This is a genomic window from Streptomyces sp. NPDC012466, from assembly GCF_042955215.1.
Lineage (GTDB): Bacteria > Actinomycetota > Actinomycetes > Streptomycetales > Streptomycetaceae > Streptomyces.
Genome location: NZ_JBIBEQ010000012.1, coordinates 55,890 through 168,853, shown reverse-complemented (window position 1 = coordinate 168,853; position 112,964 = coordinate 55,890). Strand labels below are relative to the sequence as shown.

Sequence of the window (112,964 nt, the reverse complement as noted above, 5' to 3'; positions counted from 1 at the left end):
CGCCGAAGGTTTCGGCAGTGCCGTGGGTCGACGAGAGCACACGTCTTCGAGTGTCGCGACCTCGTGTGATTACGGCATCTTGCCATTCGGACTGCGCGATTCTGGGGGCCAGTCATGTCAAAATCGGATAACGGGCGACCCCCGAACCGCACCACTCCGGTACATCACGGCCGGACCTTCTATGGGAATCAACCCTTCCGGCCGGAAGAACTTCGGTAAATCCCGGGATTTCGATACGGGGGCCGCGGGCTTCGCCAGTGGTTGAGTGGTTGTATCTGGTTTGTCCAGGTCTTGTCCCGATTTTGGACGAAGAGTCAGGGCCCCGTCATGTGACCTTCGCGTTATGGACTCGTCCTCGATGCCGTCCGTCCGGTAAGAAGGGTCTTTACACCCCTCATCCGGGGCTCAGGGCGCGTGTGCGGCGCGCCCGTCGCGTACGCGCCCGTACGTCTACACGTACAAGCACGACATGGGCCTACGCGGTGCCCGCCCACCCCTCACCAGGAGTGGCCACCCTCAAACCAATGAAGATTTAAGGGGTAAAACGAAGTGGCAGCGGAGATTGTCAATCCTCGCAGCGAGAGCAGGACCGGCGATACGGATCACGAGGGCGGTGCGGAGCCCCTCGACTCCTTCGACCCGGCGTTCGCGTTGCACCGCGGCGGCAAGATGGCTGTGCAGGCCACCGTGCCGGTCCGTGACAAGGACGATCTGTCCCTGGCGTACACGCCCGGCGTCGCGAAGGTGTGCAGCGCGATCGCGGAGCAGCCGGAGCTCGTGCACGACTACACGTGGAAGTCATCGGTCGTGGCCGTCGTGACGGACGGTACGGCCGTGCTGGGCCTCGGTGACATCGGGCCCGAGGCCTCCCTCCCGGTGATGGAGGGCAAGGCGATCCTGTTCAAGCAGTTCGGCGGCGTGGACGCGGTTCCCATCGCCCTGAACTGCACGGACGTCGACGAGATCGTCGAGACCGTGGTGCGGCTCGCGCCGTCGTTCGGCGGGGTCAACCTGGAGGACATCTCGGCGCCCCGGTGCTTCGAGGTGGAGCGGAAGCTGCAGGAGCGGCTCGACATCCCGGTCTTCCATGACGACCAGCACGGTACGGCCGTGGTGACGCTGGCCGCCCTGCGGAACGCCGCGCGGCTGAGCGGGCGGGCGCTGGGCGAGCTGCGGGCCGTCATCTCGGGCGCCGGCGCGGCGGGTGTCGCCATCGCCAAGATGCTGGTCGAGGCCGGGATCGGGGATGTGGCGGTGGCCGACCGCAAGGGTGTCGTGTCGGCCGACCGGGACGACCTCACGCCGGTGAAGCAGGAGCTGGCCGGGTTCACGAACAAGGCCGGCATCACCGGGTCTCTGGAGTCCGCGCTGGACGGGGCCGATGTGTTCATCGGCGTGTCCGGTGGGACGGTTCCGGAGTCCGCGGTGGCGACGATGGCCGAGGGCGCGTTCGTCTTCGCCATGGCGAACCCGAACCCCGAGGTGCACCCCGAGGTCGCGCACAAGTACGCGGCGGTCGTCGCGACCGGACGGTCGGACTTCCCGAACCAGATCAACAACGTGCTGGCGTTCCCCGGGATCTTCGCCGGGGCGCTGCAGGTGCGGGCCTCCCGGATCACCGAGGGGATGAAGCTGGCCGCCGCGGAGGCGCTGGCCGCTGTGGTCGGAGACGATCTCGCCGCCGACTACGTCATCCCGTCGCCGTTCGACGAGCGGGTCGCTCCGGCGGTCACCGCCGCGGTGGCGGCCGCGGCCCGGGCCGAGGGTGTGGCTCGGCGCTGACGCCGACGCTGATGTGATGTGGCCCCGCCCGGAAATCGGGCGGGGCCATTTCTTTGCGTTCGGGTGGGGCCGTTCGGGTGGGGTGCGGGTGCCTCCGGCGGTGGGGTGCGGGTGTCTCCGGGCGGTGGGATGCGGGGGTGCGGGGTGCTTCGCCTGATCGCCGGTGGGGTCGGGGCCGCGTCGGGAGGTGTCCGTCCTCGGAACGGTGCGATGGGGTCTCACACCGACTGACCGGGCGTTGACGCGCCGACCGCTGCGGGCGGACACCCCCCGAAACGTCCCCTTGCGTCGTCCGGCGGCTGCGGCTGCGGCTGCGGCTGGCGGCTGCGGCTGCGGGTGCACGCCGGCGCGCCGGGTCCGGCCCGGGAACACACCGCCCGTCCCTGGCAAGAGGGCATGTCTCACAGGGGCGGATGGTTCCTTCGGCTTCTCGCGGAACCTATCGTCAAGGTCATGTTCGCTGTCTACGCCGCCCGAATCGACCGCGACCAGCCGCTGTCCGGCCTGGAGTTGGGAGAGCGCCCGGCTCCCGAGGCCCGTCCCGGCTGGAGTGCCGTCACGGTCAAGGCCGCCTCCCTCAACCACCACGACCTCTGGTCCCTGCGTGGCGTCGGCCTCGCAGAGGACAAGCTGCCGATGATCCTCGGCTGTGACGCCGCAGGCGTCGACGAGGACGGCAACGAAGTCGTCCTGCACTCCGTGATCGGACAGAGCGGGCACGGGGTCGGCCCGAAGGAACCCCGGTCCATCCTCACCGAGCGTTACCAGGGCACCTTCGCCGAACAGGTCGCCGTGCCGACCTGGAACATCCTGCCCAAGCCCAAGGAGCTCTCCTTCGAGGAGGCCGCCTGTCTGCCCACGGCGTGGCTGACCGCGTACCGGATGCTGTTCACCAACGCGGGTGTCCGCCCCGGCGACTCCGTGCTGGTGCAGGGCGCCGGCGGTGGTGTCGCCACGGCCGCCATCGTGCTGGGCAAGGCCGCCGGTCTCCGGGTCTTCGCCACCAGCCGGGACGAGGCCAAGCGGAAGCGGGCCGTGGAGCTCGGGGCCGTGGAGGCGCTGGAGTCCGGGGCGCGGCTGCCGCAGCGGGTCGACGCCGTGATCGAGACCGTCGGGGCCGCCACCTGGTCGCATTCCGTGAAGTCGCTGAAGCCCGGCGGCACGCTGGTGATCTCCGGTGCCACCAGCGGCGACCGGCCCTCGCACGCCGAGCTGACCCGGATCTTCTTCCTCGAACTCAAGGTCGTCGGGTCCACCATGGGCACCAAGGACGAACTGGAGGACCTCCTCGCCTTCTGTGCCGCCACCGGTGTGCGACCCGTCATCGACGAGGTCATGCCCATGGACCGTGCCCGTGAGGGCTTCGAGCGGCTGGCCTCGGGTGAGCAGTTCGGCAAGGTCGTGCTGACGAATCCCTGAGTCCTCCTGAAGGTGCGCCGACGGCCGGTCCGGTACGGACCGGCCGTTTTCGTTTGTCAACTACGGTTGACGCGAGCGATGTGTCAACGTAGGTTGACGTCATGACCGAAGCAACGGATCTGGCCGAGCGCGCGGGTGACCGTGATCCTCGGGTCGGCCTGCGGGCCGTCGCCGCGCTGCGCCGGCTGCTGGAGCAGTTGGAGGCCGTGCAGGTGCGCAATGCGCGCAACCACGGCTGGTCCTGGCAGGAGATCGCCACCGAACTCGGTGTGAGCAGGCAGGCCGTGCACAAGAAGTACGGGAGGCATTGATGTTCGAGCGGTTCACGAAGGACGCCCGGGACGTGGTGAAGAACGCGTACGAGCATGTGGAGGGGAGCGGTGGGGGCGGGCAGTGTGTGGAGCCGGAGCATCTGCTGCTGGCACTGCTCGACCGGGAGGGCAGCCGCGGCTCCTTCGCGCTCACGGCTCTCGGGCTCGGTGAGCGGCGGGAGTCCGTGCGCGAGGCGCTGCGTGAGGCGCGGCGGCGGGCCGGGCTGACACAGGCCGAGACCGACGCGCTGGCCGGGCTGGGGATCGATGTGGAGGAGATCGTCGCCCGGGTGGAGGACGTGCACGGGGTCGGCGCCCTGGCCGGCGACCGCAAGGACAAGCGGTGGTGGTCGGGGCGGGTCTCTTTCGGCCGGGGTGCCAAGGACGTGCTGGAGCGCTCGTTGCGGGTCGCTCTCGCCCAGCGGGACCGGCACATCGGGGACGAGCACATCCTGCTGGCCCTGACCCTGCGTCCCGATGTGCCGGCCGAGGTCCTCGCCGACCACGGGGTGACGTACGAGTCCCTGGTGCGGGTGCTGTACGGCGGTGGTGGCGAGGCCAAGGCCGGCTGAGGGCTGCGCCCCGGGCGCCTAGTTCTTCTGCGTCCGCAGGAGGGCTCCGATGTGGGCCGCCGCCGTCGACAGGTGGCGGCGGGCGTCGCGGAGCTGGTCGGGGGAGACGCCGTGGTCGCGGGCCGCGTCCCGGATGTCGTCCCGGAAGCGGTCGAGGAGGCGGTCCAGGTCGCGGGCAGGGTCACCGGTGGAGTCCGCGGCGTTCTCGTGGGCCCAGGCCGGTTCGTAGGCGGCCGGGAAGTCCTCCGGGGGCTGGGTCGGCTCCGCGGGCTTGCCGGTGCCGGTCCAGTCGAAACCGAAGTCCTTGCCGAAGTCCTTGCCGTAGTCCTTTCCGAACTCGCCCACCTCCTTGACCAGCTCGCTCAGGCCCTCTCGCAGGCCCGTCGGCCAGTCGCCGCGGGCGAAGTGGTCCTGCACCTGCTCCTGGACACGGCGGGTGATGCGCTGCACCTGCTCCTGGGCCTGGGCGCGGGCCTGATCCTGGGCCTCCTTCGCCTGGCGGCGGGCACGCTGGGCGTCCTCCCGGGCGCGGCGGCTCTCGTCCTTGGCGCGCCGGGCCTGTTCCTTCCACTCCTGCCGGGCGCGGCGCATCTCCTCCTTGGCGATGCGCCAGGCCTCCCCGTCGCCGTACTGCGAGAAGTCACCGTCAGGGGCACCCGCCGGGCCGTCGGTCCTGGTGCCGGTGTCCCGGCGGGCCTCGGTCGCCGCCGCGCGCATCTCGCGGCGCAGGTCGCCGGCTGCTCCGCGCACATCGGCCCGGATCTCCGCGGCCAGCTCCGCCACGGACTCCCGGATCTCCAGCTCCAGGTCGGCCAGCTCACCGCTGCGGTCGGCCAGTTCGGCTCGGCCCGCGTCCGTGATCGAGTAGACCTTGCGGCCGCCCTCGGTGGTGTGGGTGACCAGGCCCTCGGCCTCCAGCTTGGCCAGCCGCGGGTAGACCGTGCCGGCCGACGGTGCGTACAGCCCCTGGAAGCGCTCCTCGAGGAGGCGGATCACCTCGTAGCCGTGGCGGGGGGCCTCGTCCAGCAGCTTCAGCAGGTAGAGGCGGAGACGGCCGTGGGCGAAGACGGGGGGCATGTCAGAGCACCTTCTTGTCGGTCGTGCCGTCGGCCGGGGCGGTGGTGGGGGCATCGCCGGGGCCGGAGACGGAATTGTCTCCCGAGCCGCCCCAGGGGTCGCCCGCCGGGGTGGCCGCCGAGTCGCTGCCGCCGGGCCGCGTGTCCCACGGCTCCTCGTCCTCGTCCTCCCGGCCCGGGCGCCGCAGCAGGGCGATCGAACCGGAGACGGTGGTGGCCCGGAGTTTGCCGGTGCCCGCGCCGAGGCGGCCCGTGATCTTGTGGGCACCCCACTGGCCGTGCACCCGCAGTCCGTCGAAGGCGTTGGAGACGGAACCGCTCGCCGTGTTCGCCTCGACGTCCGCGTCCGCCGGGTACGGCAGCCGGATGGCGATCTCGCCCGAGACGCTGGTCAGCCGGACGTCCGTCGGGCCGTTCGGATCGAGGTCGACGATCATCGAGCCGCTGACCGACTCCGCCCGCACGGAGGGCCCGGAGCCCTCGACCACCGTGAGGTCGCCGGAGACCGAGTGGAACCGCAGGTCACCGGTCACGTCCTGGGCCTCCAGGTTGCCGGAGACCGTTTCGGCGCGGACCGGGCCGGAGAGTCCGACGAGTGTCGTGTCGCCGGTGACGCCCTTCACCACCGAGGGGCCCTGGATCCCGGAGATCACGGCACCCGCGCCCACCACCCCGACCTCGACCCGGGTGCCGGCCGGGACGGCCAGGGAGACCACCGCGCTGCGTCGCCAGCCCTTGCGGTCCAGCCACTTGAGGAAGCCCTTCCACGGCAGGTCCTCGTAGGCCACCGTGAGGGTGCCGTTCTGCTGGGTCACCACCAGGGGCGGCCCCTCGATCTCGGAAATCTCCAGGCGGGCGGGACCTTCGTCGGCGCCCACCACGTTCACCGTTCCGTTGACGAGGCGTACGTGCAGATCGCTCACGGGCTCGTCGAAGGTGAGCTTCCTCGGTTCCGTGACGGACCACTCGGACATGGTGCAGACCTCCCGGATCGACGCGCCATATCGCGTCCTCTCGTATTCACGATATATCGCGGTCCGGGAAAGTCAAGGCACCCGTTCTGGCGACGGCAAGGTATGCAAAAGTGCTCAAGGGGTGGCAAATCGCCCTAGCGTGTGAGCATGTCGACGGAAGCTGACCGCACCGGTCCCGCCCCCGGGGCGCTGCTGTTGTGCCGGGCGTCGCCCGGTTCCGTCGCCCCCGTCGCGCATCTGCTGCGCGAACCGATGCAGCTCACCCGCGCGGGCGACGAGTGGAGTGTTCTCGTCCCCGAGGGCCGTCCGTGGCGGGACGGCGCCGATCCCGTCGACCGGGTGGTCGCCGGCTGGGCCACGGCCCTCGCCGTCGGCGCGCCCTGGCCCGTGCTCGCCCTGTGGTGGGACACCGAGCACGCGGGATTCACGTTCGCGTCCGGCTTCCGCCGACCGGTCGGCTTCGTATGGCTCGCGAGCGGCGTCCCGGCGGGGGAGGACGAGGCGATGCGCACCTTCGCGGCGCGCCTGGGCCTCGACCCCGTCCTGGACGTCCAGGACCTCGGGCAGCTGACCGCACCCGACTCCGCGGCCGACGCCGGCGCCCGCCTGCGCGGCCTGCTCGCGCTGCTCGCGCGCGTGGGGGTCTCCCTGCCCGCCGGACTCGACCCCGGCGAGCCCGCCGACCGGCTCCGGGAGGCCGCCGCCCGCCGGCCGGACACCGTGCCCGTCGAGTGGCCGGGCTGGCGCGAGGCGGTCGCGGAACGCGACACCGTCGACCACAGCCGCCTCGGCCCCTGGATGCCCTGGACGGGCGGGCCGAGGGCCCGCGCCCTGGCCTTCGCCCAGGTGGCGGCGGGTCTCCCGCTCATCGCCCGGGGCCTGAGGCGGCGCAGCGGCGGCTGGGTCACGGCGGGAGCGCTGCTCCTCGCGCACGGCGCACTGGGCCTGGCGTACGCCCTCACGCACCCACCCGACTGACGCCGTACCGCCTCGACGGCGGCGTGTGTCCTACTCGTCGTCCTCGTCGTCCAGCCGCGCCAGCCACGTCGCCAGCCGCTCCACCGGAACCTCGAAGTCGGGATTGAGATCGACGAACGTCCGCAGTTGCTCGGCGAGCCACTCGAAGGTGACTTCCTCCTCGCCGCGCCGCTTCTCCAGTTCCTCGATGCCACGGTCCGTGAAGTACATGCCCCCAAGGATAGGTGCGCGCAAACGGCCGGGCCGCACCCCCGAAGCGGGGATGCGGCCCGGTCACGCGGGACGTGCGAGGGCGATTACGCCTCGAACACCTCGCGCACCAGCTGCTCCTGCTCGGCCTGGTGCCGCTTCGCGGAACCCACCGCCGGGGACGAGCCGTGCGGGCGCGAGATGCGCCGCAGCCGCTCGCCGTGCGGGACGTCCGCGCCGACCGCCAGGTCCAGGTGGTCGATCAGGTTGAGCGCGATGAACGGCCAGGCACCCTGGTTCGCCGGCTCCTCCTGGGCCCACAGGTACTTCTCGGCGTTCGGGTACTTCTTGATCTCCGCCTGGAGCTCGGCACCCGCCAGCGGGTACAGGCGCTCGATACGGATGATCGCCGTGTCCGTCACACCGCGCTTCTGACGCTCGGCCTCCAGGTCGTAGTAGACCTTGCCGGCGCAGAAGACGACCTTCTTCACCGCGGCCGGGTCGACCGACGCGTCACCGATGACCGGCTGGAACTGGCCCGTCGTGAACTCCTCCGCCTTGGCCGCCGCCGCCTTCAGGCGCAGCATCGACTTCGGCGTGAAGACCACCAGCGGCTTGTGGTGCGGGTTGTGCACCTGCCACCGCAGGAGGTGGAAGTAGTTCGACGGAGACGTCGGCATGGCGACCGTCATGTTGTTCTGGGCGCACATCTGGAGGAAGCGCTCCGGGCGGGCCGAGGAGTGGTCCGGGCCCTGGCCCTCGTAGCCGTGCGGCAGGAGCAGGACGACGCCGGACGTCTGGGCCCACTTCTGCTCGGCCGACGAGATGAACTCGTCCACGACCGTCTGCGCGCCGTTGACGAAGTCGCCGAACTGCGCCTCCCACATCACGAGCGCCTCGGGGCGGGCCAGCGAGTAGCCGTACTCGAAGCCCATCGCGGCGTACTCGGAGAGGAGGGAGTTGTAGACGTTGAGCCGCGCCTGGTCCTCGGAGAGGTACTGAAGCGGCGTGTACTCCTCGCCGGTGCTGCGGTCGATGATGACCGCGTGGCGCTGGCCGAACGTGCCGCGCTGCGAGTCCTGGCCCGCCAGGCGGACCGGGACGCCCTCCAGCAGGAGGGAGCCGATCGCGAGGGTCTCGCCCATGCCCCAGTCGATGGTGCCGTCCTCGACCATCGCCGCCCGGCGCTGCAGCTGCGGCAGCAGACGCGGGTGGACGGTGATGTGGTCGGGGATGTTGACCTGGGACTCGGCGATCCGCTTGACGACCTCCGTGGTCACCGCGGTGTTCACGGCGACCGGGAACTCGGCCTGCGGGTCCGAGGACTCGACCGTCCCCGGCTGGGAGGTGGCCTCACGGACCTCCGTGAAGACCTTCTCCAGCTGGCCCTGGTAGTCCTGGAGCGCCTGCTCGGCCTCTTCCAGGGTGATGTCGCCGCGACCGATGAGGGACTCGGTGTAGAGCTTGCGCACCGAGCGCTTCTTGTCGATCAGGTCGTACATCAGCGGCTGGGTGAAGGCCGGGTTGTCCGACTCGTTGTGACCGCGGCGGCGGTAGCAGATGAGGTCGATCACCACGTCCTTGTTGAACGCCTGGCGGAACTCGAAGGCGAGCCGCGCGACGCGGACCACGGCCTCCGGGTCGTCGCCGTTCACGTGGAAGATCGGGGCCTCGATCATGCGGGCCACGTCCGTCGCGTACATGGAGGAACGCGAGGACTCGGGGGCCGCGGTGAAGCCGACCTGGTTGTTGATGACGATGTGGACCGTGCCGCCGGTGCGGTAGCCGCGCAGCTGCGACATGTTCAGGGTCTCGGCCACCACGCCCTGGCCCGCGAAGGCCGCGTCGCCGTGGATCGCCACCGGCAGGACCGTGAAGTCCGTACCGCCCTTGTTGATGATGTCCTGCTTGGCGCGCGAGACGCCCTCCAGGACCGGGTCCACCGCCTCCAGGTGCGACGGGTTCGCGACCAGGGAGACGTTGATCTGCTCGCCGTCGAGACCGGTGAAGGTGCCCTCGGCGCCCAGGTGGTACTTCACGTCGCCGGAGCCGTGCATCGACTTCGGGTCGAGGTTGCCCTCGAACTCGCGGAAGATCTGGGCGTACGACTTGCCGACGATGTTGGCGAGGACGTTCAGCCGGCCGCGGTGGGCCATGCCGATGACGACCTCGTCCAGGCGGGACTCGGCGGCCGAGTCCAGCACGGCGTCCAGCAGCGGGATGACGGACTCGCCGCCCTCGAGGGAGAAGCGCTTCTGGCCGACGTACTTCGTCTGCAGGAAGGTCTCGAAGGCCTCGGCCGCGTTCAGGCGGCGCAGGATGCGCAGCTGCTCCTCGCGCTCCGGCTTGGAGTGCGGGCGCTCCACGCGGTCCTGGATCCACTTGCGCTGCTTCGGGTCCTGGATGTGCATGAACTCGATGCCGGTGGTGCGGCAGTACGAGTCGCGCAGGACGCCGAGGATGTCGCGCAGCTTCATCATCGACTTGCCGGAGAAGCCGCCGACGGCGAACTCGCGCTCCAGGTCCCACAGGGTGAGCCCGTGCTCGGTGATGTCCAGGTCGGGGTGCTTGCGCTGCTGGTACTCCAGCGGGTCGGTGTCGGCCATGACGTGGCCGCGGACCCGGTAGGAGTGGATCAGCTCGAAGACGCGGGCGGCCTTGGTGACGTCGTCGTCGTGGGACGCGTCGATGTCCTTGAGCCAGCGGACCGGCTCGTAGGGGATGCGCAGCGCCTCGAAGACGTCGTCGTAGAAGCCGTTCTCACCGAGGAGGAGGTTCGCGACGATCCGCAGGAACTCGCCGGAGGCGGCGCCCTGGATCACCCGGTGGTCGTAGGTCGACGTGAGCGTCATGACCTTCGAGATGCCGAGCTTGTTCAGCGTGTCCTGGGACGTGCCCTGGAACTCCGCCGGGTAGTCCATGGAGCCGACGCCCATGATCACCGACTGGCCGGGCATCAGACGCGGCACGGAGTGGACGGTGCCGAGGCCGCCGGGGTTGGTCAGGGAGACCGTCACACCGGTGAAGTCGTCCATGCCGAGCTTGCCGTCGCGGGCGCGGCGGACGATGTCCTCGTAGGCCTGCCAGAACTCGAAGAAGTTCAGCGTCTCGGCCTTCTTGATGCCCGCGACCACGAGCTGACGGTCGCCGTTGGGCTTGACCAGGTCGATGGCGAGGCCGAAGTTGACGTGCTCCGGCTTGACCAGGGTCGGCTTGCCGTCCTTCTCCGCGAAGGAGTAGTTCATCGACGGCATGGCCTTGATGGCCTGCACCATCGCGTAGCCGATCAGGTGCGTGAAGGAGATCTTCCCGCCCCGGGCGCGCTTCAGGTGGTTGTTGATGACGATGCGGTTGTCGAAGAGCAGCTTCACCGGGACCGCGCGCACGGACGTGGCCGTGGGCACCTCCAGGGAGGCGTTCATGTTCTTCGCGACCGCGGCGGCGGGACCGCGCAGCACGACCTGCTCGGGGCCCGAGGGGGCCTCGGCGGCGGGCTCGGCCTTCTTCGCGGCGGCGGGCTTGGCGGCTGGCTTCGCGGCCGGGGCGGCCTGCGCCGGAGCGGGAGCCTTGGCCGGGGCCGGGGCCGGGGCCTGCGCGGCGGGCTTCGCCTGGGCCGGAGCCGGGGCGGGAGCCGGCGCGGCGGCGGGCTTCTCGGCAGCCGGGGCGGGGGCCTGGGCGGGAGCGGCCGGCTGAGCGGTGGTGGTCCCCGCGGCCCCCGCGGCCGCGGTACCCGCCGGAGCCGAGGCGGCGGCCGCCCCTGGCTTGTAGTCGGCGAAGAAGTCCCACCAGGCTCGGTCTACCGAATTCGGGTCCTGGAGGTACTGCTGATAGATCTCGTCGACGAGCCACTCATTGGCACCGAACGACGCGGCAGGGTTCTTCCCCGCTTGGTCGGTGTCGGTCGAGATGCTCGAGTTACTGGGGGACTGTGGCGACACGGCGGCAACCGCCCTCTTCCGCTTCACAAGATGATGGACAGCGGGAATCAAGGCTACGCCCCCCGGACGGGGAAGGTCAGGCCGGGCCCGTTCAACGTCGTGCAAGTCACATCTGGAACTGTGTTTCGGGCCTTGAAATGGCGGGAAACAAGCGTGGTTCCGCTTCAGGAGGGAAGGGCGTGGCCGGGCCCCGGGCGCCGATGGCGCGGGCCTGTGCCTGATCACACGTGTCCGTCAGCGCGGACGCCCGTGGATCTTGTGGCTCCGCTTCGAACTTTACGTCAACTTGGCAGAGATGACAGTCCCGGAAGAGTGACAAGAATCCGGCAACCGCGCTCGGATTCGGCCACTCCGATCCTGCCCCCGTGCAGGTCCACCGCCCAGCGGGCGATCGCCAGGCCGAGACCCGTGCCGCCGTCGCTGCCCGGCCCCTGCGGCCGCTTGGCGCTGCCGCGGTTGAACCGCTCGAAGACGCGGTGCCACTCGGACTTCGGAATGCCGGGTCCCTCGTCCAGGACCTCCAGCTCCAGCGACTCCGGCAGGGCGCCGCGCCGCGCCTTGACCGTCACCCGGCCGTGCGGCGGGCTGTGCTTGACCGCGTTGTCGATGAGATTGGCGACGACCTGGTGGATGCGCTCCGGGTCCGCGTGCGCGGTCAACTCCGGCGGGTGGACGTCGAGGTGCAGATGGACGTCGGTACGGGTGTGACTGCCCGAGCCGGTGGCGATGCCCGCGCGCACCGAGGCCACCATGTTGGCCTCCTTCAGCACGCCGGACAGATACGGCCAGACCTCGAACCGCCGCTGTTTCAGCGGTACGACGCCGTTGTCCAGGCGGGACAGGTCCAGCAGCGTCTCCACCAGCCGCCCGAGCCGCTCGGTCTGTTTCAGCGCCGTGCGCATCGTCTCCGGGTCGGCCTGCGTGACGCCGTCGACGATGTTCTCCAGCACCGCGCGCAGGCCCGCGATGGGTGTGCGCAGCTCGTGCGAGACGTTCGCCACGAGTTCCTTGCGCTGGCTGTCCTGGGCCTCCAGCTCGTCGGCCATGGCGTTGATCGTCACGGCCAGGTCGCCCAGCTCGTCACGGCGGTTCTCCCGCGTCCTGCGGGTGTAGTCGCCCTGCGAGATGGAGCGGGCCACCGCCGTCATCTCGTCCAGTGGTGCGGTGAGCGAATGGGCCACGAACTGCGTAATGAGAAGTGTGGCGATCATCGAGAAGACCGTGATGAAGCGCAGCTCCGTCTTCGTGTGCACCGCGATCACCGACAGACCCGTGGTGATCAGCACCGAGATGACGACCAGCGCGCCCAGCTTGGTCTTGATCGAGAACGGGCTCACCCCGCCCCAGGGATCCGGCTCCCCGGGGTTTCTCCGTCCGGCCGGCCCGCCGCTCATGGCGTCGGCGTCTCCAGGGCGTAACCCACGCCGTGCACCGTGCGGATCCGCTCGGCGCCGATCTTCCGGCGCAGCGCCTTGATGTGGCTGTCGACCGTGCGGGTGCCGGAGGCGTCCGCCCAGTCCCAGACCTCGGCGAGCAGCTGCTCACGGGAGAGCACCGCACGCGGGGTGTTCGCCAGGCACACCAGCAGGTCGAACTCGGTGGGCGTGAGGTGGACGTCCTCGCTGCGCACCCGGACCCGGCGCTGGGCGTGGTCGATCTCCAGCTCGCCCAGGCGCAGGATGCCGGAGCGGGGGGTGGCCGCCGCGATGGCGGCCCGCTCCACCCGGCGCAGCAGGACGTGCACGCGCGCCGCCAGCTCCCGCATCGAGAACGGCTTGGTCATGTAGTCGTCAGCGCCGACGCCGAGCCCGACCAGCATGTCGGTCTCGTCGTCGCGCGCGGTGAGCATCATCACCGGCACCGGGCGGGCGGCCTGCACGCGCCGGCAGACCTCCAGGCCGTCGAAGCCGGGCAGCATGATGTCGAGGATCAGCAGGTCGGGCTGCCACGCCTCGGCCGTGTCGACCGCGGCCGGACCGTCACCCGCCGTTTGCACGAGGAACCCCTCGGCCCGCAGGCGGGTCGCGATGGCGTCCACGATCGTCGCGTCGTCCTCGACCACCAGGACCCGGCGCTGTGCGCCCGGAGTAGCCGTCGCCGAACCGTTGTGGGAGGTCTGTGTCTGCTCCATCGCCCGCCCCTGGGGTGTGCTTTCCCGGAATCAGTGGGGTGATTCCTTCTGACTGGCTATGCCTGCGCATGGTTGCGATTGACGCTTGAATGATCGGCGTCAGGGGAGCAGCGTACGGGGAGTCAGCACACCTTTGCTATCCAGGGCTGATGGCGAGGTGCACGACGTCCGGAACGCCCCGGGCAACCGGGATCTCTTCGGTACGCACCTGTTGGAACCCGGCATTCCGCAAGGTTTCTTCGAATTCCGGAGACGGCTGGGCGGACCAGACGGCGAGAACCCCGCCCGGTCTCAACACCCTTGCGCAGCTTGCCAGTCCGGCCTCCCGGTAGAGATGTCCGTTGCCCTCCGTGACGGTCCAGTCCGGTCCGTTGTCGATGTCGAGGCACAGGGCGTCGTACGTGTCGGATGTCTCATTGACGTGGGCGACGAGATCGGCCTCGACGATGGTCGTGCGGGGGTCCGCCAGGGCCTGGGCCGAGATCGCGGAGAGCGGGCCGTCGAGGTGCCACTCGACGATCGCGTGCTCGCGTTCCACCACCGTGATCCCGCCCCAGCGCGGGTCCGCCGCGGCGTGCGCGAGGGAGAAGCCGACGCCGAGTCCTCCGATCAGGACGTCGGGGCGGTCCCGGCCGGCCAGGGCGTCGAGGGCCGCGTCGACCAGCCGCCGCTCCGAGCGGCCGTCGGAGGTGTCCATCAGGAAACAGCCGTTGGAGATGATCTCCAGCCGGTCACCGTGCCGCCGCAGCACCACCTCACCGTGCGGGCCCTCGCGACGGTCCAGTACATCGGGAAAGTCGTAGGGGGTAGGCATGGGGACATCCTGGCAGGGGAGGAGGGTGTGGTGCCTCGCGTATTCGGCCGTGGCCCCTGGGGGGACGCGGGGCGAGGCTTTCGGGTTGCTGTGAATCGGCTCTCGCGTGGCGCGGATCACAGACAGCGGGGAGTTCGGAGCGAAGGCTGGGACACGAGGGAAAGGAGCGCCCGTCGTGGAACGCACCGCGCCGCCCCACGAGACGGCCACACCGACGCCGACGGGTGCGCCCGTCCAGGGCGCGTCGGGACTGCTGGACGGGGTGCCGCGGCAGCGGGGCCCACGCGAGACGGTGGGCGCGGTGCGGGAGCCCACTCCGGCTTCAGCGACCCGGCGGCGGTCGCCGCGCCCCTGGCGGTTGCTGCCCACCCCCACCGGTACGCCGTTCACCTTCGGATACGCGGTCGTCCTCTGCCTCACCTCGCTGATCGCCGCGTACGCGAACCCGGCCCTGGTGCACGCCCTGCTCCAGGGCTCCAGCACGGATGTGACGCACCTGGTGCGCACGCCTGAGCTGGTGCTGATCGGCAGTGCGCTGTGGGTCGCGGGCGGGGTGACCTCGCCGTTCGCCATCGCCTTCGTGCTGGTGCTGACCGCGCTGGAACGGCGGATCGGGGCCGTGCGCACGGCCGGTGTCTTCCTGCTCGGACACGTGCTGGCCACCCTCGCGACCGAGGTTCCGGTGGGCGTCGCGGTCCTGGCCGGGCATCTGCCCGACAGCTCCCTGCACCGCCTCGACTACGGCGTCAGCTTCGGCGTCGCCGCCGGTATCGGCGCCCTGGCCGGCCTTCTGCCGCTGTGGCTGCGCCTGCCGCTGCTGGCAGGCTTCGGCTGGATGCTGCTCCAGGACCTGCTGGCCTTCACCGACCCGATGACGAACTGGGGGCATCCGATCGCCCTGGGCATCGGGATCGCGACCTGGCCGGTGGTCCGGCGGTGGTACGCGGCGCGCCTCGGCCCGGCCGGGGGCTGACCGCGAGGCCCCTCAGGCCCGGTCGGAGGGCGGCGGCCCGTGCTTGGCGCTGGTCAGCGGGGCCACCACCTCCCAGCCCAACGCCTCGTAGAGCCCTCGGCCCGCGGGGGTGCCGGCCAGGACGCCGGTCCGCGCCCCCTGCCGGACGGCGGCGTTCTGCAAGGTCCGCACGACGAGGCTGCCCAGACCCTTGCGGCGGTGCTCGGGGGCCGTCTCGATCCGGTCGACGACGGCGGTCTCGCCCGTCGGGGTGACCTGTCCGCGGGCCGCCAGGGACCCGTCCGGCGCGGCCACCATCAGACGGGTCACCCCACCGCGCGACCACGCGCGCAGCCGGAAGCCCTCGGGGACGGCCGGAGCATCGTCCGCCTTCAGGGGGACCGTCATCAGGCAGCCGGGCTCGGGGTCGATCCACCAGCTGTCGTCCAGCCAGCCGGAGACGACCGAGGGGTCCCGGAAGGCCTTCAGCCACACACCCTGGCCGGTCACCCCGCCGGCCACCTTGCGGACGGTCGTCTCGTCGAGGCTCTCGCCCGTCGCGCCGAACACGTGCCGCGTGACGTGGCCGTACATCCCCATGTCGATGGTCCAGCCCCACGGCTCGGCCAGGGGTGGAGCGGCCCCGCGCGAGACGACCCATCCGTTCACCCAGGCCTGCACGGTTCCGTCCATGTCATCCCCCTGTAATGAGCGCGAAACGTGATCATCCCTTACCTGAGGGACCTTACGCGCCCTCCGGCTCCCGGCGTCACGGGTGATCGCTGACAGCGAACAGCGGGCTGGGAACATCTGGCGTCGCCCCAGCATTGAGTCGGCATAGCTCAACTTGACTGCCGAAGGGGAGATCATGGCTTCGACGTCCACACCGCTCACCCTGCCCGTGCTGCCGCTCGACGGAGAGGTCGTGCTGCCCGGGATGGTGGTCCCGCTGGACCTGAGCGATTCCGAGGTCCGTGCCGCGGTGGAGGCCGCCCAGGCCGCTGCCCGGTCAACGCCCGGAAAGCCCCGGGTACTCCTGGTGCCACGCATCGACGGGACGTACGCGAACACCGGTGTGCTCGGCACCGTCGAGCAGGTCGGCCGACTGGCCGACGGCGACCCCGGTGCGCTGATCCGGGGCCGGGGCCGGGTGCGCATCGGTGCGGGGACGACCGGTCCCGGCGCCGCCCTCTGGGTGGAGGGCACCAGCGTCGACGAGACCGTGCCGGAGCCGCTGCCCGGGCAGGTCGCCGAACTGGTCAAGGAGTACAAGGCGCTCGCCACCGCCTGGCTGCGCAAGCGCGGCGCCTGGCAGGTCGTCGACCGGGTCCAGGCCATCGACGACGTCTCGGCCCTCGCCGACAACTCCGGCTACTCGCCGTTCCTGAGCACCGACCAGAAGGTAGAGCTGCTGGAGACCGCCGACCCGGTGGCCCGGCTGAAGCTCGCCACCCAGCAGCTGCGCGACCACCTCGCCGAGCAGGACGTGGCCGAGTCCATCGCCAAGGACGTCCAGGAAGGTGTCGACAAGCAGCAGCGCGAGTTCCTGCTGCGGCGTCAGCTGGAAGCCGTCCGCAAGGAGCTGCGCGAGCTGAACGGCGAGCAGGAGGGCGAGGAGTCCGACGACTACCGCACCCGTGTGGAGGCCGCCGACCTGCCCGAGAAGGTCCGCGAGGCCGCGCTCAAGGAGGTCGACAAGCTGGAGCGGTCCTCCGACCAGTCGCCGGAGGGCTCGTGGATCCGCACCTGGCTCGACACGGTCCTGGAGATGCCGTGGAACGAGCGCACCGAGGACGCCTACGACATCCGGGGCGCCAAGGCGGTCCTGGACGCCGAGCACTCCGGGCTCGAGGACGTGAAGGAACGCATCACCGAGTACCTGGCGGTGCGCAAGCGCCGTGACGACCGGGGCCTGGGCGTGGTCGGCGGGCGGCGCGGCGGTGCCGTGCTCGCGCTCGTCGGGCCGCCCGGCGTCGGCAAGACCAGCCTGGGCGAGTCCGTCGCCCACGCGATGGGCCGGAAGTTCGTGCGCGTCGCGCTCGGCGGCGTCCGCGACGAGGCCGAGATCCGCGGTCACCGGCGTACGTACGTCGGAGCCCTGCCGGGCCGGGTCGTCCGGGCCATCAAGGAGGCCGGGTCGATGAACCCGGTCGTGCTGCTCGACGAGATCGACAAGGTGGGCTCCGACTTCCGGGGCGACCCGGCCGCCGCCCTCCTGGAAGTGCTCGACCCCGCGCAGAACCACACCTTCCGGGACCACTACCTGGAGGTCGAGCTGGACCTGTCGGACGTCGTCTTCCTCGCCACGGCCAACGTCCTGGAGGCGATCCCGGAGGCCCTGGCCGACCGGATGGAGATCGTCCGCCTGGACGGCTACACCGAGGACGAGAAGGTCGTCATCGCCCGCGACCATCTGCTGCCGCGCCAGCTGGAGCGGGCCGGGCTCGACAAGGACGAGGTGACCATCGACGAGGGCGCGCTGCGCAAGCTCGCCGGCGAGTACACGCGCGAGGCGGGCGTGCGCACCCTGGAGCGGTCCGTCGCACGGCTGCTGCGCAAGATCGCGGCCCAGCACGAACTGGGCGAGCGGAAGCTGCCGTTCACCGTCCGGGACGAGGACCTGCGCGACCTGATCGGCCGGCCGCACCACGTGCCGGAGTCCGCCCAGGACCCGGCCGAGCGGCGGACGTCGGTGCCGGGCGTGGCCACCGGGCTCGCGGTGACCGGGGCGGGTGGTGACGTGCTGTACGTCGAGGCGTCGCTGGCCGACCCGGAGACGGGCGCGGCCGGGCTGACCCTGACCGGTCAGCTGGGAGACGTGATGAAGGAGTCCGCGCAGATCGCGCTGAGCTTCCTGCGCTCTCGCGGCGCCGAGCTCGAACTGCCGGTGGCCGACCTGAAGGACCGGGGCGTGCACATCCACTTCCCGGCCGGCGCGGTCCCGAAGGACGGCCCGAGCGCGGGCATCACGATGACCACCGCCCTCGCCTCCCTGCTGTCCGGCCGGCTGGTCCGCACGGACGTGGCGATGACCGGTGAGGTCTCGCTGACCGGGCGGGTCCTGCCGATCGGCGGTGTGAAGCAGAAGCTGCTCGCGGCGCACCGTGCCGGTGTCACCACGGTGATCATCCCCAAGCGCAACGAGCCCGACCTGGACGACGTCCCGGCGGAGGTGCTGGACAAGCTCGACGTCCACGCCGTCACCGACGTCCGCCAGGTCCTGGAACTGGCGCTCGCGCCCGCGACGAGCGAGGCGGCGCCGGAGGTTCCGGTCGCGGCGTGACGGACGTGGCCGGATGAAGGAAGGCCCGGGTTCCCGAGAGGGAGGCCCGGGCCTTCACGATGCGGTGGCCCTGTGGACACGAACGCCCTGACCTGCGGAATACTTGCCGAACTGCGGTGATCACGGCAGATGGCGGAAAATCCCAGTACCGGCATTCTCACGGCCGGGCGACGACCGAGGCAGGGGCTGACGTGCACGAGCGCGGCAACGACGACGGACACCGCGACGCCGGTGTGGCCGGAAGCGGTGTGGATCAGCCCGCCTTCCTGGCGCTGGAGCGCGAGCTGACCGTTCTGCTGCGGCGCGCCCGGGCCAGCCAGGGCGAGATGGCCCGCGAGGTCCACCCCGACCTGGAGTCGTCCGCGTACGGCCTGCTGGTCCGGCTGGACGAGTGCGGAAAGCAGCGGGCCACCGAGCTCGCCGCCTACATCGGGGTCGGCAAGGCGACGATGTCCCGCCAGCTGCGCGCCCTGGAGGACCTCGGGCTGGTCACGCGCGAGCCCGACCCCGCCGACGGACGCGCCTGGCTCGTCGCCCTCACCCAGGAGGGCCACGACCGCGTCCGCCGGGTCCGGGAGGCCCGCCGCGCCCGCTACGCCGGCCGCCTGGCCGACTGGGACACCCGCGAGGTCACGGAGCTGGCCCGGCTGCTGCACCAGCTCAACCGCGGCATGGAGAAGTAGACCGGGGGAGCCCGGGGTCTAGAACTCGACGAACACCACCGTCGCGTCGTCGTGCCTCTTGCCCCTGCCCGGGAACGTCGCGGCGGCGTCCGACCGCTCCAGCGACCGGACGCGGTCCACCAGTGCCTGCGGGCCCTCCTTGCGGACGACGTGGAAGCAGTCGCCCCAGTCGCCCTCCTCGAACCGCTCCACCCAGCGGGTGGCACCGTCCGTCAGCGCGGCCAGGGCGCGCACCTCGCTGCGGGGCAGGGTGCCGGTCACCGCTCGGCGGGCCACCGAAGGATCCGCGGCCGCCGTGAAGAAGCCGCCCTCCCTGTTGCGGAGCGTGGAGTCCACCAGCGCGTCCGTCGCCAGCGCCGAGCGGGGGAGCAGGGCCAGCCGGTCGTCGAGGACGGGCGTCACCACGCCGTCCGGGGACTCCAGGAGAAGGGCCGAGTCCGACAGGACCAGATACTCCACCGTGTCCGGATTCCAGCGGGCCGCCACCACCGTGGCCTGAGGCGTCCGGGGGTGAGAAAGGTCACAGGTTGCGGCGTGTGCCTCGGAGGTACGCGCGATGGCACGGGACAAGGTGTCGACCAGGGGAACATCCGGGAGTGAAACGGTCAGTTCGGTCAGTGCTCCACCGAGGCGCGCGGTGAACCAGGGGACGGAATGCAGACAGCCCGTCCCGGCCTTCGGCGGCGTGACCCCGTCCAGGACGACGACCGAACCGCCCTGCCCCGAGGCCGGTAGTCCGACACTGGCGAAGTCCTCGTTGGGGCGGTCGGCGTCTCCCGGCTCCGAGGCGAGTTCAGTTCGCATCCGGCCAGTCTGCACGAGCCCTTCACGAGGTCCGCAAAAGCCCGGCAAGGGTTGCGAGACCGGCGCAGCCACGCAGGTCAGACGCCAGGTTTGGGCTGGAATGATTTGTTCCGGGAAGGCGTGGTGGCGAATACTGCCACCGGCCGTCCCCGTCGTCCAACCGGCGTGCCGCGCAGAGCCGCTGCGAAAGCCTGCGGAACTTGCCCCTCAACTCCCGTCCGAGGTTCACTCCTTCGGGTGGCGGGTCAGGTGATGCGCGTGCGCTGCCCACCGGCGCTGGGAGGGTCGGGAAGTGTACCGGGAGTACGCACCAGTTGACGGAGCGTCATCCGGGCCCAAGGGTTCACGAGTCAGGAATGCGAGCACCGGTGCAGAAGACGCGGCCTCGTCGCACAGGCAAGCAGACGGCCCCTGTTCAGGGCGCTGAGCCGACGCCCCCCACCGGCAAGGGCCGTCCCACCCACGTGCGCAACCGGCTGATCGTCGCCGTCGCCGTGGTCGCCGCGGCCATCGCCGGTGCCGGCACCCCGTCCGTCCTCGCCGCCTCCGGGCAACTCCACGACTCCCAGGAACTGGTGACGCTCGCGGAGCAGACCCAGGACGCGCTCACCCTCGCGCACTCCCTCGCCGACGAGCGGGACGACGTCACCTCGTACATCGCGGCCGGGCGCCCCAAGACCAAGGCGCCCTCCGAGCAGCGCAGCGCCCGGGTGGACCGGCAGGTCGAGGAACTGCGGTCCGACACCGACACGCCCGCCTCGCTCCGCTCGGACCTCGACGCCATAGCGGCCGTGCGCAGGGCGGCGCTCACCGGCAAGAGCAGCGCCCTCGAAGCGCACCAGGCGTACTCCATCACCATCACCGAACTCCACCGGCTCGCCGAGCAGCTGGCGCAGCAGACGCCGCCGCGCGCGGGTGCCGGCGGTTACGCCCTGGCCGAGCTCGATTCCGCCGTCCAGCAGGCCGCCGCGGCCCGCGGGCTGCTGCTCGCCGCGCTCAGCGTGCCGAGCAGCACCCAGACGGTCATCGACCCCGTCACCGGCCTGCCGGCCGAGACCACCACCTCCTCGGACGCCGACACCCGCCGGCGCGACGTCCTGAGCGCCGCCGCCCAGCAGGCCCGGCTGCGCTCCGACGCGGCCCTGGCCGACTTCCGCGGCACCGCCCCCAAGCCGGCCCGCGCCTCCTTCGACTCCACGGTCACCGGCACCGAGGTCAACTCCGCCGACAAGTACCTCGCCGCCCTGACCGACCAGCCGACGCTCTCCCGCAGCGACCTCACCACCAGCACCAAGAAGCTCGACGCGGCCCTGTCCGCCCGCGTCGACCTGATGCGCGGAGTGGAGTCGGCCCTCTACGACCGGCGCACCAAGGACCTCGAGGCGCTGCGCGACGACGACGTCACCGCGCTGGAGATCCGCATCGCCGTCCTCGGCGCGCTCATGCTGCTCGCCGTCGGTGTCGCCACGGGCATGGCCCGCAGCCTCACCCGCCCGCTCGCGGTCCTGCGCCTGGGGTCCAAGCGCCTCGCCGAGGCCGACGACCCGGCGGCCGAGGAACCGGTGAAGTTCACCGGCCGCAACGACGAGTTCGCCCAGGTCGTCCGCTCCGTCAACGCCCTGCACGCGCACGCGGCCGCCCTCACCGAGCGCATCACCACGCTGGAGTCCGACCGCAAGCACCTCGTCGGCCAGCGCCAGAAGATGGCCGACGCACGTGAGGAGCTGCGCGGCGAACTCGCCGAGTCCGCCGCACAGCTGGAGCGGCTGCGCACGGCCATCGGCGGTACGTTCGTCAACCTCGCGCTGCGCACCCTCGGCCTGGTCGAGCGGCAACTCGCCGTGATCGAGAACCTGGAGGAGCGCGAGCAGGACCCGGACCGGCTCGCCACGCTGTTCAAGCTCGACCACTTCGCGACGGTCATGCGCCGGCACAGCGAGAACCTCCTGGTCCTCGCCGGCACCGAGCACGTCCAGCACGCCGCCGGGCCGGTGCCGCTGGTGGACGTCGTGCGTGCCGCGGTGAGCGAGATCGAGCGGTACGAGCGGGTCAGGATCGCCGCGCTGCCGCCGCACGCGCACATCGCCGGGTTCGCCGCCGACGACCTCTCCCACCTGCTGGCCGAACTCATGGAGAACGCCACCTCGTTCTCCCCGCCCGACCTGCCCGTCGAGATCTCCGGCTGGCTGCTGGAGAACGGCGAGGTCATGCTCTCCGTCCAGGACGAGGGCATCGGCATGGCCGAGGAACGGCTGGAGCGCCTCAACTCCCGCCTCACCGACTTCGACCCCGAGGCGCCGTACGACCAGGAGGGCGAGGACGGTCTGGGCCTCGGCCTGTACGTCGTGGCCCGGCTCGCCCACCGCCACGGCGTGCGCGTCCAGCTGCGCGAGCAGAAGCAGGGCGGTGTCGCGGCGGTCGTCGTCCTGCCCCGCACGCTCCTCGCCGCCGCCGCCCCGCCCGTGGCCGTCCCGGCCTCCGGCGCCCCGGCCGGCGCGACCCACTCCTTCTCCTTCCCGGGGGCCGACGCCGAGGCCAACTCCAACGTCCTGCCCGGCCGCACGGCCGGTGACGACCCGTTGGTGGCCCTGGCGGAGAAGGCGGTGCAGCGGGACGAGACCGCGGGGAGCACCGGTGCCGCCCAGCACCCGGAACCGGCAGGGGAGCCGGAGACGGCAGGGGAGCCGGAACCGGCAGAGGCGACGGAGACGGCCGAGGACGCCGTACCGGCGGCCCAGGCCGAGCCGGAGGCACCCGCGGAACCGGAGGCACCCGCGGAACCGGCGGCACCCGCCGAGCCCGCCGCAGAGGCCGAGCCGGCCGGGACCGCGGCACCCGTGGAGTCCCCCGCGGAAACCACGATGGAACTGCTCATCCCGGCGCAACAGGGGGCGCCGGACCCGGCCGAGGGCGAGACGGCGGCAGCCGAGGACGGGACCGGCCCTCGCAGCCCGCTCGCGCCCGAGGACGCACTCCGCACGGGGGATGCGGACGGGGACGAGAGCCCGGAGCACGAGCGCGCGGCCGACGAGGAGGAGGACCGCGTCACCGACAAGGGCCTCCCCAAGCGCACTCCGAAGATCACCGCACCGACCACCGCCCCGCGCCAGCGCAGCGGCTCCGTCGACGCCGATGCCCTGCGCCGCCGTCTCGGCGGCTTCCGCCAGGGGGCGCAGGCCGGCTACCGCGACGTGGAGGCGGAGATCGCCGAGAGGACGGCCTCGCACCAGCGGCCGGCCACCGGCACCGCAGGACCAGCTGAATCCGAAGAAGCCACGGGGGGCACAGTCGAGGAGGCAAGCAGTTGACCGCTCCCAGTACCTTCGGACTGATCGGACTGAGCAGTGAGGCCCGCAACCTGCACTGGCTGCTGACCAACCTGGTCGAGGAGGTGCCCGGCATCCTCTCGGTCGCTGTCGTCTCGTCCGACGGACTGCTCCTGCTCTCCTCCGACGACACCCGCAACAAGGAGGCGAGGGAGGCCCTGCAAGCAGCCGGGACCCGGCGCACCGGGCCGCGCGGCTCCGCCGCCGACCTGGCCACCATCGTCTCCGGCATCGGCAGCCTCACCATCGGCGCCGCGAAGCTGATGGACTTCGGCGGGGTCAGGCACACGATGATCGCGATGGACGAGGGCAGCCTGTTCGTGATGTCGATCAGCGACGGCTCGCTGCTCGGCGTCCACGGCTCCGCGGACTGCGACATGAGCGTCGTGGCGTACCACATGGCCCTGTTCGTCGGCCGGGCCGGCCATGTGCTGACGCCCGAACTCCGCAGCGAACTCCGCAAATCCCTGGAGGAGTCCCAGACGACGGGGAGTGCCCGATGAGCAGTGCGCCCAAGCACCACCTCCCGGTCCGCGGCGGTGACCGCAAACCCGCCCGGGTCCGCCCCTACTCGCTCACCGGCGGCCGCACCCGGTTCGGCCACGTCCTCCTCGTGGAGACCTTCGTGGCGAGCACGGCCGCGCTGGACGCCCCGGAGGAGCGCAAGGAACTGACGAACGGCAACCTCTCCACCCGCCTCATGCCGGAGCTGCTGGCCATCGTCGAACTGTGCCGCCGGATGCGTACGGTGGCCGAGATCGCCGCGCTGCTGAAGATGCCGCTCGGCGTGGTCCGCGTGCTCCTGAGCGACCTCGCGGACCAGGGAAAGATCCGTGTGTACGGAACGGGCACCGGCCATGGCACGGGCCGCCCGGACCGCGCTCTGCTGGAAAGGGTGCTGAGTGGACTCCGTCGTCTCTGACGCCGCTCACGGCGTATCTGGTTCCTCCCCGTTCGTCCAGCCCGGCGAGAGCATGCACGCCTGGGAGACGGACCGCACCCGTGCCCCGATCGCCACGAAGATCGTGGTGGCGGGTGGCTTCGGCGTGGGCAAGACCACCCTGGTCACCGCCGTCTCGGAGATCACGCCCCTGCAGACCGAGGCGCTGATGACCGAGGCGAGCGAGGCGACCGACGACCTCACCGCCACGCCCGGCAAGACCACCACCACCGTCGCGATGGACTTCGGGCGCATCACGCTCGACGACGACCTGGTGCTCTACCTGTTCGGCACGCCGGGCCAGCAGCGGTTCTGGTTCATGTGGGACGACATCGTCCGCGGCGCGATCGGCGCCGTCGTCCTGGCCGACACCCGCCGTCTGAAGGACTGCTTCCCGGTCCTGGACTACTTCGAGAGCTCCGGGCTGCCGTACGTGGTCGCGGTCAACCACTTCGACGGCAGCGAGCTGTTCCAGCCGGAGGATGTGCGGGAGGCCCTGACCATCCCGCGACACATACCTGTCATGATCATGGACGCGCGTCGCCGGATCTCCGTGATCGAGACCCTCCTGGCCCTCGTGGGCCACGCGCTCGACGAAACCCCCGAGTAGAGGACAGCCCGCATGCGGAAGATACTCGTCGTCGGAGCCGGTCAGTCCGGGCTCCAGATCGCTCTCGGCCTCCAGTCACAGGGGTACGAGGTCACCCTGATGTCCAACCGGACGGCGGACGAGATCCGCACCGGCCGGGTCATGTCCACGCAGTGCATGTTCCACACGGCACTCCAGCACGAGCGCGATCTCCAGCTGAACTTCTGGGAGTCCCAGGCCCCGAAGATCGAAGGACTCGGCGTCTCGGTCGCCGCCCCCGGCTCCTGGGCCGAAGGCCCGTCCGCCCGCGCCATCGACTGGCTGGGCAAGCTCGACGGATTCGCCCAGTCGATCGACCAGCGCGTGAAGATGGCCGGCTGGATGGAGACGTTCGCCCAGCGCGGCGGCCAGCTCGTCATCCACGGCGCGGCCGTCGGCGACCTCGACTACTTCTCCCGCACCTACGACCTGGTGCTCGTCGCGGCCGGCAAGGGCGAGCTGGTCCAGATGTTCGGCCGGGACGCGGAGCGCTCCCCCTACAGCGAGCCGCAGCGCGCGCTGGCCGTGGCGTACGTCCACGGCCTCGGCCCGCGCCCCGAGCACCCCGGCACCGAAGCGGTCCGCTGCAATCTCGTGCCGGGCGTCGGCGAACTGTTCGTCATGCCCTGCCTGACCACCTCCGGCCGCGCCGACATCCTGTTCTGGGAGGGCATACCCGGCGGCCCGCTCGACGTCTTCAACGGCGTCAAGGACCCTTCGGAGCACCTCTCCCTGACCCTGGAACTCATGGAGCGGTACGTCCCCTGGGAGTACGCGCGGGCCACCAAGGTCGAACTGACCGACGCCGGCGGCACGCTGGCCGGGCGCTACGCCCCCACCGTCCGCAACCCCATCGGCCGCCTCCCGGGCGGCGGGCTGGTCCTCGGTGTCGCCGACGTGGTGGTCGCCAACGACCCGATCACCGGGCAGGGCTCCAACTCGGCGTCCAAGTGCGCCGCCGCGTACCTCTCCTCGATCGTCGAGCACGGCGACAAGCCGTTCGACGAGGAGTGGATGCGAGCCACCTTCGACCGCTACTGGGACACCGCCCAGCACGTCACCAAGTGGACCAACGCGATGCTCGCGCCGCCGCCGGAGCACATCCTGAACCTCATCGGCGCCGCCGGTGAGATCCAGCCGGTCGCCGACCGCTTCGCCAACGGCTTCAACAACCCGGCCGACTTCGAGAACTACTTCTACGACCCGGCGAAGACCCAGGCCTACCTGGCCGAGGTGTCGGGCGCGGGCGCCGCATAACCCCCGTCGTCCGCATCACCGCCCTCGTCCGCATCACCCCCGACGCCCTCATAGCCCTCGTCCGACCCGTCCATGGCGCCCTCGGGGAGCTCCGGCGGCTCGTAACGCCGCAGGGGCTCCCCGTCCGGGTCCGGCCGTACGGCGCCCAGGACCGGGTTGGCCGCGATGGGTGACACCTTCACCTTCGCGCCCGGACGGGGGGCCTGGACGACCATGCCGTCCCCGAGGTACAGCGCGACGTGCGTGGCCTCGGGGAAGTACACCACCAGGTCGCCCGGCCGCAGCTCCTCCAGTGGGATCCGCTCCAGCTGCTCCCACTGCTCCTGGCTGGTCCGGGGGATGGGCGTCCCCGCCGCGGCCCAAGCCCGCGAGGTCAGCCCCGAGCAGTCGTACGCCCCCGGGCCCTCCGCGCCCCACTCGTACGGCTTGCCGAGCTGCCGCACGGCGTAGCGCACGGCCCGGGCGCCCCCGGCCGACGGGGTGCGGACGCTGCTGCTGCTCCCGGCGTGACCGAGCGCACCGGACGTCATGAACGTCTCCTGCGCCTTCGTGACGCCGTTGCGCTCGAACTCGGCGAGGTCGGTGAGCCGGTCGGGGCTGAGGGAGGCGAGCACTTCCTCGACGTCGTGGAGGCGGGCGCGGACCTCGTCCCGTTCCTTCCTGCGCCGCTCGGTGAGGGCGAGCTGCTCGTCGAGGGCCTTGCGGGCCTTGCGGGCCAGCTCGTGGGCCTTGTGCTCGTCGCCGGCCAGCCGGCCGGTGGTGTGCGCCCGCTCCCGTGCGAGCCGGCCGATCACATGGCCCTGCTCCATCGCGCGCTGCGGGTCGCGGGCCAGGAGCAGGCGTACGTACGGCGAGATGCCGGTGCTGCTCTGGTACTGCTGCCGGGCCAGCCGGCCGGCCGCGCCCCGGCTGTCGTGCAGGGAGAGCCGGGCGCGGGCGAGGGCCCGGTCCAGGCGGTCGGTCTCGGCGCGCTGCTTCTTCAGCTTCTCCTCGGTGGCGTTGTAGGTCTCGGTGGCCTCCTCGGCCTTCCGGTACAAACTCTGAAGGTCCGTCAGGAGTCCGGCGATGTCGCGCTGTTCCGTGTCCGGCTCGGGGACGGCCGTGGCCGGGACGGGCGCCAGGACGGTTCCGGCCGCCGTCGCCGCGATGCAGACCAGACGCAGAAGCTTTCCTGACATGCCATCACCTCCGTTGCGGGGGCGGCGTGGTGCCGCCGGACATCGTGAGGATCAGGCGTGTGCGCGCGGTGCGCGCGGTGGGTGTGCGCGGTTCGGCGCAACGGGTTCACCCGTCGGCGTCGTCCGGCTTGCCGGGCGGCGTGGCGTCTGGCCTGCCGGGGGGTGTGGCGTCCGGCGCGCCGGGCCGGGCGGGGTCCGGCTTCGACCAGGGCCAGTTGAGCCGGCGGGGCGGGACGCCTTCCGGGGCGTACTCGTACTTCCAGCGGTTGGTCAGGCCCACCTTGCCCGGCCCCCGCGGGACGCGGCGGTAGACGAGCACGGTGTCCGGCCCGCCGTCCGGGTCCGGGACGGGGATGCGGTACGTCTTGGGCGGGTGGCCGGTGATGCCGAGGAGGACGGGCAGGACCCTGCCGTCCATGGGCCCGCCCTCGAAGGGGGTCTCTTCGCTTCTCACGGGACCAGTGTCAGACATCCTCGGCCAGGGCCCGGACCAGGGCGTCGGTCTGCGGGTCGCGGCGGGCGGTCACCGTCAGCATCGCCATGAACTGCTCGACGAGCCAGTCGCGCAGTTCCCCGGCGGGGGGTTGCTTGTCCTCGTCGAGCCAGATGAGCGAACACGCCTCGACGGCCGTGATCCACATGCGGACGGTCATGCGCAGGCTCGGGCCGGGACCGGTGACGCCCAGGTGGCTGAGGATGTGCTCGGCGGCGACGCGGCGGACGCCGTCGACGATGGCGGTGGTGCGTGAGGTCTCCACGACGCTGCCGCCCTGGAGGAGGGCGCTGAAGCCGGTGTCGTGCTCGTCGACGAAGGCGAGGTAGCGGTCGAGGGCGCGGGACAGCCGGGCGAGGAGGGGGCCCTCGCGGGGTTCGTCGAAGCAGTGCTGGAGCTCGTCGGCGGCGGAGCGCAGGGCGGCCTCGTACAGCTGCTGCTTGCCGCCCGGGAAGTACCGGTACACCAGGGGCCGCGAGACCCCGGCCGCCTCCGCCACGTCGTCGAGGGACACCTCCTCCGGGGCGCGGTGGGCGAAGAGGCCCAGCGCGGAGGTGAGCAGCTGACTGCGGCGTTCCTCGACGCTGAGTCGCCGGTAGGCGGGGGTGGGGGCGGCTGGTGTCATGCTCCGCAGGGTAATCGGGGGGCCGGGGGGCTGCGTAGCGGAGAACGGGGCGGGTGCGAGGAGCGCCTTCTCGCGGGTGTGGGCCGGGGCCGCGCGACACGGCCCCTCGCGCCGTCCGGCGTCTGCGGGAGCGCGGTTCCCCCCCCGCTGCCGGGTGTCCACGTGCTGGTAGTCGACGGCGGTGATCCGGGCCGCCTTCGCTGTCAGTCCTGCCATACCCGGCCCTGGAACCTGTCGTGCGGAACAAGGCGAGCACGCCGCCGTCGCCGGTCCGCGGGGCGCGGACGCCCGGGCCGGCGGGTGATTCGGTGAAGAACCTCGTGGTGGCCATGGTGTCGGCCGCGCCTTTCCGGCTGCTCCGCCGGCAGGTGGCCTTGAAGGGCGGTGGTCACCCGGCAGGGACGTGACGGCACCGGGTGGCCGCGGAGCCACGGGGTGGCCGGTTCGCGTTCTTGTCGGCGGGTTGTCCCGGCTTCACCCTTTCAGGGTCACTGATGACCATGAGGGGGGAACGTGCCGTTCGGCCGGGATGACAGGGATGTGCTCCGTCGGATCAGCGACCAGGTCAGTCAAGTCACAGCGGATCTCGCGGCGGTGAAACAGCAGGTGACGGATCAGCAGTACGCCATCGACCAGTTCCGGCAGGACACCGTCGCCGCTGCCGTCGCCACGGCACTCGCCGACATCCGGGCCGCCGTCCGCGAGGGGGCCGACGGCATCGTCAACGGGCCTGTCGCCGACATCGAGCGTGAGCTCGTCACCCTCGGCGGTGCCATCGCCCGGTTGGAGGACCGGCTCCGCTCCACCGCCGCACCGGCCTCGGAAGCGGCCGCACCGGAACCCCCGCCACCCACCAGGGCCGCCGCCGGGCCGGAGCCGCAGAGCTCACGCGAAGGCCCGTCGGACGTCGAGACGCTGCGGGCGGCCGCCGGCATCTCGGCGGCCAGGCTTCTGGCCCATCGGGACACCTGGGAGTTCCTGGTCAAGCGCGCCGGGGCGGACCAGCACTTCCACGTCCCCGGGGCCGTCACGGAGGTGGACGGATCCGTCTGCGCCCACCTCTCCGGGCCCAGCCTCGTAGCCGTCCTCACCAGCCTCGACGACGTCAGGCGCGACACGGCCGCGGACCTCGGCACCCAGGCCATCGCCCACCACCTGCACCAGCGCATCGGCGACATCGTCAAGGAGATCGCCCGGGATCCCCACACCGGTCCCGACTGTGACCCCGTGACCATCCGTGTCGACGACCGCCTCAAGCCGGACGGCGAGAGCGACGAGCAGCAGTGACCTCGCGACGCCCCACCCGAATCCACCGGGTGGGGCGTCCCGCCGTCCGCCCCGCTACGCCAGCAACCCCGACGACTTCCACAGCCGTCGGCCGACCCCCCGCAGCACCCCGATGTCGTCGAGGAAGTCGGTCAGGCGCTTGGAGCCGTTCTGCATGACCTCTCGGCGGTGGCCGCTCGCCCGGACCTGGGCGAGGGCCTCGCGCTTGTCGAGACCCACATTCGTGTAGACCTCGGGGTTCACGAAGGCCACGGAGAAGACGCGGGCGAACTCGCCGGAGGTGACGCGGGTGAACTCCTGGGACCACTTGGGGGCCGTCACCATCTGGCGGCGGAGTTCCTCGCGGGCGTAACGGACGTGGCGGGCCTCCTCCACGACGTGGATGCGGGTGACACCGCGGACGAGGGTCTGGACCCGTTCGTCGGGGAACGTCAGCCGCTGCATCCAGTCGAGGACCTCCTCGCCCAGCAGGGTCGCCGTGAAGGACCCCGGAGTGGTGGAGATGGTCTTGAACAGGCGGCCGAGCTGCTGGTGTGCGCGGCTGACCGGGTACCAGGGCGTGTCGCCCCGGGCGATCAGCCGGGCGAACATCTTGGAGTGCCGGCACTCGTCCTCGATCTCGGTGAGCGCGTAGCGGACGTGCGCGCTCGTCGCCGCCTTGTCGTAGATGTGCCGGACCAGCAGCTGCATCAGGATGATCTCGAACCAGATGCCCAGGGAGGCCAGGGCCGCCGCCTCGTGCTGGGAGAGCAGGATGCGCTGCTCCTCGCCCATCCGCTTCCACATCGGGGTGTCGTAGAGCGACACCAGCTCCGGCGGCCAGAACCACTTGCCCTCCTCGAAGGGCGCGTCCCAGTCCAGTTCCTTGTCCGGGTCGAAGGAGTGCTTGGCGGAGGAGTCGAGCAGCCGCTGGGCCACCTGCTCCCGGTCCTTCAGCAGGCCGAGGGCATCGCGCAGTCCGTCGAGCGCGTCGGCTTCCGTCAGGGTCGTCATGGCTGCCCACCTCGTTGTGCACACGTCACTGTTGTTCTTATGAGACTGCCTGTCAGTAAGCTCGTCAATCCCCTGCGCGCTACTTGTTGACCCGGTGTCTACCTCGTGTGAGCCTGCGGGCATGCCGACCTTCGACCTGTACGCCATGGAACCGGAAGAGCCCGTCCGACAGGTGCCGGCGAGCGGCGCGGCCCGCTTCAACTGGGAGTACGACGACGGCCGCGACCGCCTCCTCGCCCTGTACCAGAAGGGCAAGGACAAGCAATGGGACGGCCAGAAGCGGATCGACTGGGAGCTGGAGGTCGATCCGTACGATCCGCTCGGCACCCCTGACGAGGCGATGTCCCTCTACGGGACCCGGCACTGGGCGAAGATGACGGAGAAGGACAAGGGCGACCTGCGCCGGCACTACGCCTCCTGGCAGTTCAGCCAGTTCCTGCACGGCGAGCAGGGCGCGATGATCTGCGCCGCGCGCATCGTGGAGTCGGTCCCCGACCTGGACGCGAAGTTCTACTCCGCGACCCAGACCATGGACGAGGCCCGGCACGCCGAGATCTACGGCCGCTTCCTGCACGAGAAGATCGGGATGCTGTACCCGATCAACGACAACCTCCAGTCCCTGCTGGACGACACACTGCGCGACGCCCGCTGGGACATGCCGTACCTGGGCATGCAGGTGCTGATCGAGGGCCTCGCGCTGGCCGCCTTCGGCATGATCAGGGACACGACGGACAAGCCGCTGCCGAAGCAGATCCTCGCCTACGTCATGCAGGACGAGGCCCGGCACGTCGCCTTCGGGCGGATGGCCCTGCGCGACTACTACCGGCAGCTCACGGACGCCGAGTTGAGGGAGCGCGAGGAGTTCGTCATCGAGGGCTGCTACCTCATGCGGGACCGACTGCGGGGCGTGGAGGTGCTGGAGAACTTCGGCATCCCCAAGGCCGAGGCGGAGGAGTACAGCGAGCAGTCCGAGTTCCTCACCCTGTTCCGCAAGCTCCTCTTCAGCCGCATCGTCCCCTGCGTCAAGGACATCGGCCTGTGGGGCGAACGCCTCCAGCAGGCCTACGTCGACATGGGCGTGCTGGAGATGGGCGACTCCAGCCTCGACCTGCTGATGTCCCAGGACGAGGAGATCGCCGAGAAGCTCGACGCCGAGCGCTTCGCGGCGGAGGAGAAGGAGCGGATCGCCGAGGTGCGCGGCGCGATCGACGCGGGGCGCGGAACCGTCGGGTGAGCTCCCCCTAGAGCGCGCAGCCCAGCCCCTCCGGCACCTCGCCGATCAGCGGCGTCGCCCCTTGGGGCGGGAACGACGTCCGCAGGGTGAAGGCGTACGGCGTCGGCCCATGGGTGCGCAGGTGCAACAGGCGGGACTCGGCCTCGGCGACCGTGGGGCGGTGGCCCACCGGGACCCACCAGAGGGCCACCATGGCCTCCTGGACACGCTCGAACCACTCGCGGCGGCGGGCGAGCATCTCCCGGTGACGGCCCTGGTACATGTACGCGGTCAGGGCGTCCGTGTCGCGCCACACCGACATGTTGATGATCAGCCAGGAGTCGCCGAAGACGGACACGTCCGTGGCGTCGCCGGCCTCGCCCTGCAGACGCCAGACGAAACCGTCGGCCCCGTCCGCGTCCGCGTTCACCGGATCGAGGTTGTCGACGAAGTCCTTCAACTGCGGGGAGTCCAGCGGGGCCTTGAGACGGGCGAGGTTGACCTGGGCGAGTTCGTACGCGGCGGAGGGCTCAGTCATGGACCGAACGGTAGGTCGGGAGATCCGCGTCCCACCGCCCCCGTCTCATCCACCGGTCGGCCGTCAACCGGTCGACGGGTCGGGGGACTTCAGCACCGCCTCCATCACCGCCCGCGCGATCGGCGCCGCGTCGCCGCCGCCGCTGATCTCCCCGCGGTCCGCCTCGGCGTCCTCCACGACGACCGCGACCGCCACCCGCGCCGCCAGGTCCCGGTCGCCCTGCGCCCAGGAGACGAACCAGGCGTACGGCGTACCGGAGTTGCCGAGGCCGTGCTGGGCGGTGCCGGTCTTGCCGCCGACCGTGGCGCCGCGGATCGCGGCGTTGCGACCGGTACCGTTCTCGACCACGTCCCGCATCATCGCCCGCAGCCGGACCGCGGTGGACGGGTACATCGCCTGGCGGATCGCCCGCGAGCCGGCCGTCGCGAGGGTGCTGCCACCCGGCCGGGTCGTGCGCTCCACCAGGTAGGGGTCCCGCACCTGGCCGCCGTTCGCCACGGCCGCCGCGACCATCGCCATCTGCAGCGGTGTGGCGCGGGTGTTGTACTGGCCGATCGACGACAGGGCCAGCTGTGCCTTGTCGAGGGTGGTGTCGAAGGTGGACCGGGCCACCGGGAAGGGGATTCTCAGCTGCCCGTTGTTGAAGCCGAAGGCGTGCGCCGTGGCCGTCATGTCCGTGACCCCCACCTCCACACCGAGCTTGGCGAACACCGTGTTGCAGGAGAAGGTGAAGGCCTCCCGCACGGAGGCGTCCGCGCAGCCCTTCGACGCGTTCGTCAGGCGTGTGCGCGTTCCGGGCAGCCGGTAGGGGTCGGGGGAGTGGGTCGGCGCTTCGAGGTCGGTGACCACACCGGCGTCCAGCGCGGCGGCGGCCGTGACGACCTTGAAGGTCGAGCCCGGCGGATACGTCTGCCGCACGGCCCGGTTGAGCATCGGCCGGTCCTTGTCGGCGTTGAGCCGCGTCCAGGCCTCGGCCGCCGCGGAGCCGTTGCCGGACAGCGGCTGCGGGTCGTAGGACGGGGCGGACACCAGGGCGAGGATCCGGCCGGTCGACGGCTCCAGCGCCGCCACGGCCCCCTTGCGGCCGGCGAGCCCCTGGTACGCCGCCCGCTGCGCGGCCGGGTGGAGCGTCGTGACGACGTCCCCGCCGGCGTTGCGGGCGCGCGTGAAGTCGTTCCACAGCGGGAACGGCGCGAGCATCGGGTCCGCGCCGGACAGCACGCCGTCCTCGGTGCTCTCCAGCAGCGTCGTCCCGTACAGCTGGGAGGCGAAGCCGGTGACGGGGGCGTACAGGGGCCCGTCGGCGTAGGTCCGTTCGTAGCGGAGGTGCTCGCGGGTGTCCCTGGACCCGGTGACGGGCCGGCCCCCGACCAGGATGTTCCCGCGGGGCAGCTCGTAGCGCGTGATGTCGGGACGCCGGTTGGCCGGGTTGCGGTCGTACGACGGGGCCTGGACGACCTGGACACGGGCCGCGTTCAGCAGCAGCGCCACCAGCAGCAGGGCGCAGAAGTATCCGGCGTGCCGGATGTGCCGGGTCACCGGACGTCCTGCCCGTCGTACCTCCGCCGGGCCGAGTCGCTCACCCGGACCAGCAGCGCCACGATCGCCCAGTTGGTGACCACCGACGACCCTCCCTGGGCCAGGAACGGCATCGCCATGCCGGTCAGCGGGATCAGTCCGGTCACGCCGCCCGCGATCACGAACACCTGGAGCGCCACCAGTGAGGCGAGGCCCACCGCGAGCAGCCGGCCGAAGGGCTCGCGCTGGTCGAGACCCGCCCGGAAACCGCGCTCCACCAGCAGGGCGTAGAGGAGGAAGACGGCGCTCAGACCGGCCAGGCCGAGTTCCTCGCCCGCGGTGGCCAGGATGAAGTCCGACTTCACGGCGAAGCCGATGAGGAAGGAGTGGCCGAGTCCGAGGCCCGTGCCGAGCATGCCGCCCTCGGCGAAGGCGAACAGCGACTGGGCGAGCTGGTTCGCGCCCTCGCCCGCCTCGATGGAGGCGAAGGGGTGCAGCCAGGTCTCGATCCTGCTGTGCACGTGCGGCTCCAGCCGGCCGACGGCGACCGCGCCCAGCGAGGCCAGCAGCAGGCCGACCGCGATCCAGCCGGTGCGTCCGGTGGCGACGTAGAGGAGGACCACGAAGAGGCCGAAGAAGAGCAGCGACGTGCCGAGGTCGCGCTCCAGGACCAGCACGCCCACGCTCACCAGCCAGACGGCGACGATCGGGCCGAGCACGCGGCCGGTCGGCAGCTGGAGCTTCCAGACGCGGCGGCCGGTGTAGGCGAGGGCGTTGCGGTTCGCCGCCAGGTACGCGGCGAAGAACACCGCCAGCAGCACCTTCGCGAACTCGCCCGGCTGGATGGAGAACCCCGCGATCCGGATCCAGATGCGGGCCCCGTTCACCGCCGGGAAGAGGATCGGCAGGGTGAGCAGCACCAGGGCCGCGACCACACAGACGTACGTGTAGCGCTGGAGGACCCGGTGGTCACGCAGCAGCAGGACGACCAGGATGAACAGCGCCACGCCCAGGGTCGACCACACCAGCTGGGCCGGTGCCGCCCGGTCGCCGGGGGTCTCCAGGTCGAGCCGGTAGATCAGCACCAGGCCGAGCCCGTTGAGCAGCACCCCGATCGGCAGGAGCAGGGGGTCGGCATACGGGGCCCGCAGGCGTACCGCCAGATGGGCCAGCAGCGCCAGCACGCCGAGCCCGGCGCCGTAGCCGGCGGCACCGGGCGGAAGCGCTCCGTGCCGGGCCAGCCCCACGGCGCAGTAGCCGTACACCGACAGCAGGACGGCCAGCACGATGAGGGCGAGTTCGATGCCCCGGCGCCGGGGGAGGGGGCGGACGGCGGGCGCGGGCGGGTCCGCCGTCGCCACGGTGATTCCGGCCTTGCTCATGTCCGGAACCTACCCAAACAGGGCGTCTTGTCTGTATTTGGGTGACGGAGTGTCAGCACCAGCGTGGCGCGGGGCCGATGTTGTCGATGTACCGGGCCGCGCCCCAGGCCCAGGTGCCGTCCGTCAGGAGGTACCAGAGTGGATTGCCCTGGACGGTCTCGCCGCCCGTCTTGCAGAAGATCCTGACGATGTCACCCCGGTGGGCGTAGCGGATGATCTGCGAACCGCGGTTCGGGGCGCTGCGCAGCGCCAGCGTGTCCGCCGTGACGACCCCCTCGTAGAGGCTCGGGTCGTGGTGCCCGTTGCCACCGCTGGGGTCGTGGTTGTTGTTGCCGTTGCCGCCGCTGGGGTTCTGTTGGCCGTTCCAGTTCCAGTTCCCGTTGCCGTTCCCGTTCCCGTTCCCGCCGCTGGGGTCCTGTTGGCCGTTGCCGTTGCCGTTGCCGTTGCCGTTGCCGTTCCAGTTCCCGCCGCTCGGGTCCTGGTGGCTGTTGCCGTTGCCGCCGCTCGGGTCCCAGTCGTCGTACGCGGCGGCGGGCGTGACGGCGGCCGCGGCGGCGAGGAGTCCGGCGGCAGCGGCTATGCAGATGCGGAAGCGCAGGGACATGGGAGATACCTCCATGTGGGGGCGGAAAGGCCGAAGCTGACCAATCGCCACATTAGGAGCGCCCGGGGGACCCCGCCCGTCACGCTGGGCCATAGGAGGGCGCGCCCCGGACCCTCACTCCGCCGCCAGTCTCAGGGTGGCCACCGCCCCGCCCTCCGGCGCGTTCGCGAACTCCAGCCGCGCTCCCAGCACCTCGGCCTGACCCGACGCGATGGTCAGCCCCAGCCCGTGCCCCCGCGTGCCGCCCTCCGTGCGGAACCGCTGCGGCCCGTGCGCGACGAGGTACTCCGGAAAGCCGTCCCCGTGGTCCCGAACGGTCACCACCGGCCCGTCCACGGTCAGCACCACCGGCCCCCGCCCGTGCTTGTGGGCGTTCGCCACGAGATTGCCCAGCACCCGCTCCAGCCGCCGCCGGTCCGTCTCCACCGCCACATCCCGTACGACCCTGACCTGCGTGCCGTCCCCCGCCGCCCGCACCGCCCGCTCGGCCAGCGGCCCCAACTGCTCGGTGTCCAGCTCCACCCGCTCCCGCCCGGTGTCCAGCCGGGAGATCTCCAGCAGGTCCTCGGTGAGGGTGCGCAGCGCCGCCACCCGGTCCCGGACCAGCTCCGTCGGACGGCCCGGCGGCAGCAGTTCGGCCGCCGCGTGCAGACCGGTCAGCGGTGTGCGCAGCTCATGCGCGACATCCGCCGTGAACCGCTGCTCGGCGAGCAGCTTGCCCTGGAGCGAGGCCGCCATGGAGTCCAGCGCGGCGGCGACCGCGGCCACCTCGTCCGGCGGGCCGGCCTTCGTGCGCGGGCCCGAGCGGGGGTCGTTCACGCGCGCGTCCAGGTCGCCCGCGCTGATCCGCCGGGCCACCAGCGCCGTGGTGTGCAGCCGCCGCGTCACCCGCGTCACCGCGAACGCCCCGACCAGCAGCGTCGCCCCGATCGCCAGACCCGACGACCACACGATCGCCCGGTCGAGGCCGTCGATCGTGCGGGCCTGCTGGGAGTAGTCGACCGCCACGGCCAGCGCCCGGCCGCCGTCGACAGGGCCCGCCGCCCACATCGCGGGGCGCCCCGCGCGCTCGGCGACCATCGTGCCGCGGTCCCCCGCCACCGCCAGCTCCCGCAGCTCACGGGGCAGTCCCGGCGGATCCACCCCGGCACCCCGCCGGAGCGTGTCCCCGGCCTCGTACCGCTCCGTCGCCTGCGTCAGCCGCTGCAACGCCTGGTCACGGGCCTGGCCGACCGTCTGGTTCGTCACCTGCACATGGACCAGGACGCCGAGCAGCGCCGCGAGAGCGCAGCACATCACCGTGATGAAGGCGGCGGCCTTCGCGGCGAGCGTCCCGGACCACGGGGGGAGCACGGGCCTCATCCGCCGCTCGCCGAGGGGGAGACGGTGGGGGCCGAACGGTGCGGAGAGTGCCCGCGTGGACCGGTGCGCAGCATCTCGTCATGGGTGAGCAGCATGGCCCGCTGGTCCCGGTCCCAGGTCCACTGCAGGCGGTACTCGTACCCCGCGACCTCGGACGGCGAGCGGATGACCAGGGAACGCCCGGCCAGCTCGACACCGCTGAGCGCGTCCTCCCACGCCATCACCTGCACCAGCCGGTGCTTCTCGACGGTGTAGACGCGCACCGCGGTCGTCCTGCCGGGCAGCAACGGGAAACCCAGCGTCAGGTCGTCGCGCCCGTCGCCGGTCAGGTCCCGGTAGTACGGCCTGAGCACCGGGCACTTCCCGCGCCCAGGGCCCTTCGCGCAGTCGGCCATCTCGCGCCTCGTGTCGCGGTAGGGCGCCTTGGCGCCGTCGTAGTCGCCCGGGTTCCCGGCGATCTCGGCCCGGACGATCGCGACCGGGTCGACCCGGCGGATGTCGTCGCCGGGGACCTTCACCCCCTTGACCACCTCCGTGTTCACCTCGCCGATCTCGAAGGCCGGGCTGGACGCCGGGGTCAGCTCCGGCCAGAGCCGGGCCGGCCCCCGCGCCGTCGGGGTCGACCCCGCGCCCTCCAGACCGCCGGCGTCCCCGCAGCCCACGGCGGTGGCCAGCACGAGGACGACGGCGGAGAGGCGACGGGCGGCCCGTCCGGGGCGGCTGAGGGGCACAGCACTCCTGGCGGTTCGTGGGATGACGCGGCGGACACACGGCGGACGCGACCGTCGGCCGCGTACACCTTATTCGCGGGGAAGTCCCATTTGCGCGAGAGGGCGGCCGTTCGCGGCAGCCGCGGGCGCGCAGCCGTGTGCTCCGTGCTGTCCGTACTGCACGGTGAGCTCGTGTTGGTCCGTGCTGCTCGGTGAGCTCGTGTTGGTCCGTGCTGCTCGGTGAGCTCGTGTTGGTCCGTGCTGCTCGGTGAGCTCGGGTGCTCCGTGCTGCACGGTGAGCTCGGGTGGTCCGGTTTACTCGGTGAGCTCCTCCAGCAGCCGGGCCGTGGCCAGCCCGGCCCGCAGGTACGCGACGAACAGGTCGTTGTGCAACGCCCAGGGCGACCGGCGGGCCCGGATCAGCCGGATCGCCGCCTCGGCGGAGCTGCCCTGGCGCATCAGCGCGTGCGCGACGACGAGCCCGGAGCGGTTGTACCCGTGGTAACAGCGGACGAGGACCCTGCGGCCCTCCTCCATCGCCTCACACGCGGCCTCGGCCAGCCGGATCACCCCGGCGAGCTGCGTCCCGTCCAGCGGCCCGTCCGGGATGGGCCACACATGGTGCCGTACACCCGGATCCGGCCCGTGCCCCGGCAGCCGCAGCAGCGTCTGCACGAGATCGAACTCGTCGCGCACGACGGCGAACTCCAGATGCCCCAAGGCCCCCGTGAACTCGTGACCGCCCATCCAGAGCCCGGGGACGACCTCGCTCCACGGGCTCTCCGGAGCGGGTACGTCGGGTTTACTGCGGGTACGCAACGGCGCCTCCCCACCATCACCGCCCGAGGGTCCGCGGGCAGGCCCAACTCCTCTCAAAGGTAACCGGGTTCTTGCCCCCGCAGCACCCCGCCTGTTCCCATGGACTGGGGTGATGGTGCATGAACGGACTGCGCGTCATACCGACCTGGCGGCACGGCCGGGAGCGGCTCTACGTCTGCCTCCCGGACGGCAGGAACATCGCCTGGTACGACCGTGAGGCGGCCCGGGTGAACCTGCTCGGCGAGGACCACGAGGACGAGGTCCTGCGGGCCCTCGGGCCCTTCCTCACCGGCCAGGTGACGGTGGGGCCGCCCCCGGTGCCGACCCCCGCCGAACTGGCCCGCCTCACCCTCCACCCCGACGACGACCTGGCCCCCAACCGCCCCGGCGAGGCCCTCATCGTCGCCCTCGACCGCGACCCCGGCCCGACCCACCGGCTGCGCCCCGACCCGCGCCGCAGGGCCCTGGCGGCCGAGCAGACGGTCGGCGACGCCCTGGACGGCCTCGACGGCGCGGGCTGGCACGCCCTGCACTCCGTGCCGCTCCCCGGCGGCGACCGCATCCACCACCTGCTGATCGGCCCCGGCGGCCTCTACGCCGTCCACACCCTCTACGCCCGCAAGCAGCGCGTCCGGATCACCGACCCCGTGATCACCGTGGGCCGCCGCGATCCCGACCCGCTGCTCCGCCGCCTCCGCACCGACGCCGACCGCGCCTCCTACGCCCTGACGGCCGAGGTCCGCCCGGTACTCGTCCTGGTGGACCCGGCGGGGGTGACCGTGCCGACCGCCCCACGAGCGGTCCAGGTCCTGACGGCCACGGAGGTGGAGGCACTGGCCCGTAGGGGCGGGATCCTGAAACCGGCGGACGTGGAGGCCCTGCACGCCATGGCCCGGGACCGGAACACGTGGGCACGGGTGTGAGGGAACAGAGGGGCGCGGGCCGTCCGACCGCGTAGCGGCGCCGGCGCTGACCGCGTAGTGGCGCCGGCGCTGACCGCGTAGTGGCGTCGGCGCTGTCCGTGCCGGGGCGAAGTACCGCGCCGCCCCGTTGCGGGGAGGCCACGGCCCCTTCACCACCGAGCCTCCGGCTGACGCCGCGCTCGCCCCGCCGCCTCCTGCCCCGCTACGGCAGTGTCCCGGCCGCGTCCGCGTCCAGCAGCGGAGCGAGCAGGTCGCCATAGTCCTGGACCCGCGGGCCGATGTCCCCGGCACGGAAGTCCAGCCGCCCCGGGGCGTGGCACTCCTCGATCTCCGCCCAGGTCACCGGCGCCGAGACGGTCGGTTCGGCGCGGGCCCGGAGGGTGTAGGGGGCCGCCGTCGTCTTGCGGGCGGCGTTCTGGCTCCAGTCGACGAAGACCTTCCCGGGCCGCAGGCTCCTGGTCATCCGGTGGAGCGCGAGCCGGGGCATGGCCTTCTCGGCCTCGACGGCGAGCGCCTTGGCGTACTCGGACACCCGCTCGGAGGAGGACCCGCGCACGGCGGCGAGCAGGTGCAGCCCCTTCGAGCCGGAGGTCTTGGCGTAGGTCTCGATGCCGTCCCGCGCGAGCCGTTCCCGCAGCCAGAGCGCGACCTCGCAGCACTGCACGATGCTCGCCGGCGCCCCCGGATCGAGGTCGAAGACGATCCGGTCGGCCTCGTTCGGCGTATCGACGAGCCACTGGTGGGTGTGGAACTCGGTGACGAGGTTCGCCGACCACATCAGACTCGGCAGATCCTGCACCAGGACCATCCGCGAGGGCCCCTCCACCCGAGGCACCTGGGCGGTGGTGACCCACTCGGGCGTACCCGGCGGCACGTTCTTGGTGAAGAACACCTGCCCGTCCGGCCCGTCCGGATACCGCAGGAAGGACACCGCCCGATCACGCAGATGGGGCAGCAGGGCCCCGGCGACGGTCGCGTAGTAGTGCAGCACCTCGCCCTTGGTGAAGCCGGTGGCGGGATACAGCACCTTCTCCAGATTGCTGAGAGCGAGCCGTCGCCCCTCCACCTCTGTGATAGGCGCCATACGATAAGAATCCCACGCAAACCGTGACGAACACTCCCGAGCGTGACCGGAAGGGTGCTGCACGTGAGATCCATCTGGAACGGCGCCATCTCGTTCGGCCTGGTCAGCATTCCGATCAAGCTGGTCAACGCCACCGAGAGCCACTCGATCTCCTTCCGCCAGATCCACACCGAGGACGGCGGCCGCATCCGCTACCGCAAATTCTGCGAACTGGAGGACCGCGAGGTCACCCAGGGGGAGATCGGCAAGGGCTACGAGGACGCGGACGGCACGATCATCCCGATCACCGAGGAGGACCTGTCCAGCCTGCCGCTCCCGACGGCCAAGACGATCGAGATCGTCGCCTTCGTCCCGGCCGACCGGATCGACCCGCTCCAGATGGAGGCCGCGTACTACCTCCAGGCCAGCGGCGCCCCGGCGGCGAAGCCGTACACCCTGCTGCGCGAGGCGCTGAAGCGCAGCAACAAGGTGGCGATCGCCAAGTTCGCCCTGCGCGGCAGGGAACGCCTGGGCATGCTCAGGGTCGTCGGCGAGGCCATCGCCATGCACGGCCTGCTCTGGCCGGACGAGGTCCGCGCCCCCGAGGGCCTGGCCCCCGACACCAACGTCACCATCCGTGACCAGGAACTCGACCTGGCGGACGCGCTGATGGACACCCTGGGCGAGGTCGACCTGGCGGACCTGCACGACGAGTACCGCGAGGCCGTGGAGGAGGTCATCGCCGCCAAGGCCGCCGGCGAGGCCCCGCCTCAGTCCCCCGAACCGGCCACGGGCGGCAAGGTCCTGGACCTGATGGCGGCCCTGGAGAGCAGCGTCCGCGCGGCCCGCGAGTCCCGGGGCGAGGAGGGCGAGCACGCGGAGGTCAAGTCGCTCCCGCAGCGCAAGACGGCCCGCGCGGCCCCCAAGGAGACCGGCGGCAAGAAAACGACGTCCACCGCGAAGAAGACGGCGGCCAAGAAGACCACGGCGGCGAAGAAGTCGACGGCCAAGTCGGGCCAGGGAACGGCCAAGAAGACGACGTCGAAGAGCACCGCGAAGAAGACGACGGCGAAGAAGTCGGCGTCCCGCAAGCGCTCGGCCTGACCCGCTCCCTCCACGGGTACTCCACCTCGGAGGGAGAGGCGTACTCCACCGCAGGGGGACACCGGAGGGGCACCATGCCGCAGCGCACCGACCACCACACCGACGACGCGATCGACATCCACTTCATCGGCAACGCGACGGTGCTGCTGTCGTACGGCCCGCTCACCCTGCTCACCGACCCCAACTTCCTGCACCGGGGGCAGTACGCCTACCTCGGCTACGGCCTGCTGAGCCGCCGCCTGACCGAACCGGCCCTCGACGTCCACGAGCTGCCACGCCTCGACGGAATCGTGCTGTCCCACCTGCACGGCGACCACTGGGACCGCCGCGCCCGCCGGCACCTGGACCACACCGTGCCGATCCTGACCACACCGCACGCGGCCCGCCGCCTGAGGTCGGTGCACGGATTCCACCGCACGGCGGGGCTGCACACCTGGAAGGCGCTCACCCTCCAGCGCGACGGCGCCCAGGTCACGATCACCGCCCTGCCGGGCCGGCACGCCGGCCACGCCATGCTGCGCAGGATGCTGCCGCCGGTGATGGGAAGCATGCTGGAGTTCGGCCCCGCCGGGGGACCGCCCCGCATGCGGCTCTACCTGTCGGGCGACACACTCCTGTACGACGGCCTCGACGAGATCACCGAACGCTTCCCGTCCGCCGATCTCGCCGTGCTCCACCTCGGCGGTACCCGCCTGCCCGGCGGCTTCGTCGTGACCATGGACGGCCGCCAGGGCGCCGAACTGGCCCGCCGCCTCGACCCCCGGCTCGTGCTGCCCGTCCACTACGAGGACTACACGGTGATGCGCTCACCCCTGTCCGCGTTCCTGGCCGAGGCCGACCGCATCGGCCTCGGCGAACGAGTCATCCACTGCGGCCACGGCCGGCACGCCCGAGTGCCATGCGCCCCCGGGACGGCCCCGGAGGTCTACTGACCCCGACGCTCCAGCGCCCCGGCGCTCAGGCCACCCCCACACGCTGACCCTCCGGCGCTCAGGCCGCCCCACACGCCGACCCTCCGGCGCTCAGGCCACCCCCACACGCTGACCCTCCGGCGCTCAGGCCACCCCCACACGCCGACCCTCCGGCGCTCAGGCCACTCACCCGCCGGCCTCCCGGCGCTCCGGCGCTCAGGCCACCCGCCGGCTCTCCTGCTCGGGCTCGTCCTCCTCCTCGTCCGGCAGATGCACGTCGCCGACGGCGATGTTCACCTCCACGACCTCGAGACCGGTCATCCGCTCCACCGCGTTGATGACGTTGGTCCGGACGTCCGCGGCGGTGTCGGCGATGGCCGCGCCGTACTCGACGACCAGCTCGAGATCAACGGCGGCCTGACGCTCGCCGACCTCCACCTTGACCCCCTGGGCGACGCCAGCGCCTCCGCCCGGCACCCGCTGACGCACAGCCCCGAAGGCCTTGGACATGCCGCCACCGAGGTGGTGCACCTCGGGAATCTCCCGAGCGGCCATGCCCGCGATCTTCGCGACGACCGGATCCGCGATGGAGGTGCTTCCGCGGGTGTCGGGAGCAGCCGTGCCGTCCGGCGATGTGTTGATGCGCTGAGTGGTCTCCGTCATGACCGTCACCTCGATGATCGGTGAGGGGATGGGCAGCATCGTTCCCCTCCACGGTAGAACAATGGTGCATATGGGGCGAAAGTGCCGCTGGGTCCCTCCTGCGCGCTTCACCCTTCCCGGGTGAGGCCGCCCGCGTCCTCCACGTGCCCAGCTGACGCCCCGGTGCCCCTGCGGGACTGGGCACCGGCCGAACCGTTTCCACGGCCGTCATGCCGACAGCCGGCGGCATGCTCGACATCACGCGGGCATCGGGGGCGTCGCGGTGTTCCCGGGGGACGAAATCCGAGACTCCACCGGCCGGCCGGGTGAGGCGGAGGAAGAGAAGAGGGGGGCTCAGCTCGGGAGGCTTGGGTCCTATGGGGTCGAGGCTCCCTGCACGATCCGGCACGCTGCATACTGCGGCCCTGGCGGCGGCCTGGGGACGTTTTTGTCCGTCAGCGCGTTGATGAACTCGATCGCGAATCGGTGTGATTCGGTCGACACGTCGGTGGGCTCACCGGCGTACCAGCGGAAGGTGCCCGGGTTCCGCTCAGCCTCGTCCAACCAGTGGGCCAGGCGGTGCAGTTCTCCTTCGCTGAGCCTGATGGCGGCCAACTGCACCACGCCCGGCGCAAAGACGGACTGGCAGAGGTCACGAGTGTCAGCAGCGACCGCCAGACACCGAGACTGCGGTATCCAAGACGGAAGGGCAATAGAAGTCGTGGCGGGCGAGGCGTCCCCCTGACGTCCGGCAGGACTGTGACACGTGCCCCAGCCGGACTACGGCTGTACGCCGTTGACGCACGGCTTGCCTCGTCGCCCGCTCACCTCGAAGGCAAGCGCGAGCGCGGGGAACCACGAGCACTGGGGTGAACTCCCGCTTCCCTTAAGGCGGTTGACTCGATCGTGCCTCTGACACCTCAACGTTCCCCGAGTACCTGAAGCATCCGGACCAAGGCCCTAGGGGGCACGCTCTCTGTAGCCCTCGCAGAACGCGCCGACGCGCGTTCCCGGACACACGGCAATCCATTCGGCACTCAGACGGTCGACACGGTCTTTTCGGTGTGCGGTGGTCGAAAGGCGCTCGACCGATCGACTCCTGGTGGGGTACAACGAGCGCCATGAGTTGGGTCACCAATGTGATGATCTCGGCCGATCATGGCGACCAGGCAAACGTCGAAGCCCTGAGCGCCTGGCTGGCTGAGGAGGCCCCGTGCCGCAAGCAGCCCGACGAGTTCGGCGTCGGTGCCTTGAACCTCATCACCGACCAGAGTCCCGGGTGGGGTGGCTGGAAGTGGCCCGAATGCAGGGTGTGGGCAGGCGCTCTCAACCACTGTGATCTCGATGCTCTCAGGCAACGCGTCGCCGAGATGCCATGGCTGGAGCCCAACGTTGTGCAGCTCTTTGTCATGGATCAGGAGGAGTCGTTCTTCCGCCTGTGGATGATCCGAGGCGGTGAACTGCGACAGTTCGCACCCCTGGAGCCGTCTGAGGAAGACGCCGGCTTCTATCTGGCCTGACACGCCCTGCGATCGGCAAGTCTCGACGGCTGCACTCGAACCAGGCGGCGCCTACGACCTGAGGCACGCCGCGCTCTCCTCCCGGCTCAATGCCGGCGCCTGACCCCACGGAGGTTGCGGATCGTGCGGGCAACAGCGTCGAAATGCTGCTGAGCCGATACGTGGCTCCGGCAAGCGCACCTTCGCCAAGATGGCCTGGGCTACGGTCCGGGGACCTCGGTATCTACCGGGCCTGGCCCGCGGATTCCTGGCTCTGCCGGTCCACGGCCCCTGACATACAGCCGCTCCAAGCCGCCCACGCCTGCACACACACGCAGACCCCGTCCCAGCGAAAGCGCTGATGGCGGGGTCTTTGGGCACCTCATTTCAAGGTGCCCCCGGCAGGATTCGAACCTGCGCACACGGCTCCGGAGGCCGCATGAGCTTGAGGCAACGCCGCTGGTCGGGGCCTTGCAGATGCTCAATTGTCTAGGAGCCGTCCACAGGTAGTCCACGGGAGCCGGAACACCGCTTTAAGATCCGCATCCCAATGTCCCTGGACCGACGTGATCATCGACGCCCTGGTGCGGTTCCACGCAGTCCCAACCTAGGTTGACCAGCACGGTCGCGCCCCTGCGAACGGCAATACCCCGAACCGAGGCTGTGGAACCCGGCGCTCACCCCGACGCGTCAGGCGGGCCACCTGCCCCCAAAGAAACTCGAACGACGAAGCGGTCCGCCGAGGAACCGACGGACCGGTCGCAAGAGATCGAGGCTAGCGTTCGTAAGGGCCTAGGAAGCGTGAGCCGTTTAGGTGAATAAGATGATCAGGATCGTCCGCCACCCATGCCTCAGTCTCCCAAGCGAGCTCGGGGAGCCACTGGCGCATCGCCTCACGGTTCTCGAAGCAATTCACGAAAACAAGTCCCGCGACAGGTGTCGCAAATAGTTCTCGTAGGGTCCGGTGGCGCTCGTCATCGAACGGACCCTTGCTTTTCACGGCCTCCATAAGGAAGAGCCACTTCCGCACTTCGTCGTGAAGGACGAGGTCCGGCATTCGTCCGTGAGGATCGAAAGTCAGCCCAAGCGTCCGCTCGAAAATCCTTTTCTCGAAGCGAGTGTGCTTCCCTCGAGTGTCCCCGAGGTAGAGCACCTTTGCGCCGGGTGCAAAGCGCGGCACAAACTCCTCGACCATTTTCTTAAGTAGCGGATTCTGCCCAGCGGGAGAGAGTAGGAACTCATCCCCGTCAGGAAGATCAACAGAGATCATCGCGGCGTGCAGGGCTTTCGCCCGCGCTCTAACTGCCTCCGACGCTTGATCAAGAAAATCCGCAAGAGCGTTCTCGAAAACGTCCGTGCCATACGCCTGGACTGCTTGAACCGCCTCGTCGGACAGGCAGTACTCGTTCAGTTGCGAGTTTGTGGCGATATTCAAGTTATCCGGGTTGAGAACCGCGAATCCGTTATCAACCCACTGACGCAGGGTCTTCTTACGGAAATCTTCCCGGCTACCGGTGGCGTAGGGCTTGGCCCAATGCGTGCCAGACCAGTCCATTATCTTCTGCACGCCAAGACGCGGGGTGGTCGCGTCGGCCCAGTGGTCTCCAGGCTTCAGGCCGGCAAGCGCGAGCAGCGTCACGGCACTGCGGACATTGTGTCGCTGTGCGTCGAACCCGAAGCTTTTTAGCAGCGCCCGTGCGGTGTCGATGGTCGCTACCGTCTCGTCGATGTCGTTGCTGGTGGTCACGCGGTTGAGTCTGGCATCTCCGAGAAGAGTTTAGCTACCACGGCATCCAACGCCTCCTGGTTGGGCAGGCCGTCGGGCGCGGTCTTGGCGAGAAGAATTAGGTCCTCGCGGGAGGGGAACGGGAGTCGGCGTAGGTCGCCCGCGTTGACCTGAGTGTGGCCCGAGAATGCTCGGAAGTATCGATCCAATACGGTCGAGTTTAGCCAAAGCATGAGACCGCGGGCGAGGTTCTTCTCAAGCGGCTTATTCGAGTCATGTAGATAATTCGTCTTGTTGTCGAATGCGACCTTACTGGGTCCATCCCAGAGCGCAGCAATGACGCGTCGGCGGTCCTCCTTCGCAGTTTGACGTTTCACGACAACATACGGACCTTGAGGGAGGAGTTGGCGGATTGCTGCCTCGTCGACGGCAATGAATCCCTGTGGTTTTCTCGCGTTCGTTTGCGGCCATTCGATCCCACCGGATCGAATGTTTGACTGATAAATCATTGGGGTGACGCCAGGGGTATCGAGATTATCAGTCAAGTATTGGCGGTTGCGAAAATCGACTACCTTTCCTGTACTGACGCGGATGCCGAGGTCGGTCAGAGTGAATCTCGCCGCCGGGGGTACCGATACACCGTCGGCGAAGTGTACGATTTTGTCATCGTCTTCAGCTTGGACGATCGTGGAGAATGGCACGGAGCGCTGGACGGGCTCCTCCTCGTGCGCAACCGACTTTGAGAGGATCACATCTGGAATTTGATGCCTCAAAGTGAAGGCGACAATGACGTTTTCCTGCTTTACTTTCGTATCCGCAAATACCTTGGTGCGGCTTTCGAATTCGTGGAGGACGTCGAGACTGGCGGTCGACATTAGCCAGCGGCGGAATGGGCGATAATAGGGCCCGTTTGCCCATGAGCGGGGAACAATAAAAACTCCCTGCCCGTCCTTCTTGAGTGAAGCAACTGCCCGTGCCCAGAAGGCCACGTAGACGTTTGGGGTGTCGACGGCGCGCGCCGCCGTTGCAAGCCGTGTGGGCGAATCTGAGGCAAGCTTTCCGTACGGCGGATTGGCGATCACGAGATCGAACGGACCATCCAATTTGGCGCCTTCGTCAAGCAAGTAGTCACCCTCGACCAGGTCGTAGGAGATACCGTAGGCAGCCTGGCATTCCTCGAGAGTGGCGCGCAGGTAAGGCGTGATGAAGGGGTCGGTTTCCACGGCCACGACGTGGACCGCAACCTCGGGGCGCTCGGTATGCAGTCGATCGACGAGGGCGGCACTCAGAGACCCCGTGCCAGCTCCTGGATCGAGTACCCGGACCGTGCCACTGAGGTCGTCGACTCGAAGCATCGAAGCCATCAGCGTGGCTGCCTTCACGGGAGTGAAGAACTGTCCTAGCACCGCTTGCGTACTCGGGTCTAGTTTGCCGAGAGCAGCTTGGCGCCGGGTCTCAGTGCTGGCGATCGGATCCACGCAGAGAGACTAACGGCTCAAGCGCGGAGGGCAGTGCCGCACGACGCAAGACCGTGGGTGATCTGACGCCGAGCTGCGGCTTCGCCGGCCGAGGAAGCGAACGGCTACTCGACCGCAGCTGCCCCGTGTATCTGGCAGGGTCGTGGCACGGACCTCAGCCGACGAGTCAGCCATGAGGGCGGGTGCGCCCGCCGGCGAGGACCTCGGTCACTGAAGTTGCTGTACTTCCGTGCTGTAAGGCTCGACCCTCTGGCGGGCGGCGTTGACGAGGTTGTGCGGCTGGTCAGGGCCTCAGGGGGGAGGGCGTCCTGAGAAGCCGCTCACGCCGAGTAAACCTGGGCTCGTACTGGTGGATGGTCTGCCCCAGATCTCTCCCCGCGCTCTTCCCCAGGCTTGCATTGACAGGAATGATCAGCCTGAACGATCCGGCTAGAGCCATGGAGCAGAGCGCATGACTGAGCGGACTTTCCACCTTGTCGCTGATCCGAGCAGTCGGGACACCAGGAAGGTCCGGGTTCGGGCCTCACGCTGGTTCGCCACTGTCCAACTCGACCGAGATAGTTACGTCGATGCCGTGTCCGCACAGGGCGACGAAACAGATCTACCCGCAGATTACGTCGAGGCAGTCGACAAGGCGCGCGATGCGGCAATGGACTGCATTCGGTATGACGGTTACCGGGGCGCCTTCTATTTCGGGCGCGGTCCTCGCTGGATCGACTTGTGCGCTCGTTTTCGAGACGTCGAGGCTACGGTCGAAGCGTTGCGCGTAGCTGAGCTCAAACACGACTACAGCGGGCTGCACGCACTCACTGACCGGCTCGCATTACCCATTGATGAGTGGTTGTCTCCCGGTGAGCGAGAGCTGATCCGCGGAGTGGACTTCGACCCACCTCCCGGGGTGTTCCTGAAGTTCCTGCGCGCCGAGGCCACTAAGCGGGGTTTGCGCCTCAACGGTCGGGCGACGGCTGGCAGCGTATGGGTTCGCCCCACACTGTCCGCGGCTCAGAAGCAGATTCGGGAGATGTTCCCCGAACAGTATCCGGGGTGGGTGGACCACTGGACCGGTTACATCGAATCCGAGGATGCACCCTTCCGACCTTGGGTGGGAGGCAGCGACGAGGACCTGAGCCGTGGTGCGGTCCCGGTCCGATTCCAGCAGTTGGAAACAGAGAGTGGCGGCGACTGCCCGTGCGGCATGCGTCTTCAAGATGTGGGGGATGACGACAACGCTCACCGCGTCCATCATGCGAATTGGGCGCTAGGCGTTCGAGTGCCAAAAGGCCTTGACTGGTGGGGGGATCTGGTAGTGGTCACTACGCAGTCACCCATTTCGTGGCGGAAGTTGGCCTATCAGGTCGCACGCATGCCGCAGAGGGAGGACAACTACGACTTCCCCTCCTGGTCCCACATGGGCGAGCCCGAGGCTACTTCGGACAACTATCGCGTTTACCTGTTGAAAGTGGACGGGCGTATCGTCGGCTACGTGGCAGCTCACGACACTACCGAGCACCGTCGCTGGGATTTGGCCGACGGGTCCAAGTACGGAATAGAGGACGCCACCTTGCGCCCCCGAATCATCCTCATTTGGGTAGCAGACGCCTACCGGCACCGCGGCATTGGCGCCACGCTCGTGCAGGCACTCGCCACCGACTTTGGATGCAAGGTTGCGGATGTGTCCTGGTCGACTCCCGTAAGCGCTGCGGGCCGCCGCCTTGCTCGCCGACTCTCACCCGACGGCATCTGGGTCAGCTGAACGGCCTTGCAACTCCTAGTGGTCTGAGAGCCGGCGTACGCAGGCGGGCGAATAGCCACCGCTTTAGGAGAGAGGCTGAGCGGTATGGGGGTGACCTGCGGCTTGCTGACGTGGGCCAACCGCCGCGAATGTCCCGATGGCTACCGTTGTTGTCCGTGGCTGACCGCTAGATCTGGCACGGCTGTGGCACGCGACCCTTCGCCCTACCACTCGCTGCACGGTCACTCCGAGATCCTTACTTTGATATTTAGTTACAGGGAAGTTCGCATAGGGGTGTTCTTATCCAGATTCCCCTGCTTTAGATCAATTGCAAGCAAGAATAGCCAGCCAATGATGAGCGCGCTGTCAAGGATTTGAAGCTTCCAAGATTTTGAAGCTAGAACTATCGGCAGCGTTGATGCGACGGCGTACCCAAGAAGGCTGACAACAATAGTATTGTGATACAAGTTGGCGATTGTTTCCTCCCCGTTCGCCGAATTAATCGATCGAATCAATAATGCTGTCGCGACCAGTACGCTCGCCATCATGGTTGTTAAATGCCATGCCTTATATCCGTGAAGACCGGGAGGGATTTCCCGACTGCGGGCTATGTAGGAGACGCTTGCCAGATACGCAGCGAGTAGCACGTCGCCAGGCATGCTTGAGCGGGCGAAATCATAGTATCGTCCCTCGAATCCCAATCGTAGTACCCCTACCATCCCGATACTCAACAGTGCTGTAGACGCAAAAACTTGGAAGGGGGAGAGTGCTCGGAGGATGCGGAGACTTCCTACGGGCTTTGCGTTCACGTCGGGGGTCCTCCCTGCTGACAACCCGAAGATGCTTGATTCTCGGTTACCTTCTTTTCTGCCAAAATTGCTTTGAGCGTGTCCGAGTCGTAGTTATTGCTCAACCTGTCGGGAATGGCGCTCTTTTCCCAGCGCGCTGCCTCGTCCTTCATGGTCCTGCATGCGATGAATCGAAGAATCGTCAGCTGATCTGCTCTCGAATCCATAGGGAACCGAAGCATCATGCCAGCAGCAAGAACATTCACTGCAACGGTAATGAAATAGAAAAGAGCCACAAGGGAGAACGGGAAGTGACTAGCACCTCTCTGGTAGGCTGCCACGAGCGAAACAATCGTGAAGCCCAATACTAGAATGACGTGACTAATTAGTGTTAGGACTGTAAGTGCGGCAAATGGCCAGAGTCTCGTTTTCCAACCGAAGAAAATACCCTGATGCAACCCCATGAAGCCCGGCACATTTACTTGACTGCTCCAGTCGCTTGTTGACAGCTCTTGCTCAAGGTGCATGAGGTAGCTCTGTCGAACACGAGAAGCCGCATATTGGAAAGTTACGTATCCCGTTAGGATCAGCAGCGGAAAAGGTGCTGCAAGCAAGATGTACGGGTTCACGCGATTGAATTTGTCTCTATCGGCCAAATATCCCGTGGCGGCTGCGAAATAGGCCAGCGTTCCCACTGTCACTGCGATGATCAATGCTGCAGTATTCTGCTCATCCCTCCTTTCAGATTCATAGACTTTGAGGATGTCATCGCGACTTGACTGCCCCTGGCCCACTTCTTCGCTCAATGGTGACCCATCCTTCGGCTGAATTAACGTACTCCTTTAATTATAGGCCTAAAGCAAGACCCTTTAGTATCCGCCAATCGAATGATCCTTCGGACGTCTCTTGTCCTTGCTGGAATCCAACTCGATGCGCCCGCGGTCGAGCGGTGTCGCGCCTGGAAGGGCGCGGGCGCGACGTACGTATGAACGGCACTCCGGCGGTCGTATGCGTGGTGGGCCCGACCAGGGCGGCCCGATGAGGTCAACGCTGGCAGCATGCCCTCAACTTGGGAAGCTGCGGGCGCTTGAGAGCGGTGGGGCGTTGAGCTGGGCGAACCGTGGGTCTGCCACCTCGTCGGGCTGGGTCGTTTTCACCGTGATTCCCCGGTGTTCCCCGCTCTATCTGGTGCACCTGTGGTGCGCGGGCGCTGTCAGTGGCTGCCCGTAGGCTGCGAAGTGTTGGGTCGGTCTGCTGTCTCAGTAACGAGAATGCGCGACCAAGGGGGGTGGCTCAGAAGAGGCCCCCGAGCCACGTCGGTCCGGGAGTTCGTGCAGCTTCGACACTACCCCCCTCCAAACAACCGCCCAGAGGTCCCGGACCGCGCGGGTCACTTCTTGCGACGCCTGCTCGCACGCTTCTTCAGTTCGGCCTGGCCACGCTTCGTCCAGTCCCCCTGATGGAGGTAGCAACGTGACGTGCCCTTCAGCGTCTTGTTCTGACAACGACCTCCGGCTGCCGTCGGCCAACCGCACTTCCCTTGCTTCCACTCACCCACGGTGTGTCCCCGTCCCGTTGGTTCGCTTCGCGTCCGAGCTTCCAGCGTGTGGCCCGTAGCCGGCAGAGAGCAGGGCGCACGGTCAGCGGAGTCAGGCGATGGAGGCGCACGCGGGTCGGTGCGTCGGGAGCGCTCCTGGGTGCACGCTTTCCAACTGTGTTGGTGGGTCCGGGGCCTGTGTACGGGGGTGTCCACCTGCGTTCATGGGCGGTTGGTCGTGCGTGCGGTACCAGCTTCCGGTCTCGTGTGTACGGTCGTGAACGGCGCTGAATGAGACGGAAACTGAGACGGCCAGTGGTCACTCAGCGGGATCACGCTCGAATGCCCAATGATCAAGTCTTCTTGCGGCAAGATCAGACCATGGACCTACAGGGTATCGGCACATTAGCGGCCGCAGCCGTCGCCGCAGTAGGCATACCGGCCGCGCTGCTCGTCGGTCGGTGGCAGATGCGCGCGGCCATGCGAACCGCTGAGGAGGCTGGCCGAGCTGGTATCGCCCAGGCGGAGGCCACATACCGAGCTGCACTCGACGCAGTCCGTGCCGAAGCCGGCAGCGCTCACGACCAGTGGCGTCGTAGCCTTCGCCGGGACGCGTACTCAGAACTACTCCTTGCAGCCCACCGTGTCCGAACGGCGGCACGACTTCTCACGTCGGGGTCTCCGGACGAGAGGAGAGCGAGAATCGAGAGCGGCACTTTGGCCACTCAGCGCGTGGCGCTAAGAGAAACCGAGGATTCCCTCACCGCAGCGTGGCTCGTCGTGACTCTGGAAGGCCCACGACAGGCAGCAGCCGCTGCGGGAGATCTTGTGAGCGCCTGTCAGGCATTTTCCAATACTCACAAGAATGATGCCATCGTGGAAGAAGCTCAGCACTCGCTTCGCTTAGCCAATCAGGCTGCGCTCACACCCGGTCAAAATTGTTCTCGCTCTGGTGGCGGCGGTGTTCGGACTGGCAGGCACAGCTGTTGGCGCGCGGGCCGCGAAGAAGGGAGCCTTGATCAGTGCAGAGGTCACTTTGCAGCAAGTTCGTGATCAAGCCGACGTCGATCAAGCCCACTGGCTTCGGCAGCAGCGACTTCAGGCGTACGAAGGTTTCCTAGCAGCCTGGGACGAGTGCCTGCGCATCATTGACTCCGTGGGTCTGCCGGGAGACTCCGCATCTCCGGGAATCAACCCGCTGAAGGAAGCTGCTGGCCGCATGGCAGAGCGCGCGAGGCGGATCGACATCCTAGGACCTGCCGAGGTGGCCCGGGCAGCGGAGGAGCTCGCCGTCAGCATTCGGCGCGACGTCGACCTTGCCACCAAACTCATGGAACTCGCCGAGTCGCAGCGGCCTGCAGCCGAACGCATCACCAGCGGGACAGTACCAGCGATGACATCCGCTGTTGCGGCCATGGAGGAGGCTGCAAGGCAGATGCAGGAGCTTACGGCGGAGCCAATCGAGGACGTTCGAGTGCCTCCTGGAGCGGACGCGATGTTCGAGGCCTTCGAACGGGCCGAGGAACTCGCCAACGCTGCAATCGCTCAGGCGCATGAGGACAACGACGAATTTTCTGTCTTCCTTGACCAAGCGTCTGCGATCCTCGCTGAGCTGAAGCGCAATCAGGAAGCCCGCGAGGGTATTCGCGAGCGGTTCACGACCGCAGCGCGGCACACACTTGACTCCGCAACTCCATGAGCGAGCAACCGGGACACCTTCCATCCGTTGCCCCCGAAAGTAGTGCTCCTCGGACGCGAGGCAACATCCGCCGGCATGAGTCGGTTAGTGAAGCCTTCGACGCAGAGCTGCTCGCTGCGACATTTGCCGCCCAGCTCTGTAAATCCACCTCTGCGGTCGGCAGGTCCGGGCCCGTGGGCCATATGTACTCATCCATCAGCAGATCATGACGCAATGAGTGACCATGAGCTTAGAAGATACGGGCAGGCCGTGGTGGGACGGCCTGGCCTTCCCGTGCTTCTGCCTGTCGGGTTGCCGAGCGCTGCAGCCGTCCGCAGCCGTTGCCGTCAGCGTTGCCGTCACTGCCGTCGGACACGCCGGCGTAGGCCTGACCCGGACGTCACCTATTGCAGGCGGCAACGACACCCAGAATCACAAGGGCGATCAGGAACATCGCCACGCAGCCGCCTACCGCACTCTCCGTCTCAGCGATGATTCCCTTGGGCTTCGGTCGAGACCTCTCGTAGTCACGCATGCCCCGTGCCACCGCACGCCTGATCTCGTCTTCGTCCACGTGCTTGCCCCCGCGTCCCGCAGCGTCCTGAACCAGCACGGGCAACCTACCCGCTACAGCACCGCTCCTCTGACTTCTTCGTCCCGAAGCAACTTGGGTGAGGGCCTGACCTTGGGTTGCTATGGCTTGCACCTGTACCGATGGTCCGCAGCTGCCCGTGCTCGTCCACCGCTGTTCGTCGGCGTTGACACTCACCGCTCAATGGTCAATCAGCTCTACGCCTGCGTTCCGCAACGTTCGCAGGGCCGATACCCGGCGGCTTCGGCCTCACCGAACGGCGCCCAGCTCGAGTCCGCCAAGTGCCGGCCCTTGCCGCTAATAAGTCCGCATTCGGGACCCGTGTGGTACGCCTCTCGATGTCCCGGGAGGCTGGGCCGCAGCAGCACAGCGGGACGTCCGCAGGAGCGGGCAACGATCTCTTCCAGCCGCTCCAACTTCTGACGACTCTGAGGCAGGGGGTCATGCGCCAGGCGCAGCTTCAACCGCGCTTCTTCGATAAGTCGGGCCCGTTCTCGCGGATCTGCCTGTGCTGTGGCCTTCTCCAACAGAGCGCGAGCGGCCGTCCGAAACACTTGGGCTGACTCCATCCGCGCCCGTTCGTACGCTTCCTGCTCATCAACCAGCTTGCGCAGGTCTTCCTCCCACATGTAGCCGCCTGCGTCATCCGCGTCGGAGGCGTCGTTGAACGAGAGTGTCGGTACGGTCATTGGTTCCCCGTGCTGAAGTCCGAGTTGCCCCGTGGCCGCACCAAGCTCGCGAGCGGCAACGGGGAGCCTAGGGCTTTGACGCGGCCAGGGACGCGCGTTCCGCCGAACTGCCCCACAGACGGGGGGCGAGAGCGTGATCAGTACGCGCCGTGTGTAGGTACCTAGGAGCGTTGCAGTGGCGCTCTGATCCTCGCTCCTGATGCGAACCGGGGTCTGAGAGTGGACCGCCGTAGCCTCACTGCTACCAACATCGGCCACGTTGATGGATGATGCCTCAAGGCTGCCAACTCGGTGTCTGTGGACGGGAGTTGTTCTACCTTCCATCCGCAGACCCGTTCGCTAGCTACGTCAAAGAAGGGCCTCGATTTCGCGTAACTGGCCCACGCAGGTGTGTGGTTGAACCTATACTGACTTTTGCAGATTTCTGCAATTTGGGTCATGCCTGGTCAGGATGTACTGAAAGGAAAGAAATGCAGGGCGACGATAAGGTTCTGGAGAGGTTTAAGCGCGCTCAGGAAAGCCTGGTTCTGCAATCTTCTGATCTTCCGCTTCAGACCATCGCGGCCATGGTTCACGCGAATGCCATTGACATTGATCCGGCATACCAGCGACGCGAGCGTTGGAGTGCAGAAAAGCAATCGGCGCTCATCGAGTCATTCCTCATTAATATCCCGATTCCTCCCGTCTATCTCTCCGAGGAAGACTACGGCCGGTACAGCGTTATCGATGGAAAGCAGCGAATCACGGCCATCTACAAGTTCCTTACGGGGAGTCTCTCCCTCAAGGGTATCGTGGAGTTGCCTGAGCTGAATGGTCGCACTTTCGATCAAATCCCTGAAGCGCTTAAGCAGACGCTCAATGTGCGGCCATATCTGCGCGTCGTGACACTCCTTAAGCAGAGTGATCCAGAGCTGAAGTATGAGGTGTTCACGCGATTGAACTCGGGAGGAGAGAGGCTAGAGTTGCAGGAGGTGCGAAATGTAGCCTTTCGCGGTCCACTCAATGACCTAATCTATGAGTTGGCTGAGTCGCCCTTCTTGAGGCAGCAACTGAAGATCACTTCTACAAAATCGGCAGCCTACGCCGACATGACAGACGCGGAATACGTTCTGCGATACTTCACGCTTAGGGAAAGTTGGGATAGCTTCTCGGGTAGTTTGTCTCGCTCGATGGACGATTTCATGATCCGCAATAAGGGGCGCGGCGAGGATTTCCGTGAGGACTTGCGGAACAAGTTCGTCGATGCGCTGGAGATGTGCCGTAGAATTTGGGGCAAGAATTCTTACAGGCGCCCTACTGGCCCTGGCGTGTGGAGAGATCAGACGCTCGCGGGAATGTACGATGCCCAGATGGTTGCCGTGTCGATGCTGACAGACGAGGAGAGGCTGCGGGCAATCAGGAATTCCGCTCACATTGCTACCCTCACGGAGCGGGAGTTCCTGAGTGATCCAAAATTCGAGAAGGCTGTCCGTGTGGCAACGAATACGCCGAGCAGTGTCGCCTACAGGATTGAGAAGGTGTACCAAATCCTTGTGAATGGCGGGCAGGCGTGAGCGTATCAAGGTCCCGCGAGTGTTTCGTAGCGCGAATGCATGCTCTGATCGAGGCATCTCAGGAGAGCGCTCTGATCCCTAAAGGACCGATCTCAGGTGATCGCGATCCGTCGCGCCTAATGCGGAACGGTCTTGCTGTAGTCGCGTACTCCTCATTCGAGGACTTTTTCGCAACGCGCACAGGTGAGGTACTTGAGTCTTTTGACGCCACGCTGGTGGCGTTTGATCAGTTGCCTGAGAAGCTAAAGGAGGCTGCGACTGTCGGCGCTCTTCGGGCTCTGGGGTTTCGGACGAACTTCGAGCCGGATGCAGCCTCTAAGAGATCCTATATTCAGCTGCACGCGGCTTCGATTGCAACCACAAGCAGCTCGGGGTACAAGTTCTCTCCTCTGTCTTTCATGCCGTCCTCCTCTAATTTGAGCGATGAGGACCTTGAGCGCTGTTTGAAGGCGCTCCTGGTGGAGGGGCCTTGGCTTGAGCTGGAAAAGATGACATCTCGTATTGGCTATGGCGTAGTAGGGCTTAGACAGCGCTTCAAGCAATTGGCCTCTCAGCGTCATGAGGCGGCTCATGCGGCGCATGCTGATATCAGTGTGGCTGATCTGCGTCAACTGCCACACGACCTTTTGGCTATTTCGGCGGCTTTTGATGCCATTTTTTCGCGTGCCGTTGATGAAATCTTGACAAGAGGTCATTCGGTGGACGCACAGAAAAAGATTTCACTGATCGCCGACAGTGTCGAATTGTGCTTTATTGATTTTGATGGGAAGAAGTATAGCGAGAAGGTCGAAGGGAAAGATAGGGCCCGTAAGAGATACGACTCCGTTGAAGAAGCGTGGAGAGGGGCGTTGGGTAGGTCCTTGAAAGGCAAGACGCTATTGGTGATGCGGGATGAAAAGCAGCGGCCTGTGGACTGGAGGATGAGTGACTAACGGGGTGCAGGGCACAGCTGAGGTCGGTGTAGCGGCTCTGGGCTGGAGCTGCTTTGGCGCGAGTGATCATGGCCCCGTAAGCTTCCGGCGCGTCGGGCAGTCTGTTGACCTGCCCGGTAAAGCACGACGTTGGGGCCATGATCTTCGAGGCTCGCGCCAAAGTGGCTGCCTAAAGCCGTGGAGCCGACCGCCCCAGCCACGATGTGCCCATTCTTTGGCATCAGGTGGCTGATTGCTGTGCGCGCGGCACGGGCGTCGGCCGGGCTGGAGCGGGGCGGAGACAGGAGCGCAGGCCCGGCCGGGGGCCGGGCCGCGCGCGGGGAGCGGAGCGAGCCGCCTTGAACCAGTAGAGAAAGTTGTAACTCAGTCTGCGGTGTGGGGAGTGAAGTCGTATGCGCAGGCTGGGAGTTCCACACCCTGGCGGTGGAGCAACGGCAGGAAGACGACTGGTCGAATCGTCCATGTGATGCGGGTGCTGGCGTGGGTTACGGAGACCGTGCAGGGTTCCATGCGTAAGAGGGCTCGCCGCGTGTCGATGCGGCCGTCGTAGAGCCAGGCCCAGGCCTCGTCGGAGGCGTCCGGGTCGAGTGCTGGTGAGATGGTGCGCAGGGCGGCCGCTACCCATCTGTCAGCCAGCGGTGCTGAGTAGGCGTCGAAGGATGCCCGGAGTGCCGGCCACCCCGTCTCGTCGTTGACGTCCTGCGTCCAGCACTCGCACCAGAAGCCCCGCTGGGGCTTGTCCATCAGCACGGGTGTCCTCCCGGCTGGGTGTCCGTGAAGAGTTCGGCGGTGACGGTGTAGCCGCTGTGGCTGCCGTGGACGACGACCCGGTGGGCGATGGCGCTGACCATGCCCAAGCCGCGGCCGTGTACCGCGTCCATGCTCGGTAGCTCGACCTTCGGGGCCGTGCCCGTCCCTCCCTCGTCGGTGACCGACAGGGCGACCACCTTGGGGGAGACCGCCAGGGCCAGGTGGAAGCTGCCTACCCCACCGCTCGCCGTGTGAAGGATGGCGTTCGCGCTCAGCTCGCTCACGATCAGTTCGGCGTCATCGGCTAGGGGAGATCCGCGCAGGATGTCCCGCGTCCAGCGGCGAGCCCGGCTGACCTCTTCCGGAAAACCTGGGCAAGTGAGTCCCCAGACCCGGGCGGTGCTCGTATACTCGTGCATACAAGTTCCTTCGTGCTGGTAGGCCGCCATGTGCAGCGGGTACGGGCTAGACGAGTTTCACGCCGTCGTGGGCGCGGATGGCCGGCGGGGAGACCGCGTCCAATGCGTCCAGGACGCGGATCGCGTACGCCTCGTCGGCGAGTTCGATTACTTCTTCGCGGGTGGCCCAGCGCAGTGCGCGGGTCTCGTCCCCGGTGGTGGGCGTGCCGTCGGCGGCCTCACAGCGGAAGACCATCGAGACGATCAAGCCCTTCATGTTCTTGTAGATGCCGGTCAGGGTCGCGGGAAGCGCGATCTTGATGCCGGTTTCTTCGAGAACTTCGCGCTGGAGGGCCTCGGGGATGGTTTCCTCGCGTTCGAGGACTCCGCCCGGGGGTTCCCAGTGGCCGTTGTCGCGGCGCTTGATCAAGAGGGCGCGGTCCTGCTCGTCGACGATGACTCCGGCGACGCTCACGGAGTGCGGACGGTCGGTGCTCACGTTCCTCTGCTCTCTCGGCTGGCTAGGCTCTCCACCGTAGCAACAAAGCTCGCCCACTCGTCTAGATACCTAAAGGAGTACACGTGCCCTCTCTTTCCTCCGGCCTCCTCGGCGATCTCGACCCCACGAGCGATCGTGCGGTCTTCCGGCAGATCGCCGACCAGCTGCGCGAGGCCATCGACCGTGGGCGATTCAAGGAGGGCGAAAAGCTGCCCTCCGAGGCCGAACTAGTCGAGCATTACGGGGTTTCCCGTATGACGGTTCGAAACTCCTTCTCTGTCCTCCAGGGTGAGGGCCTGGTGCACGCCGAGCACGGCAAGGGCGTCTTCGTGCGACCACGACCGCCTGTACGGCGGCTCGCCTCCGACCGGTTCGCACGGCGCCATCGCGAGCAGGGGAAGTCCGCGTTCATCGTGGAGGCCGACGCCGCCGGCAGTCACCCGCAGGTGGACAGCTTGGAGGTCAAGGAGGAGAAGGCCAGCCAGGACGTCTCCACCCGGCTCGGGTCCGTGCGACGGGTGCTGGCCCGGCGTCGCCGGTATCTGCTGGACGGGCGGCCGGTGGAGTTCGCTACCTCGTACCTGCCGCTCGACATCGCGCGCGGTACGTCGATCGCCGAGCCGAACCCCGGGCCGGGCGGCATCTACGCCCGCCTTGAGGAGCTGGGGCACCGCCTCGACCACTTCGAGGAAGAGATCCGCGCCCGGATGCCCTCGCCCGACGAGGTGCGCACGCTGCGGCTGGCCTCCGGCGTGCCAGTCATCCACCTGATCCGTACCGCGTTCGACCAGGAAGGGCGGGCCGTGGAGGTCTGCGACACGGTCATGGCGGCCGACGCGTACGTCCTGTCTTACCAGCTGCCAGCGACGTGAGCGCCCGGGAAGGAGCGGGATCGGCGCTATGCGGTGATCGCTGCGGTGTCCTCAGTGGAGGGCGGCTCGAACATCGAGCTGATGTCGTTCCACATGAAGTCCTCGCGCCATTCCGATGTGCCAGTCGCCCAACCGAGCAGCGCTCGAAGCACCTTCTCCTGCGAGACGGTCTGAGTCTGGTAGTGCTTCGTAGCAACGCCGTCCCGGTGCTCAAGCTGGTACGTGTTGTTCTCGCGCAACAGGACCTGGATGTACCAGTCGCCAACGACGTCCGCGTCCTGTCGTTCAACGACCATGTGCTCGTTGCCGCGCCCCAGGTTCGCGAGCATGCGGCCTATCGCCGGCTTCGAGGGGCGTTTCACTCTGCGCCCGCGGGCGTTCGTCGCAATCAGCATGCTCGGATCCTGCCCCATGGCTCTGACATCGAGGACTTGAAGCAGTGGTGCATGACTCCTGCTCCAACTCGTACATCTCAACAGGCACACTCGTATAGACGAGTGGGCAAGTTGTGTGGCAAGGTGGTTGCCGTTCCCGGGAGATCGGGTTCGAACGCCGCATCTTGTATAGACGAGTAGATGGGGAGAAGTCTTGCGCACCATCCGTGTAGAGACCTCGGCCGCAACGATCCTGCTGACCGAGGCCCCCGAGCCCAAGGTCCGCGACCGGCAGACGGGCGAGATCGCCAAGGACGCCACCAGCGGAGAGGCACTGATGACGATCGGCGTCGTCTACCTGGAGGACGGCGAATCGTCGCTGATCAAGGTCACCGTTCCCGAGAGCGGAGTCTCCGAGGGGCTGACGCTCGGGGCTCCGGTCTCGCTTCCGGGCCTGGTGGCCCGGCCGTGGGAGAGCGTCTTCAACGGGCAGCAGCGGCACGGCATCGCCTACCGCGCCGCCGCCGTGACTCCGGCCGCGTTCCCGGCCGCCACCGGGGCCGCTGCCTGATGACCGACCTAACGGCACTCCTGGAAGTGGGTGGTCCTGTCGTCGCACTCGGCGGCGGGGCCGCCTACGCCCGGGCCAAGCATCCCGGGGTGTACTGGTCCACGGTCGGCCTGCCGATATCCACGGCTCGACTCCTCAGCTCGTACGGCTCGGTCATGGAGGCCTGCGGCCTGACCGTGGCTCCGTCCCGGCTGCGAATGCTGGCGGTCAAGGCCGCCACTCGCCGTGAAGTTCGTCCCGTACCTCCGCGTCGGGGCATCATCCGGCCCACCTCGACCGGGCTGCGGCTCCGGCTGCGGCTCGCTCCGGGGCAGGAACCAGCCGACGTCGCCGCCTCGGCGGAACGGCTGCGGCATGCCTGGGGCGTTCACGCCGTGTACGTGACCACGGTCAAGCCGGGTGTTGTTGAGCTGCGGCTGGTTGGCTTCGATGTGCTGCGGCGAGTGCGGATGCCGCGCAAGGTGGACGCCGGGTTCCTTCAGGTGCCGGTGGCCCTGCGGGAGGACGCCATGCCGTTTATACGTGATTACCGGACCGTACCCCACCAACTCACCCTCGGGGCCACGCTGTCGGGCAAGTCCATGTATCTGCGGCACCTGATCGCCGGACTCGCCCCTCAGCCGGTCGCCCTGGTCGGGATCGACTGCAAGCGCGGAGTGGAGCTGGCGCCGTTCGCCTCCCGCCTCTCCGCGCTGGCGACCGAACCGGAACAGGCTGCCGAGTTGCTGCCCGTGCTCGTGAGGGAAATGGAGGACCGATACGACCTGATCAAGGCCCGGCAAGGCATCGCCCCGGACACCCCGGCTGAGGAGATCACCTCCGACATCTGGGGACTGCCCGAGTCCGAACGTCCCGTCCCTCTCGTGCTGTTCGTGGACGAGGTGGCTGAACTCTTCCTCGTCGCCACCAGGAAGGACGAGGAACGGCGGGACGAGATGGTCACCCAGCTCATCCGGCTCGCCCAGCTCGGCCGCGCGGCCGGCATCTACCTGGAGGTCTGCGGGCAGCGCTTCGGCGCCGAGCTGGGCAAGGGCGCGACCATGTTGCGAGCCCAGTTGACCGGCCGCGTCTGCCACCGGGTGAACGATGACGCCTCCGCGAAGATGGCGCTCGGCGATATCGCACCCGAGGCAGTCTCGGCTGCCTGTGCCATCGCACCTGAACGCCCCGGCCTGGCCGTCGCGGGTGACACCTCCGGCGGCTGGTCGCGCATCCGCACGCCGTACCTGTCCCTCAGCGATGCGGCGGCGGCCTGCCGAGAGTCCGCACGCCTGGTGCCGGACGTGCCCGCGCTCAAGCCCTTCCTGCCAGAGGTGGCCGTACGGCCGGTCGCATCTCCGGCCCCGGTCGTCGAACCCCGCCCGGCTACCGGCTGACCTCCTCCATCAACCCGGTCGGTGTGACCGTCTCACGCCAAGTCCCTGCCCCTCCCATGCCTGAATCCGGAAGGAGCCGCATCATGCGCGCCCAACTGGCCCGCGTTGACGCGGTGCTCATCCAAGCCGTCATCGCTGCCGCGCTGTCCTTCGCCCACCTGCACGACATCGCCTCGGCGGCCGGGCAGGACGGATGGAAAGCCTGGGCCTACCCGATCAGCGTCGACCTGCTGCTCGTCGCCGCCTGGCGCCGACTGCGGTCCGGGGAAGCCAAAGCGGCCGGGTGGTGCTGGTTCGTCATCGCGCTCACCGCCTCCCTCGGAGCCAACGTCGCAACCGCCGGCCTCCTCGACATGAATCACGTACCGGCCTGGCTGCGCATCCTCGTCGCGGGCTGGCCCGCGGTCGCCTTCCTCGGCGGCACGCTCCTCGCGCACTCGGCGCCGACAACCCTCGACCAGGCCGCCGACCCCGACAAGGACAACGACGTCCACGACCGCGCGGAGGCACCAGAACCCCATCCCGAGCCGCCTGCACACCTGGCCGCCGAACAAGCCCCGCCCCACCCGGCCGACGAGCAGGAGCCGCCCGAGCGTCCCGCCTTGCCCGTACCGGCCGCCCTGGTCGCCCACGCCCGCAAGGTCGCCGCCGAACACCACACCCGCACCGGAACACCCATCGACACCCCGACCCTCCGCACCCGTCTCGGAGTGCCCGAACCCATGGCCGAAGCCATCGCCACCCACCTCTGAAGGAGACCTGCGTGACCGCCAACCGCCGCTTCCGCAACGTCGTCCGCATGGGCCCCGTCCAGGTCGGCACGTACTACGACGGCCGGGGACAGGAGAAGCACACCGCCGCCTGCACCGCCCCGCGCTGCGGTTTCTCGACCGACTACGACGGCCGCGCCGCCGCCGAGCTGGCCGCCCGCACCCACCGCTGCCCCGTTCGCTGAAAGGACTCGCCCCGTGACCGTCAGCCTGCCGCTCGTCGCCGTCCTCGGCTTCTTCGCCTGGGGAGCAGTCAGGTTCCTCGGCGTCCGCGTCTGGATCGTCGTCCTGATCGCCCTCTTCGGCTTCTGGCTCTCCCGCACCTTCCTCGCACCCGCCATCGAGTCCGGCACGCGCTCCGGCGTGACTGTCATAAACGGCTCACACGCCTAGACGAGTAGATAAGGAGCCCTGACCGTGTTCCTCCCGAAGTACCCCGACAGCCCGACCCCGCCGCCCGCTCACACTCACACCCCGACCGAGACGACACCCGTACGGCGCTCGCTCCCGTCGGTCTCCATCGATCAGAAAACCGTCGTCGCCCTAGTCGTCGGCGGGGTCGTCCTCACCGCGCTCCTGGCCGCCGTCGCCGTCACGGCCATCTCCGTTGCCGTGGCCGCCGTCGTCCTGCGCTCCATGCTCCGCGACCACCACCGCCGCTGAACCGCGCTGGCCTCCGGGGCGGCGGCACACGACCAAGCATTTCGCCGCCCCGGGGCCTGTTCCTCCCGACCGAGCCAGTCAGAAGGGGAAACGCCATCTTCACCCGCACCACTCCGGCCCCACTCCCGGAACTCGCGAACCTGGCCGCGCAGGGCACGCTGCCGGGTATCCTCCGCCAACTCTCCGGACTCGGCGGCTGCACCAACCCGATACGCCTCGACGGCCACCGCACCGAGTACGACGTCGACACCACGACCGGCGAAATCGGAAACGTCCTCCACCGCCTCGACTCGTCCAGCCTCCCGGCCGGGCAACTCCTCGTTCGCTGCAACAACCGCCGCACGACCCGCTGCCCGGCCTGCGCCGAGGTCTACCGCCGCGACACCTTCCACCTGATCGCCTCCGGCCTGCGCGGCGGCAAGGGCATCCCCGAACACGTCGCCGCCCACCCGCGCGTGTTCGCCACCTTCACAGCACCGAGCTTCGGCCCCGTCCACAACCGCCCCTCCAGCGGGCGCCCCTGCCGCTGCGGCACCCACCACGACCAGGACGACGACGCACTCGGCTCCCCGCTCAACCCGGACACCTACGCCTACGAAGCCGCCGTGCTCTGGAACGCCCACACCGGTCCGCTCTGGCGGCGCTTCTCCACCTACCTGCGCCGAGAGGTCGCCAAGCGCGCCGGCCTCTCCCAGCGGCGCTTCCGCGAGCACGCCCGCGTGTCCTTCGCCAAGGTCGCCGAGTACCAGAAGCGCGGCGCAGTCCACTTCCACGCCGTCATCCGCATCGACGGCCCCACCGGCGGCGACACCCCGCCCCCTACCTGGGCAACCGCCGAGCTGCTCACGGACGCCATCCGCGCTGCCGCCGCCAAGGTCCGCGTGGACGGCCCGACCGTCGACGGCCGCACCCACACCTTCACCTTCGGCCGCCAACTCGACGTCCGCACCATCCGCTCGGCCGACTTCAACGACGGCCAGGAACTGACCGAACGGGCCGTTGCCGCCTATATCGCCAAGTACGCCACCAAGGGTGCGGAGACCGCGACGGGAGCTCTGGACCGGCCGCTCAAGTTCGCCGCCGAACTCGCCCAGCTCGACATCAGCGACCACGCCCGCCGCTTGATCCGCACCGCATGGTTCCTCGGCGCCCGCAAGGACCTCGAACACCTCCGCCTGCGCGCCTGGGCCCACATGCTCGGCTTCCGCGGCCACTTCTCCACCAAGTCCCGCCGCTACTCCACCACCCTCGGCGCCCTCCGCGACGCCCGCGCCGAATGGCGCCGCGCACAAGCCGCCACTGCCGCTCCCCAGGACGGCGAAACCACGCTCGTCCTCGCCCACTGGGTCTTCGCCGGAACCGGCCTGAGTAACGGCGAGGCCTGGCTCGCTGCGTCCCTCGAACCCGCCCCCGGAACGGAAGGAGAACCGACATGGACGCACGTCGTGACGAGCTGATGACCGTTCGCCAAGTCCTGGATGAGCTGGGCGGTGTCTCCCGTCGGACGTTCTACCGCTGGCGAGAACTGGGGTACGGGCCAGCCGCATTCAAGCTGCCCAACGGAGAGCTGCGGGTTTGGCGGAGTGACTTCAACACATGGCTGCGACAGCTGGAGGAGGCCGCGTGAAGTCTCTCGATGTGAAGGTCTGGGGAGTCCGCAAGCGGGACACCAAAACGCCCTCGTACGGTGTCCGCTGGTCCGTCGCAGGCAATGTGTTCTCGGAGTCCTTCCGTACCAAGGCACTTGCCGACCACTACCGCACGAAGCTCATGCGTGCCATGCGCGACGGCGAGGAGTTCGACACGGAGTCGGGGCTCCCGGCCTCGATGGAAGAGAAGAAGTCGGCCGTGTCGTGGTATGCCTTCGCCCTCCGATACCTCGCCATGAAATGGCCTCATGCCGCCCCCAACACACGGGACGGCATCAACGAAGCCCTCACCAGCGTGACGCTGGAACTCCTCGACGAGCGCGCCGGACGACCGTCCGACGAGGAAATCCGCAGAGCACTGCGCAACTGGGCCTTCGTGCTGCCAGGGCCCGATGACCGGGAAGTCCCGGACGACGTGCGGAACGTTCTCCATTGGGTGTCCAAGGCATCCCGGCCGCTCGCCGATCTCGCTGAAGCGGCCACGGCTCGCACGGTCCTCGACTCGCTGAAGCTCAAGCTCGACGGCACGGCGGCAGCGGCGGAGACCGTGCGGCGCAAGCGTCGGACACTCGTCAACGCCGCGAACTACGCCGTCGACCTGGGGGAGCTGCGGGAGAACCCCATCACGGCTGTCCGCTGGCAGAAGCCGAAGGTGTCCACCCAGGTCGACCCGCGGGTTGTCGCCAACCCGGAGCAGGCACGGAACCTCCTGGCGGCGGTTTCCTACGTGGGCGGGTACCGGCGTGCTCGTGGTCGTCGCCTCGTGGGTCTGTTCGCCGCCATGTACTTCGGTGGCCTGCGGCCGGCGGAAGCGATCGGCCTCGTCGAGACGGACCTGAAGCTTCCCGAGCAGGGCTGGGGCTCGGCGCTGCTCCACCGGACCCGTCCGTCCGTCGGCAAGCAGTGGACCGACTCGGGGGAGACCCATGACGACCGCGGGCTGAAGAACCGGCCGACCGAGGACGTCAGGCGGGTGCCCATCCCGCCCCACCTCGTCGCCGTGCTCCGCGAGCACCTGGCCACCTTCGGCACGGCGGACGACGGACGGCTCTTCTTCAGTGAGAAGGGCTCGGTCGTCCCGTCGTCGACCTACTACCGCGTGTGGCAGGAAGCTCGGCTCTTGGCGCTTCCGCCGGCCGTCGCGGCCTCGCCGCTCGCGAGTCGGCCGTACGACCTCCGGCACTCGGCGCTGTCGACGTGGCTCAACGCCGGTGTCGACCCTACCGAGGTGGCCGAGCGCGCCGGCAACAGCGTGGAGGTTTTGCTGGCCCGCTACGCCAAATGCCTCGACGGACGGCAAGACGTCGCCAACCGGCGTATTGAGGATCTGTTGCGCGAGTACGAGTGATCGCAGACGACGGTAGCCCCGATGCCCCCGGACTTGTTCCGGGGGCATCGGCATGCCTTGGCCGAGAGGGGCGTTCCTGTCCTCAGGAATTGAGCGCCGGTGGCTCCGGGGTGATGTCGGGCCGGGCCATGAAGTAAGGCCGGTTCCATCACTCGTTCAGAGGCGCCTCTCATGCGCATTACGCGCATGATGCCCAGAGTTGACCACGACTAGTTGCGTCTACTTACAGGGGTAAAGGATCATGCCGACGTTTGTTGCGCTGCTGAACTGGACCGACCAGGGAGTCCGCGACTACAAGGACACCCCGCAACGCGCCGAAGCCTTCACGGCAGCGGCTCAGAAGCTCGGGGTGAAGGTCCTGAACCTCTTCTGGACTGTCGGCCCGTACGACATCGTGGCTGTCGTGGAGGCGCCCGACGACGAGACTGCCACCGCAGTGCTCCTACAGGTCGGCGCGTTGGGCAACGTCCGTAGCACGACCCTGCGAGCCTTCGGCCGGGAGGAGATGGGCCGCATCATCTCCAAAGCCACCGGCTGAGGGACTTCCCCGTCGAGGTTCTGTTGGTACGAGTGACACGCTCAAGGCGGTCCCCCCAAGGCCCCTGGGCGTGTCCGGGGCCTCGGGGGGTACCGGGCATGACCTGCGCTTACGTCCCAAGATCCCGTCCACGCCTCGTCCACAGCCCCCGACATACGCCCGCTCCGAGCGGCATACGCCTGCACATACGCGAAGACCCCGGCCTCAGCGTTTCCGCTGGTGACGGGGTCTTTAGGCACCTCATACAGGGTGCCCCCGGCAGGATTCGAACCTGCGCACACGGCTCCGGAGGCCGTTGCTCTATCCCCTGAGCTACGGGGGCGTGTTCGTCGCGTTGCTCGCGGCGACGGGTAGAACACTACCAGCTCCCTCGGGGTGGTCATGAACGGGTTTCCGCTGTCGGGGGCGGGGGCGGGGGCGGGGGCGCGGGTCGTTCGTGCGGGGTGGAAGTGGGAAAACCGGGACGCGATGGCCGGGGTCGACCTACTCTCGAGTTGTGCCAGGCGCGTCGGGCAGGGTGCTTGTTGTGGACGACAACAAGGTCATCCGGCAGTTGATCAGGGTCAACCTCGAGCTTGAGGGGCTGGAGGTCGTGACCGCGGCCGATGGTGCCGAGTGTCTTGAAGTCGTGCATCAGGTGCGGCCCGATGTCGTGACCCTCGACGTCGTCATGCCGCGGCTGGACGGGCTTCGGACCGCCGCTCGGCTCCGGGCCGATCCGCGGACCCGGGACGTGCCCCTCGCCATCATCAGCGCCTGCGGCCACCACGAGATCGAGGCCGGGCTCGAGGTGGGCGTCGACGCCTTCCTCGCCAAGCCCTTCGAGCCCGCGGAACTCGTGCACATGGTGGGGAAGTTGGTCGAGCGGGCCCGAGGCGGGGGCCGGGAGCGCGGCGGTGGTCCCGATGCCGGCGGCGACGGCGCTCAGGTGAAGGAAGTGGATCTGCCCGCCGTGCCGTAGGCGAGTGGGACCCGCGCAGCCCTTGAAGGGGCGCCGCGTCCACATCGCGGACCGTACCGAAACCGGCTCGCATACCCACCCCCTTCCTCCCATACGCTTGTCCCGTGACCCCCGTCGAGCTCTCCCGCACCGTGCTGCACGCCGTGCGTCGCGCTGTCGACGAGGGTGAGCTCAGCGTGACCGTGCCGGAGCGGGCCGTGGTCACTCCGCCGGGGCCCGGGGGTTGCGGCGACTACGCCACGAACATCGCCCTCCAGCTGGCCCGCGAGGCAGGCCGGCCGCCGCGTGACGTCGCCGAGACCCTGCGGGCGCGGCTCCTCCACGAGCAGCGGTTCACCGACGTCGTCGTCACCGGGCCCGGCTTCCTGAACCTCAGCCTGCGGAGCGCCGCCTCCGCCGACCTCGTCGAGGAGATCCTGCGGCGCGGGCGGCGCTTCGGGCACACGGCGACGGGCTTCAGCGGGATCGCCGTCGAGATCCGGTGCCGGGCAGAGGTGCGTGCCGTCGTGGTCGCGGACGCCGTGACCCGTGTGGCTCGCAGCCAGGGGGACTTCGTCCGTGTCCAGTGCGACGGCCGGCCGGCCCCGGAGTGGGAGTCCGTCCTCGGGGCGGACGTCACCACTCGGGGGCCGCGTCTCATCCCCGACCGGTCCGTGACCGTCCGCCCCGTCCCCGCCCCGGCCGACCCCCTGCCCCTCGGTCGCGACGCCGCCCGCTGGGCCCTGCTGCACCCCGCCGCCCATGACCGGCCCCGGATCCCCGGTGATCACCTCGTCCAGCGGGAGAGCAATCCTCTCTTCCGCGTCCGGTACGCCCACGCCCGCACCCGGGCCCTCCTGCGCAACGCCGCCGACCTCGGCTTCCACCCCGAGCCCGGTCCCGTGAGCGAAGCGGAAGCGCTGCTCGCCGCACTCGGCGATCATCCCCGCGTCCTCGCCGCCACCGCCACGCATCACACCCCCGACCGCCTGGCCCGGCACCTCCTCGCTGTCGCCGATGCCGCGATGCCCCTGTTCCCCACCGTGCTGCCCCTCGGTGAGGAGAAACCCTCGGCCGCCCACCGTGCCCGGCTCGCGCTCGCCGAAGCCGCCGGGACGGTGCTGGCCGGCGGCCTGTCCCTGCTCGGCATCGACGCTCCCGACCATCTCTGAGAGACACGTACAGATCATGAGCCGTTCCGCACATCCCGCCGGGCCCCGTCACGCCGATGTCCTCCCCGAGGGGCACTACTCCGCTCCGCCCGCCGACCTCAACGCGCTGGACCCCAAGGTGTGGGCCCAGACCGTGGCGCGTGACGAGGACGGTGTCGTGACCGTCGGCGGCATTCCCGTCACCCGGCTCGCCGAGGAGTTCGGCACCCCCGCCTACGTCCTGGACGAGGCCGACTTCCGGGCCCGCGCGCGTGCCTGGCGCACCGCCTTCGGGGCCGACGCCGACGTCTTCTACGCCGGCAAGGCGTTCCTCTCCCGTGCCGTCGTGCGCTGGCTCGACGAGGAAGGGCTGAACGTCGACGTCTGCTCCGGCGGCGAGCTGGCCACCGCCCTGTCCGCCGGCATGCCCGCCGAGCGCATCGCCTTCCACGGCAACAACAAGTCCGTCGACGAGATCACCCGGGCCGTCGAGTCCGGTGTGGGGCACATCGTGCTGGACTCCTTCCAGGAGATCGTGCGCGTCGCCCACATCGCGCAGAGCCTCGGGAAGCGGCAGAAGGTCCTCATCCGGATCACCGTCGGCGTCGAGGCCCACACCCACGAGTTCATCGCCACGGCACACGAGGACCAGAAGTTCGGGATCCCCCTGGCCGGCGGGCAGGCCGCCGAGGCCGTGCGGCGGGCGCTGCAGCTCGACGGTCTGGAGCTCGTCGGCATCCACAGCCACATCGGGTCGCAGATCTTCGACATGTCCGGGTTCGAGGTCGCCGCCCACCGGGTCGTCTCGCTGCTGAAGGCCGTCCGCGACGAGCACGGCGTCGAGCTGCCCGAGATCGACCTCGGCGGCGGGCTCGGGATCGCGTACACGAGTGACGACGACCCGCGCGAGCCGCACGAGATCGCGAAGGCGCTCACCGAGATCGTCACGCGGGAGTGCGAGGCTGCCAAGCTGCGCACGCCCCGTATCTCCGTCGAGCCGGGGCGGGCCATCGTCGGGCCGACCGCCTTCACGCTCTACGAGGTCGGCACCATCAAGCCGCTCGACGGGCTGCGCACCTACGTCTCCGTCGACGGCGGCATGTCGGACAACATCCGCACCGCGCTGTACGACGCCGAGTACAGCGTCGCGCTGGTCTCCCGCACCTCGGACGCGGAGCCGATGCTGGCCCGGGTCGTCGGCAAGCACTGCGAGAGCGGGGACATCGTGGTCAAGGACGCGTTCCTGCCGTCCGACCTGGCACCGGGTGACCTCGTCGCCGTACCGGCCACCGGCGCGTACTGCCGGTCGATGGCCAGCAACTACAACCACGTGCTCCGCCCGCCGGTCGTCGCCGTCGACGGCGGTGAGGCCCGGGTGATCGTCCGCCGGGAGACGGAGGAGGACCTGCTGCGTCTCGACGTCGGCTGAGCGAGAAGCCGTGGGTGACGGGCCGGCGGAAGATCTCCTGTCTGCCGCCCCCGCGGAAATGAAATAGATGTCTCACGATCCGGACCGGGGGCAGAAACTCCCGTCCGGTGAGTGAGACTGGTTCCACCGTAGACGGTAAAGAGGAAACGAGGTCGGATGATGCGTACGCGTCCGCTGAAGGTGGCGCTGCTGGGCTGTGGAGTGGTTGGCTCAGAAGTGGCGCGCATCATGACGACGCACGCCGACGACCTCACGGCCCGGATCGGGGCCCCGGTGGAACTCGCGGGCGTGGCCGTACGGCGGCCCGACAAGGTACGTGAGGGCATCGCTCCCGAGCTCGTCACCACCGACGCCACCGCCCTCGTCAAACGCGGCGACATCGACGTCGTGATCGAGGTCATCGGCGGCATCGAGCCCGCTCGCGGCCTCATCACCACCGCCTTCGAGCACGGCGCCTCCGTCGTCTCCGCCAACAAGGCGCTGCTGGCCCAGGACGGGGCCGCCCTGCACGCCGTCGCCGGGCAGCACGACAAGGACCTGTACTACGAGGCCGCTGTCGCCGGTGCCATTCCGCTGATCCGGCCGCTGCGCGAGTCCCTCGCCGGCGACAAGATCAACCGTGTGATGGGCATCGTCAACGGGACCACCAACTTCATCCTCGACAAGATGGACTCGACGGGCGCCGGGTACCAGGAGGCCCTCGACGAGGCCACCGCCCTGGGCTACGCGGAGGCCGACCCGACCGCCGACGTCGAGGGGTTCGACGCCGCCGCCAAGGCCGCGATCCTCGCCGGCATCGCCTTCCACACCCGCGTGCGCCTCGACGACGTCTACCGCGAGGGCATGACCGAGGTGACCGCGGCCGACTTCGCCTCCGCGAAGGAGATGGGCTGCACCATCAAGCTGCTCGCCATCTGCGAGCGGGCCGAGGACGGGCAGTCCGTCACCGCGCGGGTGCACCCCGCGATGATCCCGCTGAGCCACCCGCTGGCCTCCGTCCGCGGCGCCTACAACGCCGTGTTCGTCGAGTCCGACGCCGCCGGGCAGCTCATGTTCTACGGCCCCGGAGCGGGCGGTTCCCCCACCGCCTCGGCCGTGCTGGGCGACCTCGTCGCCGTCTGCCGCAACCGGCTCAGCGGCACGACCGGACCGGGCGAGTCCGCCTACGCCGCGCTGCGGGTGTCCCCGATGGGTGACGTGGTCACGCGGTACCACATCAGCCTCGACGTGGCCGACAAACCGGGTGTTCTCGCCCAGGTCGCGACCGTCTTCGCCGAGCACGGAGTCTCGATCGATACGGTTCGCCAATCGGGGAAGGACGGCGAGGCCTCCCTCGTCGTCGTCACGCACCGTGCGTCCGACGCCGCCCTCACCGGGACCGTCGAGGCGTTGCGCAAGCTCGACACCGTGCGTGGTGTCGCCAGCATCATGCGGGTTGAAGGAGAGTAACCAGCAATGACCCACCAGTGGCGCGGAATCATCGAGGAGTACCGGGACCGGCTGCCGGTATCCGACAGCACGCCGGTCGTGACGCTCCGCGAGGGCGGCACGCCCCTCGTGCCCGCGCAGGTGCTCTCCGAGCGCACGGGCTGCGAGGTCCACCTCAAGGTGGAGGGCGCGAATCCGACCGGTTCCTTCAAGGACCGCGGTATGACCATGGCCATCACCCGGGCCAAGGAGGAGGGCGCGCAGGCCGTCATCTGCGCCTCCACCGGCAACACGTCGGCCTCCGCCGCCGCGTACGCCGTGCGGGCCGGGATGGTCTGCGCCGTGCTCGTGCCGCAGGGCAAGATCGCGCTCGGCAAGATGGGCCAGGCCCTCGTGCACGGCGCGAAGATCCTCCAAGTCGACGGCAACTTCGACGACTGCCTCACGCTCGCGCGCGGTCTGAGCGACAACTACCCCGTGGCGCTGGTCAATTCCGTCAACCCGGTGCGTATCGAGGGTCAGAAGACGGCGGCCTTCGAGATCGTGGACATGCTCGGCGACGCGCCCGACTTCCACGTCCTGCCGGTGGGCAACGCGGGCAACATCACGGCCTACTGGAAGGGCTACAAGGAGTACGCCGCCGACGGCATCGCCTCCCGTACCCCCCGCATGTGGGGATTCCAGGCCTCCGGCAGTGCCCCGATCGTGCGCGGCGAGGTCGTCAAGGACCCCTCGACCATCGCCACCGCCATCCGCATCGGCAACCCGGCCTCCTGGCAGTACGCGCTCGCCGCGCGGGACGAGTCGGGCGGTTCCATCGACGAGGTGACGGACCGTGAGATCCTGCGCGCCTACCGGCTGTTGGCGTCGCAGGAGGGCGTCTTCGTCGAGCCGGCGTCCGCCGCGTCCGTCGCCGGTCTGCTGAAGGCGGCCGAGCAGGGCAAGGTCGACCCGGGGCAGCGCATCGTGTGCACCGTCACCGGCAACGGGCTGAAGGACCCCGACTGGGCCGTCGCCGGTGCGCCGCAGCCGGTCACCGTCCCCGTCGACGCGGCGACCGCGGCGGAGCGCCTCGGCCTGGCCTGACGTGCGGGTATGCACCGAGCGCCGGTGCAACGCCGGACACCGGCCGGCGTAAGACGGCGCTCACCCGGGGAGGTTCCCTACGGGGGGTGCACAGGGGGCTTACGACACGCATCGTGCGCCTCCTGTGCGCCCTATGTCGCCACAGAACCTTCCTTCGATAGGCTGTACTGAACCCGCCCGCCGCATATGCCTCCGCAGGGAGCGCGGCGCCGAGCCGTCTCCGCGGCCGGGGCAGCGGCCGGCCACCGCGGTCGGCAGCGGCCCCCAGGGTTCTCGTACGGCATCGAATGTCCACTGAACGTCATTCGACAATCACCGCAGCTCAAGGAGAGTCATCGAGCGATGGCCGGTCCAGCGTTCCGCGCCGCCGCCGTCCGGGTGCGCGTCCCCGCCACCAGCGCCAACCTCGGCCCGGGCTTCGACGCCCTCGGCCTCGCGCTGGGCTTGTACGACGACGTGGTCGTCCGGGTGGCCGACTCCGGGCTGCACATCGACATCGCGGGTGAGGGCAGCGAGACCCTCCCGCGCGACGAGCAGCACCTTCTCGTTCGTTCCCTGCGCACCGCGTTCGACCTGCTGGGCGGGCAGCCGCGCGGCCTGGAGATCGTCTGCGCCAACCGCATTCCGCACGGCCGGGGCCTCGGCTCCTCGTCGGCCGCCATCTGCGCCGGGATCGTCGCCGCCCGCGCCGTGACCATAGGAGCCGACGCCAAGCTCGACGACGCCGCGCTGCTGGAGCTCGCCACCGAGATCGAGGGCCACCCCGACAATGTCGCGGCGTGCCTGCTCGGCGGCTTCACGCTGTCCTGGATGGAGGGCGGCGCGGCGCGCGCGATCAGGATGGAGCCCTCGGATTCCATCGTTCCGGTGGTTTTCGTCCCCGGGAAGCCGGTCCTCACGGAGACCGCGCGCGGTCTGCTCCCGCGCACCGTGCCGCATGTCGACGCGGCCACCAACGCAGGCCGGGCCGCCCTGCTCGTCGAGGCCCTGACGCGACGCCCCGAACTGCTGCTGCCCGCCACCGAGGACCGCCTGCACCAGGAGTACCGCGCCCCCGCCATGCCCGAGAGCGCGGCACTGGTGGAGCGGCTGCGGGGCGACGGCATCCCCGCGGTGATCTCCGGGGCCGGACCGACGGTCATGGCGCTGGCCGACGCGGACACCGCCGACAAGGTCGAGGCCCTGGCGGGCGCGGACTGGGCCGCGAACCGGCTGCGCCTCGATCAGCAGGGCGCGAGTGTGCTGCCGCTCGCGTCCCCCGGTGACATCTGAAAGCGCGCGATTGCCGGATTTCGAGAGGGGGAATGTTTGTTGGATCCGGTAGTGTTAACCTCAAGTCTGCACCCGACCCCACCATGGCGAGGTGCCTCGTGTCCCCGTTCGGGACAGACATTCTTCCGGGAGCCCCCCAAACCGCACTGTGTTCCGTACGTCGGACCGTACGCCGTACAAGGACACTGAGCGGGGCGCAGGGCATGCTCCGGAACCGGTGCGACCACGCCGCGTGACACTGACACTGGGTGCCACGGCTCAAGGAAGCGCCATCACCAGATTCCTCCGCCGCTTAGGCGGACCACCGCCCCGGCACGGTTCACACCACACGGACCGAAGCCGGACAGCACAACCGGTCGCCGAGCCAGACAGGCCGACGTCCGCTCCAGGGAAGGACCCTTCGTGAGCGACACCACCGATCTGATGGGCGCACGTGTCGAGGAGACCGCTGCCGCGCCCGCCACGGACGCCTCCGCGCCTGCCAGCGGTGCCGGCTCCCGGCGGCGCCGTGGTACCGGCCTCGAGGGCATGGTGCTGGCCGAGTTGCAGCAGGTCGCATCCGGCCTCGGCATCAGGGGCACCGCGCGTATGCGCAAGAGCCAGTTGATCGAGGTCATCAAGGAGGCGCAGGCGTCCGGCGGCGCCGCTCCGGCCGCGAAGGCCGACGCCCCCGCCGAGACCAAGCCCAAGCGCCGCGCCACCTCGCGGACCCGTACGGGCGACAACGCCGAGAAGACGGACAAGAAGGCGGACGCGAAGGAGGCCTCCCAGGCCCCCGCGGACAAGGCCGACAAGGCCGTGGCCCAGCAGCAGATCGAGATCCCCGGCCAGCCCGCCGGAGGCGCCTCCCGGCCGGGCGAGAACGAGCGTGGGGGAGACGACGCGCCCGAGCGCCGCCGTCGCCGGGCCACCGCCGAGGCCGGAGCCCCGGCTTCCGCCACGGAGACCATCGTCGCCGAGGCGAAGAACGACTCCAAGGCCGAGACGCAGTCGCAGCAGCAGTCGCAGAACAACGAGGCCAAGTCCGACGCCGGTGACGGCGAGGGCCGTCGCCGCGACCGCCGCGACCGCGGGCGTGACCGGGACCGCGACCGGGACCGCGACCGCGACCGCGACCGTCGCGGTGGCAAGGGCGACGACCAGCAGGGCGGCCAGCGCGGCCAGCAGCAGAACCAGGGCGGCGGCGGCCGTCAGGACCGCGGTCAGCAGCAGCCGCAGGACGACGACGACTTCGAGGGCGGCCGTCGTGGGCGTCGCGGCCGTTACCGCGACCGCCGTGGCCGTCGTGGCCGCGACGACATCGCCTCCGAGCCGCAGATCAACGAGGACGACGTCCTGATCCCCGTCGCGGGCATCCTGGACATCCTCGACAACTACGCGTTCATCCGCACGTCCGGCTACCTGCCCGGCCCGAACGACGTGTACGTCTCCCTCGCCCAGGTCCGCAAGAACGGCCTGCGCAAGGGCGACCACATCACCGGTGCCGTGCGCCAGCCCAAGGACGGCGAGCGGCGCGAGAAGTTCAACGCGCTGGTGCGCCTGGACTCCGTCAACGGCATGGCGCCCGAATCCGGGCGCGGGCGACCGGAGTTCAACAAGCTGACGCCGCTGTACCCGCAGGACCGCCTCCGTCTGGAGACGGACCCGGGCGTCCTCACCACCCGCATCATCGACCTCGTCGCGCCGATCGGTAAGGGCCAGCGTGGTCTGATCGTGGCTCCGCCGAAGACCGGCAAGACCATGATCATGCAGGCGATCGCCAACGCGATCACCCACAACAACCCCGAGTGCCACCTGATGGTCGTCCTCGTCGACGAGCGTCCGGAAGAGGTCACCGACATGCAGCGGTCGGTGAAGGGCGAGGTCATCTCCTCGACCTTCGACCGTCCGGCCGAGGACCACACCACGGTCGCCGAGCTGGCCATCGAGCGCGCCAAGCGTCTGGTGGAGCTGGGCCACGACGTGGTCGTGCTGCTCGACTCGATCACCCGTCTGGGCCGCGCGTACAACCTCGCCGCCCCGGCCTCCGGCCGCATCCTGTCCGGTGGTGTCGACTCGACCGCCCTGTACCCGCCGAAGCGCTTCTTCGGTGCGGCCCGCAACATCGAGGACGGCGGCTCGCTGACCATCCTCGCCACCGCGCTGGTGGACACCGGGTCCCGCATGGACGAGGTCATCTTCGAGGAGTTCAAGGGCACCGGCAACGCGGAGCTCAAGCTCGACCGGAAGCTCGCCGACAAGCGCATCTTCCCGGCGGTGGACGTCGACGCGTCCGGTACCCGTAAGGAAGAGATCCTGCTCGCCCCCGACGAGCTCGCCATCGTCTGGAAGCTGCGCCGGGTGCTGCACGCCCTCGACCAGCAGCAGGCGGTCGAGCTGCTGCTCGACAAGATGAAGCAGACGAAGTCGAACGCCGAGTTCCTGATGCAGATCCAGAAGACCACCCCGACGCCGGGCAACGGCGACTGAGGCAGGTCGTTCCGGTAAGGACTGCACAAGAGGGCCGCTCCCGAACGGGGGCGGCCCTCTTGTGCTGCGGGTGTGCGGGTAGGATCACGCTCTCTTCGAACTTGTGATCCCGAGGGGGGACATACGTGGGTACAGCCATGCCCGGGGGCGGTCGGCACAGACGCCGGATACGCATAGCACTGCCCGTCGCCGCGGCCGGTGTCGCCGCCGCCGTGGCCGGCGCGCTGCTGACGACGTCGGCCGACGCGGCCACCCCGCTGCCGCAGCCGACGGTCAAGCCCGCCACCAGCTCTCCGTCGCTCGCCGAGCTGGAGAAGCGCGTCGCGGGCGCCATGGCCGGTGACGACGTCGCCGGCAAGACGAGCAAGGCCGCGCTCAGCGCGGGCACGGTCGCCGGCAGCATCGACCCGAAGATCATCGGTGGCAACGAGACCACCATCAGCACGGCCCCGTGGATGGCGCAGCTCCACTACTACGACGACCGGGGCACCTCGACCACCGGCGACGACATCGGCTTCTTCTGCGGCGGCGCCGTCGTCGCGCCGACGAAGATCCTCACCGCCGCGCACTGCGTCAAGGGCTACAACTGGAACGGCAACGGCGCCGTCGTCACCGGCACCGCCCAGCTGCCCTCGGCCGACGGCACCGACCTGCACGGCGGCACCGTCACCGGCGTCTGGCGGCAGTGGAACCACCCGTCGTACAACGCGACGACCATCGACAACGACATCGCGGTGCTGACCCTGCCCGTCCCGGTCAAGGCCACCCCGATCCGGATGACGACGTCCGGCGACACCACCTCGTACAAGGCCGGCACCAGCGCCAAGGTCTACGGCTGGGGCCGCACCAGCTCCACCAGCGACGACATCTCCGAGACGCTGAAGACCGCCACGCTGCCCATGCAGTCCGACACGACCTGCTCCGGCGCGTACGGCAGTGACTTCGTCAAGGGCCACATGGTCTGCGCGGGCACGCCCGCCACCGGCAGCGACACCGGCACCACCACCGCCTGCAACGGCGACTCCGGCGGCCCGCTGGTCGTGAACAACCGGATCGTCGGTGTCGTGTCCTGGGGCGTGACCGACTGCGTCGCCAAGGGCGCCTACAGCGTCTTCAGCAAGGTCAGCACGTACGTCGGCGCCTCCTACCCGCGCCTGGACGACACCAACATCAGCGGTGACCACAAGGCCGACCTCTGGGTGCGCAACGCCTCCACCAAGACCGGCTACTCCAAGAACTCCAACGGCACGTCCTTCGCCGCCCGCGAGTCCTGGGGCGACTGGAGCGGCGTGAACGTCGTCCTGCAGACGGACCTCGACCGCGACGGCTACCAGGACCTGGTCTACCGGCGCAGCAGCGACGGCGACCTCTTCTGGGCGCACTACGTCATCTCCAGCGGCACCTGGTCCACCAAGCAGATCGCCGACAACTGGAAGACCCGCACCCGCATCATCACTCCCGGTGACGTCACCGGCGACTACCTGCCCGACCTGCTCTCGGTCGACTCGGCGGGCGTCATGTGGATCTACCCGGGCAAGGGCAACGGCACCTTCGCGCCCCGCGTGAAGGTCGGCTCCGGCTGGAACCAGTACAACTCCGTGCGCGGCAAGGGCGACTTCAACGGGGACGGCAAGACCGACCTGATCGCCCGCAGCTCGTCCGGCAGCTACCTCTACCTCTACAAGGGCACCGGCAAGGCCGGCTCGGGCGCCTTCTCGGCCCGGGTCAAGGTGCGCACGTGGAGCGGCTACAACGCCTTCGACGCGCCCGGTGACGTCACCGGCGACGGCAAGGCCGACTTCCTGGCCCGCACCCCCGGCGGCACGCTCTACCTGTACCCGGGCACCGGCAAGGGGACCAGCGAGATCTTCGCCACAAGGAAGTCCGTCGGCACCGATTTCAAGCAGTACGACATCTTCGGCTGAAACCGCAGGTGAGCGGGGTTCACCCCGCAGTGACGAACACGCACTGTGCCCACCGTTCCACACGGTGGGCACAGTGCGTTGTGCAACCCTTTCCCGAGTTTCTCCGTCTGACCAGGTGGAGCGACGATAGTGCGAGGAAGGGTCTTCTCCGGCCGAGCCTGGCACTGACCGCAGGGGGTAACCGACCGTAGAAGAGCTGAGGAGTACATGTCTGCCGAGAGCACGCCGGGTCCGGGCATACCGGGCGACACCGGCACCAATGGAGCGCGTCACCGCGGCAAGGGCCGGCGCCGCAAGCCCCAGAAGCGTCACAAGGGCTTGATGATCACGGCGTGGACCGCCGCGGGCATCGTCGTGCTGGGCGGCGCCGGGGCCGGGTACATGTACTTCAAGCTCAACGGCAACCTCAAGAGCGTCGACATCGACCAGGCCCTCGGCACGGACCGGCCCAAGAAGGCCGACAACGGCTCCGAGAACATCCTCGTCCTGGGCTCCGACACCCGCGCCGGCGGCAACAAGAAGCTCGGCGGCGGCACCGACGACGGCAGCGCCCGCTCCGACACGGCGATGATCGTGCACGTCTACAAGGGCCACAAGAAGGCCAGCGTGGTCTCCATCCCGCGCGACACCCTCATCGACCGTCCCTCGTGCACGGACACCAAGGGCGACGAGCACCCCGCCGCCCGCGGCGTGATGTTCAACTCCGCGTACTCCACCGGTGGGGCGACCTGCGCCGTGAAGACCGTCGAGTCGATCACCGACCTGCGCATGGACCACTACCTGGAGGTCGACTTCTCCGGCTTCCAGAAGCTCATCGACGACCTCGGCGGCGTCGAGATCACCACGACCAAGAGCATCGACGACCCCGACAGCCATCTGAAGCTGAAGGCCGGCACCCACACGCTGGACGGCAAGCAGGCCCTCGGCCTGGTCCGCACCAGACACGGCGTCGGTGACGGCTCCGACCTGGGCCGCATCCAGCTCCAGCAGGCCTTCATCAAGGCCCTGGTCAACCAGATCAAGGACGTCGGCGTCTTCTCGAACCCGAAGAAGCTGCTCGACCTCGCGGAAACCGCGACCAAGGCCGTGACGGCCGACTCCGACCTCGGTTCGGTCAACAAGCTCGCGTCCTTCGCGAACGGCCTCAAGGGCATCAGCCCGTCCAACATGCACATGATCACGATGCCGGTGGCCTACGACCCGGCCGATCCCAACCGCGTCCTCCTCCAGGAGAAGAAGGCCGACCAGATCTGGCAGGCACTGGAGAACGACGAGCCGATCCCGGCGAGCGCCACCAAGGGAACGGCCACGGGTGAGGCCAAGGGCGTCGTCAGCGGTTCCTGAGGGGCCACGCGGAATAGATCGCGGCAACCCCCGGTTTTGGGGGATGGGCCCAGTCCTGGCAGACTGGTACGTCGGCTCCGGTTCACGCTCCCGCATCCCGCGGCGGCGACCCGGCGCCCTCCCGAACCTAGGAGACACCTTGAAGCGCGACATCCACCCCGAGTACGTCGAGACGCAGGTCAGCTGCACCTGTGGCGCGTCGTTCACCACCCGCAGCACCATCGAGTCCGGCACCATCCGTGCCGATGTCTGCTCCGAGTGCCACCCGTTCTACACGGGCAAGCAGAAGATCCTCGACACCGGTGGCCGTGTGGCCCGCTTCGAGGCCCGCTTCGGCAAGGCCGCCGGCTCCAAGAAGTAGCGAGCCTCAATTCGCCGGTCCACGGAGGCGCCCCACACCGGGCGCTCCGGGACCGGCGTTTTTGGTCGCCCGCCCTTCACCCCCGTCCGTTCACAGGAGCCCAAGATGTTCGAGGCCGTCGAGGATCTCGTCGCCGAGCACGCCGACCTGGAGAAGAAGCTCGCCGACCCGTCGGTCCACTCCGACCAGGCCAACGCGCGCAAGCTGAACAAGCGTTACGCCGAGCTCACCCCGATCGTCGCCACGTACCGCTCCTGGAAGCAGACCGGCGACGACATCGAGACCGCGCGCGAACTGGGCGCCGACGACCCGGAGTTCGCCGCCGAGGTCAAGGAGCTGGAGAAGGCCCGCGAGGAGCTGACGGAGAAGCTGCGGCTTCTCCTCGTCCCGCGTGACCCCAGCGACGACAAGGACGTCATCCTCGAGATCAAGGCGGGCGCGGGCGGCGACGAGTCGGCGCTGTTCGCCGGTGACCTGCTGCGCATGTACCTGCGCTACGCCGAGCGCGTCGGCTGGAAGACCGAGATCATCGACGCCACTGAGTCCGAGCTCGGCGGCTACAAGGACGTCCAGGTCGCCGTGAAGACCAAGGGCGGCCAGGGCGCCACCGAGCCCGGCCAGGGCGTCTGGGCGCGGATGAAGTACGAGGGCGGCGTGCACCGCGTGCAGCGCGTGCCCGCGACGGAGTCCCAGGGCCGTATCCACACCTCCGCGGCCGGTGTGCTCGTCACGCCCGAGGCCGAGGAGGTCGACGTCGAGATCAACCCGAACGACCTGCGCATCGACGTCTACCGGTCCTCCGGGCCCGGCGGGCAGTCCGTCAACACCACCGACTCCGCCGTGCGCATCACGCACATCCCCACCGGAGTCGTCGCCTCCTGCCAGAACGAGAAGAGCCAGCTGCAGAACAAGGAGCAGGCACTGCGTATCCTGCGCTCCAGGCTGCTGGCGGCGGCGCAGGAGGAGGCGGAGAGGGAGGCTGCGGACGCCCGTCGCAGCCAGGTCCGCACCGTCGACCGCTCCGAGAAGATCCGCACGTACAACTACCCGGAGAACCGCATCTCGGACCACCGCGTCGGCTTCAAGGCGTACAACCTGGACCAGGTCCTGGATGGTGACCTCGACGCGGTCATCCAGGCCTGCGTCGACGCTGACTCGGCTGCGAAGCTGGCGGCTGCGTAAGGCACGCACGAGCACGTACGAGTAATACGGAGGACTTGCGTGAACCTGCTGCTCGCGGAGGTGGCCCAGGCCACCCAGCGGCTCGCCGACGCCGGCGTGCCCTCGCCGCGCACCGACGCGGAGGAGCTCGCCGCGTTCGTGCACGGCGTCAAGCGCGGCGAGCTGCACTCCGTCAAGGACTCCGACTTCGACGCCCGCTACTGGGAGGTCATCGCCCGCCGTGAGGCCCGCGAGCCGCTCCAGCACATCACCGGGCGCGCCTACTTCCGCTACCTGGAACTCCAGGTCGGCCCCGGGGTGTTCGTGCCGCGGCCCGAGACGGAGTCCGTGGTCGGCTGGGCCATAGACGCCGTACGGGCCATGGACGTCGTCGAGCCGTGCATCGTCGACCTGTGCACCGGTTCCGGCGCCATCGCGCTCGCCCTGGCCCAGGAGGTGCCGCGCTCGCGCGTGCACGCCGTGGAGCTGTCCGAGGACGCCCTCAAGTGGACCCGCAAGAACGTCGAGGGGTCCAGGGTCGACCTGCGGCAGGGCAACGCCCTGACGGCCTTCCCGGACCTGGACGGCCAGGTCGACCTGGTCATCACCAACCCGCCGTACATCCCGCTCACCGAGTGGGAGTACGTCGCCCCCGAGGCCCGGGACTACGACCCCGGCATGGCTCTGTTCTCCGGCGAGGACGGCCTCGACCTGATCCGCGGCCTGGAGCGCACCGCGCACCGGCTGCTGCGCCCCGGCGGCGTCGTGGTGGTGGAGCACGCCGACACCCAGGGCGGCCAGGTTCCGTGGATCTTCGCCGAGGACCGCGGCTGGACCGACGCCGCGGACCACCCGGACCTGAACAACCGCCCGCGTTTCGCCACGGCCCGCAAGGCGCTGCCGTGAGCACACCGGGCACCCCGCGGTCCTCGCGGACTTCATCCCAGCAGCACGTGTACGAGGAGGCCAGCTAAAGATGGCACGGCGATACGACACCAACGACGCGACCGACCGTGTGACCGGTCTGCGCGAGGCAGCGTCCGCCGTCCGCCGTGGCGAGCTCGTGGTGCTGCCGACGGACACGGTGTACGGCATCGGCGCCGACGCGTTCTCCTCGGAGGCGGTCGCCGATCTGCTGGACGCGAAGGGCCGGGGCCGCAACATGCCCACCCCCGTCCTCATCGGCTCCCCGAACACGCTGCACGGCCTCGTCACGGACTTCTCCGAGCTGGCCTGGGAGCTGGTCGACGCCTTCTGGCCGGGCGCCCTGACGCTCGTCGCCCGGCACCAGCCGTCCCTCCAGTGGGACCTCGGGGACACCCGGGGCACCGTCGCCGTGCGCATGCCCCTGCACCCCGTCGCCATCGAGCTGCTCACCGAGGTCGGCCCGATGGCCGTGTCCTCCGCCAACCTCACCGGCCACCCGGCGCCGGAGAACTGCGACGCCGCGCAGGAGATGCTGGGCGACTCCGTCTCCGTCTACCTCGACGGCGGTCCGACGCCCGGCAACGTGCCGTCCTCGATCGTCGACGTGACCCGTGAGGTGCCGCTGCTGCTGCGCGCGGGCGCCCTCTCGGCGGACGAGCTGCGAAAGGTCGTACCCGACCTCGAGGTGGCGAATTGACGGCCCCTGGATCGGGGCGTGGCATAGGCAACGGGGAAAGCGCGGCGGAGATCACGACGACCTTCGTGGGACTTCCGCGCGACAGCTTCCGCATCCTCCACGTCAGCACCGGCAACGTGTGCCGCTCGCCCATCACCGAGCGGCTGACCCGCCATTTCGTCAAGGAGCGGCTGGGCATCCTCGGCGGTGGGCTCATCGTGGAGAGCGCGGGCACCTGGGGCCACGAGGGCGCTCCCATGGAGTCCCACGCGGAGACGGTCCTGGCCGACTTCGGCGCGGACGCCACCGGCTTCACCGGGCGCGAGCTCCTCGACGAGCACGTGATCCGCGCCGACCTGGTGCTGACCGCCACCCGGGACCACCGGGCGCAGGTCATCTCCATGGGGCACTCGGCGGGTCTGCGGACCTTCACGCTCAAGGAGTTCACCCGCCTGGTCAAGGCCATCGACCCGGCGACCCTGCCGCCCCTGGAGGACGGCGTGGTCGTCCGCGCGCGTGCGCTGGTCCGCGCCGCGGCCGCTCTACGCGGGTGGCTCCTGGCGCCGACCGCCGAGGCCGACGAGGTCTACGACCCGTACGGCGCCCCCCTGACGTTCTTCCGGTCCATCGGTGACGAGATACACCAGGCACTCGATCCGGTCGTCACGGCCCTCACGGGCGTCCCCGCACGGACGTAACGACCGAGCGCTCCGAACGCCCCGGGCCTACATTGGTCGTACGTCACCGTCGACGCCCGGAGCCCACCATGACGGTCACCCCTGCCATCGAGGCCGACGTCCTGCGCCGCCAGGACCCCGAGCTCGCCGACCTCCTGCTCGCGGAGCGGGAGCGGCAGTCGACCACGCTCCAGCTGATCGCCGCCGAGAACTTCTGCTCCCCGGCCGTGCTGGCCGCCCTCGGCTCACCCCTCGCCAACAAGTACGCCGAGGGCTACCCCGGGGCGCGGCACCACGGCGGCTGCGAGATCGTCGACGTCGCCGAACGCGTCGCCGTCGAGCGGGCCATGGCCCTGTTCGGCGCCGACCACGCCAACGTCCAGGCACACTCGGGCTCTTCGGCGGTGCTGGCCGCCTACGCCGCCCTCCTGCGCCCCGGTGACACCGTCCTCGCGCTCGGCCTGCCCCACGGCGGGCATCTCACCCACGGCTCGCCCGCAAACTTCTCCGGCCGCTGGTTCGACTTCGTCGGATACGGCGTGGACGCCGAGTCCGGGCTCATGGACCACGAGCAGGTGCGCACCCTGGCCCGCACGCGCCGGCCCAAGGCGATCGTGTGCGGCTCGATCGCCTACCCGCGCCACCTCGACCACGCGTTCTTCCGCGAGGTCGCCGACGAGGTGGGCGCGTACCTCATCGCCGACGCCGCGCACCCCCTCGGGCTCGTCGCCGGGGGAGCGGCCCCGAATCCGGTGCCGTACGCGGACATCGTCTGCGGGACCACCCACAAGGTGCTGCGGGGACCGCGCGGCGGGCTGATCCTGTGCCGCGCGGAGCTGGCCGAGCGGGTCGACCGGGCCGTGTTCCCTTTCACACAGGGCGGTGCGCAGATGCACACCATCGCCGCCAAGGCGGTCGCGTTCGGGGAGGCGGCAACACCGGCGTTCGCCGCGTACGCCCATCAGGTGGTGGCGAATGCGCGGGTTCTGGCGGCCAGGCTGGCCGCCGAGGGACTGGTCGTCACCACCGGCGGCACGGACACCCACCTGATCACCGCCGACCCGTCGCCGCTCGGCGTCGACGGACGCACCGCCCGGGGCCGTCTCGCCGCGGCCGGCCTGGTCATGGACTGCTGCGCCCTGCCGCACGGCGACGCCCGGGGACTGAGGCTCGGCACGGCCGCGATCACCACGCAGGGCATGGGCGAGGCGGAGATGGTCCGGATCGCCGGGCTGCTCGCCGGGGTGCTCCGGGGCGTGACGGAGACCTCGAGAGCCCGTGAAGATGTGCGGGAGCTGGCCGGTCGATTTCCGCCGTATCCCGCCTGAGCCGGGGTAAGCGCACCAGGGTGCACAGCCACTCGTGCAACCATCGTCGCTACCCGGAAGTCCCCACTCATATGCGCGCATCGCTAGGGTGTGGGGCTGAGATGGCCAGCGAGACCTGTGGGGAAGCCCGTGCGTGAATACCTCCTGACGCTCTGCATCACGGCCGCGGTGACGTATCTGCTGACAGGGCCGGTACGGAAGTTCGCGATCGTGGCCGGAGCGATGCCGGAGATCCGGGCACGCGACGTGCACCGCGAACCCACTCCGCGCCTCGGCGGTATCGCGATGTTCTTCGGTCTGTGCGCGGGTCTGCTGGTCGCCGACCACCTGACCAACCTCAACCAGGTCTTCGAGACGTCGAACGAACCCCGGGCCCTGCTGTCCGGAGCGGCCCTGATCTGGCTGATCGGTGTGCTGGACGACAAGTTCGAGATCGACGCCCTGATCAAGCTGGGCGGCCAGATGATCGCCGCGGGCGTGATGGTCGTGCAGGGTCTGACGATCCTGTGGCTGCCGATCCCGGGTGTCGGCTCGGTCGCGCTCACCCAGTGGCAGGGCACCCTGCTCACGGTCGCGCTGGTCGTCATCACCATCAACGCGGTCAACTTCGTCGACGGCCTGGACGGCCTCGCGGCCGGCATGGTCTGCATCGCCGCCACGGCGTTCTTCCTGTACGCCTACCGGATCTGGTATTCGTACGGCATCGAGGCCGCCGCCCCGGCCACCCTCTTCTCGGCGATCCTGATGGGCATGTGCCTGGGCTTCCTGCCGCACAACATGCACCCGGCGCGGATCTTCATGGGCGACTCGGGCTCGATGCTGATCGGCCTGGTCCTGGCCGCGGGCGCCATCTCCGTCACGGGGCAGGTCGACCCGGACGCGCTCAACCTGTACGTGGGCTCCGAGAAGGAGGCCGTGCACCAGACGGTCCCGGTGTACATCCCGCTGCTGCTGCCGCTGACGATCATCGCGGTGCCGGCCGCCGACCTGATCCTTGCGATCGTGCGCCGCACCTGGCGCGGCCAGTCCCCGTTCGCCGCCGACCGCGGCCACCTGCACCACCGGCTGCTGGAGATCGGCCACTCGCACAGCCGCGCGGTGCTGATCATGTACTTCTGGTCGGCGCTGATCGCCTTCGGCGCGCTCGCCTACTCGGTCAACTCGGCGTCCATGTGGATCGTGCTCGGTGTCGTGTTCCTCAGCGCGATCGGTCTCCTGCTGCTTCTGCTGCCGCGCTTCCGGCCGCGCGCCCCGCGCTGGATGGAGCGCTTCGTGCCGCCGCGCTACCGGCGCCGCGGCTCGGTCGCGGCCCTCTCACCCGAGGCGTCGATGCCGGCCTCCCCGGCGGACCAGCCCGCCGCCGGCTCCGACCGCACCCCCGTGGTGTCCGGGGTCTCCGGCGTCAACGGGGCGACCGCCATCGGCCCCCGTTCGCGTATGGCCGACCGGCGCAAGGCGGGGACAAGGTAAGAATCTGACTAGAGCATTGCCAAGTCGTGGGGTTGCGATGGGGGTATGAAGTGCCCCAATACCAGACATGTCGGCGAGGTTCTCGCTCAGACGCGCAGGTTCACTCTCATGTGTGACAGTCCGCACACCTCCAGGTAAAGACTGCATCAAATAGTTTGTGATACGGTTCACGAGAACCCCCGGATAGAGCCGAAGGACCGCAGTGCGACGGTCCATTGGCGTGAGGACTCCACTCAGCCCGGGACTACGCTCGTCCATGACGACACCCCTGCCCCCTGCGAAAGCGGAGTTGCCGCCATGCCGTCCAATGACGCCCGGAACCTCTTGCAGTGCGCTGTGCCCACAGCCGCTGCCGGTGCCGTTGTGGTCGCCGTCAGTGGCGTGGTGGCCGGAGGCAAGGGAGCTGTCGGAGCCGCCGTCGGCACTGTGCTGGCCATCCTCTTCATGGGAATCGGTCTGTACGTTCTCCAGTGGACGGCAAAAACGCTCCCGCAGTTGTTCCAGGCCATGGGGCTGATGCTCTACGTCGCCCAGCTGCTGCTTCTCCTGATCTTCGTCGCCCTCTTCAAGGACACCTCTCTCTTCAACGCGAAGGCGTTCGCCCTCGGGCTCGTCATCGCGACCGTCGTGTGGATGGCCGCGCAGGCTCGTGCGCATATGAAGGCCAAGATCTTCTACATCGACCCGGACTCCGAGAAGAGCGAGAAGCCCGCGAAGACCGGGTCGTCGTCGTGACGAGTAGGGGCGCGATAAAGGGCAGTAGGAACTCCTGCTATCGTCCGGTGCCAACTGCGGCATCGCGGGCGCGGGCATCTGAGCTGACGCCTGCTCGAACGCGAGGCTCGATGCCCCCCAGCCGCCCTCACATCCGTAACACCAGTCCGGTGCCGATCCGCGGCTGCGCGCCGCGCCGACACAACGAGGTTGCCGTACACATGCGTCACGCCGAAGGAGCCCGCGGTGAGTGCTGACCAGACCCAGCTCGCCTTTGACTGGAGCTGTCGGATCATGTCCGACGGGTGTGGTTTTCCGGCACCGGGCCTGCACTCGTTCCTCTTCAAGCCGATTGCCACGGTTGGAGGGTTCGAGTTCAACAAGGTGATGCTGCTCGCCATCATCACCACCATCCTCGTCATCGGCTTCTTCTACGCGGCCTTCGGCAAGGCCAAGGTGGTGCCGGGCAAGCTGCAGATGGTCGGTGAGGCCGGTTACGACTTCGTCCGCCGCGGCATCGTCTACGAGACCCTCGGAAAGAAGGAGGGCGAGAAGTACGTCCCCTTGATGGTCTCGCTCTTCTTCTTCATCTGGATCATGAACATCTGGTCCGTGATCCCGCTCGCGCAGTTCCCGGTCTCGTCCGTCATCGCCTTCCCGGCGGTCCTCGCCGCGATCGTCTACGTGACCTGGGTATCGCTGACCTTCAAGCGGCACGGCTTCGTCGGGTTCTTCAAGAACATCACCGGCTACGACAAGTCGCTCGGCCCGGTGCTGCCGCTCGTGATGGTCATCGAGTTCTTCTCGAACCTGCTCGTCCGGCCGTTCACGCACGCGGTGCGACTGTTCGCCAACATGTTCGCCGGCCACCTGATGCTGGTCATGTTCACCGTCGCCTCCTGGTACCTGCTGAACAGCTGGATGATCCCGGCGGCCGGTGTCTCCTTCGTCATGACCGTCGCCATGATCGGCTTCGAGCTTTTCGTGCAGGCCGTCCAGGCGTACGTCTTCGTACTCCTTGCCTGCACGTACATCCAGGGCGCTCTGGCCGAGCACCACTGAGCCCCGCCCGCCCCCGCAAATCCCAAGAACGTCCGGTGGCCAACCCCCGCCGGTCCGTGAAAGAGAAGGAAGAAACAGCATGGCTGCCACTGAGACCCTCGCCGCTGTCTCCGGTTCGCTCGGCTCCATCGGCTACGGCCTCTCCGCCATCGGCCCCGGCATCGGCGTCGGCATCATCTTCGGTAACGGCACCCAGGCCCTGGCCCGTCAGCCCGAGGCCGCCGGCCTGATCCGCGCCAACCAGATCCTCGGCTTCGCCTTCTGTGAGGCGCTCGCCCTCATCGGCATCGTTATGCCGTTCGTGTTCGGTCAGTAATTTCCTGCTCACCGACACGTTTCGACGAAAGGCACTGATGTGATCGCCAACCTGGTGCAGCTGGCGGCCGAGGAAGAGCAGAACCCGCTCGTTCCTCCGGGCCCCGAGCTGCTCATCGGCACCATCGCCTTCGCCATCGTGTTCTTCTTCTTCTGGAAGAAGCTGCTTCCGAACATCAACAAGGTTCTGGAGGAGCGCCGCGCGGCGATCGAAGGCGGTATCGAAGAGGCCGAGACCATGAAGGTCGAAGCCCAGAGCGTCCTTGAGCAGTACAAGGCACAGCTCGCCGAGGCCCGGCACGAGGCCGCGCGTCTGCGCCAGGAGGCGCAGGAGCAGGGTGCCGCCCTCATCGCCGAGATGCGGGCCGAGGGCCAGCGGCAGCGCGAGGAGATCGTCGCCGCCGGTCACGCCCAGATCGAGGCCGACCGCAAGGCCGCTTCCTCCGCGCTGCGCCAGGACGTCGGCAAGCTCGCCACCGACCTGGCCGGCAAGCTCGTCGGCGAGTCCCTCGAGGACCACGCCCGCCAGAGCCGTGTCATCGACCGGTTCCTCGACGAGCTCGAGGAGAAGGCCGAGGCCGGACGATGAACGGAGCGAGCCGCGAGGCCCTGGCAGCCGCACGTGAGCGTCTCGACGCGCTGACGGACTCGACGTCCGTGAACGCGGGCTCGCTCGCCGACGAGCTGGCCGCCGTCACCGCGCTGCTCGACCGCGAGGTGTCGCTGCGTCGGGTCCTCACCGACCCGGCGCAGGCCGGAGAGGCCAAGGCCGAACTGGCCCGGCGTCTGCTCGGCACCCAGGTCAGCGGCCCGGCCGCCGACCTGGTGGCGGGCATGGTGCGCTCCCGCTGGTCGCAGTCGCGCGACCTGGTGGACGCGCTGGAGCAGCTGGCCGACACCGCCGACCTCACCGCCGCGCAGCAGGCCGGCAAGCTCGACGACGTCGAGGACGAGCTGTTCCGGTTCGGCCGGATCGTCTCCGGCAGCACCGAGCTGCGGGCCGCGCTGACCGACCGCAAGGCCACCACCTCGGCCAAGGGCGAGCTGCTGCGCAGCCTGCTCGGCGGCCGGGCGCAGTCGGTCACCGAGCGTCTGGTCACGCGCCTTGTGACCGCGCCGCGGGGACGTAGCCTGGAGTCGGGACTCGAGTCCCTGTCCAAGCTCGCCGCCGATCGCCGGGACCGCATGGTGGCCATCGTCACCTCGGCGGTACCGCTGAGCGACCCGCAGAAGCAGCGCCTGGGCGCCGCCCTCGCGAAGCTCTACGGCCGCACGATGCACCTCAACCTGGACGTGGACCCCGAGGTCCTCGGCGGGATGCGGGTGCAGGTCGGTGACGAGGTCATCAACGGCTCCCTCGCGGACCGCATCGAGGACGCCAGCCGCCGGCTTGCCGGCTGAGCAGCAACTCAATAGGCACAACGTACTTACGACGGCCCTGGTTGGGCCGTGCAGAAGAATCCTGGGGGTCGCCCCCAGACCCCCAAAGTGAAACTTCGGGCCCAACAAGGAGAGCAGGGAACCCAGATGGCGGAGCTCACGATCCGGCCGGAGGAGATCCGGGACGCGCTGGAGAACTTCGTCCAGGCGTACAAGCCGGACGCGGCCTCGCGCGAGGAGGTCGGTACGGTCACCTTCGCCGGCGACGGCATCGCGAAGGTCGAGGGTCTGCCCTCGGTCATGGCCAACGAGCTGCTGAAGTTCGAGGACGGCAGCCTCGGTCTCGCCCTCAACCTCGAGGAGCGCGAGATCGGCTGCGTCGTCCTCGGCGAGTTCAGCGGCATCGAGGAGGGTCAGCCGGTCTCCCGTACCGGTGAGGTTCTCTCCGTTGCGGTGGGCGAGGGCTACCTCGGCCGCGTGGTGGACCCCCTCGGCAACCCGATCGACGGCCTCGGCGAGATCGAGACCGAAGACCGTCGCGCCCTGGAGCTGCAGGCCCCGGGCGTCATGGTCCGTAAGTCGGTGCACGAGCCGATGGAGACGGGCTACAAGGCCGTCGACGCGATGACCCCGATCGGCCGTGGTCAGCGTCAGCTGATCATCGGTGACCGCCAGACCGGCAAGACCGCCCTGGCTGTCGACACGATCATCAACCAGCGCGACAACTGGCGCTCGGGCGACCCGAACAAGCAGGTCCGCTGCATCTACGTCGCCATCGGCCAGAAGGGCTCCACCATCGCCGGCGTGCGCGGCGCTCTGGAGGAGGCCGGCGCGCTGGAGTACACGACCATCGTCGCCGCCCCGGCGTCCGACCCGGCCGGCTTCAAGTACCTGGCGCCGTACACCGGTTCGGCCATCGGCCAGCACTGGATGTACCAGGGCAAGCACGTCCTGATCATCTTCGACGACCTGTCGAAGCAGGCCGACGCCTACCGCGCCGTGTCGCTGCTGCTGCGCCGCCCGCCGGGCCGTGAGGCCTACCCGGGTGACGTCTTCTACCTGCACTCCCGCCTGCTGGAGCGCTGCGCGAAGCTCTCCGACGAGATGGGCGCCGGCTCGATGACCGGTCTGCCGATCGTCGAGACCAAGGCCAACGACGTCTCGGCGTTCATCCCGACCAACGTCATCTCCATCACCGACGGCCAGTGCTTCCTGGAGTCGGACCTGTTCAACGCCGGTCAGCGCCCCGCGCTGAACGTCGGTATCTCCGTCTCCCGCGTCGGTGGTTCCGCCCAGCACAAGGCGATGAAGCAGGTCTCCGGCCGTCTGCGCGTGGACCTCGCCCAGTTCCGTGAGCTGGAGGCGTTCGCCGCCTTCGGTTCCGACCTGGACGCCGCGTCCAAGGCGCAGCTGGAGCGTGGTCAGCGCATGGTCGAGCTGCTGAAGCAGCCGCAGTACCAGCCGATGGCCACCGAGGACCAGGTCGTCTCCGTCTGGGCCGGCACCACCGGCAAGATGGACGACGTCCCCGTCGCCGACATCCGCCGCTTCGAGAAGGAGCTGCTGGACTACCTGCACCGCAAGGAGCAGGGTCTGATGACCTCCATCCGTGAGGGCGGCAAGATGTCCGACGACACCCTTCAGGCCGTCGCCGAGGCCATCGTCGAGTTCAAGAAGCAGTTCGAGACCTCCGACGGCAAGCTGCTCGGCGAGGACACCCCGGCTGCCGGCAAGTGACGACGGAAGGGACCTGACTCATGGGAGCCCAGCTCCGGGTCTACAAGCGTCGCATCCGATCCGTCACCGCGACCAAGAAGATCACCAAGGCGATGGAGATGATCGCCGCCTCGCGCGTCGTCAAGGCGCAGCGCAAGGTGGCGGCCTCCACCCCGTACGCGACCGAGCTCACCCGCGCGGTCACGGCGGTCGCCACCGGCTCTAACACCAAGCACCCGCTGACGACGGAGGCGGAGAACCCGACCCGTGCCGCGGTCCTGCTCCTCACGAGCGACCGCGGTCTGGCCGGCGCCTTCAACTCCAACGCCATCAAGGCCGCGGAGCGGCTCACGGCGAAGCTGGAGGCCGAGGGCAAGGAGGTCGTCAGCTACATCGTCGGCCGCCGCGGTGTCGCCCACTACAACTTCCGCGAGCGCAAGATCGCGGAGACGTTCACGGGCTTCACCGACGAGCCGTCGTACGCGGACGCCAAGAAGGTCGCGGCACCGCTGATCGAGGCCATCGAGACGGAGACGGCGGAAGGCGGCGTGGACGAGCTCCACATCGTCTACACCGAGTTCGTGTCGATGATGATGCAGACGGCGATCGAGGCGCGGCTGCTGCCGCTCAGCCTCGACGAGGTCGCGGCGGAGGCGGCGCCCAAGGGCGAGATCCTCCCGCTGTTCGACTTCGAGCCCTCGGCGGAGGACGTCCTCGACGCCCTGCTGCCGCGCTACGTCGAGAGCCGCATCTACAACGCGCTGCTCCAGTCGGCCGCCTCCAAGCACGCCGCCACGCGGCGCGCGATGAAGTCGGCCACCGACAACGCCGGAGAGCTCATCGAGACGCTCACCCGGCTTGCCAACCAGGCCCGCCAGGCCGAAATCACCCAGGAAATCAGCGAGATCGTCGGTGGCGCCAGCGCCTTGGCCGACGCGACCGCGGGGAGTGACCGATAAATGACCACCACTGTTGAGACGGCCACGGCGACGGGCCGCGTCGCGCGGGTCATCGGCCCGGTCGTCGACGTGGAGTTCCCCGTCGACGCGATGCCGGAGATCTACAACGCCCTGCACGTCGAGGTCGCAGACCCGGCGCTGGCGGGCGAGAAGAAGACGCTGACCCTGGAGGTCGCCCAGCACCTGGGTGACGGCCTGGTCCGCGCCATCTCCATGCAGCCCACCGACGGCCTGGTCCGCCAGGCCCCGGTGACCGACACGGGTGCGGGCATCACCGTCCCGGTCGGCGACTTCACCAAGGGCAAGGTGTTCAACACCCTCGGTGAGGTGCTGAACAGCGACGAGGTCCACGAGGGCGAGCGCTGGTCCATCCACCGCAAGGCCCCCGCGTTCGACCAGCTCGAGTCGAAGACCGAGATGTTCGAGACGGGCCTGAAGGTCGTCGACCTGCTCACCCCGTACGTCAAGGGCGGCAAGATCGGTCTGTTCGGTGGTGCCGGTGTCGGCAAGACCGTGCTGATCCAGGAAATGATCATGCGTGTCGCCAACCTCCACGAGGGCGTCTCCGTCTTCGCGGGCGTCGGCGAGCGCACCCGTGAGGGCAACGACCTCATCGCGGAGATGGAAGAGTCCGGCGTTCTGGACAAGACCGCCCTGGTCTTCGGCCAGATGGACGAGCCCCCGGGCACCCGTCTGCGCGTGGCCCTGGCCGGCCTGACGATGGCGGAGTACTTCCGTGACGTCCAGAAGCAGGACGTGCTGTTCTTCATCGACAACATCTTCCGCTTCACCCAGGCCGGTTCCGAGGTGTCGACCCTGCTCGGCCGTATGCCCTCCGCGGTGGGCTACCAGCCGAACCTGGCCGACGAGATGGGCACCCTCCAGGAGCGCATCACCTCGACCCGTGGTCACTCGATCACCTCGATGCAGGCGATCTACGTCCCCGCGGACGACCTGACCGACCCGGCCCCGGCCACCACCTTCGCCCACCTCGACGCGACGACGGTGCTCTCCCGTCCGATCTCCGAGAAGGGCATCTACCCGGCCGTGGACCCGCTGGACTCGACGTCCCGCATCCTCGACCCGCGGTACATCTCGGCGGACCACTACAACGCCGCGATGCGCGTGAAGAACATCCTGCAGAAGTACAAGGACCTGCAGGACATCATCGCGATCCTCGGTATCGACGAGCTCGGCGAGGAGGACAAGCTCGTCGTCCACCGTGCCCGTCGCGTGGAGCGCTTCCTGTCCCAGAACACCCACGCCGCCAAGCAGTTCACCGGCGTGGACGGTTCGGACGTGCCGCTGGACGAGTCGATCGCCGCGTTCAACGCGATCTGCGACGGCGACTACGACCACTTCCCGGAGCAGGCGTTCTTCATGTGCGGTGGTCTCGAGGACCTGAAGAAGAACGCGAAGGAGCTCGGCGTCTCCTGAGCCTCGCGCTCGTCATGAGGGGGCGGGGTTCGTCCCGCCCCCTCATTCACGCCTACTAGACTTGTAACCAACACCCGGCACTCCCGCCGGGTGGTGACCCGAGGAGCCACCCTTGGCTGCTGAGCTGCACGTCGCGCTGGTCGCGGCCGACCGTGAGGTCTGGTCCGGCCAGGCCACCCTGGTCGTCGCGCGCACCACGTCCGGCGACATCGGCGTCATGCCCGGTCACCAGCCGCTGCTCGGTGTGCTGGAGTCGGGCCCGGTGACCATCCGTACGAGTGAGGGCGGGACGGTCGTCGCCGCCGTGCACGGCGGATTCATCTCGTTCGCGGACGACAAGCTCTCGCTGCTGGCGGAAGTCGCCGAGCTGTCGGACGAGATCGATGTCCAGCGCGCGGAGCAGGAGCTCGAGCGCGCGAAGGCGGAGGACGACGCGGAGGCCCAGCGCCGCGCGGACGTCCGTCTGCGGGCTGCGACGGCGGCGCGCTGACCCCGTCCGCCGTGTGATGACGTCACTCAGCCGCGGCTGGGTACCGGAGAGATCCGGACCCAGCCGCGGCTGAGGCGGATGTGGGTGATTTTTACGTTCCGTTACCTAGGAGACGAGGAGGTCGGTGTCGATGGTCCTCGCTCTGACTGTGTGCGGAATCGTGGTGGCCCTCGTGGTGGTGGGCCTGTTCGTCTTCGGTCTGCGCCGCCGGCTGATCCAGCGGTCGGGCGGCACCTTCGACGCCAGCCTGCGCTGGGACACCCCGGAGGAGGGCGACCGGAGCGGCAAGGGCTGGGCGTACGGGGTGGCCCGCTACAACGGTGACCGCGTCGAGTGGTACCGCGTCTTCTCGTACTCGCCGCGTCCGCGTCGCGTCCTGGAGCGTTCCGCGATCGAGGTGGCGGGCCGCCGGGTGCCGGAGGGCGAGGAGGAGCTGGCGCTGCTCTCCGACCATGTGATCCTGGCCTGTCTGCACCGGGGCACGCGTCTCGAACTCGCGATGAGCGAAGACGCGCTGACCGGTTTCCTCGCGTGGCTCGAGGCAGCCCCGCCCGGACAGCGGGTGAACGTGGCGTAGCCACACTCACCCGCTGGGTGGGGTTCCCCCCTGGACGTAGTCTGGGGGAGCGTCAACGTCGCTCAGGCCCTATGGCCCTTCGAACTCTTCTGTGATGCGGCCTATTTCAGGCCGCTGTCGATGGCGGTCGCCAGCTCTCCGTTGGCGGTGTCACCGCTGAACTCCCAGAAGAACGCACCGCCCAGGCCCTGGTTCTTGGCCCAGCTCATCTTGCCCGCGATGGTCGCCGGGGTGTCGTACGACCACCAGTTGCTGCCGCAGTGCGCGTACGCCGTGCCGGCGATGGTGCCGGTGGCCGGGCAGGAGTTCTTCAGGACCTTGTAGTCCTCGATGCCCGCCTCGTACGTGCCCGGAGCCGCGCCGGTGGCCGATCCGCCCGGGGCGGACTGGGTGACGCCGGTCCAGCCGCGGCCGTAGAAGCCGATGCCGAGCAGGAGCTTCTTGGACGGCACGCCCTTCGCCTTGAGCTTGGCGATCGCGTCGGCCGAGTTGAAGCCCGCCTGCGGGATCCCCGGGTAGGACGTGAGCGGGGAGTGCGGGGCGGTCGGGCCGTCCTTGTCGAAGGCGCCGAAGTAGTCGTACGTCATCACGTTGTACCAGTCGAGGTACTGCGCGGCGCCGCCGTAGTCGGCCGCGTCGATCTTGCCGCCGGAGGAGCCGTCGGCGGTGATGGCCGCGGTGACCAGGTAGTTCGGGCCGAACTCGGCACGCAGGGCCTGCGAGAGGGTCTTGAAGGCCGCCGGGCCCGAGGTGTCACAGGTCAGGCCGCAGGCGTTCGGGTACTCCCAGTCGATGTCGATGCCGTCGAAGACGTCGGCCCAGCGCGGGTCCTCCACGACGGCCTTGCAGGACTTGGCGAACGCGGCGGCGTTGGCCGCGGCCTGGCCGAAGCCGCCGGAGTAGGTCCAGCCGCCGAAGGAGTACAGCACCTTGATGTGCGGGTACTTGGCCTTCAGCTGGCGCAGCTGGTTGAAGTTGCCGCGCAGCGGCTGGTCCCAGGTGTCGGCGGTGCCGCTGACGGACTGGTCGGCGGTGTAGGCCTTGTCGTAGGCGGCGTAGGTGTCGTCGACGGTGCACTGGCCGTTCTTGACGTTGCCGAAGGCGTAGTTGATGTGGGTGATCTTCGACGCCGTGCCCGAGGTCACCAGGTTCTTGACGTGGTAGTTGCGGCCGTAGACGCCCCACTCGGTGAAGTAGCCGAGCTTGACCTTGTCGCCGGTGGGCGGCTCGGTGGTGCCGCCCGTGGTGCGGACCCGGACGGCGCCGCTGACCGGGCCGGTCTGGTCGGCGGTGTCACGGGCCTGGACGGAGTAGGAGTAGTCGGTGCCGGCGGTGAGGCCGGTGCTGGTGTACGACGTCCCCGTCACGGTGGCGACCTTGGTACCGTCGCGCAGGACGTCGTAGTTCTTGACGCCCTTGTCGTCGGTGGCGGCGGACCAGGACAGCTTCACCGAGGTGTCGGTGATGTCCGAGGCGGTCGGGGTGCCGGGGGCGCTCGGTGCGCTGTCACCGGGTTCCGTGCTGCCGCCGTCGCAACTGCCGCCGTTGAGTTTGCAGTTCGCGGGGGAACCGGTGCCGGAGCCGTTGAAGCCGAAGGAGACCGAGGCGCCGGGGGCGAGGGTGCCGTTCCAGGACTTGTTCTTCGCGGTCCAGTGGGTGCCGGAGGAGGTGACGTCGGCGTCCCAGGAGGAGGTGACGGAGGTGCCGGAGGGGAAGTCCCACTCGACGGTCCAGGAGCTGAGGGTCGTGGTGCCGGTGTTCTTCACCGTCCACTTGCCCTCGAAGCCGGAGCCCCAGTCCTGGGTTTTGGCGTAGGAAGCGGTGGCGGACGTCGCGGCCTGAGCCGGGCTCGCCAGGCCGACGAGGCCGGCGAAGGGGAGCAACAGCGTCGCGAACCCTGCCGCGGCTCTGTGTCTGAAGCGCATGCTGCGCCTCCTTGATGGAGTTGTGGGGGGCGTGACTGAGCCTCACGCCACACATGGTGCGGTGAGAATAGAAAGGTCTGGACCACCGGTCAATAGGTCTGGACCACCCCGCGTGGAACGCGGCTCAGACGCCCAACTCCTGAGCCAGCACCGCGGCTTGCACCCGGCTCCGCAGCCCCAGCTTCCCCAGCAGCCTGCTGACATGGGTTTTCACGGTCGCCTCGGCCATGTCGAGCCGCTCGGCGATGCCCGCGTTGGACAGTCCCTCGCCGAGGCAGGCCAGCACCTCGCGCTCCCGCCGGGTCAGCTGGTCGAGCACGGCCGGATCGGCCGCGGGCTCCCGGACGGGCTTCGCCGCGAACTCCGCGATCAGCCGCCGCGTCACCGCCGGGGCGATCAGACCCTCCCCGCGCGCGACCGTCCGCACCGCCTCCAGCAGGTCCGCCGCCTCGGTGTTCTTCAGCAGGAAGCCGGACGCGCCCGCGCGCAGCGCGCCGAACACGTACTCGTCGAGGTCGAAGGTGGTCAGCACCAGTACGTCGGCGAGCCGCTCCGCGACGACCTGCCGGGTCGCCGACACCCCGTCCAGGCGCGGCATCTGCACGTCCATCAGCACCAGGTCCGGCCGCAGCTCCCGGGCCAGCGCCACCGCCTGCTCGCCGTCCGCCGCCTCGCCGACCACCTCGATGTCGGGCGCGCTGCGCAGGATGAGGACCAGACCGGCGCGGACGGCGGACTGGTCCTCGGCGACCAGGACGCGGATCATGCGGTGTCTCCTTCGACGGTGTCGTGGACGGGGAGGGTGGCGCGTACGGCCCAGATCTTTCCGTCGGGAGAGTCCTCGGGTCCGGCCGCGAAGGTGCCGTCCAGCAGGGCGACGCGCTCCCGCATGCCCACCAGACCGGCTCCGGAGCCGGGGGCGCGCGGGCCGTCCCGGTCACCGTAGGGGCTGGTCACGGTGACGGCCAGCGAACCGTCCTGCCGGGCGAGCGTGATGCCGACCCGCCCCGGGGCGGCGTGCTTGAGGGTGTTGGTCAGCGACTCCTGCACGATCCGGTAGGCGGCGAGCTCGACGGGCGCGGGCACCTCGCCGTGGCCGGCGTCCAGGGTGACGTCGAGACCGTTGGCGCGGGCGCCCTCCACCAGCGCGGCGAGGCCGTCGAGCGTCGGAGCCGCGGCCGGTTCCAGATCACCGCTGGAGTCGCGCAGGATGCCGATCAGCCGCCGCATCTCCGAGAGCCCCGCCACGCTGTTCTCTCGGATGACCACCAGCGCCTCCTGGGAGGTCTTCGGATCGTCGAGGGAGAGGGCGGCGGTGGAGTGGATGGCGATCGCGGACAGGTGGTTGGCGACCATGTCGTGCAGTTCGCGGGCCATCCGGGCGCGTTCGGCGGTGACGGCCTGAGTGCGGTCCATCTCGGCGAGCAGCGCGGTCTGTTCGGCACGCAGCCGGGCCGCCTCGGCGGCGTCGCGGTGGTTGCGGACGATCAGGCCGGTCGCCGCGGGCGCGAAGGCCACGACACCGGTGACGACACCGATCAGCAGCGCCTCGGGCACTCGCCAGACCGCGAAGGGCACCACGCTCCCCGCCACCGACAGCAGCCCGGTGATCCGCGGGATGCGGTGGGCCGAGGCGGGCGGGCCGTACAGGACGGCCGCGTACATGAGGTCGGTGTACATCAGGACCGTGACCAGGTTCCCCTGGGTGACGACATCCAGGACGATCGCGGCCGTGCCGATCAGCAGGGCGGTGCGCGGGGCGGTTCGGCGCAGCAGCTCACAGCCCGCCATGACGATGAGCGGCAGCAGCACCGGCCAGCGGCCCGGCAGCAGGACGTACGGCTCGGTGTGCGGGCGGGTGGCCAGGCCGAGGCCCCACAGCAGCAGTCCGCCGAGCAGGCTGCCCGTCGCGATGTGGACGTCGAAGCGGTGCGGGCGGGGGAGCGGTACGGCCATGGCACCATCCAACACGGCCGCCGTGCCCCGCGCCTGATCCCCGCGTAGGGTCCCCGACTGCATCTTTCGATGTACCGCGGGTTCGTCAGTCGCGACGACGATCCGGGCCGCGCCGACCGGGAGCCTGGAAGGGTGACCGAGAGGAGCGAACCGTGATCGTCGCCTTGATCGCCGCCTGCGAGATCGGCTTCTGGGTGCTGCTGGCGGCCGGGCTGTCCGTCCGCTACCTGCTGCGCATGCCGCGCACGGGGCTCGCACTGCTGCTGTGCGAGCCGCTGCTGGAAGTCGTCCTGCTGGTGGCCACCGCGCTGGACCTGAAGAACGGCGCGGAGCCGAACTGGACGCACGGCCTGGCCGCGCTGTACATCGGCTACACCGTCGGGCACGGCCACCGCACCGTGAAGTGGCTCGACGGCCACGCGGCCCACCGGCTGGGCGGCGCCCCGAAGCCGGTCGGCCCACCCCGCTACGGCATGGCCCGGGCGCGCCACGAGGGCAAGGTGTGGCTGGGGACGCTGACGGCGGCCGTCGTCGCGACGGTGCTGCTCCAGCTCGCCATCTGGTACGTGGACGACCCGAGCCGCGTCACCTCCCTGGAGAGCTGGCGCTGGGTGGCCTGGCGCACGGCCGGGATCCACGGCCTGATCGCGCTGAGCTACGCGATCTGGCCGCGGAAGGCTCCCGCCGGGGAGCCGGAGAAGACCTTCGACAAACAGGGGATGCGTCGCTGAGGCCGGCACCTCGGCTCACCGGCCGCCCCGGCCGGTCGCGCAGTTCCCCACGTTCCTTCGGGGGTGCGTCAGCGTTCCCCGCCCGGTACCCACAGCACGTCTCCGACCTCCTTGTTCGCCGTCCTCGCGAGGATGAACAGGAGGTCGGACAGGCGGTTGAGGTAGGTCGCCGTCAGGGGGTTCATCGTCTCGGCGTGGACCTCCAGGGCGGACCACGTCGAGCGCTCGGCCCGGCGTACGACCGTGCAGGCCTGGTGGAGCAGGGCCGCGCCGGGGGTGCCGCCGGGGAGGATGAAGGAGCGGAGCTTGTCCAGCTGTTCGTTGAAGCGGTCGCAGTCCGCCTCCAGCTTGTCGATGTAGAACTGCTCGACCCGCAGGGGCGGGAACTCCGGGTTCTCCACCACCGGCGTCGACAGGTCCGCCCCCACGTCGAACAGGTCGTTCTGGACGCGGGTGAGGACCGTGACGACGTCCTCGTCCAGGCCGCCCAGCGCGATCGCCGTGCCGATCGCCGCGTTCGCCTCGTTGGCGTCGGCGTACGCGGAGATCCGCAGGTCGGTCTTGGCGACCCTGCTCATGTCGCCGAGGGCGGTGGTGCCCTGGTCGCCGGTCCTGGTGTAGATGCGCGTCAGATTGACCATGTGGCCAGCGTAGTTACGCTCAGGCGGTTCGGAACACGCGTGTGCCCACTGTCACGGACAGGGCCGTGAGACCGACGGCCACCAGCACGCCGTAGAGCATGTGTGCCGTGGCGTACGAGCCGACGTAGGCGTCCCGGACCGCGTCCACCAGATAGCGGAACGGCACGAAGTGGGACAGCACGTCCAGCCACTTCGGCCCCAGCGTCATCGGCAGCATCAGGCCGGACAGGAGCATCATCGGCATCGTCATGGCGTTGATCGCCGGACCGAACTCCTGCGGGGTGTGGACCTTCATCGCCAGCGCGTAGGACAGCGCGGCCAGCGACACCGTCAGCAGCGCGACGAACGCGAAGCCGATCAGAACGCCCGCGAGCGGGGCCCGCAGGCCCATCGCGAATGCAGCCAGCACCAGCAGCACCGCCTGGAAGACGAACACGGTCGCCTCCCGCAGGACCCGCCCCAGCAGCAGGGCGAGCCGGCTGACGGGCGTCACCCGCATCCGCTCCACCACTCCCTGACCTTTCTCGATGATGATCGAGAAGCCGGCGAAGGACGCCCCGAACAGTCCGAGTTGCAGCAGCAGCCCGGGCACCAGCACCTGCCACGAGGTGCCCCGCCCGCCCAGCGGCAGATCGGTCAGCAGCGGACCGAAGAACAGCAGGTACAGCAGCGGCATCAGCACGCCGAAGAGCAGGGCGAAGCGCGAGCGCATGGACTGGCGGAGGTAGCGCCCGTAGACGAGCGCGGTGTCGTGCAACAGCATCGTGAGTCCTCTGGCGGCTATACGGCGACGGGGGTCGGGTCGGCCGGCGTGGCGCTGCGGCCGGTGATGGCCAGGAACGTGTCCTGGAGCGAGGCGTCGAGCGAGCCGCCGTGGCGCAGCTTCAGGGCGGCCGGGGTGCCCTCGGCGACGACCACGCCGCGGTCGACGACGACCAGCCGGTCGGAGAGGGCGTCGGCCTCGTCGAGGTAGTGCGTGGTCAGGAACACCGTCGTGCCGTACTCGTCACGCAGCCGGCGCACCAGGTCCCACAGGTCGGCGCGGCTGCCCGGGTCGAGACCGGTCGTCGGTTCGTCCAGGAACAGCACCTTGGGGCGGTGGGTGAGCGCCATCGCGATGTCCAGCCGGCGCCGCTGCCCGCCGGAGAGGGCGCCGCATCTGCGGTCCAGGAGCCCGGTGAGGTCCAGGTCGCGGGCCAGTTCCCCGGCGCGCTCGACGGCCTGCGCCTTGGTCAGCCGGTACAGGCGGCCCTGGGTGACGAGTTCCTCGCGCACGCTGATCTGCGGATCGACCCCGCCCGACTGCGCCACGTAGCCGCAGGCCCGCCGCACCCCGGCCGCGTCGGTGGCCAGGTCGCAGCCCGCCACGGTGGCGGCACCGCCGGTCGGCCCCAGCAGGGTCGTCAGCATCCGCAGGGTCGTCGTCTTGCCGGCCCCGTTCGGGCCGAGGAAGCCGAGGATCTCGCCCTCGCGGACGGTCAGGTCGACGGAGCGCACGGCCTCCACGGGGCCGCTCCTGGTCTGGAAGGTACGGGCCAGTCCGGCCGTACTGATGATGGTCATGGCCCCAGAAAAACAGAGTCTCTTAAAGTTTGCAATGACCCCAAGTTTTGTGAGGCCCCAGAGAAGTAGGATGCGGACATGGCTGAGGGGCTCAGGGAACGGAAGAAGCGCGAGACGAGACAGCGCATCTCGGACATCGCCACCGGGCTGTTCCTGGAGCACGGGTTCGTGACGGTGACGATCGCGGACGTGGCGGAGGCGGCCGACGTCTCCGTGAACACCGTCTACAACTACTTCCCGGCCAAGGAGGACCTCTTCTTCGACCGCTCCCAGGGTGTCGTCGACCGGCTCTCCCGCTGGGTGCGCGGCCGGGACTCGGGGGAGTCGGCCACCCGGGCGGTGCTGCGCGAGCTGCGCGCCGAGGTCGAGGCGGTCTCCCCCCGCATCGGCCTCATCGAGGGCTACGACCGCTTCATGCGCTGCATCGACGAGGCGCCGCCGCTGCGCTCCCGGCTGTGGAGCATGCAGCAGGAGCTCCAGGACAACCTGGAGGCGACCCTGCGCGAGGAGACCCGTGCCCCCGCCGGCGATCCGCTGCCCACACTGATCGCCGGTCAGATCTGCTGGATCCACAGCACGGTTTTCGCCGCGATCGGCCGCGAGATGGTCAAGGGGCGCAACCCGGACGAAGTGTCACGGGAGATGCTCCTCGTTCTCGACGACATCGAGGAGCTGTTGAGCGAGAAGGTGCTCAACTACGCCGTACGAGGCGCCGCGTGACCCGCCTCGGTGTGATGTCCGTCATGTGAGACGTGACGCGCATTACTTCCTGGTCACACAGCCCCTCACGAGCGCTAGTGTCCGCCCGAGAGGCAGACATAAGCAGCGCGTCAGGGGAGTCGCACAGTGGCACGGAAGCTCGCCGTCATCGGAGCCGGCCTCATGGGATCCGGCATCGCCCAGGTGTCCGCGCAGGCGGGCTGGGAGGTGGTCCTGCGCGACGTCACCGACGAGGCGCTGACGCGGGGCACCGACGGCATCAAGGCGTCGTACGACAAGTTCGTCGCCAAGGGCAAGCTGGAGGCGCACGACGCCGACGCCGCCCTGGCCCGCATCACCGCGACCACCGACCTGGACGCCGCGGCCGACGCGGACGTCGTCGTCGAGGCCGTGTTCGAGAAGCTGGAAGTCAAGCACGAGATCTTCCGTGCGCTCGACAAGATCGTGAAGGACGAGGCGATCCTGGCCTCCAACACCTCCGCCATCCCGATCACCAAGATCGCGGCGGCCACGGAGCGCCCGGAGCGGGTCGTCGGTACGCACTTCTTCTCGCCGGTGCCGATGATGCAGCTGTGCGAACTGGTCCGCGGCTACAAGACCAGCGACGAAACCCTCGCCACGGCCCGGGAGTTCGCCGAGTCGGTCGGCAAGACCTGCATCGTCGTCAACCGCGACGTCGCCGGCTTCGTGACGACCCGTCTCATCTGCGCCCTGGTCGTCGAGGCCGCGAAGCTGCAGGAGTCGGGCGTGGCCAGCGCCGAGGACATCGACCTGGCCTGCAAGCTGGGCTTCGGTCACGCCATGGGCCCGCTGGCGACGGCGGACCTGACCGGCGTCGACATCCTGCTGCACGCCACGAACAACATCTACACCGAGTCCCAGGACGAGAAGTTCGCGGCTCCCGAGTCGATGCGCCGGATGGTTGACGCCGGTGACATCGGACGCAAGAGCGGGCAGGGCTTCTACAAGCACTGAAACCGCACATGCCCCGGGAGCATCACACCCCCGGGTGAATTCGGTATCGGTTCGCTTACAAGAAGCAACCTCTGACTCCTCCACACAGTCAGAGGTTGCATCACCCACATCAGAACGCGGAGCACGATTCGCACGCACGGGGAGCGCATATGCACATCAGGGGCGACCACGCCGAGCTGGTCGTCGGGGGCCGCCTCGACGTCCGGAGCGCGGCGGACGCCCGTACGGTCCTGCACTCGGCCGTCGACGACGGAGTCGGCGACCTGGTGCTGGACCTGTCCGAACTGGACTCCTGGGACGCCACCGGACTGGGCGTGATCATGGGGGCCCACCGGCGGGCCGGCCGCTGCGGCCGGCGTCTGGTGCTGCGCGGTGTACCGCCGCAGATGCAGCGCCTGCTGGTGGCCACCCGCCTGCACCGGATCCTGGCGATCGAGGGGGGCATCGGGGTGGAGTCGCTTCCCCGGGTGTGACGCCTCGTACGGGTGTGAGCCGGGCGACCGGGGACACCCGGACGCACGTCGTCGAATCGTGCGACGCGCACAATCCTCACGAGACCGTGACGTTACGGACGGCGCGGTACCCCGGACTGTCGTAGATACTGTGCGAAGGTTTAGGGTTCGGCTGCCCGCTGCCATGACACCCTTCGAGCGGGACCGGACCAGAAGCGACAGCGCGGTGTGCAGCAAGGCCGGGAGGGGCTTTTCCAAGCACACACACGCTTTTGGGGGGCTTGACCTATGGATCCTGACAACCAGGGACCCGAGGAGTACGGCCACGACGGCGACGGCCCGGTGCCGCGCCAGCGCCCTCCCAGGGAATCCCTCACACCCGACTTCGCGCAGCACGCGCCGGCGCTCGCCCGCACCGTGCAGCTCGTCTCCGGCGACTTCCTGCTGACCGTCAACCCCGTCGACGGCAGCGAGATAGAAGTCTGCCCGCCCGCCGAACGGCCCGCGCGGCCGGTCAAGCTGACCGCGGCCGAGCGCGCCGAGGCCGACCGCGCGGCCCGCCCGCCCGTTCCGCCCGGCCCCGCGCGTCCCGCCCTGCCGTTGCTGGCCCGTCAGGACGAACGCGAGCGCCTGGTGCGCCTGCTCGCCCGCGGCCGCTCCACCCGCCTCACCGGCCCGGCCGGCTCCGGCCGCACCCGCCTGCTCGACCTCGTCGCCGAGGACTGCTCCGACCTCGCCCCCGACGGCGTCGTCCGCCTGAACGGCTTCGGCCGCACCTCCGAGGACCTGCTGTACGACCTGTTCCACGCGGTGTACAACGCCCCGCTGCTCCGCCCGGACCGGGACGACGTGCTCACCCACGTCCGTGACATCGGCGCGGTCGTCGTCGTCGACGACCTGGAGTTCGGCGGTGCGGCGCTCGACGAACTGCTGGAGGCGACCCCCGAGTGCGCCTTCCTGCTCGGCGCCACCCCGGACGTGCCCGCTCCCTCCGCGGGCGCCGGCGTCGAGGAGGTCCTCCTCGGCGGGCTGGAGCGCGCGGCCGGGCTCGACCTGCTGGAGCACGCGGTGGGCCGGTCCCTCACCGAGGAGGAGTCCAACTGGGCGGGCGACCTCTGGTTCGAGTCCGAGGGCCTGCCGCTGCGCTTCGTCCAGGCCGGCGCCCTGCTGCGGCAGCGTGACCGGCTGCGCGCCGGCACCGGTGCCGTCGACGAGTTCGGTGTCTTCGAGGACGCGCCCCCGGCCGGCACCGCCGAGACCTACGACCTCGGCGACGACGTGCCGCTGCCCGCGCTCGGCGAGGCCGCCGCGCCTGCGCCGCTGCTCGCCTCCCGGCTGAGCGCCTCCGCCCGCGCCACGCTGCGGTTCGCCGTCGCCCTCGGCGGCGAGGTCCCGCACCAGGCGCATCTGCCCGCCCTGGTCGGTGACACCCACGCGGACGCCGCGCTCGGCGAACTGGCCTCCTGCGGCCTCGTCTCCCCGGTCGGCTCCCGCTACCGCCTCGCGGCGGGCGTACCGGCCCAGCTGGAGGCCGCCGGATACGCCGACGAGGCCGAGGCCGGCGCCCGCAGCGCCGCCCAGCACTACTCCTGGTGGGCCGGGCACCCCTCGGTCACCCCGGAGCGCGTGTGCGCCGAGGCCGACGCGATCCTCGCCGCCCTGGCCGTCCTCGGACCGGCCACCCGCCCGCCCGCCGAGGGCGAGGAGAGCGCGGCCGTGCACCTGGCCCGCACCGCCGCCCCCGCGTTCGCCGCCGGACTGCACTGGAGCGCCTGGGAGCGGGTCCTGCGGGCCGGTGCCGAGGCCGCCCGGCTCGCCGGGGACGTCGCCGAGGAGGCCTATTTCCACCACGAACTCGGCGTCCTCGCCCTGTGCGGGGGACAGCTCGACCGGGCCCGCGCCGAACTGGAGGCCTCCATCGGCCTGCGCGGCGCCCTCGCCGACAAGCGCGGCACCGTCGCCGGCCGCCGCGCCCTCGCCCTGGTCGCCGACCGCTCGGGCACACCGATCGGGCTCGGCCCGACCGCGGGGGAGGAGGTGCCCGACGCCCGCGGCGAGGAGTCGGCGTCCCCGCCCGGCGGTGTCCCGGCGGCCTTCCCCACCCTCCAGCCGCCGACCTCGCCGGCCCTGGTCACCCACCGCAGCTCGCCCGCGCCCTCGCGGGCGGCCCGGGGCGGCCTCAAGGGCCTGGCCCGGCGCAACCTCGTGGCCGCCGGTGCCGGAGCCCTGCTCGTCGCCGTCCTGGGCACGGTGGTGACGCTCGGCGCCACCTCCGGCAACGAGCAGAACCCGCCGTCCGACCAGGTGGGCGTCAACCCGTCCGCCAGCCAGGACGCCGGTGACGGCAGCCTGGGTGCCGATCCGGCGGCGAACGAGGACGACGACGACACCGGCGCGGCGACCAGCCGCCCGACGGACCCGGGCCCGGACGGCACACTCGGCACGTCGGACGACCCGACGCCGACGGCCACCCCGAGCGGTTCGCAGGACCCGAGCGGTTCCGCGTCACCGTCGAAGCCGCCGTCGTCCTCGAAGCCGCCGTCCACGTCCAAGCCGCCCGCGACGTCCAAGCCCCCCGCGACGTCGAAGCCGCCGACGTCCAAGCCCCCGACGTCCCAGCCGCCGACCTCGGAACCGCCCACCTCCGAGCCGCCCACCTCGGAGCCGCCGACGACCAGTCCGTCCACCTCCGACTCGGCCAGCGGCCCGGCGCCGAGCGCTCCCACGAGCACCACGGCGAGCGCGTCGCAGAGCGCCACCGGGACGCCGAGCGGCTCGGAGACGGTGATCTGACACCCGTACAGACAGCAGGGCCGGGTCCGTTCCGCGGACCCGGCCCTGCTCGTCGTCGTACGGGCTGTCAGAACAGCCGCAGCTTGTCGTCCTCGATGCCCCGCAGCGCGTTGTAGTCGAGGACCTGGCAGCCGATGCCGCGGTCCGTGGCGAGGACGCGCGCCTGGGGCTTGATCTCCTGGGCCGCGAAGACGCCGCGCACCGGGGCGAGATGGGGGTCGCGGTTCAGCAGCTCCAGATAGCGGGTGAGCTGCTCCACGCCGTCGATCTCACCGCGCCGCTTGATCTCCACCGCGACGGTCTTGCCGTCGGCGTCCCGGCACAGGATGTCGACCGGCCCGATGGCCGTCGGGTACTCGCGGCGGATCAGCGTGTAGCCCTCGCCGAGTGTCTCGATGCGGTCGGCGAGCAGCTCCTGGAGGTGTGCTTCCACGCCGTCCTTGATCAGGCCGGGGTCGACGCCCAGTTCGTGCGAGGAGTCGTGGAGGACTTCCTCCATCGTGATGATGAGCTTCTCGCCCGCCTTGTTGACGACGGTCCAGACGCCTTCTTCCTCGCCGGTGCCCTCCTTCAGGGTGCACGGCGGCGACATCCAGTTCAGGGGCTTGTAGGCCCGGTCGTCGGCATGGATCGAGACGCTGCCGTCCGCCTTCACCAGGATCAGGCGCGGGGCCGAGGGAAGGTGGGCGGTGAGCCGCCCGGCGTAGTCGACGGAGCAGCGGGCAATGACGAGACGCATGGTCGGCAACGCTACTCGACGGGCAGCTGTCCACGCGATTCGCCCTGGAAAACACGTGTTCGGTAATGGCCGATTGTGTGCATGGTGTGCTCACCGGGAGTGTCTCATCTGCGCATTTTCCTGGTGCCGTCACCGTCCGTTGCTTACCGTAGGAACGGGAGGTCGCGGTGCGTGTACGCAGCGTGTCCGGTGTCGCGAACTCCCTCATCTGTCAGGCAACCCCTGCTCGTTGGGGGTGCGAGAGGAGAACTCATGTCGCTCGACGTCTCACCGGCCCTACTCGAACAGGCCGAGCGAGGCGAGGTCGACGAAGCGGAATTCGTCGACTGCGTCCGGACCTCCCTGCCCTATGCGTGGGAGATGATCAGCTCCCTGGTGGCCCAGCTGAAGGTGGACGGCGGTGCGTTCGCCGACAACCAGACGCCTCCGCCGGACGAGCAGGCACGCGGCCAGCTGCTGCGTGCGCTTGCGAGTGACGCGATACGCGGCGCGCTGCAGCGGCACTTCGGTGTGCGTCTGGCCTTCCAGAACTGCCACCGGGTGGCCGTGTTCCCGCTTGACTCCTCGGTCGACGAGAAGCTGGGTCGTTTCACCTCGGTCCGCAGTCAGGTGCTGAACCAGTCACCTGAGTTCCGGGACTGCTGACGCACCGCTTGCTTGCCGCTCCGTACGCGGGAGGTGCAGTTCTGTACCGGAGCGGCAAGCCCCCAGGAATCCACGGCGCCGTCAGACGAGTTGGGGAAGCACCTCGGCGCCCAGCCGCCGCACGTTCTCCTCGGTCGCCGCCAGATCTCCGGAGCCCTCGACGAGCAGCGCGAAGCGGGAGATGCCCGTCCGCTCGCTGGTCGCCGCCAGCCGGTCCGCGCACAGCCGCGGAGTGCCCACCGGGTGCAGCCCGCAGAGCAGTTCGGTGTACGCCAGCGGGTCCCGCATCCGGCGCGTGCGCCCGTCGACCGTGACATGCGCCTCCAGGCCCTGCTTCAGCCAGCCCGGCATGGCCTTCATCAGCGTCTCCGCCGCGTCGACCCGCCGGTCCGCGATCTGGCAGACACCGGCCGACACATGGGACGCGCCGTGGATCTCCTCCGCCGAGCGTCCGCTCGCCCGCGCGTGCTGCCGCCACAGGGCGACCATCTCGGCCTTCTCCTCGTCCCCCACGTGCATCCCGAGCAGCATCGACAGACCTCGCTCGGCGGCCAGCCGCACACTCGCCGGCGAGGTGCAGGCGACGACGAGCTCGGGCCCCGGCCCTTCCGCCAGGGCCTCCGACGGCCGCGGCACCACCGGGACCGCACGGAAGCGGAAGCGCTCCCCGTCGGCGGCCACGGACGACTCGCGCAGCCACCGCACCAGAAGCTCCAGCGATTCCGGGAACCCCTTCTCGTACGCCTCCAGGCCCGCCCCGAACACCTCCAGGTCGATCCACGGGCCGCCGCGCCCGACACCCAGCGTGAAACGGCCGCCGCTCGTGTGGTGCAGCAGCGCGGCCTGTTCGCCCAGGGCCACGGGGTGGACGGTGGGCAGGACGCTGACCGCCGTCCCGACCCGGATGCGGCGGGTGCGGCCCAGCAGCAAGGCGGCCAGGGTGATGGCCGACGGACACGTGCCGTACGGCACGAAGTGGTGCTCGGCCAGCCAGACCGTGTCGAGCCCGGCCTCCTCGGCCACCTCGGCCGAACGGACCGCCCGGTGCAGCGCCTCCCCCTCGCCCTGACCGGGGAACTGGGCCGCCAACACGAAACTTCCAACGCGCATTGCTTTCCTGCTTCCTTGGCTCCGACACGGAGCTCCCCCACAGCGCATAACCGTCTGACACGTGCCGAGGACACGGCCGGGCGGCGTATTTTGCGGATTGTCTGCAGAATGGGGCGTTCCGCCGGGAGTCCGGGGGAGGGCACCCGGAGAGGGGCCCGCCTCGTCCGCGAGGACTTGTGGCGTATTGGTGCCCTACGCGTACCCCCGTGCGCGCCGCGTAGGCTGGACGCGGCCCCTGCTTCCTGTATAGCCCCGAGAGGTGTCCCGTGTCCCCGCGTCGCAACCGACCCAAGGACGCCGCTTCGTTCGGCCGGAGTGTCGAGGACGACCGCCCAGGCCGCTACGGCGGCTGGCAGTCCTCGGAGAACTGGCGGGGCGAGAACTGGAGCGTGCGGCACGTGGCCGGCGCGAGCGCGCAGGGCAAGTCGTACCGCTGTCCCGGCTGCGACCAGATGATCCCGGACGGGGTGCCGCACGTGGTGGCCTGGTCGGAGCACACGGGCGTCGACGACAGACGGCACTGGCACAAGGCCTGCTGGAACGCGCGGGACCGCCGCACCCCGGGGGTGCAGCGGTCCCGTAACGCGCCGAGGTTCTGAGGGAACTCAGACGTCCCGCTTCTCCAGCAGCGCGAAGGCGCCCGCGAACGCCACGGCCGTGACGCCGAGGATGATCCACAGCGGGTCCCAGCCCGACGGGCCGGATTCGCTCAGGGAGTTGGCGTAGAAGACGCTCAGCTGGTTCGGGATCGAGTACTCGAACAGGGCGTCGCGCACGGACTGCAGCGACTCCGAGAACATGAACAGCGCGATCACCAGCGGGGCCAGCACGGCACCGATCATGATGGTGATGGCGCCCGCCGAGTGCCGGATGATCGAGCCGACGATCAGCGAGAGCAGGCCCAGCAGCGCGATGTAGAGCGCGATGCCGACCGTGCCCTTCAGCCACTCACCGCCGGAGGGGGACTTGGCACCGTCGCCATCCAGCATGGCCACGTGCAGGGAGGCCACGAGCGACGCGGACACGAGCGTCACCACGAAAGCGACCAGGAAGAACACCACTGCCTTTGCCACCAGCACCCGGCCGCGGCTCGGGCACGCGACCATCGTGGTGCGGATCATGCCGGTGCCGTACTCCGAGGCCGTGGTCAGCACGCCCAGCGTGATGATGCACATACTGCCGAGCAGGAGGCCGAAGAAGCCCAGTCCGAGCGGGCTCTGGCCGTCCAGGGCCGGGTCGGAGTTCGCCACCACCACGCCGGTCAGCGTGCCGATGCCGACGACGAGCAGGACGAACACGCCGAGCGTCCACATCGTGGAGCGCACCGACCTGATCTTCGTCCACTCGGAGGCGATGGCGTTCCCGAGGTGGGTGCGCACGACCGGGATCGGCGAGGTGTAGCCCTGGCCGGGGTGGGGGGCGGAACCGGGCGCCGGCTGCCAGGCGGGCGCGGCCTGCGGCATCTGGGACTGGGGGCTGCTCATCGGCCGTCCTCGGGCTTGGTCAGGTCGGAGGTCGGGGCGGCGGCGGGCCGCGCGGGTGCCGAGGTGGCCGGCGGGGCGGCGGGCACCTGCGGCGCGGACGGGGCCGAGCCCTGCGGCGCGGGCGTGGACCCGGCGGTGGCCGCCTGGCCCGCGACGGCCTGCGACACGGGCTGCGGGGCGCCCTGCGGTGCCTGAGGCGCCTCGGGCGCGGGCTGTGCGTACGGGTTGGGTGTTCCCGCGCCGGGGGCGCTCGGGGCGCCCTGGGGCATCCCCGGGGCGCCGTACGGGCCCGCCGGGGCCTGGCCCGGTGCACCCTGCGGCGGAGCGAACGGCCGGTCGCCCTGCTGGGGCGGCGGCGGGGCGTACCAGCCCGCCTGACCCTGCCCGGGCACCGGCATCGGCGGCTGCGCGCCGGGCGGCAGCGGCTGCTGGAGCCCTTCCTTCTGGTCGATCGTCGAGCGGTAGTCGACGGCGCCCTGCGTCATCCGCATGTACGCCTCCTCCAGGGAGGCCTGGTGCGGCGACAGCTCCCACAGCCGAACGCCGTGGTCGTGCGCGATGTCGCTGATGCGCGGCAGGGCCAGCCCCGTCACGCGCAGCGCGCCGTCCTGCTCGGGCAGCACGTGCCCGCCCGACTCGGTCAGCGCGGCCGACAGCTTCTCGCGCTGCTGCGGATCGGTGTCGGGCGTCCGCACCCGCGCGAAGTCCGCGGAGTTCGCCGAGATGAACGCGGTCACGCTCATGTCCGCGAGCAGCTGACCGCGCCCGATGACGATGAGGTGGTCGGCGGTCAGCGCCATCTCGCTCATCAGGTGGGAGGAGACGAAGACCGTGCGGCCCTCCGCCGCCAGTGCCTTCATCAGATTGCGCACCCAGAGGATGCCCTCGGGGTCGAGGCCGTTGACCGGCTCGTCGAACAGCAGCACCTGCGGGTCGCCGAGCAGTGCCGCGGCGATGCCGAGCCGCTGCCCCATGCCGAGGGAGAAGCCCTTGGACCGCCTCTTGGCCACGTCCTGCAGACCGACGACCCCGAGCACCTCGTCCACCCGCCGGGCCGGGATGCCCGACAGCTGGGCCAGGGACAGCAGATGGCTGCGGGCGGACCGGCCGCCGTGCACCGCCTTGGCGTCCAGCAGCGCGCCGACCTGACGGGCGGCGTTGGGCAGCCTGCGGTACGGGTAGCCGCCGATCGTCACATGTCCGGCCGTCGGGTTGTCCAGACCGAGGATCATCCGCATCGTCGTCGACTTGCCCGAACCGTTCGGCCCGAGGAAGCCGGTGACGGCTCCGGGCCGCACCTGGAAGGAAAGGTTGTACACAGCGGTCTTGTCGCCGTAGCGCTTCGTCAGGCCGACTGCTTCGATCATGCTCCGCACCCATCGCAAGGTTCAGGACAGCGGGGCACACGCCCCCGTAAGGGTTAGGAGGATATCGAGGCGCTGACGGTTCCGCCCAAGAGGAGGTAAAAGGTCGGGCCGAGCCTCTCCCCCTAGGCGTCCCGC

The 112,964-nt window shown here is 69.4% G+C and carries 108 protein-coding genes and 1 tRNA gene (1 of these 109 only partly in view); 67 read left to right on the top strand and 42 right to left on the bottom strand.

All coding sequences use genetic code 11. The features are described 5' to 3' along the window. Positions 1–549: 549 nt before the first annotated feature. The 4 genes from ACFY9E_RS35105 (at position 550) to ACFY9E_RS35090 (ending at position 4,084) form a co-directional block, all read left to right on the top strand. Complete coding sequence (locus tag ACFY9E_RS35105; protein WP_283972345.1) at positions 550–1,782, top strand: NADP-dependent malic enzyme; 1,233 nt, start codon at positions 550–552, stop codon at positions 1,780–1,782. 453 nt (positions 1,783–2,235) lie between these two features. After that, positions 2,236–3,201 (top strand): zinc-binding dehydrogenase, encoded by a 966-nt coding sequence (locus ACFY9E_RS35100; protein ID WP_390991247.1) that lies wholly within the window; start codon positions 2,236–2,238, stop codon positions 3,199–3,201. A 101-nt stretch (positions 3,202–3,302) separates the two neighbouring features. Further along, positions 3,303–3,512, top strand: coding sequence for an HTH domain-containing protein (locus ACFY9E_RS35095; protein ID WP_024884443.1), 210 nt, complete (start codon positions 3,303–3,305; stop codon positions 3,510–3,512). Next, positions 3,512–4,084, top strand: coding sequence for a Clp protease N-terminal domain-containing protein (locus ACFY9E_RS35090; RefSeq protein WP_390991245.1), 573 nt, complete (start codon positions 3,512–3,514; stop codon positions 4,082–4,084). Before ACFY9E_RS35095 ends, ACFY9E_RS35090 begins: the two co-directional genes overlap by 1 nt. An 18-nt stretch (positions 4,085–4,102) precedes the next feature. Here the strand turns inward: ACFY9E_RS35090 and ACFY9E_RS35085 are convergent, their stop codons facing one another. Both ACFY9E_RS35085 and ACFY9E_RS35080 read right to left on the bottom strand, forming a co-directional pair. Beyond that, the gene (locus ACFY9E_RS35085; RefSeq protein WP_390991242.1) at positions 4,103–5,161 is read right to left on the bottom strand and encodes a helix-turn-helix transcriptional regulator; all 1,059 of its coding nucleotides are present in this window, start codon (positions 5,159–5,161) and stop codon (positions 4,103–4,105) included. A gap of 1 nt (position 5,162) precedes the next feature. Then, the gene (locus tag ACFY9E_RS35080) at positions 5,163–6,134 is read right to left on the bottom strand and encodes a DUF4097 domain-containing protein (protein ID WP_390991241.1); all 972 of its coding nucleotides are present in this window, start codon (positions 6,132–6,134) and stop codon (positions 5,163–5,165) included. Positions 6,135–6,281: 147 nt separating this feature from the next. On the opposite strand from ACFY9E_RS35080, the gene ACFY9E_RS35075 reads away from it, so the two are divergent. Continuing rightward, positions 6,282–7,112, top strand: coding sequence for a hypothetical protein (locus ACFY9E_RS35075; RefSeq protein ID WP_390991238.1), 831 nt, complete (start codon positions 6,282–6,284; stop codon positions 7,110–7,112). A 30-nt stretch (positions 7,113–7,142) separates the two neighbouring features. On the opposite strand, the gene ACFY9E_RS35070 is transcribed toward ACFY9E_RS35075, so the two are convergent. The 5 genes from ACFY9E_RS35070 to ACFY9E_RS35050 all read right to left on the bottom strand — a co-directional run bounded on the left by ACFY9E_RS35070 (position 7,143) and on the right by ACFY9E_RS35050 (position 14,184). After that, positions 7,143–7,322 carry a DUF6104 family protein gene (locus ACFY9E_RS35070; RefSeq protein WP_003992906.1) on the bottom strand — a complete coding sequence of 60 codons (180 nt, stop codon included), beginning with the start codon at positions 7,320–7,322 and terminating at the stop codon, positions 7,143–7,145. Between the two features lie 86 nt (positions 7,323–7,408). Continuing rightward, a complete protein-coding gene (locus ACFY9E_RS35065; protein ID WP_390991235.1) occupies positions 7,409–11,239 on the bottom strand; it encodes a multifunctional oxoglutarate decarboxylase/oxoglutarate dehydrogenase thiamine pyrophosphate-binding subunit/dihydrolipoyllysine-residue succinyltransferase subunit in 3,831 nt (1,276 codons plus the stop codon). Between the two features lie 281 nt (positions 11,240–11,520). Next, entirely contained in the window at positions 11,521–12,633 is a 1,113-nt protein-coding gene (locus ACFY9E_RS35060; protein WP_381455298.1) for an ATP-binding protein, read from the bottom strand. Beyond that, a complete protein-coding gene (locus ACFY9E_RS35055) occupies positions 12,630–13,370 on the bottom strand; it encodes a response regulator transcription factor (protein ID WP_030851757.1) in 741 nt (246 codons plus the stop codon). Before ACFY9E_RS35055 ends, ACFY9E_RS35060 begins: the two co-directional genes overlap by 4 nt. Before the next feature lie 136 nt (positions 13,371–13,506). After that, positions 13,507–14,184 carry a spermidine synthase gene (locus tag ACFY9E_RS35050; RefSeq protein WP_390991230.1) on the bottom strand — a complete coding sequence of 226 codons (678 nt, stop codon included), beginning with the start codon at positions 14,182–14,184 and terminating at the stop codon, positions 13,507–13,509. 175 nt (positions 14,185–14,359) lie between these two features. Here ACFY9E_RS35050 and ACFY9E_RS35045 point away from each other — a divergent pair, with 175 nt between their 5' ends. Continuing rightward, entirely contained in the window at positions 14,360–15,157 is a 798-nt protein-coding gene (locus ACFY9E_RS35045) for a rhomboid-like protein (protein WP_390991227.1), read from the top strand. 12 nt (positions 15,158–15,169) lie between these two features. On the opposite strand, the gene ACFY9E_RS35040 is transcribed toward ACFY9E_RS35045, so the two are convergent. After that, positions 15,170–15,829, bottom strand: a complete 660-nt coding sequence (locus ACFY9E_RS35040) for a GNAT family N-acetyltransferase (RefSeq protein WP_390991224.1) — start codon at positions 15,827–15,829, stop codon at positions 15,170–15,172. 175 nt (positions 15,830–16,004) lie between these two features. Here ACFY9E_RS35040 and lon point away from each other — a divergent pair, with 175 nt between their 5' ends. Together lon and ACFY9E_RS35030 are read left to right on the top strand one after the other, a co-directional pair. Then, positions 16,005–18,419 carry an endopeptidase La gene (gene lon / locus ACFY9E_RS35035; protein WP_390991221.1) on the top strand — a complete coding sequence of 805 codons (2,415 nt, stop codon included), beginning with the start codon at positions 16,005–16,007 and terminating at the stop codon, positions 18,417–18,419. A gap of 191 nt (positions 18,420–18,610) precedes the next feature. Then, positions 18,611–19,102 (top strand): MarR family transcriptional regulator, encoded by a 492-nt coding sequence (locus ACFY9E_RS35030; protein ID WP_390991219.1) that lies wholly within the window; start codon positions 18,611–18,613, stop codon positions 19,100–19,102. A gap of 18 nt (positions 19,103–19,120) precedes the next feature. Here ACFY9E_RS35030 and ACFY9E_RS35025 read toward each other — a convergent pair whose 3' ends face one another. Then, entirely contained in the window at positions 19,121–19,906 is a 786-nt protein-coding gene (locus tag ACFY9E_RS35025) for a protein phosphatase 2C domain-containing protein (protein ID WP_390991216.1), read from the bottom strand. A 368-nt stretch (positions 19,907–20,274) separates the two neighbouring features. Here ACFY9E_RS35025 and ACFY9E_RS35020 point away from each other — a divergent pair, with 368 nt between their 5' ends. The 5 genes from ACFY9E_RS35020 to ACFY9E_RS35000 are packed head-to-tail and all read left to right on the top strand — an operon-like array spanning position 20,275 to position 26,057. Further along, entirely contained in the window at positions 20,275–23,214 is a 2,940-nt protein-coding gene (locus ACFY9E_RS35020) for a nitrate- and nitrite sensing domain-containing protein (protein WP_390991214.1), read from the top strand. Beyond that, positions 23,211–23,735, top strand: coding sequence for a roadblock/LC7 domain-containing protein (locus tag ACFY9E_RS35015; RefSeq protein WP_390991211.1), 525 nt, complete (start codon positions 23,211–23,213; stop codon positions 23,733–23,735). Before ACFY9E_RS35020 ends, ACFY9E_RS35015 begins: the two co-directional genes overlap by 4 nt. Next, a complete protein-coding gene (locus ACFY9E_RS35010) occupies positions 23,732–24,154 on the top strand; it encodes a DUF742 domain-containing protein (protein ID WP_390991208.1) in 423 nt (140 codons plus the stop codon). Before ACFY9E_RS35015 ends, ACFY9E_RS35010 begins: the two co-directional genes overlap by 4 nt. Continuing rightward, entirely contained in the window at positions 24,135–24,782 is a 648-nt protein-coding gene (locus tag ACFY9E_RS35005) for an ATP/GTP-binding protein (RefSeq protein ID WP_390991205.1), read from the top strand. Before ACFY9E_RS35010 ends, ACFY9E_RS35005 begins: the two co-directional genes overlap by 20 nt. Before the next feature lie 12 nt (positions 24,783–24,794). Then, a complete protein-coding gene (locus ACFY9E_RS35000) occupies positions 24,795–26,057 on the top strand; it encodes a styrene monooxygenase/indole monooxygenase family protein (protein WP_390991202.1) in 1,263 nt (420 codons plus the stop codon). Here ACFY9E_RS35000 and ACFY9E_RS34995 read toward each other — a convergent pair. The 3 genes from ACFY9E_RS34995 to ACFY9E_RS34985 form a co-directional block, all read right to left on the bottom strand. Then, positions 26,021–27,235: an NlpC/P60 family protein gene (locus ACFY9E_RS34995; RefSeq protein ID WP_390991199.1), complete on the bottom strand. Its 1,215-nt coding sequence runs from the start codon at positions 27,233–27,235 to the stop codon at positions 26,021–26,023. The genes ACFY9E_RS35000 and ACFY9E_RS34995 overlap by 37 nt on opposite strands. A gap of 106 nt (positions 27,236–27,341) precedes the next feature. Next, positions 27,342–27,689, bottom strand: a complete 348-nt coding sequence (locus ACFY9E_RS34990; RefSeq protein WP_390991196.1) for a hypothetical protein — start codon at positions 27,687–27,689, stop codon at positions 27,342–27,344. Between the two features lie 10 nt (positions 27,690–27,699). Continuing rightward, positions 27,700–28,353 (bottom strand): TetR family transcriptional regulator, encoded by a 654-nt coding sequence (locus ACFY9E_RS34985; protein WP_390991194.1) that lies wholly within the window; start codon positions 28,351–28,353, stop codon positions 27,700–27,702. A gap of 606 nt (positions 28,354–28,959) precedes the next feature. On the opposite strand from ACFY9E_RS34985, the gene ACFY9E_RS34980 reads away from it, so the two are divergent. After that, positions 28,960–29,640 carry a hypothetical protein gene (locus ACFY9E_RS34980; protein ID WP_390991191.1) on the top strand — a complete coding sequence of 227 codons (681 nt, stop codon included), beginning with the start codon at positions 28,960–28,962 and terminating at the stop codon, positions 29,638–29,640. Positions 29,641–29,694: 54 nt separating this feature from the next. Here ACFY9E_RS34980 and ACFY9E_RS34975 read toward each other — a convergent pair whose 3' ends face one another. After that, positions 29,695–30,633, bottom strand: coding sequence for a diiron oxygenase (locus tag ACFY9E_RS34975; protein WP_390991189.1), 939 nt, complete (start codon positions 30,631–30,633; stop codon positions 29,695–29,697). A 121-nt stretch (positions 30,634–30,754) separates the two neighbouring features. Here ACFY9E_RS34975 and ACFY9E_RS34970 point away from each other — a divergent pair, with 121 nt between their 5' ends. Next, on the top strand, positions 30,755–31,867 hold the full coding sequence (locus ACFY9E_RS34970; RefSeq protein WP_390991186.1) for a diiron oxygenase: 1,113 nt from the start codon (positions 30,755–30,757) through the stop codon (positions 31,865–31,867). A gap of 7 nt (positions 31,868–31,874) precedes the next feature. Here the strand turns inward: ACFY9E_RS34970 and ACFY9E_RS34965 are convergent, their stop codons facing one another. The 7 genes from ACFY9E_RS34965 to ACFY9E_RS34935 all read right to left on the bottom strand — a co-directional run bounded on the left by ACFY9E_RS34965 (position 31,875) and on the right by ACFY9E_RS34935 (position 38,779). Next, positions 31,875–32,384 carry a DUF3291 domain-containing protein gene (locus ACFY9E_RS34965; RefSeq protein WP_390991185.1) on the bottom strand — a complete coding sequence of 170 codons (510 nt, stop codon included), beginning with the start codon at positions 32,382–32,384 and terminating at the stop codon, positions 31,875–31,877. A gap of 63 nt (positions 32,385–32,447) precedes the next feature. Next, the gene (locus ACFY9E_RS34960; RefSeq protein WP_390991182.1) at positions 32,448–33,923 is read right to left on the bottom strand and encodes a penicillin-binding transpeptidase domain-containing protein; all 1,476 of its coding nucleotides are present in this window, start codon (positions 33,921–33,923) and stop codon (positions 32,448–32,450) included. Next, positions 33,920–35,284: an FtsW/RodA/SpoVE family cell cycle protein gene (locus tag ACFY9E_RS34955; protein ID WP_390991180.1), complete on the bottom strand. Its 1,365-nt coding sequence runs from the start codon at positions 35,282–35,284 to the stop codon at positions 33,920–33,922. Before ACFY9E_RS34955 ends, ACFY9E_RS34960 begins: the two co-directional genes overlap by 4 nt. Before the next feature lie 52 nt (positions 35,285–35,336). Further along, the gene (locus ACFY9E_RS34950) at positions 35,337–35,888 is read right to left on the bottom strand and encodes an SH3 domain-containing protein (RefSeq protein ID WP_390991177.1); all 552 of its coding nucleotides are present in this window, start codon (positions 35,886–35,888) and stop codon (positions 35,337–35,339) included. Positions 35,889–36,002: 114 nt separating this feature from the next. Further along, positions 36,003–37,250: an ATP-binding protein gene (locus ACFY9E_RS34945; protein ID WP_390991175.1), complete on the bottom strand. Its 1,248-nt coding sequence runs from the start codon at positions 37,248–37,250 to the stop codon at positions 36,003–36,005. Next, entirely contained in the window at positions 37,247–37,981 is a 735-nt protein-coding gene (locus tag ACFY9E_RS34940) for a hypothetical protein (protein WP_390991173.1), read from the bottom strand. The genes ACFY9E_RS34945 and ACFY9E_RS34940 overlap by 4 nt, the downstream gene beginning before the upstream one ends. A 294-nt stretch (positions 37,982–38,275) precedes the next feature. After that, entirely contained in the window at positions 38,276–38,779 is a 504-nt protein-coding gene (locus ACFY9E_RS34935; protein ID WP_390991170.1) for a dual specificity protein phosphatase family protein, read from the bottom strand. Positions 38,780–38,898: 119 nt separating this feature from the next. Between ACFY9E_RS34935 and ACFY9E_RS34930 the strand changes: the two genes are divergently transcribed. Continuing rightward, on the top strand, positions 38,899–39,702 hold the full coding sequence (locus ACFY9E_RS34930; protein WP_390991167.1) for an NERD domain-containing protein: 804 nt from the start codon (positions 38,899–38,901) through the stop codon (positions 39,700–39,702). Between the two features lie 202 nt (positions 39,703–39,904). Here ACFY9E_RS34930 and ligD read toward each other — a convergent pair whose 3' ends face one another. Next, positions 39,905–40,786 carry a non-homologous end-joining DNA ligase gene (ligD, locus tag ACFY9E_RS34925; protein WP_390991164.1) on the bottom strand — a complete coding sequence of 294 codons (882 nt, stop codon included), beginning with the start codon at positions 40,784–40,786 and terminating at the stop codon, positions 39,905–39,907. 54 nt (positions 40,787–40,840) lie between these two features. On the opposite strand from ligD, the gene ACFY9E_RS34920 reads away from it, so the two are divergent. Next, entirely contained in the window at positions 40,841–41,869 is a 1,029-nt protein-coding gene (locus tag ACFY9E_RS34920) for a Ku protein (RefSeq protein ID WP_390991485.1), read from the top strand. Positions 41,870–41,943: 74 nt separating this feature from the next. Then, the gene (locus ACFY9E_RS34915; protein WP_390991162.1) at positions 41,944–42,801 is read left to right on the top strand and encodes an MBL fold metallo-hydrolase; all 858 of its coding nucleotides are present in this window, start codon (positions 41,944–41,946) and stop codon (positions 42,799–42,801) included. 195 nt (positions 42,802–42,996) lie between these two features. Here ACFY9E_RS34915 and ACFY9E_RS34910 read toward each other — a convergent pair whose 3' ends face one another. Further along, entirely contained in the window at positions 42,997–43,443 is a 447-nt protein-coding gene (locus tag ACFY9E_RS34910; RefSeq protein WP_390991159.1) for an Asp23/Gls24 family envelope stress response protein, read from the bottom strand. A 1,100-nt stretch (positions 43,444–44,543) separates the two neighbouring features. Between ACFY9E_RS34910 and ACFY9E_RS34905 the strand changes: the two genes are divergently transcribed. Continuing rightward, on the top strand, positions 44,544–44,942 hold the full coding sequence (locus ACFY9E_RS34905) for a squamosa promoter-binding protein 15 (protein ID WP_390991157.1): 399 nt from the start codon (positions 44,544–44,546) through the stop codon (positions 44,940–44,942). A 754-nt stretch (positions 44,943–45,696) separates the two neighbouring features. Here ACFY9E_RS34905 and ACFY9E_RS34900 read toward each other — a convergent pair. Both ACFY9E_RS34900 and ACFY9E_RS34895 read right to left on the bottom strand, forming a co-directional pair. After that, positions 45,697–46,668, bottom strand: coding sequence for a BsuBI/PstI family type II restriction endonuclease (locus tag ACFY9E_RS34900; protein ID WP_390991154.1), 972 nt, complete (start codon positions 46,666–46,668; stop codon positions 45,697–45,699). Next, positions 46,665–48,125: an Eco57I restriction-modification methylase domain-containing protein gene (locus ACFY9E_RS34895; protein WP_390991151.1), complete on the bottom strand. Its 1,461-nt coding sequence runs from the start codon at positions 48,123–48,125 to the stop codon at positions 46,665–46,667. Before ACFY9E_RS34895 ends, ACFY9E_RS34900 begins: the two co-directional genes overlap by 4 nt. Positions 48,126–48,576: 451 nt before the next feature. Between ACFY9E_RS34895 and ACFY9E_RS34890 the strand changes: the two genes are divergently transcribed. Continuing rightward, positions 48,577–49,878 carry a GNAT family N-acetyltransferase gene (locus tag ACFY9E_RS34890; RefSeq protein WP_390991148.1) on the top strand — a complete coding sequence of 434 codons (1,302 nt, stop codon included), beginning with the start codon at positions 48,577–48,579 and terminating at the stop codon, positions 49,876–49,878. 784 nt (positions 49,879–50,662) lie between these two features. Here ACFY9E_RS34890 and ACFY9E_RS34885 read toward each other — a convergent pair. Then, on the bottom strand, positions 50,663–51,451 hold the full coding sequence (locus ACFY9E_RS34885) for a hypothetical protein (protein ID WP_390991145.1): 789 nt from the start codon (positions 51,449–51,451) through the stop codon (positions 50,663–50,665). Between the two features lie 1,746 nt (positions 51,452–53,197). On the opposite strand from ACFY9E_RS34885, the gene ACFY9E_RS34880 reads away from it, so the two are divergent. Next, positions 53,198–53,881, top strand: a complete 684-nt coding sequence (locus ACFY9E_RS34880; protein WP_390991143.1) for a hypothetical protein — start codon at positions 53,198–53,200, stop codon at positions 53,879–53,881. A 768-nt stretch (positions 53,882–54,649) separates the two neighbouring features. On the opposite strand, the gene ACFY9E_RS34875 is transcribed toward ACFY9E_RS34880, so the two are convergent. After that, entirely contained in the window at positions 54,650–55,141 is a 492-nt protein-coding gene (locus ACFY9E_RS34875; RefSeq protein ID WP_390991140.1) for a hypothetical protein, read from the bottom strand. A gap of 470 nt (positions 55,142–55,611) precedes the next feature. On the opposite strand from ACFY9E_RS34875, the gene ACFY9E_RS34870 reads away from it, so the two are divergent. Further along, the gene (locus tag ACFY9E_RS34870) at positions 55,612–56,694 is read left to right on the top strand and encodes a DUF262 domain-containing protein (RefSeq protein WP_390991138.1); all 1,083 of its coding nucleotides are present in this window, start codon (positions 55,612–55,614) and stop codon (positions 56,692–56,694) included. Positions 56,695–56,729: 35 nt separating this feature from the next. Beyond that, complete coding sequence (locus ACFY9E_RS34865) at positions 56,730–57,626, top strand: hypothetical protein (RefSeq protein ID WP_390991135.1); 897 nt, start codon at positions 56,730–56,732, stop codon at positions 57,624–57,626. A gap of 363 nt (positions 57,627–57,989) precedes the next feature. On the opposite strand, the gene ACFY9E_RS34860 is transcribed toward ACFY9E_RS34865, so the two are convergent. From ACFY9E_RS34860 to ACFY9E_RS34850, 3 genes are read right to left on the bottom strand one after another with little or no spacing between them, the layout of a single operon-like run. Then, positions 57,990–58,370: a hypothetical protein gene (locus ACFY9E_RS34860; protein WP_390991482.1), complete on the bottom strand. Its 381-nt coding sequence runs from the start codon at positions 58,368–58,370 to the stop codon at positions 57,990–57,992. After that, positions 58,370–58,795, bottom strand: a complete 426-nt coding sequence (locus ACFY9E_RS34855; RefSeq protein WP_390991134.1) for an ATP-binding protein — start codon at positions 58,793–58,795, stop codon at positions 58,370–58,372. The genes ACFY9E_RS34860 and ACFY9E_RS34855 overlap by 1 nt, the downstream gene beginning before the upstream one ends. A 46-nt stretch (positions 58,796–58,841) precedes the next feature. Continuing rightward, a complete protein-coding gene (locus ACFY9E_RS34850) occupies positions 58,842–59,249 on the bottom strand; it encodes an NUDIX hydrolase (protein ID WP_189131298.1) in 408 nt (135 codons plus the stop codon). Positions 59,250–59,356: 107 nt separating this feature from the next. Here ACFY9E_RS34850 and ACFY9E_RS34845 point away from each other — a divergent pair, with 107 nt between their 5' ends. Continuing rightward, positions 59,357–60,145 carry a GntR family transcriptional regulator gene (locus ACFY9E_RS34845; RefSeq protein WP_189131113.1) on the top strand — a complete coding sequence of 263 codons (789 nt, stop codon included), beginning with the start codon at positions 59,357–59,359 and terminating at the stop codon, positions 60,143–60,145. Between the two features lie 26 nt (positions 60,146–60,171). Here the strand turns inward: ACFY9E_RS34845 and ACFY9E_RS34840 are convergent, their stop codons facing one another. Continuing rightward, positions 60,172–60,540: a hypothetical protein gene (locus tag ACFY9E_RS34840; protein WP_390991130.1), complete on the bottom strand. Its 369-nt coding sequence runs from the start codon at positions 60,538–60,540 to the stop codon at positions 60,172–60,174. A gap of 193 nt (positions 60,541–60,733) precedes the next feature. Here ACFY9E_RS34840 and ACFY9E_RS34835 point away from each other — a divergent pair, with 193 nt between their 5' ends. From ACFY9E_RS34835 to ACFY9E_RS34790, 10 genes are all read left to right on the top strand, one after another. Beyond that, positions 60,734–61,090 carry a hypothetical protein gene (locus tag ACFY9E_RS34835; protein ID WP_030851889.1) on the top strand — a complete coding sequence of 119 codons (357 nt, stop codon included), beginning with the start codon at positions 60,734–60,736 and terminating at the stop codon, positions 61,088–61,090. After that, complete coding sequence (locus ACFY9E_RS34830) at positions 61,090–62,466, top strand: FtsK/SpoIIIE domain-containing protein (RefSeq protein WP_390991126.1); 1,377 nt, start codon at positions 61,090–61,092, stop codon at positions 62,464–62,466. The genes ACFY9E_RS34835 and ACFY9E_RS34830 overlap by 1 nt, the downstream gene beginning before the upstream one ends. Positions 62,467–62,549: 83 nt before the next feature. Further along, positions 62,550–63,218 carry a DUF2637 domain-containing protein gene (locus tag ACFY9E_RS34825; RefSeq protein ID WP_390991123.1) on the top strand — a complete coding sequence of 223 codons (669 nt, stop codon included), beginning with the start codon at positions 62,550–62,552 and terminating at the stop codon, positions 63,216–63,218. An 11-nt stretch (positions 63,219–63,229) separates the two neighbouring features. Further along, on the top strand, positions 63,230–63,421 hold the full coding sequence (locus ACFY9E_RS34820; RefSeq protein ID WP_390991121.1) for a mobile element transfer protein: 192 nt from the start codon (positions 63,230–63,232) through the stop codon (positions 63,419–63,421). Positions 63,422–63,434: 13 nt separating this feature from the next. Further along, the gene (locus tag ACFY9E_RS34815; protein ID WP_390991119.1) at positions 63,435–63,629 is read left to right on the top strand and encodes a hypothetical protein; all 195 of its coding nucleotides are present in this window, start codon (positions 63,435–63,437) and stop codon (positions 63,627–63,629) included. 24 nt (positions 63,630–63,653) lie between these two features. Further along, complete coding sequence (locus ACFY9E_RS34810; RefSeq protein ID WP_390991116.1) at positions 63,654–63,899, top strand: SpdD protein; 246 nt, start codon at positions 63,654–63,656, stop codon at positions 63,897–63,899. 140 nt (positions 63,900–64,039) lie between these two features. After that, complete coding sequence (locus ACFY9E_RS34805) at positions 64,040–65,356, top strand: replication initiator (protein ID WP_390991479.1); 1,317 nt, start codon at positions 64,040–64,042, stop codon at positions 65,354–65,356. Next, positions 65,332–65,526 (top strand): AlpA family transcriptional regulator, encoded by a 195-nt coding sequence (locus tag ACFY9E_RS34800; RefSeq protein ID WP_030246378.1) that lies wholly within the window; start codon positions 65,332–65,334, stop codon positions 65,524–65,526. The genes ACFY9E_RS34805 and ACFY9E_RS34800 overlap by 25 nt, the downstream gene beginning before the upstream one ends. Continuing rightward, entirely contained in the window at positions 65,523–66,896 is a 1,374-nt protein-coding gene (locus tag ACFY9E_RS34795; RefSeq protein ID WP_390991113.1) for a tyrosine-type recombinase/integrase, read from the top strand. The genes ACFY9E_RS34800 and ACFY9E_RS34795 overlap by 4 nt, the downstream gene beginning before the upstream one ends. Before the next feature lie 241 nt (positions 66,897–67,137). Then, positions 67,138–67,434 (top strand): GYD domain-containing protein, encoded by a 297-nt coding sequence (locus ACFY9E_RS34790; RefSeq protein WP_390991111.1) that lies wholly within the window; start codon positions 67,138–67,140, stop codon positions 67,432–67,434. Positions 67,435–67,684: 250 nt separating this feature from the next. Here the strand turns inward: ACFY9E_RS34790 and ACFY9E_RS34785 are convergent. Next, positions 67,685–67,756 (bottom strand) — tRNA-Arg (locus ACFY9E_RS34785). Positions 67,757–67,930: 174 nt separating this feature from the next. Between ACFY9E_RS34785 and ACFY9E_RS34780 the strand changes: the two genes are divergently transcribed. The 26 genes from ACFY9E_RS34780 to ACFY9E_RS34655 all read left to right on the top strand — a co-directional run bounded on the left by ACFY9E_RS34780 (position 67,931) and on the right by ACFY9E_RS34655 (position 95,728). Then, positions 67,931–68,395, top strand: coding sequence for a response regulator (locus ACFY9E_RS34780; RefSeq protein ID WP_390991108.1), 465 nt, complete (start codon positions 67,931–67,933; stop codon positions 68,393–68,395). 104 nt (positions 68,396–68,499) lie between these two features. After that, positions 68,500–69,546: an ArgS-related anticodon-binding protein NrtL gene (nrtL, locus tag ACFY9E_RS34775; RefSeq protein WP_390991105.1), complete on the top strand. Its 1,047-nt coding sequence runs from the start codon at positions 68,500–68,502 to the stop codon at positions 69,544–69,546. 16 nt (positions 69,547–69,562) lie between these two features. After that, complete coding sequence (gene lysA, locus ACFY9E_RS34770; RefSeq protein WP_390991102.1) at positions 69,563–70,954, top strand: diaminopimelate decarboxylase; 1,392 nt, start codon at positions 69,563–69,565, stop codon at positions 70,952–70,954. 156 nt (positions 70,955–71,110) lie between these two features. Next, complete coding sequence (locus tag ACFY9E_RS34765) at positions 71,111–72,403, top strand: homoserine dehydrogenase (RefSeq protein ID WP_283972398.1); 1,293 nt, start codon at positions 71,111–71,113, stop codon at positions 72,401–72,403. 6 nt (positions 72,404–72,409) lie between these two features. Continuing rightward, positions 72,410–73,468, top strand: a complete 1,059-nt coding sequence (gene thrC, locus ACFY9E_RS34760; RefSeq protein WP_390991099.1) for a threonine synthase — start codon at positions 72,410–72,412, stop codon at positions 73,466–73,468. 342 nt (positions 73,469–73,810) lie between these two features. Beyond that, positions 73,811–74,740 (top strand): homoserine kinase, encoded by a 930-nt coding sequence (thrB, locus tag ACFY9E_RS34755; RefSeq protein ID WP_390991097.1) that lies wholly within the window; start codon positions 73,811–73,813, stop codon positions 74,738–74,740. Between the two features lie 402 nt (positions 74,741–75,142). Next, the gene (gene rho, locus ACFY9E_RS34750; RefSeq protein WP_390991094.1) at positions 75,143–77,209 is read left to right on the top strand and encodes a transcription termination factor Rho; all 2,067 of its coding nucleotides are present in this window, start codon (positions 75,143–75,145) and stop codon (positions 77,207–77,209) included. A gap of 137 nt (positions 77,210–77,346) precedes the next feature. Beyond that, positions 77,347–79,134, top strand: coding sequence for a trypsin-like serine protease (locus ACFY9E_RS34745; protein WP_390991476.1), 1,788 nt, complete (start codon positions 77,347–77,349; stop codon positions 79,132–79,134). 207 nt (positions 79,135–79,341) lie between these two features. Next, entirely contained in the window at positions 79,342–80,478 is a 1,137-nt protein-coding gene (locus ACFY9E_RS34740; protein ID WP_390991092.1) for an LCP family protein, read from the top strand. Positions 80,479–80,617: 139 nt separating this feature from the next. Continuing rightward, positions 80,618–80,839 carry a 50S ribosomal protein L31 gene (rpmE, locus tag ACFY9E_RS34735; protein WP_003992975.1) on the top strand — a complete coding sequence of 74 codons (222 nt, stop codon included), beginning with the start codon at positions 80,618–80,620 and terminating at the stop codon, positions 80,837–80,839. A 105-nt stretch (positions 80,840–80,944) separates the two neighbouring features. Next, a complete protein-coding gene (gene prfA, locus ACFY9E_RS34730) occupies positions 80,945–82,021 on the top strand; it encodes a peptide chain release factor 1 (RefSeq protein WP_390991089.1) in 1,077 nt (358 codons plus the stop codon). A gap of 39 nt (positions 82,022–82,060) precedes the next feature. Beyond that, a complete protein-coding gene (gene prmC, locus ACFY9E_RS34725; RefSeq protein ID WP_390991086.1) occupies positions 82,061–82,906 on the top strand; it encodes a peptide chain release factor N(5)-glutamine methyltransferase in 846 nt (281 codons plus the stop codon). 70 nt (positions 82,907–82,976) lie between these two features. Beyond that, positions 82,977–83,624: an L-threonylcarbamoyladenylate synthase gene (locus ACFY9E_RS34720; protein WP_356436139.1), complete on the top strand. Its 648-nt coding sequence runs from the start codon at positions 82,977–82,979 to the stop codon at positions 83,622–83,624. Further along, entirely contained in the window at positions 83,621–84,301 is a 681-nt protein-coding gene (locus ACFY9E_RS34715) for a protein-tyrosine-phosphatase (protein ID WP_390991083.1), read from the top strand. Before ACFY9E_RS34720 ends, ACFY9E_RS34715 begins: the two co-directional genes overlap by 4 nt. A gap of 68 nt (positions 84,302–84,369) precedes the next feature. Next, positions 84,370–85,608, top strand: a complete 1,239-nt coding sequence (gene glyA, locus ACFY9E_RS34710) for a serine hydroxymethyltransferase (RefSeq protein WP_390991081.1) — start codon at positions 84,370–84,372, stop codon at positions 85,606–85,608. Between the two features lie 129 nt (positions 85,609–85,737). Further along, the gene (locus tag ACFY9E_RS34705; RefSeq protein WP_390991078.1) at positions 85,738–87,078 is read left to right on the top strand and encodes an MraY family glycosyltransferase; all 1,341 of its coding nucleotides are present in this window, start codon (positions 85,738–85,740) and stop codon (positions 87,076–87,078) included. A gap of 297 nt (positions 87,079–87,375) precedes the next feature. Then, positions 87,376–87,813 (top strand): hypothetical protein, encoded by a 438-nt coding sequence (locus ACFY9E_RS34700; protein WP_390991075.1) that lies wholly within the window; start codon positions 87,376–87,378, stop codon positions 87,811–87,813. Positions 87,814–88,086: 273 nt separating this feature from the next. Next, the gene (gene atpB, locus ACFY9E_RS34695) at positions 88,087–88,854 is read left to right on the top strand and encodes a F0F1 ATP synthase subunit A (protein WP_390991473.1); all 768 of its coding nucleotides are present in this window, start codon (positions 88,087–88,089) and stop codon (positions 88,852–88,854) included. Between the two features lie 79 nt (positions 88,855–88,933). Further along, complete coding sequence (locus tag ACFY9E_RS34690; RefSeq protein WP_010040161.1) at positions 88,934–89,170, top strand: ATP synthase subunit C; 237 nt, start codon at positions 88,934–88,936, stop codon at positions 89,168–89,170. A gap of 39 nt (positions 89,171–89,209) precedes the next feature. After that, complete coding sequence (locus tag ACFY9E_RS34685) at positions 89,210–89,758, top strand: F0F1 ATP synthase subunit B (RefSeq protein WP_390991072.1); 549 nt, start codon at positions 89,210–89,212, stop codon at positions 89,756–89,758. Beyond that, positions 89,755–90,570 carry a F0F1 ATP synthase subunit delta gene (locus tag ACFY9E_RS34680; RefSeq protein ID WP_390991070.1) on the top strand — a complete coding sequence of 272 codons (816 nt, stop codon included), beginning with the start codon at positions 89,755–89,757 and terminating at the stop codon, positions 90,568–90,570. The genes ACFY9E_RS34685 and ACFY9E_RS34680 overlap by 4 nt, the downstream gene beginning before the upstream one ends. A 126-nt stretch (positions 90,571–90,696) precedes the next feature. Continuing rightward, a complete protein-coding gene (atpA, locus tag ACFY9E_RS34675) occupies positions 90,697–92,286 on the top strand; it encodes a F0F1 ATP synthase subunit alpha (RefSeq protein WP_390991068.1) in 1,590 nt (529 codons plus the stop codon). 20 nt (positions 92,287–92,306) lie between these two features. Then, complete coding sequence (locus ACFY9E_RS34670) at positions 92,307–93,224, top strand: F0F1 ATP synthase subunit gamma (protein WP_390991066.1); 918 nt, start codon at positions 92,307–92,309, stop codon at positions 93,222–93,224. Next, the gene (gene atpD, locus ACFY9E_RS34665; RefSeq protein ID WP_390991063.1) at positions 93,225–94,661 is read left to right on the top strand and encodes a F0F1 ATP synthase subunit beta; all 1,437 of its coding nucleotides are present in this window, start codon (positions 93,225–93,227) and stop codon (positions 94,659–94,661) included. Between the two features lie 112 nt (positions 94,662–94,773). Next, positions 94,774–95,151, top strand: a complete 378-nt coding sequence (locus ACFY9E_RS34660; protein ID WP_033312984.1) for a F0F1 ATP synthase subunit epsilon — start codon at positions 94,774–94,776, stop codon at positions 95,149–95,151. Positions 95,152–95,281: 130 nt separating this feature from the next. Next, complete coding sequence (locus tag ACFY9E_RS34655; RefSeq protein WP_031140706.1) at positions 95,282–95,728, top strand: DUF2550 domain-containing protein; 447 nt, start codon at positions 95,282–95,284, stop codon at positions 95,726–95,728. A 101-nt stretch (positions 95,729–95,829) separates the two neighbouring features. On the opposite strand, the gene ACFY9E_RS34650 is transcribed toward ACFY9E_RS34655, so the two are convergent. The 3 genes from ACFY9E_RS34650 to ACFY9E_RS34640 form a co-directional block, all read right to left on the bottom strand. Beyond that, positions 95,830–97,653: a glycosyl hydrolase family 18 protein gene (locus tag ACFY9E_RS34650; protein ID WP_390991060.1), complete on the bottom strand. Its 1,824-nt coding sequence runs from the start codon at positions 97,651–97,653 to the stop codon at positions 95,830–95,832. A gap of 124 nt (positions 97,654–97,777) precedes the next feature. Further along, a complete protein-coding gene (locus ACFY9E_RS34645; protein ID WP_390991057.1) occupies positions 97,778–98,419 on the bottom strand; it encodes a response regulator in 642 nt (213 codons plus the stop codon). After that, positions 98,416–99,609: a histidine kinase gene (locus ACFY9E_RS34640; RefSeq protein ID WP_390991054.1), complete on the bottom strand. Its 1,194-nt coding sequence runs from the start codon at positions 99,607–99,609 to the stop codon at positions 98,416–98,418. The genes ACFY9E_RS34645 and ACFY9E_RS34640 overlap by 4 nt, the downstream gene beginning before the upstream one ends. 152 nt (positions 99,610–99,761) lie before the next feature. Between ACFY9E_RS34640 and ACFY9E_RS34635 the strand changes: the two genes are divergently transcribed. Next, positions 99,762–100,340 (top strand): hypothetical protein, encoded by a 579-nt coding sequence (locus ACFY9E_RS34635; RefSeq protein ID WP_390991051.1) that lies wholly within the window; start codon positions 99,762–99,764, stop codon positions 100,338–100,340. 68 nt (positions 100,341–100,408) lie between these two features. On the opposite strand, the gene ACFY9E_RS34630 is transcribed toward ACFY9E_RS34635, so the two are convergent. The 3 genes from ACFY9E_RS34630 to ACFY9E_RS34620 are packed head-to-tail and all read right to left on the bottom strand — an operon-like array spanning position 100,409 to position 102,544. After that, the gene (locus ACFY9E_RS34630) at positions 100,409–100,981 is read right to left on the bottom strand and encodes a cob(I)yrinic acid a,c-diamide adenosyltransferase (RefSeq protein WP_390991049.1); all 573 of its coding nucleotides are present in this window, start codon (positions 100,979–100,981) and stop codon (positions 100,409–100,411) included. A 19-nt stretch (positions 100,982–101,000) separates the two neighbouring features. Further along, positions 101,001–101,744: an ABC transporter permease gene (locus ACFY9E_RS34625; protein WP_390991046.1), complete on the bottom strand. Its 744-nt coding sequence runs from the start codon at positions 101,742–101,744 to the stop codon at positions 101,001–101,003. A 17-nt stretch (positions 101,745–101,761) separates the two neighbouring features. Continuing rightward, on the bottom strand, positions 101,762–102,544 hold the full coding sequence (locus ACFY9E_RS34620) for an ATP-binding cassette domain-containing protein (RefSeq protein ID WP_390991044.1): 783 nt from the start codon (positions 102,542–102,544) through the stop codon (positions 101,762–101,764). Positions 102,545–102,622: 78 nt separating this feature from the next. Between ACFY9E_RS34620 and ACFY9E_RS34615 the strand changes: the two genes are divergently transcribed. From ACFY9E_RS34615 to ACFY9E_RS34600, 4 genes are all read left to right on the top strand, one after another. Next, on the top strand, positions 102,623–103,264 hold the full coding sequence (locus ACFY9E_RS34615) for a TetR family transcriptional regulator (RefSeq protein ID WP_390991041.1): 642 nt from the start codon (positions 102,623–102,625) through the stop codon (positions 103,262–103,264). 126 nt (positions 103,265–103,390) lie between these two features. Then, positions 103,391–104,239 carry a 3-hydroxyacyl-CoA dehydrogenase family protein gene (locus ACFY9E_RS34610; protein ID WP_363117308.1) on the top strand — a complete coding sequence of 283 codons (849 nt, stop codon included), beginning with the start codon at positions 103,391–103,393 and terminating at the stop codon, positions 104,237–104,239. 149 nt (positions 104,240–104,388) lie between these two features. Beyond that, positions 104,389–104,712, top strand: a complete 324-nt coding sequence (locus ACFY9E_RS34605) for an STAS domain-containing protein (RefSeq protein WP_186284954.1) — start codon at positions 104,389–104,391, stop codon at positions 104,710–104,712. A gap of 267 nt (positions 104,713–104,979) precedes the next feature. After that, positions 104,980–107,484 carry an ATP-binding protein gene (locus tag ACFY9E_RS34600; protein WP_390991038.1) on the top strand — a complete coding sequence of 835 codons (2,505 nt, stop codon included), beginning with the start codon at positions 104,980–104,982 and terminating at the stop codon, positions 107,482–107,484. Between the two features lie 67 nt (positions 107,485–107,551). On the opposite strand, the gene nucS is transcribed toward ACFY9E_RS34600, so the two are convergent. Next, complete coding sequence (nucS, locus tag ACFY9E_RS34595) at positions 107,552–108,223, bottom strand: endonuclease NucS (protein ID WP_031140730.1); 672 nt, start codon at positions 108,221–108,223, stop codon at positions 107,552–107,554. A 252-nt stretch (positions 108,224–108,475) separates the two neighbouring features. Here nucS and ACFY9E_RS34590 point away from each other — a divergent pair, with 252 nt between their 5' ends. After that, complete coding sequence (locus ACFY9E_RS34590) at positions 108,476–108,868, top strand: SCO5389 family protein (protein ID WP_030246492.1); 393 nt, start codon at positions 108,476–108,478, stop codon at positions 108,866–108,868. Between the two features lie 81 nt (positions 108,869–108,949). On the opposite strand, the gene ACFY9E_RS34585 is transcribed toward ACFY9E_RS34590, so the two are convergent. Beyond that, positions 108,950–109,978, bottom strand: a complete 1,029-nt coding sequence (locus ACFY9E_RS34585) for an LLM class flavin-dependent oxidoreductase (RefSeq protein WP_390991035.1) — start codon at positions 109,976–109,978, stop codon at positions 108,950–108,952. A 266-nt stretch (positions 109,979–110,244) separates the two neighbouring features. Between ACFY9E_RS34585 and ACFY9E_RS34580 the strand changes: the two genes are divergently transcribed. Continuing rightward, positions 110,245–110,577, top strand: a complete 333-nt coding sequence (locus ACFY9E_RS34580; RefSeq protein WP_390991033.1) for an ATP/GTP-binding protein — start codon at positions 110,245–110,247, stop codon at positions 110,575–110,577. A gap of 6 nt (positions 110,578–110,583) precedes the next feature. Here the strand turns inward: ACFY9E_RS34580 and ACFY9E_RS34575 are convergent, their stop codons facing one another. The 3 genes from ACFY9E_RS34575 to ACFY9E_RS34565 all read right to left on the bottom strand — a co-directional run. Further along, the gene (locus ACFY9E_RS34575; protein WP_390991030.1) at positions 110,584–111,462 is read right to left on the bottom strand and encodes an ABC transporter permease; all 879 of its coding nucleotides are present in this window, start codon (positions 111,460–111,462) and stop codon (positions 110,584–110,586) included. Next, a complete protein-coding gene (locus ACFY9E_RS34570; RefSeq protein ID WP_390991028.1) occupies positions 111,459–112,829 on the bottom strand; it encodes an ATP-binding cassette domain-containing protein in 1,371 nt (456 codons plus the stop codon). The genes ACFY9E_RS34575 and ACFY9E_RS34570 overlap by 4 nt, the downstream gene beginning before the upstream one ends. Positions 112,830–112,951: 122 nt before the next feature. Beyond that, a protein-coding gene (locus ACFY9E_RS34565; protein ID WP_390991025.1) for an ABC transporter permease crosses the window boundary here: on the bottom strand, positions 112,952–112,964 show its end. It continues 758 nt past the right edge of the window; 13 of the gene's 771 nt are visible here — the last part of the coding sequence; its start codon lies beyond the right edge, outside the window; the stop codon is at positions 112,952–112,954.

Coding starts and splice junctions, on each gene's coding strand:
- ACFY9E_RS35100 (WP_390991247.1), top strand. CDS start 2,236: ATGTTCGCTGTCTACGCCGCCCGAATCGACCGCGACCAGCCGCTGTCC.
- ACFY9E_RS35095 (WP_024884443.1), top strand. CDS start 3,303: ATGACCGAAGCAACGGATCTGGCCGAGCGCGCGGGTGACCGTGATCCT.
- ACFY9E_RS35090 (WP_390991245.1), top strand. CDS start 3,512: ATGTTCGAGCGGTTCACGAAGGACGCCCGGGACGTGGTGAAGAACGCG.
- ACFY9E_RS35085 (WP_390991242.1), bottom strand. CDS start 5,161: ATGCCCCCCGTCTTCGCCCACGGCCGTCTCCGCCTCTACCTGCTGAAG.
- ACFY9E_RS35080 (WP_390991241.1), bottom strand. CDS start 6,134: ATGTCCGAGTGGTCCGTCACGGAACCGAGGAAGCTCACCTTCGACGAG.
- ACFY9E_RS35075 (WP_390991238.1), top strand. CDS start 6,282: ATGTCGACGGAAGCTGACCGCACCGGTCCCGCCCCCGGGGCGCTGCTG.
- ACFY9E_RS35070 (WP_003992906.1), bottom strand. CDS start 7,322: ATGTACTTCACGGACCGTGGCATCGAGGAACTGGAGAAGCGGCGCGGC.
- ACFY9E_RS35060 (WP_381455298.1), bottom strand. CDS start 12,633: ATGAGCGGCGGGCCGGCCGGACGGAGAAACCCCGGGGAGCCGGATCCC.
- ACFY9E_RS35055 (WP_030851757.1), bottom strand. CDS start 13,370: ATGGAGCAGACACAGACCTCCCACAACGGTTCGGCGACGGCTACTCCG.
- ACFY9E_RS35050 (WP_390991230.1), bottom strand. CDS start 14,184: ATGCCTACCCCCTACGACTTTCCCGATGTACTGGACCGTCGCGAGGGC.
- ACFY9E_RS35040 (WP_390991224.1), bottom strand. CDS start 15,829: ATGGACGGAACCGTGCAGGCCTGGGTGAACGGATGGGTCGTCTCGCGC.
- lon (WP_390991221.1), top strand. CDS start 16,005: ATGGCTTCGACGTCCACACCGCTCACCCTGCCCGTGCTGCCGCTCGAC.
- ACFY9E_RS35025 (WP_390991216.1), bottom strand. CDS start 19,906: ATGCGAACTGAACTCGCCTCGGAGCCGGGAGACGCCGACCGCCCCAAC.
- ACFY9E_RS35010 (WP_390991208.1), top strand. CDS start 23,732: ATGAGCAGTGCGCCCAAGCACCACCTCCCGGTCCGCGGCGGTGACCGC.
- ACFY9E_RS35000 (WP_390991202.1), top strand. CDS start 24,795: ATGCGGAAGATACTCGTCGTCGGAGCCGGTCAGTCCGGGCTCCAGATC.
- ACFY9E_RS34995 (WP_390991199.1), bottom strand. CDS start 27,235: ATGTCAGGAAAGCTTCTGCGTCTGGTCTGCATCGCGGCGACGGCGGCC.
- ACFY9E_RS34985 (WP_390991194.1), bottom strand. CDS start 28,353: ATGACACCAGCCGCCCCCACCCCCGCCTACCGGCGACTCAGCGTCGAG.
- ACFY9E_RS34975 (WP_390991189.1), bottom strand. CDS start 30,633: ATGACGACCCTGACGGAAGCCGACGCGCTCGACGGACTGCGCGATGCC.
- ACFY9E_RS34970 (WP_390991186.1), top strand. CDS start 30,755: ATGCCGACCTTCGACCTGTACGCCATGGAACCGGAAGAGCCCGTCCGA.
- ACFY9E_RS34965 (WP_390991185.1), bottom strand. CDS start 32,384: ATGACTGAGCCCTCCGCCGCGTACGAACTCGCCCAGGTCAACCTCGCC.
- ACFY9E_RS34955 (WP_390991180.1), bottom strand. CDS start 35,284: ATGAGCAAGGCCGGAATCACCGTGGCGACGGCGGACCCGCCCGCGCCC.
- ACFY9E_RS34950 (WP_390991177.1), bottom strand. CDS start 35,888: ATGTCCCTGCGCTTCCGCATCTGCATAGCCGCTGCCGCCGGACTCCTC.
- ACFY9E_RS34945 (WP_390991175.1), bottom strand. CDS start 37,250: ATGAGGCCCGTGCTCCCCCCGTGGTCCGGGACGCTCGCCGCGAAGGCC.
- ACFY9E_RS34930 (WP_390991167.1), top strand. CDS start 38,899: ATGAACGGACTGCGCGTCATACCGACCTGGCGGCACGGCCGGGAGCGG.
- ligD (WP_390991164.1), bottom strand. CDS start 40,786: ATGGCGCCTATCACAGAGGTGGAGGGGCGACGGCTCGCTCTCAGCAAT.
- ACFY9E_RS34915 (WP_390991162.1), top strand. CDS start 41,944: ATGCCGCAGCGCACCGACCACCACACCGACGACGCGATCGACATCCAC.
- ACFY9E_RS34910 (WP_390991159.1), bottom strand. CDS start 43,443: ATGACGGAGACCACTCAGCGCATCAACACATCGCCGGACGGCACGGCT.
- ACFY9E_RS34905 (WP_390991157.1), top strand. CDS start 44,544: ATGAGTTGGGTCACCAATGTGATGATCTCGGCCGATCATGGCGACCAG.
- ACFY9E_RS34890 (WP_390991148.1), top strand. CDS start 48,577: ATGACTGAGCGGACTTTCCACCTTGTCGCTGATCCGAGCAGTCGGGAC.
- ACFY9E_RS34875 (WP_390991140.1), bottom strand. CDS start 55,141: ATGACCGTACCGACACTCTCGTTCAACGACGCCTCCGACGCGGATGAC.
- ACFY9E_RS34870 (WP_390991138.1), top strand. CDS start 55,612: ATGCAGGGCGACGATAAGGTTCTGGAGAGGTTTAAGCGCGCTCAGGAA.
- ACFY9E_RS34865 (WP_390991135.1), top strand. CDS start 56,730: ATGCATGCTCTGATCGAGGCATCTCAGGAGAGCGCTCTGATCCCTAAA.
- ACFY9E_RS34860 (WP_390991482.1), bottom strand. CDS start 58,370: ATGGACAAGCCCCAGCGGGGCTTCTGGTGCGAGTGCTGGACGCAGGAC.
- ACFY9E_RS34855 (WP_390991134.1), bottom strand. CDS start 58,795: ATGCACGAGTATACGAGCACCGCCCGGGTCTGGGGACTCACTTGCCCA.
- ACFY9E_RS34840 (WP_390991130.1), bottom strand. CDS start 60,540: ATGCTGATTGCGACGAACGCCCGCGGGCGCAGAGTGAAACGCCCCTCG.
- ACFY9E_RS34830 (WP_390991126.1), top strand. CDS start 61,090: ATGACCGACCTAACGGCACTCCTGGAAGTGGGTGGTCCTGTCGTCGCA.
- ACFY9E_RS34825 (WP_390991123.1), top strand. CDS start 62,550: ATGCGCGCCCAACTGGCCCGCGTTGACGCGGTGCTCATCCAAGCCGTC.
- ACFY9E_RS34800 (WP_030246378.1), top strand. CDS start 65,332: ATGGACGCACGTCGTGACGAGCTGATGACCGTTCGCCAAGTCCTGGAT.
- ACFY9E_RS34790 (WP_390991111.1), top strand. CDS start 67,138: ATGCCGACGTTTGTTGCGCTGCTGAACTGGACCGACCAGGGAGTCCGC.
- lysA (WP_390991102.1), top strand. CDS start 69,563: ATGAGCCGTTCCGCACATCCCGCCGGGCCCCGTCACGCCGATGTCCTC.
- ACFY9E_RS34765 (WP_283972398.1), top strand. CDS start 71,111: ATGATGCGTACGCGTCCGCTGAAGGTGGCGCTGCTGGGCTGTGGAGTG.
- thrC (WP_390991099.1), top strand. CDS start 72,410: ATGACCCACCAGTGGCGCGGAATCATCGAGGAGTACCGGGACCGGCTG.
- thrB (WP_390991097.1), top strand. CDS start 73,811: ATGGCCGGTCCAGCGTTCCGCGCCGCCGCCGTCCGGGTGCGCGTCCCC.
- ACFY9E_RS34745 (WP_390991476.1), top strand. CDS start 77,347: ATGCCCGGGGGCGGTCGGCACAGACGCCGGATACGCATAGCACTGCCC.
- ACFY9E_RS34740 (WP_390991092.1), top strand. CDS start 79,342: ATGTCTGCCGAGAGCACGCCGGGTCCGGGCATACCGGGCGACACCGGC.
- prfA (WP_390991089.1), top strand. CDS start 80,945: ATGTTCGAGGCCGTCGAGGATCTCGTCGCCGAGCACGCCGACCTGGAG.
- ACFY9E_RS34720 (WP_356436139.1), top strand. CDS start 82,977: ATGGCACGGCGATACGACACCAACGACGCGACCGACCGTGTGACCGGT.
- glyA (WP_390991081.1), top strand. CDS start 84,370: ATGACGGTCACCCCTGCCATCGAGGCCGACGTCCTGCGCCGCCAGGAC.
- ACFY9E_RS34700 (WP_390991075.1), top strand. CDS start 87,376: ATGCCGTCCAATGACGCCCGGAACCTCTTGCAGTGCGCTGTGCCCACA.
- atpB (WP_390991473.1), top strand. CDS start 88,087: ATGTCCGACGGGTGTGGTTTTCCGGCACCGGGCCTGCACTCGTTCCTC.
- ACFY9E_RS34690 (WP_010040161.1), top strand. CDS start 88,934: ATGGCTGCCACTGAGACCCTCGCCGCTGTCTCCGGTTCGCTCGGCTCC.
- ACFY9E_RS34680 (WP_390991070.1), top strand. CDS start 89,755: ATGAACGGAGCGAGCCGCGAGGCCCTGGCAGCCGCACGTGAGCGTCTC.
- atpA (WP_390991068.1), top strand. CDS start 90,697: ATGGCGGAGCTCACGATCCGGCCGGAGGAGATCCGGGACGCGCTGGAG.
- ACFY9E_RS34670 (WP_390991066.1), top strand. CDS start 92,307: ATGGGAGCCCAGCTCCGGGTCTACAAGCGTCGCATCCGATCCGTCACC.
- atpD (WP_390991063.1), top strand. CDS start 93,225: ATGACCACCACTGTTGAGACGGCCACGGCGACGGGCCGCGTCGCGCGG.
- ACFY9E_RS34655 (WP_031140706.1), top strand. CDS start 95,282: ATGGTCCTCGCTCTGACTGTGTGCGGAATCGTGGTGGCCCTCGTGGTG.
- ACFY9E_RS34650 (WP_390991060.1), bottom strand. CDS start 97,653: ATGCGCTTCAGACACAGAGCCGCGGCAGGGTTCGCGACGCTGTTGCTC.
- ACFY9E_RS34645 (WP_390991057.1), bottom strand. CDS start 98,419: ATGATCCGCGTCCTGGTCGCCGAGGACCAGTCCGCCGTCCGCGCCGGT.
- ACFY9E_RS34640 (WP_390991054.1), bottom strand. CDS start 99,609: ATGGCCGTACCGCTCCCCCGCCCGCACCGCTTCGACGTCCACATCGCG.
- ACFY9E_RS34630 (WP_390991049.1), bottom strand. CDS start 100,981: ATGGTCAATCTGACGCGCATCTACACCAGGACCGGCGACCAGGGCACC.
- ACFY9E_RS34625 (WP_390991046.1), bottom strand. CDS start 101,744: ATGCTGTTGCACGACACCGCGCTCGTCTACGGGCGCTACCTCCGCCAG.
- ACFY9E_RS34620 (WP_390991044.1), bottom strand. CDS start 102,544: ATGACCATCATCAGTACGGCCGGACTGGCCCGTACCTTCCAGACCAGG.
- ACFY9E_RS34615 (WP_390991041.1), top strand. CDS start 102,623: ATGGCTGAGGGGCTCAGGGAACGGAAGAAGCGCGAGACGAGACAGCGC.
- ACFY9E_RS34605 (WP_186284954.1), top strand. CDS start 104,389: ATGCACATCAGGGGCGACCACGCCGAGCTGGTCGTCGGGGGCCGCCTC.
- ACFY9E_RS34600 (WP_390991038.1), top strand. CDS start 104,980: ATGGATCCTGACAACCAGGGACCCGAGGAGTACGGCCACGACGGCGAC.
- nucS (WP_031140730.1), bottom strand. CDS start 108,223: ATGCGTCTCGTCATTGCCCGCTGCTCCGTCGACTACGCCGGGCGGCTC.
- ACFY9E_RS34590 (WP_030246492.1), top strand. CDS start 108,476: ATGTCGCTCGACGTCTCACCGGCCCTACTCGAACAGGCCGAGCGAGGC.
- ACFY9E_RS34585 (WP_390991035.1), bottom strand. CDS start 109,978: ATGCGCGTTGGAAGTTTCGTGTTGGCGGCCCAGTTCCCCGGTCAGGGC.
- ACFY9E_RS34575 (WP_390991030.1), bottom strand. CDS start 111,462: ATGAGCAGCCCCCAGTCCCAGATGCCGCAGGCCGCGCCCGCCTGGCAG.
- ACFY9E_RS34570 (WP_390991028.1), bottom strand. CDS start 112,829: ATGATCGAAGCAGTCGGCCTGACGAAGCGCTACGGCGACAAGACCGCT.